This is a genomic window from Faucicola sp. SE7633 (genome assembly GCF_059264685.1).
Genome location: NZ_JCADBW010000003.1, coordinates 1 through 115,343, shown reverse-complemented (window position 1 = coordinate 115,343; position 115,343 = coordinate 1). Strand labels below are relative to the sequence as shown.

Annotated in this window: 98 protein-coding genes and 2 pseudogenes (1 of these 100 running past the window's edge); 45 read left to right on the top strand and 55 right to left on the bottom strand. The window is 51.5% G+C overall.

Translation table 11 applies throughout. From position 1 onward, the window contains the following. Both AC5L4R_RS02180 and AC5L4R_RS02175 read right to left on the bottom strand, forming a co-directional pair. A protein-coding gene (locus AC5L4R_RS02180) for a glyceraldehyde-3-phosphate dehydrogenase (protein ID WP_494472161.1) crosses the window boundary here: on the bottom strand, positions 1-630 show its beginning. Its footprint begins 798 nt before the window's first position; only the first 630 of its 1,428 coding nucleotides appear in the window; it begins with the start codon at positions 628-630; its stop codon lies off the left edge, out of view. A 154-nt stretch (positions 631-784) separates the two neighbouring features. Then, a complete protein-coding gene (locus tag AC5L4R_RS02175; RefSeq protein ID WP_494472160.1) occupies positions 785-1,840 on the bottom strand; it encodes an NUDIX domain-containing protein in 1,056 nt (351 codons plus the stop codon). A 189-nt stretch (positions 1,841-2,029) separates the two neighbouring features. Here AC5L4R_RS02175 and hemP point away from each other — a divergent pair, with 189 nt between their 5' ends. After that, on the top strand, positions 2,030-2,194 hold the full coding sequence (gene hemP / locus AC5L4R_RS02170) for a hemin uptake protein HemP (protein WP_494472159.1): 165 nt from the start codon (positions 2,030-2,032) through the stop codon (positions 2,192-2,194). A gap of 59 nt (positions 2,195-2,253) precedes the next feature. Here the strand turns inward: hemP and orn are convergent, their stop codons facing one another. Continuing rightward, positions 2,254-2,808 carry an oligoribonuclease gene (orn, locus tag AC5L4R_RS02165; protein ID WP_494472207.1) on the bottom strand — a complete coding sequence of 185 codons (555 nt, stop codon included), beginning with the start codon at positions 2,806-2,808 and terminating at the stop codon, positions 2,254-2,256. Positions 2,809-3,086: 278 nt separating this feature from the next. Here orn and rsgA point away from each other — a divergent pair, with 278 nt between their 5' ends. The 4 genes from rsgA (at position 3,087) to secB (ending at position 5,600) form a co-directional block, all read left to right on the top strand. Then, a complete protein-coding gene (gene rsgA / locus AC5L4R_RS02160; protein ID WP_494472158.1) occupies positions 3,087-4,154 on the top strand; it encodes a ribosome small subunit-dependent GTPase A in 1,068 nt (355 codons plus the stop codon). 121 nt (positions 4,155-4,275) lie between these two features. Next, complete coding sequence (locus AC5L4R_RS02155) at positions 4,276-4,683, top strand: rhodanese-like domain-containing protein (protein ID WP_494472157.1); 408 nt, start codon at positions 4,276-4,278, stop codon at positions 4,681-4,683. Between the two features lie 123 nt (positions 4,684-4,806). Further along, on the top strand, positions 4,807-5,067 hold the full coding sequence (grxC, locus tag AC5L4R_RS02150; protein WP_494472156.1) for a glutaredoxin 3: 261 nt from the start codon (positions 4,807-4,809) through the stop codon (positions 5,065-5,067). A 74-nt stretch (positions 5,068-5,141) separates the two neighbouring features. Beyond that, positions 5,142-5,600: a protein-export chaperone SecB gene (secB, locus tag AC5L4R_RS02145; RefSeq protein ID WP_494472155.1), complete on the top strand. Its 459-nt coding sequence runs from the start codon at positions 5,142-5,144 to the stop codon at positions 5,598-5,600. A gap of 65 nt (positions 5,601-5,665) precedes the next feature. Here secB and AC5L4R_RS02140 read toward each other — a convergent pair whose 3' ends face one another. From AC5L4R_RS02140 to AC5L4R_RS02085, 12 genes and pseudogenes are all read right to left on the bottom strand, one after another. Then, positions 5,666-7,012: a S1C family serine protease gene (locus AC5L4R_RS02140; protein WP_494472154.1), complete on the bottom strand. Its 1,347-nt coding sequence runs from the start codon at positions 7,010-7,012 to the stop codon at positions 5,666-5,668. Between the two features lie 167 nt (positions 7,013-7,179). Next, the gene (gene dusB / locus AC5L4R_RS02135; protein WP_494472153.1) at positions 7,180-8,187 is read right to left on the bottom strand and encodes a tRNA dihydrouridine synthase DusB; all 1,008 of its coding nucleotides are present in this window, start codon (positions 8,185-8,187) and stop codon (positions 7,180-7,182) included. Positions 8,188-9,141: 954 nt separating this feature from the next. After that, entirely contained in the window at positions 9,142-10,179 is a 1,038-nt protein-coding gene (locus AC5L4R_RS02130) for an LPD3 domain-containing protein (protein WP_494472152.1), read from the bottom strand. 75 nt (positions 10,180-10,254) lie between these two features. After that, on the bottom strand, positions 10,255-10,875 hold the full coding sequence (locus AC5L4R_RS02125; RefSeq protein ID WP_494472151.1) for a hypothetical protein: 621 nt from the start codon (positions 10,873-10,875) through the stop codon (positions 10,255-10,257). 69 nt (positions 10,876-10,944) lie between these two features. Further along, the gene (locus AC5L4R_RS02120; RefSeq protein WP_494472150.1) at positions 10,945-11,808 is read right to left on the bottom strand and encodes a hypothetical protein; all 864 of its coding nucleotides are present in this window, start codon (positions 11,806-11,808) and stop codon (positions 10,945-10,947) included. After that, the gene (locus AC5L4R_RS02115; RefSeq protein WP_494472149.1) at positions 11,808-12,506 is read right to left on the bottom strand and encodes a hypothetical protein; all 699 of its coding nucleotides are present in this window, start codon (positions 12,504-12,506) and stop codon (positions 11,808-11,810) included. Before AC5L4R_RS02115 ends, AC5L4R_RS02120 begins: the two co-directional genes overlap by 1 nt. A 2-nt stretch (positions 12,507-12,508) precedes the next feature. Continuing rightward, on the bottom strand, positions 12,509-15,163 hold the full coding sequence (locus AC5L4R_RS02110; RefSeq protein WP_494472148.1) for a defense against restriction DarA-related protein: 2,655 nt from the start codon (positions 15,161-15,163) through the stop codon (positions 12,509-12,511). Positions 15,164-15,280: 117 nt separating this feature from the next. Continuing rightward, positions 15,281-15,943, bottom strand: coding sequence for an LPD3 domain-containing protein (locus AC5L4R_RS02105; protein ID WP_494472147.1), 663 nt, complete (start codon positions 15,941-15,943; stop codon positions 15,281-15,283). A gap of 128 nt (positions 15,944-16,071) precedes the next feature. Further along, positions 16,072-16,515, bottom strand: coding sequence for an ORF6C domain-containing protein (locus AC5L4R_RS02100; protein ID WP_494472206.1), 444 nt, complete (start codon positions 16,513-16,515; stop codon positions 16,072-16,074). Positions 16,516-16,565: 50 nt separating this feature from the next. Next, positions 16,566-16,722: pseudogene (locus AC5L4R_RS02095) on the bottom strand (BRO-N domain-containing protein); the annotation flags it as partial. Positions 16,723-16,950: 228 nt separating this feature from the next. Beyond that, positions 16,951-17,526 (bottom strand): hypothetical protein, encoded by a 576-nt coding sequence (locus AC5L4R_RS02090; protein WP_494472146.1) that lies wholly within the window; start codon positions 17,524-17,526, stop codon positions 16,951-16,953. 338 nt (positions 17,527-17,864) lie between these two features. Then, positions 17,865-18,272 carry a hypothetical protein gene (locus AC5L4R_RS02085; protein WP_494472145.1) on the bottom strand — a complete coding sequence of 136 codons (408 nt, stop codon included), beginning with the start codon at positions 18,270-18,272 and terminating at the stop codon, positions 17,865-17,867. Between the two features lie 278 nt (positions 18,273-18,550). Here AC5L4R_RS02085 and rlmN point away from each other — a divergent pair, with 278 nt between their 5' ends. The 9 genes from rlmN (at position 18,551) to AC5L4R_RS02040 (ending at position 29,753) form a co-directional block, all read left to right on the top strand. Then, positions 18,551-19,735, top strand: a complete 1,185-nt coding sequence (gene rlmN / locus AC5L4R_RS02080) for a dual-specificity RNA methyltransferase RlmN (protein ID WP_494472144.1) — start codon at positions 18,551-18,553, stop codon at positions 19,733-19,735. A gap of 175 nt (positions 19,736-19,910) precedes the next feature. After that, positions 19,911-20,795, top strand: coding sequence for a type IV pilus biogenesis/stability protein PilW (pilW, locus tag AC5L4R_RS02075; protein WP_494472143.1), 885 nt, complete (start codon positions 19,911-19,913; stop codon positions 20,793-20,795). A gap of 51 nt (positions 20,796-20,846) precedes the next feature. Next, positions 20,847-21,710 carry a RodZ domain-containing protein gene (locus tag AC5L4R_RS02070; RefSeq protein WP_494472142.1) on the top strand — a complete coding sequence of 288 codons (864 nt, stop codon included), beginning with the start codon at positions 20,847-20,849 and terminating at the stop codon, positions 21,708-21,710. Between the two features lie 35 nt (positions 21,711-21,745). Then, the gene (ispG, locus tag AC5L4R_RS02065; RefSeq protein ID WP_494472141.1) at positions 21,746-22,864 is read left to right on the top strand and encodes a flavodoxin-dependent (E)-4-hydroxy-3-methylbut-2-enyl-diphosphate synthase; all 1,119 of its coding nucleotides are present in this window, start codon (positions 21,746-21,748) and stop codon (positions 22,862-22,864) included. An 85-nt stretch (positions 22,865-22,949) separates the two neighbouring features. After that, complete coding sequence (gene hisS / locus AC5L4R_RS02060) at positions 22,950-24,269, top strand: histidine--tRNA ligase (protein ID WP_494472140.1); 1,320 nt, start codon at positions 22,950-22,952, stop codon at positions 24,267-24,269. Positions 24,270-24,279: 10 nt separating this feature from the next. Further along, complete coding sequence (locus AC5L4R_RS02055; RefSeq protein WP_494472139.1) at positions 24,280-25,137, top strand: YfgM family protein; 858 nt, start codon at positions 24,280-24,282, stop codon at positions 25,135-25,137. 36 nt (positions 25,138-25,173) lie between these two features. After that, on the top strand, positions 25,174-26,475 hold the full coding sequence (locus tag AC5L4R_RS02050) for an outer membrane protein assembly factor BamB (protein ID WP_494472138.1): 1,302 nt from the start codon (positions 25,174-25,176) through the stop codon (positions 26,473-26,475). After that, positions 26,472-27,881 (top strand): ribosome biogenesis GTPase Der, encoded by a 1,410-nt coding sequence (gene der, locus AC5L4R_RS02045; RefSeq protein ID WP_494472137.1) that lies wholly within the window; start codon positions 26,472-26,474, stop codon positions 27,879-27,881. Before AC5L4R_RS02050 ends, der begins: the two co-directional genes overlap by 4 nt. 27 nt (positions 27,882-27,908) lie before the next feature. Continuing rightward, entirely contained in the window at positions 27,909-29,753 is a 1,845-nt protein-coding gene (locus AC5L4R_RS02040; RefSeq protein ID WP_494472136.1) for a sensor histidine kinase, read from the top strand. A 74-nt stretch (positions 29,754-29,827) separates the two neighbouring features. On the opposite strand, the gene AC5L4R_RS02035 is transcribed toward AC5L4R_RS02040, so the two are convergent. The 3 genes from AC5L4R_RS02035 to tsaA all read right to left on the bottom strand — a co-directional run bounded on the left by AC5L4R_RS02035 (position 29,828) and on the right by tsaA (position 32,560). Beyond that, positions 29,828-31,012 (bottom strand): D-alanyl-D-alanine carboxypeptidase family protein, encoded by a 1,185-nt coding sequence (locus AC5L4R_RS02035; RefSeq protein WP_494472135.1) that lies wholly within the window; start codon positions 31,010-31,012, stop codon positions 29,828-29,830. Positions 31,013-31,157: 145 nt separating this feature from the next. Further along, the gene (locus AC5L4R_RS02030) at positions 31,158-31,628 is read right to left on the bottom strand and encodes an MCR_0457 family protein (RefSeq protein ID WP_494472134.1); all 471 of its coding nucleotides are present in this window, start codon (positions 31,626-31,628) and stop codon (positions 31,158-31,160) included. A 185-nt stretch (positions 31,629-31,813) separates the two neighbouring features. Continuing rightward, positions 31,814-32,560: a tRNA (N6-threonylcarbamoyladenosine(37)-N6)-methyltransferase TrmO gene (gene tsaA, locus AC5L4R_RS02025; protein WP_494472205.1), complete on the bottom strand. Its 747-nt coding sequence runs from the start codon at positions 32,558-32,560 to the stop codon at positions 31,814-31,816. A gap of 274 nt (positions 32,561-32,834) precedes the next feature. Between tsaA and AC5L4R_RS02020 the strand changes: the two genes are divergently transcribed. Further along, complete coding sequence (locus tag AC5L4R_RS02020) at positions 32,835-33,620, top strand: ferredoxin--NADP reductase (RefSeq protein WP_494472133.1); 786 nt, start codon at positions 32,835-32,837, stop codon at positions 33,618-33,620. Positions 33,621-33,683: 63 nt separating this feature from the next. Here AC5L4R_RS02020 and AC5L4R_RS02015 read toward each other — a convergent pair whose 3' ends face one another. The 3 genes from AC5L4R_RS02015 to AC5L4R_RS02005 form a co-directional block, all read right to left on the bottom strand. Beyond that, positions 33,684-35,192, bottom strand: coding sequence for a DHA2 family efflux MFS transporter permease subunit (locus AC5L4R_RS02015; RefSeq protein WP_494472132.1), 1,509 nt, complete (start codon positions 35,190-35,192; stop codon positions 33,684-33,686). Between the two features lie 308 nt (positions 35,193-35,500). After that, positions 35,501-37,141 carry an ATP-binding cassette domain-containing protein gene (locus AC5L4R_RS02010; RefSeq protein WP_494472131.1) on the bottom strand — a complete coding sequence of 547 codons (1,641 nt, stop codon included), beginning with the start codon at positions 37,139-37,141 and terminating at the stop codon, positions 35,501-35,503. Positions 37,142-37,223: 82 nt separating this feature from the next. Continuing rightward, the gene (locus AC5L4R_RS02005; RefSeq protein ID WP_494472130.1) at positions 37,224-39,128 is read right to left on the bottom strand and encodes an Lnb N-terminal periplasmic domain-containing protein; all 1,905 of its coding nucleotides are present in this window, start codon (positions 39,126-39,128) and stop codon (positions 37,224-37,226) included. A 198-nt stretch (positions 39,129-39,326) separates the two neighbouring features. On the opposite strand from AC5L4R_RS02005, the gene AC5L4R_RS02000 reads away from it, so the two are divergent. From AC5L4R_RS02000 to AC5L4R_RS01985, 4 genes are read left to right on the top strand one after another with little or no spacing between them, the layout of a single operon-like run. Next, positions 39,327-39,620, top strand: coding sequence for a DUF1315 family protein (locus AC5L4R_RS02000; protein ID WP_494472129.1), 294 nt, complete (start codon positions 39,327-39,329; stop codon positions 39,618-39,620). A 44-nt stretch (positions 39,621-39,664) separates the two neighbouring features. Beyond that, positions 39,665-40,237 carry a protein tyrosine phosphatase family protein gene (locus tag AC5L4R_RS01995; RefSeq protein WP_494472128.1) on the top strand — a complete coding sequence of 191 codons (573 nt, stop codon included), beginning with the start codon at positions 39,665-39,667 and terminating at the stop codon, positions 40,235-40,237. A gap of 56 nt (positions 40,238-40,293) precedes the next feature. Beyond that, the gene (locus AC5L4R_RS01990; protein WP_494472127.1) at positions 40,294-41,595 is read left to right on the top strand and encodes a serine hydrolase domain-containing protein; all 1,302 of its coding nucleotides are present in this window, start codon (positions 40,294-40,296) and stop codon (positions 41,593-41,595) included. Between the two features lie 34 nt (positions 41,596-41,629). Beyond that, positions 41,630-42,070: an HIT family protein gene (locus tag AC5L4R_RS01985; protein WP_494472126.1), complete on the top strand. Its 441-nt coding sequence runs from the start codon at positions 41,630-41,632 to the stop codon at positions 42,068-42,070. A 10-nt stretch (positions 42,071-42,080) separates the two neighbouring features. Here AC5L4R_RS01985 and modA read toward each other — a convergent pair whose 3' ends face one another. The 5 genes from modA to AC5L4R_RS01960 all read right to left on the bottom strand — a co-directional run bounded on the left by modA (position 42,081) and on the right by AC5L4R_RS01960 (position 48,409). Further along, positions 42,081-43,106, bottom strand: a complete 1,026-nt coding sequence (gene modA, locus AC5L4R_RS01980; RefSeq protein ID WP_494472125.1) for a molybdate ABC transporter substrate-binding protein — start codon at positions 43,104-43,106, stop codon at positions 42,081-42,083. A 327-nt stretch (positions 43,107-43,433) separates the two neighbouring features. Beyond that, the gene (gene iscX / locus AC5L4R_RS01975) at positions 43,434-43,634 is read right to left on the bottom strand and encodes a Fe-S cluster assembly protein IscX (RefSeq protein WP_494472124.1); all 201 of its coding nucleotides are present in this window, start codon (positions 43,632-43,634) and stop codon (positions 43,434-43,436) included. A 15-nt stretch (positions 43,635-43,649) separates the two neighbouring features. Next, entirely contained in the window at positions 43,650-44,468 is an 819-nt protein-coding gene (gene gloB, locus AC5L4R_RS01970) for a hydroxyacylglutathione hydrolase (protein WP_494472123.1), read from the bottom strand. Positions 44,469-44,499: 31 nt separating this feature from the next. Then, positions 44,500-47,676, bottom strand: a complete 3,177-nt coding sequence (locus AC5L4R_RS01965) for a LysM peptidoglycan-binding domain-containing protein (RefSeq protein ID WP_494472122.1) — start codon at positions 47,674-47,676, stop codon at positions 44,500-44,502. Positions 47,677-47,926: 250 nt separating this feature from the next. Beyond that, positions 47,927-48,409, bottom strand: coding sequence for a hypothetical protein (locus AC5L4R_RS01960; protein ID WP_494472121.1), 483 nt, complete (start codon positions 48,407-48,409; stop codon positions 47,927-47,929). A gap of 328 nt (positions 48,410-48,737) precedes the next feature. On the opposite strand from AC5L4R_RS01960, the gene yajC reads away from it, so the two are divergent. The 3 genes from yajC (at position 48,738) to secF (ending at position 52,369) form a co-directional block, all read left to right on the top strand. After that, entirely contained in the window at positions 48,738-49,082 is a 345-nt protein-coding gene (yajC, locus tag AC5L4R_RS01955) for a preprotein translocase subunit YajC (protein WP_494472120.1), read from the top strand. Positions 49,083-49,152: 70 nt separating this feature from the next. Beyond that, positions 49,153-51,045, top strand: coding sequence for a protein translocase subunit SecD (gene secD, locus AC5L4R_RS01950; protein WP_494472119.1), 1,893 nt, complete (start codon positions 49,153-49,155; stop codon positions 51,043-51,045). Positions 51,046-51,055: 10 nt separating this feature from the next. Then, positions 51,056-52,369, top strand: coding sequence for a protein translocase subunit SecF (secF, locus tag AC5L4R_RS01945; RefSeq protein WP_494472118.1), 1,314 nt, complete (start codon positions 51,056-51,058; stop codon positions 52,367-52,369). 117 nt (positions 52,370-52,486) lie between these two features. Here secF and ubiE read toward each other — a convergent pair whose 3' ends face one another. Next, complete coding sequence (gene ubiE, locus AC5L4R_RS01940; RefSeq protein ID WP_494472204.1) at positions 52,487-53,353, bottom strand: bifunctional demethylmenaquinone methyltransferase/2-methoxy-6-polyprenyl-1,4-benzoquinol methylase UbiE; 867 nt, start codon at positions 53,351-53,353, stop codon at positions 52,487-52,489. A 332-nt stretch (positions 53,354-53,685) separates the two neighbouring features. Further along, complete coding sequence (locus AC5L4R_RS01935) at positions 53,686-54,399, bottom strand: DUF8198 family protein (protein WP_494472117.1); 714 nt, start codon at positions 54,397-54,399, stop codon at positions 53,686-53,688. A 281-nt stretch (positions 54,400-54,680) separates the two neighbouring features. Here AC5L4R_RS01935 and AC5L4R_RS01930 point away from each other — a divergent pair, with 281 nt between their 5' ends. Beyond that, positions 54,681-56,564 carry a SurA N-terminal domain-containing protein gene (locus AC5L4R_RS01930; protein WP_494472116.1) on the top strand — a complete coding sequence of 628 codons (1,884 nt, stop codon included), beginning with the start codon at positions 54,681-54,683 and terminating at the stop codon, positions 56,562-56,564. 73 nt (positions 56,565-56,637) lie between these two features. Here AC5L4R_RS01930 and AC5L4R_RS01925 read toward each other — a convergent pair whose 3' ends face one another. Then, positions 56,638-58,512: a TonB-dependent receptor plug domain-containing protein gene (locus AC5L4R_RS01925; RefSeq protein WP_494472115.1), complete on the bottom strand. Its 1,875-nt coding sequence runs from the start codon at positions 58,510-58,512 to the stop codon at positions 56,638-56,640. Positions 58,513-58,761: 249 nt separating this feature from the next. Then, the gene (locus tag AC5L4R_RS01920) at positions 58,762-59,280 is read right to left on the bottom strand and encodes a hypothetical protein (RefSeq protein ID WP_494472114.1); all 519 of its coding nucleotides are present in this window, start codon (positions 59,278-59,280) and stop codon (positions 58,762-58,764) included. Positions 59,281-59,626: 346 nt separating this feature from the next. On the opposite strand from AC5L4R_RS01920, the gene recJ reads away from it, so the two are divergent. The 3 genes from recJ (at position 59,627) to AC5L4R_RS01905 (ending at position 62,357) form a co-directional block, all read left to right on the top strand. Then, on the top strand, positions 59,627-61,420 hold the full coding sequence (gene recJ / locus AC5L4R_RS01915) for a single-stranded-DNA-specific exonuclease RecJ (protein ID WP_494472113.1): 1,794 nt from the start codon (positions 59,627-59,629) through the stop codon (positions 61,418-61,420). A gap of 241 nt (positions 61,421-61,661) precedes the next feature. Then, on the top strand, positions 61,662-62,033 hold the full coding sequence (locus tag AC5L4R_RS01910) for a hypothetical protein (RefSeq protein ID WP_494472112.1): 372 nt from the start codon (positions 61,662-61,664) through the stop codon (positions 62,031-62,033). Positions 62,034-62,054: 21 nt separating this feature from the next. Further along, on the top strand, positions 62,055-62,357 hold the full coding sequence (locus tag AC5L4R_RS01905; protein ID WP_067235111.1) for a hypothetical protein: 303 nt from the start codon (positions 62,055-62,057) through the stop codon (positions 62,355-62,357). A 277-nt stretch (positions 62,358-62,634) separates the two neighbouring features. Here AC5L4R_RS01905 and AC5L4R_RS01900 read toward each other — a convergent pair whose 3' ends face one another. Next, positions 62,635-64,110, bottom strand: a complete 1,476-nt coding sequence (locus tag AC5L4R_RS01900; RefSeq protein WP_494472111.1) for an L-serine ammonia-lyase — start codon at positions 64,108-64,110, stop codon at positions 62,635-62,637. A gap of 408 nt (positions 64,111-64,518) precedes the next feature. Between AC5L4R_RS01900 and AC5L4R_RS01895 the strand changes: the two genes are divergently transcribed. Together AC5L4R_RS01895 and AC5L4R_RS01890 are read left to right on the top strand one after the other, a co-directional pair. Further along, positions 64,519-65,592, top strand: a complete 1,074-nt coding sequence (locus AC5L4R_RS01895; RefSeq protein ID WP_494472110.1) for a helix-turn-helix transcriptional regulator — start codon at positions 64,519-64,521, stop codon at positions 65,590-65,592. Between the two features lie 49 nt (positions 65,593-65,641). Beyond that, the gene (locus AC5L4R_RS01890) at positions 65,642-66,844 is read left to right on the top strand and encodes a TerD family protein (protein ID WP_494472109.1); all 1,203 of its coding nucleotides are present in this window, start codon (positions 65,642-65,644) and stop codon (positions 66,842-66,844) included. Positions 66,845-66,859: 15 nt separating this feature from the next. On the opposite strand, the gene AC5L4R_RS01885 is transcribed toward AC5L4R_RS01890, so the two are convergent. The 3 genes from AC5L4R_RS01885 to yejB are packed head-to-tail and all read right to left on the bottom strand — an operon-like array spanning position 66,860 to position 69,673. Then, positions 66,860-67,549 (bottom strand): MOSC domain-containing protein, encoded by a 690-nt coding sequence (locus AC5L4R_RS01885; RefSeq protein WP_494472108.1) that lies wholly within the window; start codon positions 67,547-67,549, stop codon positions 66,860-66,862. A 29-nt stretch (positions 67,550-67,578) separates the two neighbouring features. Then, complete coding sequence (locus AC5L4R_RS01880; RefSeq protein ID WP_494472107.1) at positions 67,579-68,601, bottom strand: ABC transporter permease; 1,023 nt, start codon at positions 68,599-68,601, stop codon at positions 67,579-67,581. Between the two features lie 22 nt (positions 68,602-68,623). Continuing rightward, the gene (yejB, locus tag AC5L4R_RS01875) at positions 68,624-69,673 is read right to left on the bottom strand and encodes a microcin C ABC transporter permease YejB (protein ID WP_494472106.1); all 1,050 of its coding nucleotides are present in this window, start codon (positions 69,671-69,673) and stop codon (positions 68,624-68,626) included. Positions 69,674-69,890: 217 nt separating this feature from the next. Between yejB and AC5L4R_RS01870 the strand changes: the two genes are divergently transcribed. Further along, positions 69,891-71,687 carry a sigma 54-interacting transcriptional regulator gene (locus AC5L4R_RS01870; RefSeq protein ID WP_494472105.1) on the top strand — a complete coding sequence of 599 codons (1,797 nt, stop codon included), beginning with the start codon at positions 69,891-69,893 and terminating at the stop codon, positions 71,685-71,687. On the opposite strand, the gene AC5L4R_RS01865 is transcribed toward AC5L4R_RS01870, so the two are convergent. The 9 genes from AC5L4R_RS01865 to pheA all read right to left on the bottom strand — a co-directional run bounded on the left by AC5L4R_RS01865 (position 71,684) and on the right by pheA (position 80,701). After that, positions 71,684-72,238 (bottom strand): hypothetical protein, encoded by a 555-nt coding sequence (locus AC5L4R_RS01865; protein WP_494472104.1) that lies wholly within the window; start codon positions 72,236-72,238, stop codon positions 71,684-71,686. The genes AC5L4R_RS01870 and AC5L4R_RS01865 overlap by 4 nt on opposite strands. A gap of 3 nt (positions 72,239-72,241) precedes the next feature. Then, the gene (gene folB / locus AC5L4R_RS01860; RefSeq protein ID WP_494472103.1) at positions 72,242-72,625 is read right to left on the bottom strand and encodes a dihydroneopterin aldolase; all 384 of its coding nucleotides are present in this window, start codon (positions 72,623-72,625) and stop codon (positions 72,242-72,244) included. Positions 72,626-72,657: 32 nt separating this feature from the next. Beyond that, on the bottom strand, positions 72,658-73,596 hold the full coding sequence (gene rarD, locus AC5L4R_RS01855) for an EamA family transporter RarD (protein WP_494472102.1): 939 nt from the start codon (positions 73,594-73,596) through the stop codon (positions 72,658-72,660). 228 nt (positions 73,597-73,824) lie between these two features. Then, positions 73,825-76,080 (bottom strand): bifunctional prephenate dehydrogenase/3-phosphoshikimate 1-carboxyvinyltransferase, encoded by a 2,256-nt coding sequence (locus tag AC5L4R_RS01850; RefSeq protein WP_494472101.1) that lies wholly within the window; start codon positions 76,078-76,080, stop codon positions 73,825-73,827. A gap of 64 nt (positions 76,081-76,144) precedes the next feature. Further along, positions 76,145-77,275, bottom strand: coding sequence for a histidinol-phosphate transaminase (gene hisC, locus AC5L4R_RS01845; protein ID WP_494472100.1), 1,131 nt, complete (start codon positions 77,273-77,275; stop codon positions 76,145-76,147). A gap of 289 nt (positions 77,276-77,564) precedes the next feature. After that, positions 77,565-77,753, bottom strand: coding sequence for a DUF924 family protein (locus AC5L4R_RS01840; RefSeq protein WP_494472099.1), 189 nt, complete (start codon positions 77,751-77,753; stop codon positions 77,565-77,567). A 321-nt stretch (positions 77,754-78,074) separates the two neighbouring features. Beyond that, positions 78,075-79,004: an RNA-guided endonuclease InsQ/TnpB family protein gene (locus tag AC5L4R_RS01835; RefSeq protein WP_494472098.1), complete on the bottom strand. Its 930-nt coding sequence runs from the start codon at positions 79,002-79,004 to the stop codon at positions 78,075-78,077. Between the two features lie 39 nt (positions 79,005-79,043). Beyond that, positions 79,044-79,529 carry a DUF924 family protein gene (locus AC5L4R_RS01830; protein ID WP_494472097.1) on the bottom strand — a complete coding sequence of 162 codons (486 nt, stop codon included), beginning with the start codon at positions 79,527-79,529 and terminating at the stop codon, positions 79,044-79,046. 29 nt (positions 79,530-79,558) lie between these two features. Next, positions 79,559-80,701: a prephenate dehydratase gene (gene pheA / locus AC5L4R_RS01825; protein WP_494472096.1), complete on the bottom strand. Its 1,143-nt coding sequence runs from the start codon at positions 80,699-80,701 to the stop codon at positions 79,559-79,561. Between the two features lie 325 nt (positions 80,702-81,026). Here pheA and rlmKL point away from each other — a divergent pair, with 325 nt between their 5' ends. The 3 genes and pseudogenes from rlmKL to csrA form a co-directional block, all read left to right on the top strand. Further along, positions 81,027-83,312: a bifunctional 23S rRNA (guanine(2069)-N(7))-methyltransferase RlmK/23S rRNA (guanine(2445)-N(2))-methyltransferase RlmL gene (rlmKL, locus tag AC5L4R_RS01820; RefSeq protein WP_494472095.1), complete on the top strand. Its 2,286-nt coding sequence runs from the start codon at positions 81,027-81,029 to the stop codon at positions 83,310-83,312. Positions 83,313-83,494: 182 nt separating this feature from the next. Continuing rightward, positions 83,495-84,778, top strand: coding sequence for an aspartate kinase (locus AC5L4R_RS01815; RefSeq protein WP_494472203.1), 1,284 nt, complete (start codon positions 83,495-83,497; stop codon positions 84,776-84,778). A gap of 333 nt (positions 84,779-85,111) precedes the next feature. Continuing rightward, positions 85,112-85,283: pseudogene (csrA, locus tag AC5L4R_RS01810) on the top strand (carbon storage regulator CsrA); the annotation flags it as partial. A gap of 341 nt (positions 85,284-85,624) precedes the next feature. On the opposite strand, the gene AC5L4R_RS01805 reads toward csrA, so the two are convergent. The 4 genes from AC5L4R_RS01805 to AC5L4R_RS01790 are packed head-to-tail and all read right to left on the bottom strand — an operon-like array spanning position 85,625 to position 89,430. Beyond that, entirely contained in the window at positions 85,625-86,365 is a 741-nt protein-coding gene (locus tag AC5L4R_RS01805) for a sulfate/molybdate ABC transporter ATP-binding protein (RefSeq protein WP_494472094.1), read from the bottom strand. Then, positions 86,362-87,321 carry a sulfate ABC transporter permease subunit CysW gene (cysW, locus tag AC5L4R_RS01800; RefSeq protein ID WP_494472093.1) on the bottom strand — a complete coding sequence of 320 codons (960 nt, stop codon included), beginning with the start codon at positions 87,319-87,321 and terminating at the stop codon, positions 86,362-86,364. The genes AC5L4R_RS01805 and cysW overlap by 4 nt, the downstream gene beginning before the upstream one ends. Next, positions 87,321-88,226 carry a sulfate ABC transporter permease subunit CysT gene (gene cysT, locus AC5L4R_RS01795; RefSeq protein ID WP_494472092.1) on the bottom strand — a complete coding sequence of 302 codons (906 nt, stop codon included), beginning with the start codon at positions 88,224-88,226 and terminating at the stop codon, positions 87,321-87,323. Before cysT ends, cysW begins: the two co-directional genes overlap by 1 nt. Before the next feature lie 55 nt (positions 88,227-88,281). Further along, positions 88,282-89,430, bottom strand: coding sequence for a sulfate ABC transporter substrate-binding protein (locus AC5L4R_RS01790; RefSeq protein WP_494472091.1), 1,149 nt, complete (start codon positions 89,428-89,430; stop codon positions 88,282-88,284). Between the two features lie 291 nt (positions 89,431-89,721). On the opposite strand from AC5L4R_RS01790, the gene queC reads away from it, so the two are divergent. From queC to AC5L4R_RS01765, 5 genes are all read left to right on the top strand, one after another. Then, a complete protein-coding gene (gene queC, locus AC5L4R_RS01785) occupies positions 89,722-90,465 on the top strand; it encodes a 7-cyano-7-deazaguanine synthase QueC (RefSeq protein WP_494472090.1) in 744 nt (247 codons plus the stop codon). Positions 90,466-90,567: 102 nt separating this feature from the next. Continuing rightward, positions 90,568-90,915 carry a hypothetical protein gene (locus tag AC5L4R_RS01780; RefSeq protein WP_494472089.1) on the top strand — a complete coding sequence of 116 codons (348 nt, stop codon included), beginning with the start codon at positions 90,568-90,570 and terminating at the stop codon, positions 90,913-90,915. Positions 90,916-91,009: 94 nt separating this feature from the next. Further along, entirely contained in the window at positions 91,010-92,536 is a 1,527-nt protein-coding gene (locus tag AC5L4R_RS01775; RefSeq protein ID WP_494472088.1) for a dihydrolipoyl dehydrogenase, read from the top strand. Between the two features lie 38 nt (positions 92,537-92,574). Continuing rightward, positions 92,575-93,789: a mechanosensitive ion channel family protein gene (locus tag AC5L4R_RS01770; protein WP_494472087.1), complete on the top strand. Its 1,215-nt coding sequence runs from the start codon at positions 92,575-92,577 to the stop codon at positions 93,787-93,789. Positions 93,790-93,909: 120 nt separating this feature from the next. Then, the gene (locus AC5L4R_RS01765; RefSeq protein ID WP_494472086.1) at positions 93,910-94,842 is read left to right on the top strand and encodes a transaldolase; all 933 of its coding nucleotides are present in this window, start codon (positions 93,910-93,912) and stop codon (positions 94,840-94,842) included. Between the two features lie 110 nt (positions 94,843-94,952). On the opposite strand, the gene obgE is transcribed toward AC5L4R_RS01765, so the two are convergent. Next, positions 94,953-96,158, bottom strand: a complete 1,206-nt coding sequence (obgE, locus tag AC5L4R_RS01760; protein ID WP_494472202.1) for a GTPase ObgE — start codon at positions 96,156-96,158, stop codon at positions 94,953-94,955. Between the two features lie 97 nt (positions 96,159-96,255). Here obgE and xseA point away from each other — a divergent pair, with 97 nt between their 5' ends. Next, complete coding sequence (gene xseA / locus AC5L4R_RS01755; protein WP_494472085.1) at positions 96,256-97,725, top strand: exodeoxyribonuclease VII large subunit; 1,470 nt, start codon at positions 96,256-96,258, stop codon at positions 97,723-97,725. A gap of 73 nt (positions 97,726-97,798) precedes the next feature. Beyond that, positions 97,799-98,014, top strand: coding sequence for an exodeoxyribonuclease VII small subunit (xseB, locus tag AC5L4R_RS01750; protein ID WP_494472084.1), 216 nt, complete (start codon positions 97,799-97,801; stop codon positions 98,012-98,014). On the opposite strand, the gene AC5L4R_RS01745 is transcribed toward xseB, so the two are convergent. Further along, positions 98,011-100,218, bottom strand: a complete 2,208-nt coding sequence (locus tag AC5L4R_RS01745) for a potassium transporter Kup (RefSeq protein ID WP_494478024.1) — start codon at positions 100,216-100,218, stop codon at positions 98,011-98,013. The two genes, xseB and AC5L4R_RS01745, sit on opposite strands and share 4 nt — an antisense overlap. 254 nt (positions 100,219-100,472) lie before the next feature. Here AC5L4R_RS01745 and AC5L4R_RS01740 point away from each other — a divergent pair, with 254 nt between their 5' ends. Next, a complete protein-coding gene (locus AC5L4R_RS01740; RefSeq protein WP_494472082.1) occupies positions 100,473-101,048 on the top strand; it encodes a TetR/AcrR family transcriptional regulator in 576 nt (191 codons plus the stop codon). Here the strand turns inward: AC5L4R_RS01740 and AC5L4R_RS01735 are convergent. After that, a complete protein-coding gene (locus AC5L4R_RS01735) occupies positions 101,045-102,163 on the bottom strand; it encodes a metallophosphoesterase (RefSeq protein ID WP_494472081.1) in 1,119 nt (372 codons plus the stop codon). The genes AC5L4R_RS01740 and AC5L4R_RS01735 overlap by 4 nt on opposite strands. 306 nt (positions 102,164-102,469) lie before the next feature. Between AC5L4R_RS01735 and AC5L4R_RS01730 the strand changes: the two genes are divergently transcribed. Next, entirely contained in the window at positions 102,470-102,847 is a 378-nt protein-coding gene (locus tag AC5L4R_RS01730; protein WP_494472080.1) for a 5-carboxymethyl-2-hydroxymuconate Delta-isomerase, read from the top strand. 71 nt (positions 102,848-102,918) lie between these two features. Here AC5L4R_RS01730 and mnmA read toward each other — a convergent pair whose 3' ends face one another. Next, entirely contained in the window at positions 102,919-104,088 is a 1,170-nt protein-coding gene (mnmA, locus tag AC5L4R_RS01725; protein ID WP_494472079.1) for a tRNA 2-thiouridine(34) synthase MnmA, read from the bottom strand. A 150-nt stretch (positions 104,089-104,238) separates the two neighbouring features. Continuing rightward, positions 104,239-104,994 (bottom strand): glutathione S-transferase family protein, encoded by a 756-nt coding sequence (locus tag AC5L4R_RS01720; RefSeq protein WP_494472078.1) that lies wholly within the window; start codon positions 104,992-104,994, stop codon positions 104,239-104,241. A 216-nt stretch (positions 104,995-105,210) separates the two neighbouring features. Here AC5L4R_RS01720 and AC5L4R_RS01715 point away from each other — a divergent pair, with 216 nt between their 5' ends. From AC5L4R_RS01715 to nrdA, 4 genes are all read left to right on the top strand, one after another. After that, positions 105,211-105,447: a DNA gyrase inhibitor YacG gene (locus AC5L4R_RS01715; protein WP_494472077.1), complete on the top strand. Its 237-nt coding sequence runs from the start codon at positions 105,211-105,213 to the stop codon at positions 105,445-105,447. 50 nt (positions 105,448-105,497) lie between these two features. After that, positions 105,498-106,694 (top strand): aspartate aminotransferase family protein, encoded by a 1,197-nt coding sequence (locus AC5L4R_RS01710; RefSeq protein WP_494472076.1) that lies wholly within the window; start codon positions 105,498-105,500, stop codon positions 106,692-106,694. Between the two features lie 79 nt (positions 106,695-106,773). Continuing rightward, positions 106,774-107,799 carry an LLM class flavin-dependent oxidoreductase gene (locus tag AC5L4R_RS01705; protein ID WP_494472075.1) on the top strand — a complete coding sequence of 342 codons (1,026 nt, stop codon included), beginning with the start codon at positions 106,774-106,776 and terminating at the stop codon, positions 107,797-107,799. A gap of 410 nt (positions 107,800-108,209) precedes the next feature. After that, on the top strand, positions 108,210-110,555 hold the full coding sequence (nrdA, locus tag AC5L4R_RS01700) for a class 1a ribonucleoside-diphosphate reductase subunit alpha (RefSeq protein WP_494472074.1): 2,346 nt from the start codon (positions 108,210-108,212) through the stop codon (positions 110,553-110,555). 266 nt (positions 110,556-110,821) lie between these two features. Here the strand turns inward: nrdA and clpA are convergent, their stop codons facing one another. From clpA to AC5L4R_RS01685, 3 genes are all read right to left on the bottom strand, one after another. Beyond that, positions 110,822-113,119, bottom strand: coding sequence for an ATP-dependent Clp protease ATP-binding subunit ClpA (gene clpA, locus AC5L4R_RS01695; protein WP_494472073.1), 2,298 nt, complete (start codon positions 113,117-113,119; stop codon positions 110,822-110,824). A gap of 179 nt (positions 113,120-113,298) precedes the next feature. Beyond that, complete coding sequence (locus AC5L4R_RS01690) at positions 113,299-113,733, bottom strand: ATP-dependent Clp protease adaptor ClpS (protein WP_494472072.1); 435 nt, start codon at positions 113,731-113,733, stop codon at positions 113,299-113,301. A 133-nt stretch (positions 113,734-113,866) separates the two neighbouring features. After that, entirely contained in the window at positions 113,867-114,724 is an 858-nt protein-coding gene (locus tag AC5L4R_RS01685) for a hypothetical protein (RefSeq protein ID WP_494472071.1), read from the bottom strand. Positions 114,725-115,343: the final 619 nt, after the last annotated feature.

The window sequence follows — 115,343 nt, the reverse complement described above, 5'->3', positions numbered from 1 at the left end:
ATCGGCGTAGATGACTTGGATGTACTGCCCGTTGGCAATAATGGCTTGGTTGGCTTCATCGGCAATGACCGTGCCATCAAACCAGCCGTGCACCGAATCACGCTCCAATAGTGAGACACGCTTAACCAGATCATTGTCTTGGCTTTTACGCACCACAATGGCCCGCAAATTCAAGCCACGGCTTAGCCCACTGTCCTCAAGCATCAAACGGGTCAAAATGCGTCCAATACGTCCAAAACCGTATAGCACCACGTCGGTTGCGCCATCACTGCCCGTGCCTGCTTGCGCTTGTGCGTCTTTTAGCACTTGCTGCGCGTCTAAGCCTGAGTCTAAACGCTGTGCCAAACGCCCGATATCCACTTGACTGTTTTTGATGTCGCTGGCGCTGAGCGCATCCAATACTTGCAAGGCGTGTTGCAATTCAACCTTGCCCAACTGCTGTGCGCGTTGGTAGGCTTGTGCGATACGGCGTACATTGCTGTTGGTCACGGGACGGTCAAATAAGCTCACCACAACACTGCGGTCGCGGTATAGCTGGTTGGCTGCTGCTAGCAAGCGCTCTAAATTGGCGTTATGCGTCTGAGCTTGTACTTGGTGGTCTTGATGACGCTGGGTGTAAGCGTTGGTCATTGGTCGTCCCTTATACTGTGAAAAATGTGCGGCGAAAAATCAGCCGCTAAAACGTGGTTAAACAAAAACCACAAAACGTATCAAACGCGTGTTACAAACAGTTTAACGCTATTATAGCCAAAATTTGTGCCGATGTCAGCGGTTTTGTCGATGCTCACAGGCTATCAAGCAAGCGGATACCTGCCACACCATAGCCATGCTGGGCTTGCGCGTTGGCAACATCTGCCACCGACATACCACCCAGTGCAAACAGCGGCACATCACTGGTCGCTGCCAACACCCCAAAACCCTGCCAGCCCAGCGTCAGCGCGTCAGGGTGGGTGGGCGTGGGCAAAACGGGTGATAAAAACGCGCCCATCACTGTGTGGCTTTGAGCCAGTTGATTTAATTTACTTAGGCTATTTGTATCATGACAGCTGGCAAAATAGCGGTAAGCGGCTGGCAAATCCTGCGGCGCGCTCTGTATCAGCTGATGATGATTGAGGTGTAGTACCACATGGGTAAGGGCAACATCACGCTTAGCCGACGCGTCCCATGCTTGGTAGCTGAGCAAAAACGTTATATCGGGGCGGCGAGCCTGTAAGGCCTGAAAAATAGCCCAATACGCCTGTTGGCCATCGGGTTGGGTCAATACATAGGGCAAGCGCAAGTATAGCCACGCGTTGTGCGGTAATGTTTGGGTATAAAAATTTAGCCATGTCTCACGGTGAGGCAACGCATTGGCGGCGGCAGCCACATCACGACTGATGGTGATAATCGTTGGCAATGCCAGCCATTCTACAATTTGTGCATTGGCATCGGGCAGCGGATAACTGCCTGCCACGATGTCGGCATGGGTCGCCCAGACCAGTGCTTGCCCCTCTGTGCCCTGCCCGTGTAAATGCTTGTGTTGCTCAGCCGTCGCTTGGGTGTAAAACACATGCAACCTGACGCATTTATCACCATAATCATGCGTGATGACACCCAACCGCGCCCAGCGGTTGTTCACCATATCCACGCCCAATTCCTCAGCCACCTCACGCACCAACGCTTGCCGCGGTGTTTCGTTTGCTTCAATTTTTCCACCGACAAACTCATAGCGATTGCCTTGGTGTTGGTGAGCATGACGGCGCGCCAGCAGGTAGCGCGGTGGCGTGTGGACGTTGGCATGATACGCAATGACCGCTACCGCAACGTTGATGGGAGGGGCGTGGGTTGATGTTGTTGGCATGGTATCCTCTCACAGCGTGTTTGTAGCAGCCGCTCATCACTCAGCTGGCATAAGCCAAGCAAAATTTTTTGCTTGGCCGCTTGACACGCGCCAAATTATTAATGATAATCGTTATCAAATAAAAGCCGTTTTATCCAGCAACAAGCGTTATTTGCACCCAATTCGTCCTAAGACCACAGGAGTCACCCCATGTACCATTTATTAAACCGCGCGCTACCACAAGCCCAAACCACCCTGCCCACGCTGCAATCTCAACATTTGTTTGCCATGAGCAAAGAAATTCGCATTCAACATGCTGGTGAAGAATACCGTCTGCGCTTAACACGCAATAACCGCTTGATTTTAACCAAGTAAGGATTGCTGTTTGCCACAAAGCCAGTCATTGCACTGGCTTTTATTTTTTAATACACCTCTTAAGGCGCGATTAGATTAAAAAAATGCGTGCGGTAATGGCGCAACTCGCGCACCGAATCGCGGATATCATCCAATGCCAAGTGGCTGCCTTTTTTCTCAAAACTGGCTAGAATATCGGGTCGCCAACGGTAGGCAAGCTCTTTGACTGATGACACATCCAAGTTACGGTAATGAAAAAACCGTTCAAGTGTTGGCATTTGGCGCGCCAAAAACCGTCGGTCTTGACACACCGAATTGCCACACATCGGTGAGCGCCCCGCCTCAACGTATTTGCTTAAAAAATTGATGGTTTCTTGCTCGGCATGTGCCAGTGTGATGTCGCTGCGCCGAATACGGTCAATCAGCCCCGATTGCCCGTGTTGGCGCGTGTTCCAGTCGTCCATCGCGTTGAGCACGACGGCAGGTGTGGCAATGGCAAACACCGGGCCTTCGGCAAGGATATTTAGCTCACTGTCGGTCACCAAGGTGGCAATTTCGATGATGGTGTCAGTTTGGGTGTTGAGCCCCGTCATCTCAAGGTCGATCCAAACCAAGTTTTTGTTGTCAATCGGCATAGCGTTGGGTCTTTTACGGTCGGTTTTTGCACTGGTTGTAGAGGTAAACACGGTATTGTAGGCACTTTGGCAAGGCTTGGCAACCGCGGCAGGTGGGTGGTAAGTACGTGGTATGGACCAACGCGGCTGTTTGCTGCTGACTTTGGTCTGCTGGTAGATTGTATTGCGCTACAAAATAGTTAAGTTTTTGTGTCGTATTTTGCGCTAAAATGCTGTGTTTTTTAATAACACCCAATCGTGATAACAGGTAACCCGATGATGACTCAAGTAGTGCGCGTATGGCGTTGATTCGTAAGCGTAAGCTCACCGACCAGCAAAGCCGCCGTATTCAAAAACAGCAGCAAAGCCAACAGGTGATTGACCAAGATGATTTGTTTGATGGCGTGGTGATTGCCAATTACGGCAAACAGCTTGAGGTACAAGCCACATCCCTGCCTGCCCACCTGCCAAGTGCGCCGCCCATAGTTGAGGGTGAGCCGATTCCGTTTTGGCAGCCCATCACACCGCATAGCGTCTGGCGTTGTCACACGCGCACCAATTTGCCGCTGATTGCCACAGGTGACCGCGTGCGCTTGAGCGCTGACCCCAACACGGGGCTTGGGCGTATTGAGGCGCTGTACGAACGCCACAACGTCATCACGCGCCCTGATCGCTACCACAAGCTTAAGCCTGTCGCCAGCAATGTCGATATTTTGGCGATTGTGTTCGCGCCGCTGCCTGCACCTGCCGCTCAGCTGATTGACCGTTATTTGGTGGTGTGTCATCACAGTGAGGTTACGCCGCTGTTGGTGCTCAACAAAGCCGATTTGCTAAGCGCATCTCAGTTTAGCGACGTTTTAACCTTGCTAAAAGACTATCACGCGCTGGGCTACCAGACGCTCACCACCCAAGCGGATGGGGATTTACGCGCACTGCACACACATGTGGCAGGCAAGACGGTGATTTTTGCAGGGCAATCGGGCGTGGGCAAAAGCAGCCTTGCCAATCAGCTTTTGCCCAATGCCGAACAAGCCGTGAATGCCATCTCAACGCTGTCGCAGCTAGGGCAACACACAACGACGACCAGCCGCTTGTTGCCATTTGTACCAACAGACTTGCAGCAAGGCGCGGTGATTGACACACCGGGGATTCGTGAATACGGGCTTTGGCATCTAAGCAAAGCCGATATTTTGGCAGGGTTTGTCGAGCTTGCCCCACTGGCCAGCCAATGCCGCTTTCGCGATTGTCAGCACACGCCTGAGTCATTGGGCTGTGCGCTGTGGCACGCGGTGGCGCAAGGTGAGGTGCTGGCGCGGCGGGTAGACAGTCTGGTCACGCTACAGGCCGAGGCGCAGACGACAGTTTAGCCAGCGTTTGACGCACTTTGCCAGCGCATGGCAAACCCGTTATAATACGCTGATAGATGATGAACACCTAAAATTTTAACGCTTAAGCTGCCAGCAACACGGGCACAAACGGGAGGTCAGATTGGAACGTTGGTTTGAGTTTATGGGGCGACACCCGTTTTTGTTTGGCACGTTGTTTGCCCTGATGGTCATGTACTTTATGCTAGAAACACGGCGCAGCGGCAAAAAAATCAGCCCAAACGCCATTGGCATGATGGTCAATGAACAAAACGCGCAGCTGATTGATATTCGTAGCAAAAAAGAATTTGAAGCAGGGCACATCAAAGGCAGCCGCAACATTCCATTTGCTGAATTTAAAAACCACTTAGACAGCCTAAAAACCACCCAAGAGCCCATCGTGGTGGTGTGTCAAATTGGTATGACATCGGGCGCGGCGGTGGCGCTGCTCGGTAAAGACAACGTCTATCGCCTTGACGGCGGTATCAACAATTGGCAAGCGTCGGGCTTACCGCTGGTCAAATCACCCTAGCCGACAAATCAAACGATAGACAGATAAAACGCATTGACTTTTGGTAATTTGTCGCTATGATAGTTTAGGTACTGATTGCTGATAAGTTAATTTAAATTGATAATCATTCAATAAGGATAACCCATGGCACACGTCAAAGTTTATACCACCCCCATTTGCCCCTATTGCGCACAAGCCAAAATGCTCCTGCAAAACAAAGGCGCAGCGTTTGAAGAAATCGGTATGCAAAGCTTGTCACCAGCTGACCGCCAAGCATTGATGCAAAAAACCAACAATTACCGCACCGTGCCGCAGATTTTTATCGGTGATACCTTTGTGGGCGGTTTTGACCAGTTGGCGGCGTTGGAGCGTGAAGGCAAACTGGATGCCATGCTGGCAGGCTAACCACCACCGCTTGCCAATTCCAATCACCGCATAATTCTCCCACCCTTAGCCATTGTTTTATTTTGGAGTACCCCATGACTGACCAAACCGACCTACCACAGTTGGCGCTTGAGCGCATTTATGTTAAAGATATGTCGCTTGAAGTGCCTGGTGCTGATGTATTCACGCGTGAATGGCAGCCTGAGCTTGATATCAACCTGTCAAGCAGTGCAGAAAAACTTGACGATTTTCATTACCAAGTGGTTTTGACGGTCAATGTCACCGCCAATAACGGCGGCTCAGCGGCGTTTGTCGCGGAAGTGCATCAAGCTGGCATTTTTATGCTACAAAATATCCCTGATGACCAACTTGGCGCGATTTTGGGCGCGTACTGCCCGAATGTGCTCTTCCCTTATGCGCGTGAAGTGGTGAGCGACATCGTCAATCGCGGTAGCTTCCCACAGTTGTTGCTTGCGCCTGTCAATTTTGACCAAGCGTATGCGCAAACCTTGGCGCAACAAGACCCAACCCATGCAGGCGATAATAACGCTTAATCACACAAAACCTCGCTGTCAAAAAGCGTTTGCGCATTGGGCAAACGCTTTTTTTTGGGCAGCGGCTAGCGGTTGAATAACTCCATCAAATCACGTGGGCTAAGCTGCTGTGGGTCTTGGGGCGGTAATACTGGCTCAGCTTGACTGACCTGCCCTTGACGCTCGCCCAAGGTCACGGGGATTTGGTGCTGCTCATCGCCGCGTTGTACGGTCAAGGTAATTGTGGTATTGGGGGTTTTACGCGCGACCAGTTGAATCAGGCTGTTGGCATCGGCCAGTGGTTGCCCATCAAGCGCGATAATGATATCGCCGCGTTGTAGCCCTGCTTGCGCGGCAGGGCCTTCGGGCAATACGTTCATCACCTCAATGCCCGTCGCGTCATCGCTGAGCTTGGTTGGGTCTTTGGCGCGGCCTTGTAGCTCAATACCCAACCAACCGCGGCTGACGTGCCCTGTTTTAATTAGGCTGTTCATGACGTTTTTGACGATATCGGTTGGAATGGCAAAGCCGATGCCCATTGAGCCGCCCGAGCGCGAATAAATCGCCGTGTTGATGCCAATTAGCTGCCCATAGGCATCCACCAACGCGCCGCCTGAATTACCTGGGTTAATCGCCGCATCGGTTTGGATAAAGTTTTCAAAGGTATTGATGCCAAGCCCCGTACGCCCTGTTGCCGAGATGATGCCTTGCGTCACCGTTTGCCCCACACCAAACGGGTTGCCAATTGCCAGCACGACATCGCCCACGTTAATCGGAGTTTCACGAAAGCCAAGCGGTTTTAGCCCTGTCAAATCGACCTTGACCACCGCGACATCGCTCTCAGGGTCACTACCAATCAGCCGCGCGGCCGCCTTGCGCCCGTCATTGAGCATCACGACGATGTTGTCAGCTTGCGCGATGACATGGGCATTGGTGACGATATAGCCATCTTCTGAAATAATCACCCCTGAGCCAAGGTTGGTTTCCTCACCTTCGCTTGGCATACCGTGGTATTCATAAAACCGCCGCATGATGGGGTCATTGGCATAGGGATTACTGACCTTTTGGGTGGTGTAGATATTGACAACCGATTGCGCGGCGGTGGTGACCGCGTCATGATACGACGCGACAGGGTTGGTGGCTGTGCTCGGCACTGCTTGGGCAGGCACATGGCTGGCTTTTGGTGGCTGCCAGTCACCTGCGCTGGCGGTTGGTGCTGTCTGACGCTCTGCTGCCGCGCCCGTGGAGTGCCACGACAACGTGCCTTGACTCAACGCCCAACCGCCGCCTAACGCCAAGGCCGCAAGCAGCGCCCACGGCACGACCACCGCCGCATTGAGCGACTTAGGTTTGGGTGCAGGTGCTGGCGGTAGACCACGGCTTGATTTGGCGGTAGGTTCATCATGCGATGGCAAGTTTGGGCGTTGGGTCATTCGGTGCTCTCAGTGGGTTTTTGATTGATACAATTACATGCAACTAACTGCCGTGTATTGTATGCCACTCAAACCTTACTGACAATTTAGCGATGGTAATAAATTGGTAGCGTTTGGCTAACACAGCGAGCCCGTATGGCAGGCATAGCCAACTTAGTTAGACTAGCTCAGGCCGCAGCCTCACGCTGCGCACGTTGCAAAAATCTATCGACGACCGCAAACTGTCCGCGCGTGCTGTCCTCAGCGTACATGGCTTGACGAAACGCATTGGAATCAGCAAGCCCTGTGGTATACCACGCGATATGCTTACGTGCAATCCGACAGCCTGAATACTCACCATAAAACGCATACAGCTCATCCAAATGTGCCAGCACGATATCGCGCAACTCTGCCACACTTGGCGCAGGCAGATGCTCGCCTGTCTGCAAAAAATGCGCGATATCGCGAAAAATCCACGGCTGACCTTGCGCCGCACGCCCAATCATCACCGCATCTGCGCCCGTTTGTGCCAAAACCTGCGCGGCTTTTGTCGCGCTGTCAATATCGCCATTGACAATGACAGGAATACTTAGGCTATTTTTAACCTCAGCAATCAGCTCATACCGTGCCTGCCCTTGGTACTTATCCTCGCGCGTGCGCCCATGGATGGCAATCGCGGCAACGCCTGCGTCTTGTGCCAAACGGCTGATGCGCAAGATATTTTCTTGCCCATTGGCAAAGCCCAGCCGTGTTTTGAGCGTTACGGGCACATCGACCGCCGCCACCACCGCATCCAGCAGACGCTTGACCAAATCCTCATCTTGCAGCAACGCCGAGCCTGCCAGTTTTTTGCACACTTTTTTGGCAGGACAGCCCATATTGATGTCAATGATTTGTGCGCCATTGGCGACTTGGTAGCGCGCCGCGGCTGCCAGCTTGGCAGGCTCAGCGCCTGCAATTTGCGCGGCTATCGGTGCAACCTCACCATCAAAATTGGCACGAAACAGCGTTTTTTGGTGGGCAAAAAGCGTTGCGTCCGAGGTCATCATCTCAGACACCGCATGTCCTGCGCCAAAACGGCGGCACAGGCTGCGAAATGGCTTATCAGTTACACCTGCCATCGGTGCGACAATCAGCCGATTGGCGATGGTTTGGTTGCCGATGACAAGCGGCGTTAGGATGGGGTGTTTTTCCATAAGTTTTTGATTTAACGAGGGTGTTTTAAAAAGCATTGCCTCAAATAGGCGTTTAATAACTGCTAAAATCAGCCCAATCATCACCAACAATTACCGCCTTATTTTGGCATATTTTAGCATTTATCATTCGTTGCCGTAAACCTGCGACTTCAGGCGGTGGATATAAGGCAATTGTTAAATGCAATAAGTTTTGCTAGACTCATCTGACCATATTCAATGTCTTACATTCCACAGTTAAGTTAAGACTAAATTGCGAGTACGCAGTAACTTAACTGGTAAGACGTTTCCAAACACACACTTAAGCTAATTCGTGTCTAAGACAATCCTAACGGTAGGATTAGCTTAAAATAAGAACCTAAGATGTACGGTGTGTCGTACGGGCGGTTGCCATTGTCTTAGGTTTGCGGCAGGTCTAACCGTCTTGCAGAAGGAATCCCCGAACGATAGGGAGGGGAGGAAGTCAAGCTGCATGATATTTGCAAAATTTACATCATGATGTTGCAAATAAGAATGGATTATGGGCACAGTTATAAAGCGCAAAACCAAAGATGACAAGTCGATTCGCTACAGGGCAACGGTGCGCGTAAACGCCAAGGACTGCCCAATTTTACCAAATCCAAAACCTTTAGCACATTGGCATGAGCAAACGCGTGGATAAAAAACTTGAATCTGAAATTGGGGTCAATCCCGAAATCCTAGCCAAGTGCTTGTACTCAATGACCGTAATCATTACAGGGACATACGCACCCGTTGATTCATCAAGCATGATGCTACCTAGGCGGTGAACGCGCTCTACGTTTATACGATTTTTTTATCGTCATGGGTGACCTTAATAATCGCTCTTTCAAACAAAATATCAATATTTGCTACCAGTTGCCGCTGTGCTGGCAACGGCTGTAGAATCGGTTGGTTCATTACCAATTTCATTGCCGTTTTCGTCAAAGATGAATAGGTTTAGTACCCATTCGCCTGCCTGCTGCCTGTTTTGCCCTCATGATTGACGATGCCGCCGCCATTGCCCGTGTATTTGGCAAGCGTTTCAAGCTGCTCTGTTGTTAGGTCATCGCGAGTCAAGTCTTCATTTTGGATTTTGTTAAGCAACGCTATTGCTTCGTCATTAGCTTTTTGGCGCGCTCTCACATCGACATTGCCGTTACGGTTGGTAGGCTTAACGCCTTGACGGTTAAAAATAGGATTTTGGGTTGCTTGAAGTTCCCATCCCTCAGCTAAATCATCAATGCCTTTTTCAAGGTCATACACAACCTTGCCTGCTTCATCTTTTACCATCAAAATAAGTAATGGCAAAACATCGTTTGTGGTGATATCGTCTTGCAATTTGTCGAATTGTGGGCTATTATTTCCATTAAAGGTTGCCATGAATCCGAGCGATAACCATTTTGTGTTATCCATAACACTATCAAAGTGTGAGGGTGAAGCAACCTTTTTTAATGCCTTGAGATTATAGCCAGCATAAAACAAATCACTTTCATTTTCACGCTCACAAGCCTGTACTTCTGCAAATACCTTATATCCATTTTTTAATTCAACCCATTTTCTATATGGATGAAATGCGATTATTGACTTATCGGCTCTATCATGGTCTGATAATTCACGGCCCATAAATTCGCCTTTGGCGAAAATCTGTGGGATATAAGGCAAGCATTTAACCAAAATATCATTTCTTTTCACATTGTAGGTGATATGACCTATAGTATCCTTGCTATTAAAATGCACAACTTTGCCATCAATGGTTTTAACGGTTTTCCCCAATAAATTGTCTCTTATCCAATCTTTAGCAGTGCGTTTTCGCGCGCCTTGCCCCATATCCTGCGTGTCATCAATATCAATTTTGCTTAACTGCTCAATATCATCATCAGTCAGCACATCAGTTTGCTGTGCCAGCAACAGCCGCTGCAATTCATCCAATGCCAAAAAATAATCGCGGTTATTCAGTGCTGGCAATTTTGCCAAAATATCTTGTACAGTCTGCATAAAAAAAGCCCATCAACGGTTGGTTAATGGGCTTAACTTAGCATAACGACAAGATGGGGCTGTGGGGCTGTTCCGTCAAGCAATGCGTTGTGATTTTAACGTCTCAAGCTGGGTTTGTAACGTCTGTTTCTCCTGCTCTTTTTGTACAATCTGCTGGTCAAGTTCGACCGCTTGCGTCTGTAGCACCTCGATTTTCTTGGCAATGCTTAAACTGGCGTTGCGCGTGGTATTGACCTGTTTGACCTTGATGGTGGCTTGCTTTTTGTCAAACGCGGCTTGTCCTTGACTGACCGCCGCGGCAACCTCATCAACGGATTTGTTAAACGACGGCTTGTAGGTGTTGTCAAAATCGCCCGTGATTGGTAGCTGCTTGCCGTTTATATCAATACGGTAAATATCAAAATCGCGCTTGCTGTCTTTTAAGTTGCTTTTGTTTTCTTGAGCATTAAGCGGCGCGGTGTTGCTGATTTTGGCTTGTTTGGTCAAGGCGATATCTGTGTTGGCATATACGCGCACATACGCGGTTACAACCTGCCCGTTTTCAAGGTTAAAATCCACAGGCATGGCAGATACGCCTGCCACGCGCTTAACCTTGTTAAATACGGTCGCAACAACTTTTTGCTTGGTTGATTTGGCAAGCCGCGCGCCAAAATCTTTAATCAACGGGGTTTTTTCGGTAATATCGGTCAGCTTCATAACATATCCTCAAAAAAAATTTGTTAGCAGTTTACGCCAAAATGCGCCAAGTGCGGTAGGGCTGTGCCATTAACCGCCATACAACGCTTGTATGTCGGCTTTATCCCATGCGGTGCGTGAAACAAGCGTGATTTGGCACTTGATGCTAATGCGTGAGCCGTCGCTCGTCATTGGCGCGGTAATGGGCGCAGATAGGCTTTCAATCACCAATGGGCTGTACGTCTTGCCGCCATATTTAAGCGTCACCGCAGGCGGCACAAGTGACGGGAAAAAGCCTTGCAAGCCTGTCGCGTCACTGGTTAAGCCGCTAACCAATGCCGACTTGTCCGCCAGCAGTTCGGGAGCTGTCCATTCTTGTAATTTTTTAACGGCTGCCTCAACCTCGGTTTTGGCGTTCTCCCATGCGGCAAATACCAGTGTACCTGTGATGCGCACGCTATTGGACGATGTGTAGATTTGGTAGCTATTGATTTTGGTGAATGTTGAACGCCCCTTTAGCCCCTCCAGTGTGCCAAGTAAGGTGTTGTTTTGGGCAGTAGTGTCCCAAAATCCGCTTGCCTGCTCGCCACTGCCGCCTGCTTGTGTCTCAGGTGGTTTAACGGGTGCTGCTCCCAAAACATCGGTCAAGGTTTGCACCGTCAAGCCCGATTGCAACATGCCCATTAAGTTTGGCATACGCCCCTCGGGATTGGATGATTCAAAGGGCGTGGAATACTGGTTCTCAAGCGCAAACTCGCCATCCTCCAAGACAGCGATGACTGTGGTTGCGTCTGCTGCTGCTGTAAGCTCGCCTGTCGCGTCGTTTTTACTGGGCGCAAGGCTAATGCTTGCCAGCAGATGGGGATTCAACCCGTTGGCTTGTAGATGGGTTGCACCCAGTGAACCGCTTTGCGTGGTGCGCGGTGCTTTTTTGATTATAGTTACATTCGCCATCACGCTATCTCGCTTAGCCAATTTTCGTCAAGATAAGCGCGGATTTGGCTGGCGGTGTCGGTGTCATCATCAGCTAAGGCTGCAATACGGGCAAAATCTAAGCCCATGGGCGGCGCGCCTGCCTGTAAATCCGCTAGGATTTGGCTAAGCTCGGTTATCCGCTCTGCCCCACCATCAGCCAGCCAATCATTACCGCGTTCCAACGCCTGATTTAGGTCATTGGTGTACAAATAGTCCTCAATTTCTCCGTTTTCATACAGTGCCAGCTCAAAATCTGTGGAGGCATCTTTAGCTGAATTGCCATCGTTATTGATGAATTTGCCGCCAATTTCGGCGCGGCGATTGCCATTTCCTTTTTCCGCTTGAAACGTGCCTAAGCTTGCGTGTCGGGCTTCAATGTAGGTAGCATAGCCCATACTTTGCGCCATGGCATTCATAGCGGCTAGGCGTTCTTGGGTCAGTGGCTTACGATTTTCCCAATCATCGGCATTTTGTTTAACCTCGGGGTCATCGTTGGCATATTGCGCAAATGGATTGTCGGTTGAGTAGGTAGGCGCGTCGTTCATGCCTAAAGTAAGACGCAGTTGTTTCATGCGTTTTAGACTTTTAGCTAAAGCAAGTCCTGTTTGACCCACCTTGTCTAGCCGTAACTGTTTGAGCTGTTTTAATGCCTTTGCTTTTTGTAGTCCTGTTAGCATAATTACACCCCTGCTGTCGCTTTGTCTTCGGCATCACTGATGATTTGTAAGGCTTGCTCAAACAATGGGTCAGTTTCGTTTTTCTCACCAATTTCAATGATTTTGTCCATATCAGCGTCTAGTGGATCAATATCACCAGCGATAATACGGTTTAGATAGTCAATATCGTCATCGGTGTAGGCTGGGTGGGGCTGGGCGGCTTGATTTTCCAAATGGGTTACTTCATGCCCTTTTGCCTGATTGCCGCCGATTTTATCGGCCGTTAGATCCTCGATAGCATCGCCATCGGTCGCTGTGTTAGCTTGGGCACTGGTAGCACCACCAGTTGCCGCTGTGCTGGCAGCGGCTGTAGAATCGCTTGGTTCATCACCAATTTCATTGCCGTTTTCGTCAAAGATGAATAGGTTTAGCACCCATTCGCCTACCTGCTGGCTGTCGTTTGTATTTGCTTTGTCAAATAAGGGTTGATTTAAGCTGCTGTTTTGGTTATCATCTTTATCGAAGCCATTGTCCCCGACCATAGTATGCGGTAAGTCAATGGCTTTTTTCATGCTGTCAAATAAGTTTTTGAAGTCATTTTTGATTCGCAAATCCCAGTAAAACGTATTGTTATGGTCTTCACGAATCACAACACGCGCAAAACATGGCTTACCATCAATTAGCAAAGGCGTTGCCAAATAATGGTAAATCATACTTTGCTCTTGGTTTGTGCCTAACTGCGTCAAATAGCTGTTTTCAGATGATTTAAAACGCTTGCCATCGGCAATAATCGCGGAAATTTTAGCCGCTGCTTGAAGCTTGCGTGCATCACCGCTAAAACGCTGGTATTTTTTCGCGCCCGTCACAGAAAAATAAACCCTCTGCTTTAAGTTGCGACAATACACAGAGCTGTTTGCCTTGGCTAAGTTTTGGATTTTTTGAAACACCACCTTGCGCAAGGCTTGCATGCCAGCTTCGGTATCTGTATCAAATTCACCCAGTTCCTTGCCTGTTATTTCTATCGGCGGTTGTTGAAAGTCATCCGCTTGATTGATAGCTTTAGCATCCGACACCGAATCAGCTGGTGCGCCACCCACCGCGGCTGCCTCATTTATAGACTGTCCAACGCCAATCAATGCCGCAACTTTCGGGAATAATTCAAGCAAATCTACATCATCAAGTGACGTGCCGTTTCTGTAAAACGCGGTTATCGCATCCTCGATATCAAAAAGCTTTAATCTTGCATTTTTAAGTTTTTGGTCGAGTCTATTTTTTTGTTCCATAATATCTGTTTTTTCTGCCATCGATTCGGCGTTTTGAATTTTTTTATTGGCTGTGCGAATATCTTGAACAATTTTGTCAATATCCTTAGCGGCAACCTCCATAGCCTTGTCAATTAAATCATCGGTGGCACTGACTTCTATAACAGAAAGAGGCTGGACAGTGATCTTTTGACGACTGCTAGCTTTGGCTTTATTAGTACTCACCGCCACTGCCTCATCACTCAATCTAAAATCATCAATTTGCTGCTTTAACTCGGCAATATCTTTGTCCAGCTGTTCAAGGTACACTTGCTTGTCATCCACCGCCTTTTGTGCCTCGGCGATTTTCTCTTGGTTTTGCGCCTTTTTCATTTGCGCTGCAACAAAACGTTTGCTGTTTTTGGCGGCAACCTTCATAATGCGGCTGGCTATCACATCATATCTGACTTTGTCACTTTGTTTGGGCGATACCGCTGCGGTCACGTCCTTTTTGTTGAGTAGCCACTTCCAGCTAACCATCGTGTCACCTGCCGCCAGTTTTTTCGGGTCGGCATCGGGGTTATGAAAGATAATGCTAAACGTCTGACCATCGGACAAATCAAACTGCATGGCAACGTTTGCCACACCTTGTCGCTTAAACGGCTTGGTGGTGGTAACATTCGTTACCGTCAAATCACCAACCGCATGACGGCCCAAGGCGGTGAACAGACGGTTGCCCATCGCGTCTAGGCGGCTGTAGGTTTCCATTAAGGCATCAAAACCCAATTCGGTCGCACCCAAATCCGCTAGCAAATCGCGCATATCAAACTTGGCAGTCAAGCCGCCAAACGCGTCGTGTTTTTGTAGGTCGAGTAATAAGCGGCTATAGTCGCTGCCGTGTGAGACAAGGTTTGCACCGTCCCACATGACGTTATCAGCGGTCACGCGGTTTTGCTCAGTGCGTAACATCTTGCTGTTGATGATGGGCAGATAGTAGCCCGTATTTTGGCTTGGGTGGTTCATCAACTGCGCAATGGCTTGTGAACTCCAGCCGCGCTGCCCCAGTGCATCTAGGCTCATATCATCAAACTGCGCACTGTCATTGACAACCACGGTGGCATAGTCTGCGCCTAAATAGTCAAATTGGCTTAAAGCAAGGTGTGCGGCATGGTCGTCATCGTCCGCTCCCACCACCGCCACGCTGTCAATGTACTTATGGCTGCCATCAAACAAGTTTAATACCGTGTAGTGGTCATCACCGCTGCCCACGCTGGCATCAAAGCCTAAGCCATCAAAGCCTGCTTTATCAGCAATAAGCACAGGCATGGCGCGATAACGCCCATCAATCACCCCGATTTCATAGCGGTTGTAGCGACGCGTGCCGTCGGGCAAGGTGGTGTAAGTGTTGGCGCGTTGTTGTGTTTGATAGTGCTGCATGATAAATCCTTGCGATACAATATAGATGGCTTATTATTAAACAGAACATCAAGGCAGGTTGTGGGGGTGTTCCAGTCTTTTAAAAACAAAAACCCTCACTGTTTAGGACTTTGCCCATCAATCCTGCTTGAATGTTAAAGCGGCATGAAGTATATTATGAATATCTGCTGAAGTCAGCGAGCCGATGTGCTTGCGAGAGCTAGCCTCTTGGGTCTCGGATACTCGGGGCTTTAGCAGATTTTCTTTCACCATCACGCCATGCAAATACATGCTTTGTGTATTGACATCTCGATGCACCGTCACCGTGACAACATTTTCTTTACCGTTAATCAGTATCGGCGCAGCAACAAAAAAGCTATCTTGTGCAGGTTGTACATTATCAAAACCCACCAACACCCCTTTTTCTAACACATCTTTTACCCCAGCAAAGGCAATATTTTTGTAAGGGTTAAATTTGCCATGGGCTAGACTATCTTTAACAGAACGGTGATTGAGGGTAATCTCACCTAAGATAGGGTTAATAGCTTTGCCGCCCTGCCGTAAAAACAAATGGGTTGCCCATTGCTCAATGGCAGCAAAACCGCCCGAACTAGGCATGTTTAACTTGTTCTCATCAAGCACCGCCACGGGTGCGCCTTGTAGCACTGACGCTTGACGTTGTATCGGCTCAACCACTTGTCCTTGCGCCAGCAATAGCCGTTTTAATTCATCCAATGCCAAAAAATAATCGCGATTGTTCAAATGCGGCAATTTTGCCAACATGTCTTGTACGGTTTGCATCGTAACACCCATGGTAAAATAGGCTTACGGTAGCAAAGTTGGCTGGCGGACTTTGGCAGGTGTTCCAACCCTTTAAAAACAAAAACCCCAGCGATTGGCTAGGGTTTTGTTTTTGTTGCAAGCAAGCGTTAAGCTAGTTTATTTGTCATTTGGCGATTGATGAATGCCAAGCCCTCTTGTATCAAAATTTCCATGCGCTCATCAGCAATGCGCGGTTGGCGTTGTTCGTTGAGCGCGTCGTACATCAGCGCATTGGTTGCAATGGCGATATGTAGTTGCTGCTCTGCCTCACGCAATGCGTGTTTGACGTTTTGTAGTGATTGATACATGGTTTCGGCTTGATACAAGCCAATATGCCGCCACATGAAGTTGTACTCCGCGTCATTGTTGGCTGGCGAATTGGCATATCGTTCGGTGTCGCTTGGTGATACGCCATAGCTATTGATAAAAGCGATTGCTGCATCAAAGTCTGCGGCTAACAGTTCGGTGTAGCGTGGAATATCAAACTCGGCATACAACGCGGTGTAGAAGGTCTGATAGTGAACGCTGTTGGTTTTGCAGCGTTTGGCAATCGCAAATCGGATTTGTTTTTGTTGCTCAACGGTGATGGTGATGCGCTTGATGGTTGGCTGCCCAAATTCTTTGTCTAATATATCCAACACCCAAATACGGAATTGTTTGGCGATTTTGGTTCTACTAAACATAGCGACAAGGTGACAACCGCGCAAGCTGAAAATCCGTGTACCCAAATTGGGCGCTTGGGAATTATCAATTAGTTTTCACGCCCTTTGTAAGCTGTAGGAAGTTGGCAAAGAGTTTTTGAGGACTTAGCCATGCAATTTGAGAAAGCCCCGAATGTAGGGCGCACCCATTGACACCCAATTAAACCACCAAGCCCACCAAATCGCCAACAAAAGCCCACCGATTAAGGTGGGCTTTTGTATGCAATCGTTTTGTACAACTGTAGGGATATACCTATAGTTAAAGTGGGTTTCCTCAACCAACCACTAATCCAGCGGACTTACATCATCAATTTTGCTTTCATCAAACGCAGGCAAAAAGTTTAAGTCAAACTTTTGGTTGAACACATACTTGACCCCAAAATCCGCCATCATACTGCTACCTGTGCGCCCCACGCACTCCATATAAATAAAATTGTCCTCTGCCAGCAGCAAACAAAACAAATCACCAACCTTGGGTATCCAATCGGGCATATTCACCAACCGTTCGCGCCCGTGCTGGTTGATGTCGTACGGCTCAACCTGCCCTGCCATCGTGATGTCCTCGGGCTGGATGATTAGGTTGTTGTCATACACCGCCCCACCAATAAACTGCTCACACGTCAGCATGGCATGACCCAATGGCTCATAGTCAAAAGCATGTTCATCCATCATTACCCCCGATGCCACACCAAGACCGCCCCATGTTTCATCACCACGGTTGGCAAATGGGCTGTCAGGTACGGGCAAAATCACCTTGCGAAAGGCAAACGCTGGGATAGATTGCAAACTTTGTAGCACAATGGCGCGACTGGCAAGCCGTCTGCCATCGGCAACGCGGTGGGTTTCTGTGCGTAGGCTCATCTAGCGTACCTCCAAGGTATCAAGCAACACAATTTTTTGTACCCATGCGCCATTGCCAACGCGGTCAAACTGTGGTTGAATATCATCAAGCCAACGTGATTGACTATTAGCCTTCGAGTAGCGCAAGTGTTTGCGTGAAGCGATTTGTGAAGTGTGGAAACTGTCAAGCCCGTTGGTTTTTTTTGCTGTCTTGACAACTTGGTCGTGCTGTGCAGTAATATGACTGCGAAACCCACTTGTTGTATCGGCTCTTTGCTGCCCATGATGATGCCCATCGCCATGGGAGGTGCTCTCGGAGTACGGTTCAACACCAAAGCGGGTTTTTTCTTTGGCGGCGGTTAGGTAGTACGCCTGTTTGTCGTGCTGCCAAGTTCAGCGACTTTTAGGGTTGCCAGCAATACCAACGGTCGGCTTTGAGCAGGTAAGTCAAAACGTAGTCGTCGCTGTAGCGTATAGAATTTGACAAAATCATCATTGCGAATTTTGGTTAAATCCTCAATTAAAACCACCTCGCCTTGCATTAAGATTTCAGGGATTCTCGCCACCACCAAGGCTTTGTTGGGGCGAATTTTATCCACCAATTTACCACGGCTTTTAGCGGTAATTGTCACATCGGACGATGACAAGGCCTTGGCATAGCCACCCTGCTTGCTGGCAATCGCAAACAAGCGGTTTTGTTCATCAAACAAGCCCATTTCCCACACCTCGGTTTCTGCCTGTGCATAAAGCATGGCTGCAAAACGCAAGGTATGGCTGTCGGTATCAACATCGCCCGACGTGATACCCGTACGGCTGATTTCTTGTTGTAACTTGGTTTCCCCACCTGTTGGGTTGTAGCTCGCCGCGCCAATGGCTTAAAGCTTAGGCTTAAATCTTACGCTGACCCCATTTAACCACCAAAAATTTAGCCATCAAATTTGGTCGCGATTATCCGCACAGATTTTGCCGTAAATTCATGACTTATTTAACAAAATCACGTATAATTATCGGTTTAATTTTTCTTTGCTGACACCATCATTGCCCCATGACTGCTAAAATTCCTGTATTACAAACCGAATCTATCTTGCCTGCGTCAGATGACAAAACCAACCTGCTTGGCATGAGCCAATCGGCGTTGGCAGCGTTTTTTGTCGGCTTGGGTGAAAAGCCGTTTCGCGCCAATCAGGTGATGAAATGGATGTATCAATTTGGCGTGGATGATTTTTATCAGATGACCAATTTGTCCAAAAAATTGCAGGATAAATTGGCACAAGTGGCGACAATTACACCGCCAGCGGTGAAGTTTAAAAAATTTAGCGAAGATGGCACACGCAAATGGGTGTTTGAAGTGGCAGGCGGCTCATTGGTCGAAACGGTACTCATCCCAGCCGATGACAACAAGCAATTTGGGCGCAAAACCTTGTGTATTTCATCGCAAGTTGGCTGTGCGCTGGATTGTGCGTTTTGTAGTACGGGTAAACAGGGATTTGAGCGTGACTTATCTGCCAGTGAAATCATCGGGCAGTTGTGGGTGGCTAACCAGTCCTATATGCACGACGTGCCCGTGAACGAACGCCAAAACATGGTCACCAATGTGGTCATGATGGGTATGGGTGAGCCACTGCTCAATTATGAACCTGTGGTCACCAGTATGCAGCTGATGCTCAGCGACTTTGGTTTTGGGCTATCCAAACGCCGCGTGACGCTATCAACCTCAGGCATTGTGCCAAAAATGTATGATTTGGCAAAAGATATCGACGTGGCGTTGGCGATTAGCTTGCACGCGCCAAACGATGAGCTGCGCAACGAGCTGGTGCCCATCAACAAAAAATACCCATTGGCGGATTTGATGGCAGCGGCAAAAGCCTATGTGTATGATGAAAATCCACGCCACAAAAAACACGTCACCATTGAATACGTCATGCTCAAAGATGTCAATGACTCTGATACACACGCGCATGAGTTGGTTGCGCTGCTGCAAGATTTACCGTGTAAAATCAATTTGATACCGTTTAATCCATTTGCCCACGCGCCCTACGCGCGCTCAAGTAACAACCGCATTCATGCCTTTAGCCAGATTTTAAACCAAGCAGGCTTTGTCTGTACGGTGCGCCAAACCCGAGGTGATGATATCGACGCGGCATGTGGGCAGTTGGTCGGGCAAGTGGCTGACAAAACCCGTCGCGCCCAGCGCTGGCAAGAGCGTGTGGCAAGCAGCGTGACCGCTTAGGCGCGTTAGCAAGCGCACCTAAACCCAAATAACCAGCAATCGGCTAAAAAGTCGCCCAATGGCGGCAAACAAGCCCCGTAAAGCGGTTGTTGTTGGCATGACGTTTTGCTATAGTAGCGGGCTATAGCACAAACGTTTTGATAATTGGGTAGATTTGGCGAGGGTGTATCGCGGCATGAATTTTTATACACACAAAGCACGCGGATACGACAGTTCACAAATGATAGCACAAGGGCTACTGGCCGCTGTGCTGACAGGACTGACGCTGATGGCGACAGGCTGTGCCAGTAGCACACCAGCCACAACCCCAACCGCACAAACCGTCACCAGCAGTGACCCAACCCAACGCCGCCAAGACCCCAAAGAAATCGCCAAAGTGCGCACAGCGATTGCGGCAGAATTTATCCGCAGCCATCAGCTTGACAGCGCCAAACGCCAGCTTGAGGACGCGCTCAAAGCCGACCCACGTTCGGCAGCCGCCAACGACATGATGGGCGTGTTGCTACAACAAGAAGGCAGCCCAATCAACCTCAAAAAAGCTGAAAGCTATTTTTTAAAAGCCTTGACGCTTGATCCCGACTACATGCAAGCGCACAACAACTACGGCGTGTATTTGGCGCAAATCGGACGCAACGCCGAGGCCATCAAACAATTTGAAATTGCAGGCGCGGCATTGGGCTATGAGGGGCGCGCAGGGGCGCTTGAGAATTTAGGGCGCACAGCACTTAAAGTCAATAACGTGCCGCTTGCCACGACAGCACTACTCAAAGCCTTAGACGCTGACCGCACCAGCGTGATTGCGCGCACCGAATTGGTGGATATTTTTTTGCAGCAAAATCGCCCTGCCGAGGCGCGTGAGCTGCACAACGACTTGTTGCGCTTGATGGCAGATAACCTTGATCCACGCACCTTGCGTCAAGGTGTTCAGTTGGCGCATTTGGCAGGCAACAACACGCAAGCGCAGCAGTACACCCGTCAGCTATTTGACCGCTATCCGCTTAGCGATGAAGCGCGTCAGGTCAAAGGCTGGCTTACCAACCCAACCGCTGCTTGGCGATAATTTTTAGCCATTTATTTTTAACCCTCAACCAATCAGTAATACGGATATTCGATGGACACGCAAGACACCGCCCGCACCCTTTCCCCAAATTCTAACTCCAATGGCATGGCACTGGGGCAGCGGCTGCGCCAAGCGCGTGAAGCCAAGGGCATCAGTCTTGAGGAGGCCTCTCAACAAACGCACATTTTAAAACGCCATTTGGTGGCACTAGAGGCCGGTGACTTTGCCGCCCTACCCCAACCAACGTTTGCGCGCGGCTTTGCCCAAAGCTATGGGCGGTTTTTGGGCTTGGATAAAGCCGCGATTACAGAAAGCTTTGACCGTGAGTATCCCACCCAGCTCAAAGAAAGTGCCAGTATCGTGCGCGCGCCCGTTCAGCCAATGGGTACATTGCAGCGCGATGCCCGCCCCAGCTTAAAATTTAACCCGTTGATTTTGGTCGGTGTGTTGGTGGCATTGGCGTTGGCGTTTTTTATATTTCGTACCGTCACCCACGCGCACAAAGACACCGAGCCGCAGCCTGTTGATACCACACTAACCCCGCAAGAACAAGCCAGCGGCGCGGCGATTGACACCACAGGCAGCGCACTCAACAACAGCGGCTCAGCGATTGGCGACACAACGGGGCTTAACAACGCAGGCAGCGCGATTGGCGGTGCTACCGCAGCGGCCGTCGGTGCGGCCACACTGGATGTGCTTATCAAAAAACCAACCACCGTCACTATCACCGACGCGGCAGGTAACGCCATCATGCAAGGACAGCAAACCGCAGGCACTTATTCGCTGAGCGGACAGCCGCCCTTTAACGTACAAATTGACAATGTTGATAGCGTAGGACTTGATTTAAACAAACAACCCATCAAATTAAGCCAATATGCGCAAAACGGGCAAGCCAACTTTAGCCTTGCACCGTAGTTTTTTAAACCCTATTTAAAAAATCAAGGACAACTATGTCAAACCACAATCCCATTCAACGCCGCCCGACCAAAAAAATCTATGTTGGTAACGTTGCCGTGGGTGGCGACGCGCCAATTAGCGTACAAAGCATGACCAACACCGACACCTGTGACGTGGCGGCAACCGTGGCACAGATTGAACGCTGTGTGGCGGCAGGTGCGGATTTTATGCGCGTCTCAACCCCAACGATGGACAGCGTGGCAGCATTTGCCGAGATAAAAAAACAAGTCAGCGTGCCACTGGTGGCGGATATTCATTTTGACTACAAAATCGCCCTGGCGGCCGCTGAGGCAGGCGCGGATTGCTTACGCATCAACCCCGGCAATATCGGCAGCGAGCAAAAGGTGCGCGAGGTCATCGCCGCAGCGCGGCATCATGGCATCAGTATGCGTATTGGTGTCAATGCAGGTTCACTAGAAAAAGACTTGCAAAAAAAATACGGTGAGCCCACAGGTGAGGCGCTGCTTGAGTCTGCCTTGCGCCATATCGACATTTTAGAGCGCAATAACTTTGACCAATATAAAGTTTCGGTCAAAGCCAGCAACGTGTTTTTGACCCTTGACGCTTACCGCCTGCTATCGGCACAAATTGACAACCCACTGCATCTGGGCGTGACCGAAGCAGGCGTGTATCGCACGGGCACGGTCAAATCTGCGATTGCGTTAGGCGGCTTGCTGCTTGATGGCATTGGCGATACCATGCGCATCTCACTGGCGGCAGAGCCTGAAGAAGAAATCAAAATTGGTTTTGACATCCTAAAATCATTGAATATCCGCAGCAATGGGGTGAATTTTATCGCCTGTCCTAGCTGCTCACGGCAGGAATTTAACGTCATCGCGGTGATGACGGATTTAGAAAGCCGCCTAGAGGATATCCGCGAACCGCTGGATGTGTCGGTGATTGGCTGCAAGGTCAATGGGCCAGGCGAGGCCAAAGAGGCTGACATCGGCGTGGTCGGCGCGTCGCCTAACAGTTTGGTGTACAAAAATGGTGAAAAATCGCATTTGATTGACACCACCCAATTAGCCGATGAAATTGAGGCAATGGTACGGGCAAAAGTTGCCGAACGGCAGGCACAGCGCGCAAATGAAATTTTGCGCGTGCAAAGCTGATTAGTCCAACTGATTAGCCAATTATCTAAGACCCTTTATGTTTGGTGAAAGCTATATCGCCAAATTCTAACAATTTGAGTAAACAATGAGCAACAAAATCACCGCGATTCGTGGCTTTAAAGATATTTTGCCCCTAGCGACCAAAGACACCCGTTCATCGGCGGAATGGCGGCACGTCGAGTCCGTTTTGACACGCGTGCTAGACAGCTACGGCTACAGCCAAATCCGCCTACCGCTGGTTGAGGAAACCCAACTGTTCGCCCGTGGGGTGGGCACTGACACAGATATTGTGGCAAAAGAGATGTTTTCGGTTACCTACCTTGGTGATAAAGCCGATGAAAACAGCGAATCTGCCAGCTTTGCCTTGCGCCCTGAGGGCACGGCAGGTGCGGTACGCGCCATCATTGAGCATAATCTCACCCGAGGCGATACGCCAAAACTTTGGTATATGGGCGCGATGTTCCGCTACGAACGCCCACAAAAAGGCCGCTACCGCCAATTTCATCAACTGGGGGTCGAAAGTTTTGGCAGTGAATTGCCCGATGCCGATGCCGAACTCATCGCCATGACCGCCACCATGTGGCAAAAGTTAGGCATTAGCGAGCATTTGACCTTGCAGCTTAACTCCTTGGGTGAAGCCAATGAACGCCACGCCTACAAAGCCGCGCTGGTTGAGTATTTAAACCAGCACTTTGATAAGCTTGATGAAGACAGCCAGCGTCGTGTCACCACCAATCCGCTGCGTGTCTTGGATAGCAAAATCGACAGCACACAAGCGGTTTTACAAAACGCCCCACGCCTCGCCGATTTTTTGGGCGAGGCATCACGGGCACATTTTGAGCAAGTCAAACACTACCTGACCGCGCTAAATATCCCATTTGAAATCAATGACAAGCTGGTACGCGGATTGGATTATTACAACAAAACCGTGTTTGAATGGGTCACCGACAAATTGGGCAGCCAAGCGACGGTGTGCGGCGGCGGACGCTATGATGGCTTGGTGGGAATTTTAAAAGGCAAGCCTGAGCAATCTGAGCCTGCGGTCGGCTTTGCGCTGGGGCTTGAGCGGTTGTTGCTGCTGTTAGCAGAAGTCAATCCACAAGCCACGCCAGCCGATTGCGATGTGTTTGTTGTCGCTCAGCCTGAGTTATTTGCCCAAGGCATGGCCTACGCCCATAACCTGCGCCAAGCGCGCCCTGACTTACGCGTTAAAATGGCAAGCGCGACCAGTCTAAAAGCACAGATGAAAAAAGCGGATAAATCGGGTGCGGCGTTTACCATGATTTTGGCACAAGATGAAATCGACAGCGGCAAGGTTGGCGTCAAACACATGCCAACAGGTGAGCAACGCCAAATTGACGCGCACCATTGGCACTTTGATGCCGATTTCGACCAACCAGCATAAGGGCAAATGTATGGCAAAAAACGCTTCCCCGTTGGTCAAAACACCCAACCACAATCTGCCCGAGCAAGACGACAAACAAGCCTTACAAGCGCTTAAACAATACGGCGGCTATATCGTGCTTGCCATCTTGCTGGCGTTGGCAGGTTATTTTGGTTGGAACTATTGGCAGCAGCATGGCGGACGTATCGATAGCCGCGCGATGAATGACTTTGCCAAAATTGAACTGGACCAAACCCAACTCGATAATCTACAAAATGCGCAAGACGATGCGGCAACCCGTCAGCAACTGGCAGCCGCCAAGCAAACACTGGCGCAAGATTTGGACAGCTTTATCAGTCAGCACGGCAATTCGGTTTATACTTGGCAAGCGTTGATTCAAAAAGCCGCGCTGCAAGCCGATAGCAATGACTTTAAAGGCGCGGCAGCAACCTTGGCAAAGGCGCGTGAGCTTAACCTAAACGATGACGGGCTACAAGCCATTGCCACCTTGCGCTATGCCGAAGCCCTGCTGGCGGACAACCAAACCGATGCCGCGGCTCAAGCGCTGCAAACACCCATGCCGACAGCGTTTGATATCAGCAAAAACGAGCTACTTGGCGATATCGCGCTACAACGCGGTGATAAGGCGCAGGCAAGCAAGCAGTATCAACAAGCATGGCAAGCGCTTGCAACACGCAACAAAGACAACGCCGTACCGCAAGACCGCGCGCTATTGCGTGTTAAAATGGAAAGCTTGGGCTTAAGTCCCAGCCAGCCTGATTTAACAGGCGGTGTGATTGTCCAACCCGAGCCTGCCGCAACCACTGAGGTCGCGCCTGCCCATGTTGGCAGTGCCAATGCCGTCACTGCGTCGGTCGCGCAGCCTTAGGCGTTGCTATTTATTTAATGTTTTTGAGGGCGTTGTATGACCCAACGATTTGTAAATTCTCACCCACCTTGCCGATTGGCAGATGCGCGCGTGCAAGCCACATCACCCGTGCTGGCTAAGCTTGCAGGGGGTGTACTGCTATCGGCGTTGCTTGGTGTAGGCGGTTTGAGCGGCTGTAGCACCTTTAAAAAAACCGCGCCCGTCAATCCGCCAGCCCCATTGGTGCAAATTGGCAATCCGCAGCCTGTGCTTGCGCCTGCTTTTTATCACGCCGCACCTGCAGGCAAACGCCGCTTAGGTCTGGGCGGTGGCAAAACCAGTGCGGTCAAACCGTCCAAAAAATACGGCGCGACGCAAACAGGTGCAGGCTTACAAGTCGTAAGCGACAGCGGCGGCTTTGTCAGTGCAGCAAGTAACGGCATTGTGACGGCCATAAGCCCACAGGGGCAAACCCAGTGGCAGATTAGCCTACCCCACACCATCACAGGCGGGGTTGGCCTAGATAATACCGATGGCAATGTGCTGGTCAGTGACCGTGAGGGCAATGTCATCGCGCTTGAGCGCACCACGGGCAAAACGCGTTGGCAAACACGGCTTGCCAGCCCCGTCATGTCGCCTGTGCTGGTGAGCGGTGCGCGCGTTGTGGCTTTGAGCAATAGCGGTGTGGTGACGGGACTTGACCGCCAAACGGGGCAAGTGGTATGGCAATTTGCCACCCAAAACCCAAACTTGAGCCTGCGCGGTGCTGCCAGCCCCATCGCCTTGGATGCGACGACCGCATTGGTTGCAACCGCGGATGGGCGCGTACACGGCATTACCCTTGCCAATGGCACACCGCTGTGGTCACGACGCATCAGCCAAGTTCGCGGTGCCAGTGACATTGACCGCCTTGCCGATATCGACGCCACGCCTGTGTTTGAGGGCACGACATTATATGTCGTCAGCTACAGTGGGCAGTTGTTGGCGGTGGATTTGGCGACGGGACAACTGCTATTTAGCCAAGACATCGCCAGTTTAAAATCCGTCGCGCTTGATGGCGATAGCTTATACGCCACCACGCTTGACGGCAAACTACTGTGCCTTGATAAAGTCACGGGGGACTTGCGCTGGCAAAGTGACACCTTGAGCTATCGCGGGCTTAGCAACGCCGTTGCCACGCCGCGCGCGGTGTTGGTTGGTGATGTGTACGGTTATATCCATGCCTTTGACAAAGCCACGGGCAAACCGATTGACCGCCAACAAACACGGCATGCCGTCACCCATTTGCAACGTGATGGCAATCGCCTGCTGGCAACAGACAACGATGGTAGCTTTAGTGTGTGGCAGGTGCGTCTATGAAACCGGTCATTGCGCTGATTGGGCGCCCAAACGTCGGTAAATCGACGCTATTTAACCAACTAACACGCAGCCGCCAAGCGTTGGTGGCAGACTTGGCAGGCTTGACCCGTGACCGCCAGTACGGTGAGGTCAATTTTGAAGGCAAGTCGTTTATCGTTGTCGATACGGGCGGTATCGGTGAGCAAGATGACGGTACAGGCGCGATTGATGACTACATGACAGCGCAGTCACAAACCGCGATTGAAGAGGCCGACCGCATCGTGTTTGTGGTTGATAGCCGTGCAGGTATCACCAGCGCTGATAGCAACATTGCCAAGCAGCTACACACCTTGGGCAAGCCTGTGGTATTGGTGGCCAACAAAATCGATGGCGTGCATGAAGCAGCCATTGGTGAATTTTTTGCGCTGGGTTTTGGTGAGCCGCAGCCGCTTGCTGCCAGCCACGGCCGCGGTGTGACCAATTTACTTGAAACCTTAACCGCCGACTTGCCCGAGCAAGCAGAACCTGACGCGATGCCCGATGGGATGCGCATTGCCGTCATCGGGCGGCCAAACGTTGGCAAATCGACCTTGGTCAATCGCATGTTGGGTGAGGAGCGCGTGGTGGTGTATGACATGCCCGGCACGACGCGCGACAGCATTTATATTCCGTTTGAACGCGCAGGCAAGCATTATGTGTTGATTGACACCGCAGGCGTGCGGCGGCGTGGCCGTATTGATGAAAAAGTTGAAAAGTTCTCGGTGGTCAAAACCCTACAAGCCATCAAAGATGCGCAGGTGGTGATTTTGGTGATCGATGCCCAAGAGTCCATCACCGATCAAGATTTGCATTTGCTTGGCTTTGCGCTGGAGGCTGGGCGCGCGGTGGTGATTGCCATTAACAAATGGGACGGCTTATCGGCCGAGCAAAAAGACTGGATTAAGTCTGAGATGGATCGGCGTTTTCATTTTATCCCCTACATCAAAACCCATTTTATCTCCGCGCTGCACGGCACGGGGGTCGGCTCGCTGTACCCATCGATTGCGCGTGCGTACGCATCGGCAACATTGGACATTTCAACCAGCCGCTTGACGCAGATTTTGCAAGACGCGGTTGGCGCGCATCCACCGCCGATGGTGGGTGGGCGGCGTATCAAGCTGCGTTTTGCCCATCTAGGTGGACACAATCCGCCCATTGTGGTGATTCACGGCAACCAAACCGATCAAGTGCCCAATAGCTATCGCCGCTATTTGGAAAATGAGTTTCGTCAAGTGTTTAAACTTGAAGGTACGCCGATACGCGTTGAGTTTAAACAAAACGCCAACCCGTATGCAGGGCGTAAAAGTAAAAGCACTTTGACCGAAGCGCAGCAAGCGCGCAAACGCCGCCAAATCCAAAAATTTAAGCAGCGTGATAAAAAACGCTAACTTGATGCACGTCTGATACGGCAACTTATGACGCGTCGTTTCGTTACCCACAAAGATTTAGTGCGTTGGTTTATTGTGTTGCCAACGCAGCTGGTGTTTGTGCTGTGTATGCTGACGTTTTTGGTCAGTGACTTGTATCTGACACTGCGCTGTGAGGTGCGCCACATTGAGCGCATCAATCAGCTATTGGCGCATGATGTTGCTAGCAGCCGCGCGCCCTTGCACCAACAGCAGATTGACAGCCTGTTGCAGCTGTTTCCTGAGATTGAGAACGCGGCGTTTTTTGCCACACCTGCCAACACGTCAGCACCCGCGCTGGGCAATCATACGCGCCCGTTGGCGATTTTTTTTGATGACTACATGAGCTTTCGCCAGCCTGTGGTGCTTGCGCCAAGCCAAAATCAGGCGCACATGCAGCGCGTGTATGGCTACGTCAATACGACCCTAAACTTGCAGCGCATTCGTCACCAATGGCTACGCAATATTTGGTTGCCGTGTGTGGCGATGCTTGTGTGCAACGGCTTGCTACTGTGGTACATCTTGCGTTTGGTTGAGCGCATGGCCAAGCGTCTGCCGATGCTTGAGCAAATCAGCGAGCAAGTGCTGGCGGATAAGCCTGTTGATTTGACGCGATATGCCAGCCTACCAGATGATTCCTCAGCGCTGCTCATCGAACAAACTTTATTGCACAGTCTCAACCATCAAGCGCGGCTGCAAGCTGAGCTTAACCAAGCCAAGGCCGATACACAAGCCATCAAGCAGCAGCAGCTGGCGCAGATGCAGCAGTTTTCAAGTTTTCAAAATCTGCTAACGCATGAATTTAAAACCGCCATCGGGCATGTCAATACGGGTCTTGAGCTGTTGCAAAGCCATTATCTGACAGAAGAACAACAAGACGCGGTCAATGTGATTGGCATGAGCATGCAGACGATCAATAGCAAGCTTGACCAAATTATCCAACTAATTCGCATTGAGCGTGGGCAAACGGGCGTGGATTTGGCGTATTTTAATCCCAATCAATTGCTTGAAGAAGTCATCGCCAACTATCAGCCGTTTGCCGAGCAAAAAGGTCTGACGCTCACCCTCAAAACCTACCACGCCGATTACCGCCTTGAAGGCGATGCAGGCAAGATTACCACCATCGTGTCATCGTTTGTTGATAATGCCATTAAGTTTACTGAGCAAGGCAAAGTGTTGGTAAGCTCTCAACTGCAGCACTTTGAGCACCGTATTCGTTGGACATTGCAAATTCAAGACACAGGCGTTGGCATCACCCAAAAACATATTGATCAGCTGTTTGATCCATTTTTTGAGGCAGATCCTACGCCGATTGTGCTGCACCACCCCTACAGTAGCGCGTTGTTCTTGGTCAAAAAACTGGCAGATTTGATCGGCGCGAGTATCGAGGTGAGCAGTGAGCTTGGGCAAGGCACGACTGTTATTGTGTCCATGGTGCTGCTAGACTGGCAGGACCGTGATGAACGCAAAATGCTGCAGGATTTTCGGTTTGCGCTTTGGACGGATATGGGTTTGCACAATCCGTACGCCAATTATTTGACGGATTTGGGCGCGGATGTGCTGATTTATGAGTATGAACGCGATTTGCTTGACCAACTGCTGCAGCAGCCATTGGACGCGCTGCTCATCTGTCCATCGATTGATTTTAATCGCGCCAATGCCCTGCTTAGCCAGTTACGCCGTCAGCAGACCAATCGGCGAATCTTTGCGGCGTATTATTATTATGCGCTGACCGCGCGGCAAATTGAAACGCTTAGAATCAATGGCATTGATGATTTACAGATTGTTAGCGCACAGATGAACAATGCCGAGCTTAAGCAATTTACCCAACAGCTGGTATCACATCTGGCATAATACATCGATTTAGCCAAAAAAACCGCGCTCAGTCTAAGCGCGGTCTGGTGTTTAAGTCGGCAAGAGGTTTGATTTTAGCCAAACAACCCTTGGAAAAATCCAGCGATATGCTGCCAAATACGGGTGAAAAATCCCGATTGCTCCACCGCCGATTGCGCGACCAGATTGACGGTGGCAACGGGCTTGCCATTGAGTGTGGCCACCATTTTGCCAACAGGCTGCCCTGCTTGGACAGGCGCGGCAACATTTGGATTAAGATTGACCACGGTTTGGACTTTGTCTTCGTCAATTTTGGGTAAAAGTACCTGTAAGTTGTTTTGGGTGACCACATTGACGGCATCGGCTTTGCCATACTTGACAGGGATAGTGCCCACGGGCTGGTTGGCAGGCGCGGCGATTTTGGTGGTAAAGTGCCCAAACCCCCAATCGAGCAATTCACGCGACTGCTTGCCGCGCTCTTCCGCGGATTTAGTGCCCAAAATCACCGAAATCAAACGCATATTGCCGCGCTTGCTGGATGCCGCCAAGCAAAAACCTGCGTCATTGGTGTGGCCTGTTTTTAGCCCATCCACGGTTTGATCATTGTATAGCAGTACGTTGCGGTTGCCTTGTTTGATGTTGTTGTATGTAAACTCTTTTTGGCTATACAGTGGATAGTATTTTTGGCTGTTGTGGATGATGGCTTGTGACAATAGCGCCAAGTCATGCGCTGATGCCTCGTGCCCCTCAGCAGGCATGCCCGTTGAATTGACAAAATGGGTGTGCGTCATACCGATTTTTTTGGCCTCAGCGTTCATCAAGTCGGCAAACGCGGTTTCACTGCCTGCAATGTGCTGCGCCATCGCCTTGGCCGCATCGTTGCCCGAGACGATGATGATGCCCTTGAGCATGTCAATGACCGGCGCGGTTTGATTGACATCCACATACATGCACGACTCTTCGCTACTACCGCGACACCATGCGTCGGGCGTCATCAGCACAGGCTCATCTTCTTTGAGCTTGCCTTGTAGCAGGCGCTGCTCAATCAAATAACTGGTCATCATTTTGGTCAGCGAAGCAGGTGGCAGCGGCTGATCGGCATTTTTTTGTGCCAAAATCGTGCCCGTATCGTAGTCCATCAACACATACGCGGCATTGTCTAAGGTGGGCGGCGTGATAGCAGCGTGTGCCAATGACATCGGTAGCACGAGGGCAAGCATGGCATTGGCGTATTTCAAACGTTGGATAGAGGGGGCAAAACTTGCAGGCAACACATTCATACAATGAACTCAATGACACAAAATTTGACACAATAGGACGAATAGCAAACAAAAACGCTGCTAAAGCATAAAGCAAAATGCCGTGCAATACAAACGCTTACTGAGATTTTTTTAAGACACGCCGTTTTACTGGATAAATGACTGGCTATTCACCTGTCGCCGACTCCGCCAATTCAAAGCACATCTGCTGGTTATCCGCTTTGGGGTAGCTTAGCAGCCATTGGCGCGTATCGTTCAAAATCTGCTGATAGTCGGCTTGTGTGGATAGGTATTGCACCGCTGCTTTGGGCTCGCTGATGGTTGGCATCAGGTTTTGTAGTTCCGTGTTGTACGCTTTGGCAAAATTGGTGCGTTGTTTGGCGTTGAGCATGGGCGGGCACATCTCAGAGATGACTTGCAACATCGCAACTTCGTTTTTGGTCGGCCCTACGGCTGACAGGTCGATGGTGACATGGTTGGGATTTTGGTCGGACACGCTCGCCGCTTGCGCTGGCGTGGCGGCTTGTGCGGCAGGCGCAGCGGTCTTGGTTTTTTTGCTGGCAGCGTGGGCAGGTAGGGCGGCAGTGGTTGCCATGATAGCAACGGTTACGGCGCTTAATAAACGGCGATCAAACATGGTATGTTCCAAAAGCATTTTCAAACAGATTAAATGGCGCTATTGTGCCAATATTGTGGGCAAAAAAACAGCGTAAAATCGCATTTTCACGTATTGTTGTCGCAGGGTAAAAATTGCGTAAGAATCGGCACGGTCTTTGGCAGCTTGCACGCTCTTTCGCCACTCGCCTGGCTCACGGCTTGCCGCTATTCACACAAACGCAACGCCACCACCGTCAGCCCTTGCGCACAAGCTACAAAATCCACATCGACTTTGCCATAGCGCACGCTGTACACGCGCCCCTCCTCGGCATGTTGGTCGTCATGTTGGCGGTAGGCAGGGCGTGGGTCTTGCCCAATTAGCCCGCTGATAATCGTGCTGTCTTTATCACTTAGCACGCCTGCTTGCACCCATCGCCCAAACTGCACTTGCGCCTGTGCTTGCCAAGTCACGGGTTTAGGAGATGGCGGCGCGTCGGCATAGCCACTTATCGCCGCCACGCTGTCGCTGTAGGCCAAATACGGTTTGATATCAACCACTGGTGTGCCATCAACCATATCTGCGCCAATGATATCAAGCCGCACTTGTCCACCCACCAGCTGCACGCCTGCCAGCTGCACGACCGACAAACCCAGCCCCGACGGGCGAAACATACTACGACTGGCAAACACGCCGATTTTGGCATTGCCACCCAAGCGCGGCGGACGCACCTGCGGACGAAAATTTTGCCCCACTTTATCACACGGCGCAGCATTCAGCGCTTGATGAAACTGCCAAATCACCCACAGATGGCTAAATTGCTCAATGCCAACAAACGCTTGCGGATTGCCAAACGGCGGCACAAACTCAAGCTGCGCGCGCACATCAACCAAATTTGGCTGGCGCGGAATGCCAAATTTTTGCACCAGCGGCGAGCGCACATAGCCGATAATCGGTAACTCAATACTAGTCATCATGCCAAGATAGAGGTAGCTGTGAATGGGCTGCCGATGGGTTTAGCGCATTTTTTACTAACGATATGCCATTTTTTTATGACTTTTTGCGCCGATAAAATCGCAAGGCAGGACAAAATTTGTTATGATACGCGTTTTATTCTAGCAAGGCAATGGCAAAACCAACCACGGCTGCAAGCCTACGCGCCGTTGCCATCTTTTGCCAATGATATTGAGTAGCGTTTGGGATTGATGGCTTACTTCACCGAACGCGCACGACCAACAGGCAGGGCATATGTCGAATTTATCCAAATTTTATCAAGAAACCGTCACCCATGTGCACCACTGGAATGACACGCTGTTTACCATCAAAACCACGCGCAACGATGGGCTGCGGTTTCGTAATGGCGAATTTGCCATGATTGGGCTTGAGATTGACGGCAAGCCGCTGATGCGTGCGTACTCAATTGCCAGCACCAATTATGACGAGGAGCTGGAGTTTTACTCCATCAAAGTGCCCGATGGCCCTTTGACTTCTGTGTTGCAGCATATCAAGGTTGGCGATACTTTGTTGGTCAGTAAAAAACCCACAGGCACGTTGGTGCTTGATGACCTAAACCCTGGTAAGCATCTGTATATGCTCTCAACGGGTACGGGGCTTGCGCCGTTTTTGTCCTTGACCCGTGACCCTGAGGTGTATGAACGTTTTGACAAGGTGATTTTGGTGCATGGTGTGCGCTATGTCAGCGAATTGGGCTACCGCGAGCGTTTTGAGCGCGAGCTGTTCAACGATGAATACTTGGCTGACTATGTCAAAGACAAATTCATCTACTACCCCACCGTGACGCGTGAGCCGTTTCGCAATGAGGGGCGAATGACCAACCTCATGCGCTCAGGCAAATTGTTTGAAGATATCGGCTTGCCTCCGATGAACCCAACCGACGACCGCGCGATGATTTGCGGCAGCCCATCGATGAACAAAGACGTTGCCGCGCTGCTGGATGAATACGGGCTTAAATGCTCACCGCGTATGGGCGGCACGGGCGATTATGTCGTTGAGCGTGCGTTTGTTGAACAGTGATGTTTGACAGTTTTAACAACACAAAGGTAAGCCCAACGCTTACCTTTGTTTAATACTATTGTATTAATGGTACAACCCTGCCCCATCACGCGGATGCAAGCGCAAAAAATACAATCCTGATAAAATCGTTAAAACGCCCAACAGCAAAAACGCGTGTGAGAATGCCACTTGGGTCTGCACAAGGCTTGCGCGCGCAGGCGTGAGCAAATGCAGCACCGATGCCCCAAGCCCAATGCCAAAGCTAATCGCCAGTTGCTGATTGGCAGACAGCAAGCTGTTGCCGCTACTGGTTTGATACGGGCGCAGCCGCGCAATGCTGATGGTATTCATCGCGCTAAATTGCAGCGAATTGCACGCACCCATAAAGGTTAGCAGCGGAATGCTTAGCCACAGCGGCGTATGCTGGTTGTACTGCGACAACAGCATGATATTGAGCCCAATAACCGTCGTATTGATCACCAGTGTGCGCCGATAGCCAAAACGGCGCACAATCCGCGTTACCAGTGGCTTAACCACCAGTGAGCCAATCGCAATCGGCGCAAGCATCCAACCTGCCTGCGACGGGCTATAGCCAAGCACCACCTGTAGCAACAACGGTAGCAAAAACGGGATTGCGCTCATGCCAAGCCGCGTCAGCAGATTGCCCAGTAGCCCAACCCGAAACGTGCGCACCATAAACAAGTCCAGCCCGAACAGCGGCTGTTGGCCGTTGCGCGCCTCAGAGTGCTTAGCGTGGTAATAATAGCCAACCAATAACGCCACCGCAAGCCCTGCCACCATCGCCGCAAAAACACCCGTTTGTGGCTTATCCGCACTGATGTTATTGACAAACTCCAGCGCAAAGGTAAAGCACGCCATCGAGCTACCAAACAACAAAAATCCCAGCAAATCCATACTCGGATTGCGCTGCAAGTATTGCGGCATCAGCTTAAGCCCGACCCACAAGCCAAGTAACCCCATCGGCAAATTGATCAAAAAAATCCAATGCCAACTTGCCCACTCAACCAAATAACCACCAACCAACGGACCAACCACAGGCGCGACCAACGCAGGCATGACAGCATAATTCATCACCGATAGCATCTGCTCACGCGGATAGCTTTTAATCAGTGTGAGCCGCGCAACAGGCATCAGCAATGCCCCACCAAGCCCTTGCACGACACGGGCAAAAATCAAACTACCCAATGTGGGTGAAATCGCGCACATCAACGAACCCACACTAAACACGCTGATAGCGACCAAAAACGTGGTGCGTGTACCGTATTTATCAGCGATAAAGCCGCTAATCGGGGTAAAAATCGCCAACGTCAGCGCGTAGCTAATCACCGCCCATTGCATCGACAGCGCAGGCTGATTGAGATCATGCGCCATTGCAGGCAGGGCGGTATTTAGTACCGTTGCATCCAAAATCTGCATAAACAGCGCGATGGCAACCACCACGGGCAACCAGCGCCGCTGAAAATCGCTTAAGATTGGCGTTGGGGCATCGGCGTGGCTTGCGACAGATTGCACCGACGGTTGTGAGGGGTGTTTTAGATGGCTCGTGTGAGGCGATAAGTGTTGGTCGGGCATCGTGTTAGGCTAATAGGTTTTAACATGCTGCCACCAAACCGCTGGGCTTGGTGGGCTATCCTTGTAACCCATAGCAATCTTTGTCTAAGACAGCGTTACTACCTTGCGCCATGCCGCTATCGCTAAATAGTATCGGCATGGGGGAACGTTTTACACAGCACTAAGCCCTAGGGCATCGGCTAAACAGATTTGTTTTAGTCAATGCTTGGTTTTTGCATTAACGACAACCTTTATTGCCATGATAACACAAGGCTGCCGACATCTCCACCTGGCGCAAAGATGACAGGTGCAGAATTATGCACGATAAGCTAAATGCTGTGACTCAATAACTGCCCAATATAACTATCATGCGGCTGATTTGCCAGCTCGGCGGTGGGTAAATACGCTTGACATTGGCCGTTTTTCATCACCAACACTTGTTGGCATAACGCTTTGACCACTTGCAAATCATGGCTGATAAAAATATAACTGACACCAAGCCGCGCTTGCAAATCTCGCAGCAGCCGCACCACTGCCATTTGCGTTTGGCTATCAAGCGCGGCGGTCGGCTCATCAAGCAACAAAACCTGCGGACGCATAATCAGTGCCCGCGCCAATGCCACGCGCTGACGCTGACCGCCCGACAGCTCATGCGGATAACGTTGGGCAATGGCAGGCGGTAGCTGCACCAACGCCAATGCCGCTTGCACCGCCTGCACGCGCGCAGTGGCAGATAGGCTAGCATCAACCAACGCCAAACCTTCAGCAACCAAGGTCTGCACATCCATGCGTGGGTTTAAGCTGGCGTACGGGTCTTGCATGACCAGTTGCAACGCACGGCGATACGGCCGAAACTGGCGGTGGCTTAACGTCAAAAGATTGTCGGTTGCCTTTAGGTCGGGGCTAAATACACGCATCTGCCCCAGCGTTTGCGCCTGCCTTGGTAGCAGCTTGAGTAATGCGCGCGCCAGTGTGGTTTTGCCCGAGCCCGATTCACCCACGATGCCCAACGCCTCGCCTTGGCGCAAGCTAAAACTCACGCCCGCCAGTGTGGTCAGTATTTGCGGTGGCTGCCAAATATGCCGACGGCGCACATAGCGCACGCCAATGTCACGCACGTTTAGCACCTCACGCGCGCTGTCCACAACTGCTAGCGGCGTGCCAAATTCTTGCGTCATCAAGGTGCGTGTGTAGTCGTGCTGTGGATTGGCAAACAACGCTGCGGTGTCGCCCTGCTCAACGATACGCCCTGCTTGCATGACGGCAATGCGTGTGCTATAGCGGCGCACCAGTTTAAGGTCATGGCTGATGAGCAGCAACGCCATACCGCGCTCTGCCGTTAGCCGCTGCATGAGTGCCAGCATGTCATGCTGCAAGCTGACATCAAGTGCGGTGGTGGGTTCATCGGCAATCAGCACTTGCGGCTGCTGTGCCAGCGCCATTGCCAAGACAATGCGCTGGCGTTGTCCACCTGAGAGTTCATGCGGATAACGCGCCAGTTTGTCTGCCCCATCGGTCAGCTGAACCTGCTCAAGTAGCTGCAACGCCTGCGCGCGCCGCCTGCCTTTTGCCACACCTGCCAATGCCAAACTTTCGCCAAGCTGCTTGCCAACGGTGTGCAAGGGGTTAAGCGCGGTCATCGGCTCTTGAAACACCATACCAATTTGCCGTCCGCGGATTTGCCGCCATGATCGGGCGTTATGTCGAGGTTGGGCGCGGCTTAATGCGTCAGGCTTGGTGAGTGGGGGGGCGATGGGTAGCGGCTTGCCGTCAAGCCATGCCTGCCCTGTGACGTACAAACTTGACGGCAACAAGCCCAACAAAGCAAGGCTTGACAAGGATTTGCCCGAGCCAGACTCACCCACCAACGCCAATGTTTCGCCTGTGTGCAGGGTGTAGGATAGATTTTTAACCAGTGTTTGATTGGCGGATTGTATGGTTAGATTTTCAACGTTGAGCAATTGAGTCATGCTTGAATATTTTTTGCCAATAGGGGATTGTCTGCCATTGGTTGAGCGTTGTTTTGGGCTTGTTTGTGCGCCATCATCGTGTTTAATCAAAATAACGCAGATAACGCACGCCAATGCTATCTTGCGTTGTATCGGCAACTTGTTGTAAACCGTGGTCAAGCGTCCATTGGCGGGCAAGCGTTACACGCAGCGCGTTGTGGCGGTCAAAATCGTATTGCGTGCCAACCTCAACCCGTGGTTGGGCGTAGCGTTCGCGTTTGCCATCACCTGCCAACCACAGCGGCATCTCAAGCGTGGCAAGCGCGCGCCAATCGGGGCTGATTTGTTGCAAACAGCCGCCCGTCGCGCCAACGCCAATACGGTAGCCATGATACAAGCCGCGTCCGCCTTGCAAAGCGGCTGTGCCAAGCGCGTAGCAGATATTCGGCGGTAAATCCGCCGCCGCGCGCGGTACACCATATGCCCAGCTTTTGCCGTACTCGCCTGACACATTGCCGACAACATCGCCGCCATCGTCGTGGCGAATACCATCCTGCACACGCTCAAGGCTCAGTTTTGCCCCCCAACTGTTGCCCCATTTGGCAGTATTGACGGGATTGAGCGCGCGCATTTGCATGAGGGTCAAGGTATTGAGTGCCACACGGTCATGCTGTTTGCGCTGATTGGTCGGTACGCGCAGCTCACCTGCCAACGCGGTCAAGGCCGCACCGACTGGGTAGCCATCGGGCTTATCAAGCGCGTCGTGATACACCAACCGATAGCCCAGCGTCAGCGCGTCGTGTGTGTGGCGAGTTTTGTTTTGCTCAAAGCCCACCTGTAGCCGCTGCAAGGGGTTAGCCAGCAGTGGGTCGCTACGGCTACTCAATGGTAACGCGGATGAATTTGGCTGCAGCGGCACACCATACGGCTTACTGTCGGCGTGATCTGCGCCTAGAGCGTTAGCATTTAGCGCCGTTTGCTCACGGGCCACGCGTGAGGGCACAAACTCACGCGCGGTCAATAAGTCATGCGCTGCCAAATGGCGCACAATTTGGGCTGGTGCGACCAGTGGCTGCAACCCATTTAATAGGTCAGCTTGCGGACGCAGCGCGTCAAGCAAGGCCAAAATCTCTGACGCGCAGTTATCCGACAACAGTTTATACGTCAAATTTTGCCCTCGAATTTCCCACACTTGTCGGGTGAGCTGGGTGATTTCATCGGGTGTTAAATTCAGCCGATACGTCCACACGTTGCGCCCTTGCTCCTCGGTGTAGGCCGTGATTTTTTGGGCGTAGTTGTTGAGGGTAAACTCACCGGGATTGCCTGCAATCACCGCTTTGTAGGTAAATTTGGCAAAGTTTTCCCCCTCAGTCTTTTTTGGCGTATAATTAAGGTAGGTGGCGCGCGCAGGGTCGGCGGTATCAAACCGCAAAAAACTGTGGGCAAACGCCGATTGCGGGTCGTTTAGGTATTCATCGGCAAAAATAATCGACGCGCCGTTAGCCGCCAAATTGGCTTGCCATCGCGCCAACGTTGGGCAATCAGCTTGCGGCAATGCGCTGTCGGGAATAGCCAGCGCGGTTTTAAGCCAATGCACGCGCGCAGGCATACGGCAGTACACCGACGCATCGGGCGCAGGGTTTGGCGCAAACATCGCCGCAAGCACGGCTTGTAGCTCAGCCTCTGGGTCGTGACCGCCAGCACGACTGGCAAAAAACGCCTGCTGATTGGTCATAGGATTGTTTGGCGTGGCAATCCGACTGGTGCGACCTGCCCGATATGGCGTGGGATAATACAGCAGCCGCAGCCATGCGGTGGATTGCGCCACGTTTTGGGCCTGTGCTTGCGTAAGCGCGTCGGCAAGCGTGGTGGGTGGGTGCTCAGCGGCCAGCGTAGCGGACGTTGGCATGGTTGCCGCCTGTGCGCCAATGGGCAATAGCATAGCGGCTGCCAAGATAAGCGCGCTAGGTTTTAGTTTATGGTCAGTGGTGGGGTGATAGTGCCGCATAGGGTGCTTGCTCATGGGGACAATTTTGGGTGATAAAAAAGCAAAATCGGCGAACGTTTTTGCTATATTAAAGCCATCTGCCAGCAAAGTAAAACCTTGTTTTGCCAAACCGCGACCCAGCGCAGTGCCTTGAATGCGCCCGTTTTTGCCCAAATTTAACCCAAATCGCCCATTTAAACAGACAAATTGTGAGGAATGATGGACACACAAGCCATTTTAAACGCCCTAACACCCGAGATTGCCGAAAAATTTCGCACCGCGATTGCGTTGGGGCGTTGGGAGAGCGGCGAGCGTCTGACCGAGGCGCAGCGACACACCTGTATGCAAGCCTTGATGGTGTGGGAGCACGCGCATTTGCCCGTTGAGGAGCGTATGGGCTATATTCATAAGCCTGCCAAAAACAACGCCGACGCGTGCGACATTGAGCACGACCGCCACTACCCCAATCAGCAGTCCGACCCCAATGCGCAATACCCCGTTAAATTTCGTTAAATTGTAGCCTGTTGATAAATTGACTGAACACATTGGTGACCCACTTGCCCCACGATAACTTGCCTAACCTACATAACCCTAACGCGCCGCAAGAGGCGTTTAACCCACACGATGATGCGCCCACGCCGACATGGGTTTTGCCGCATTCGGCAGAGTTTACGGCATTAAGCGATACCCTTGCCGCCAACGCTTGGGGGCAGGTTTTACAAGCCGAAAAACGCCTGTGGGTGGCACACGGTCTGACGCGTGAGGGGGTGGCGCAGTTGCCTGCCCATGGGGTGGCGGCGATGATTGACCTTGCACCTGCTGACGCGGTGGCGTTTGATGTTGCTGCGGCAGCGCGCAAGGCCGGACTTGCGTATCATGCCGTGCCTGTGCGTGATATCGATGATTTAAAGCAACTTGTCATCATGCGCTTTGACCGCGCGTTGATGGCGCATACCGATGATTTGGTCATGCTACATGGCGTGACTGCCGATGAAGCGGGCGCGGTGGTGGCGTTGCGCGCAGGTTGGTTGCGCGGACGCAAGATGGATACCGCGTTGGCGCGTGGGCAAGCAGCAGGGCTGGATAAATTGTATGATACGGTGTATCAGCGTTTGTTAGTACCACGCTGACTGCGACCCTCAATGTAAATCTATTTAAGGCAAACCTATTTAAGCTTAGCTAAAAAATGAACCTCAATGCAATAAATCAACAACTTGCTCATCTTCTACAAGCATTCGACCTGAACCAGCCATTGGGCGGCTGTAGCTTGGTCATTTATCATCGTGGGCAATGCGTCACCGCGTTGGCTCATGGCACGGCAACCGTGGACAAGACCACAGGCGCGCGCACGCCATGGACACCACACACGCTGGCGTTGAATTTTTCTACGGGTAAAGGTGTGCTGGTGACGTTGGTGCATTGCTTGGTTTCACAAGGCCTGTTGGATTATGACACGCCGATCGCTGCCTACTGGGCGGATTTTGCCCAACACGGCAAAGCTGGCATCACGTTGCGCGATGTACTAAGCCATCGGGCAAATTTGTATGACGTGCAACAAATCACCCATACCGCCAAAGATATGCTTGATTGGCAAGCGATGGTCGCCAAAGTTGCCGCCATGCCACCGACAACACCTACGCACACGGATGTACCAACCGTTGCTTACAGCGCGTTGGTGTCGGGCTGGGTGTTAGGCGGCTTGGTTGAACGCGTCACGGGGCTGACACTGCAAGCGGCATTGGCGCGTTATTTGCTTGCGCCGTTGGGGCTGGTTGGGCAGGTGTATTTTGGCGTGCCGCGCGCCATCGTACCAGAGGTTGCGCAGCGCTTGCGCCCACCATCGGCAAACAGCGAACGCAGCAAGCCTGTGCTACAAACCGACAGTGCGACGACGTTGGCGTTTTACCAAACCTTGCCGATGTATGCCGATTGGCAACGCCTTGCAGCGACTGACGAAGTCCTTAACACCCAAGCCATCAACGCGCTGTATTTTACGCCCAGCCAAGTCGCGCCTGCCGACTATCAGGCCGCATTAGTGCCTGAGGGTAGCCGCCAGTTTAATTATTACCACCCTGCCAGCCTTCAAGCCAAAATCCCTGCCGCCAACGGGGTTGCCAGCGCACAAGCATTGGCGACTATCTACGCGATGCTCGCCAACGGCGGACAATGGACAATACACGGCGAGCCGCGTACACTGATTACGCCTGAGGTGTTTGCCACGCTGCAACAGGTGCAAAACCAGCAAGCCGATAAAGTCATGCCTGCAACCATGCAATGGCGGCTTGGCTATCATCGCGTGTTTAGCCGCTTGCACGCGGTGGCTGACGGCTTTGGGCACATGGGCTATAATGGCTCGATGGCATGGTGCGACCCTGACCGACAGCTTGCGGTGGCGTTTGTGCACAACTATGATACCACCATGCTCAATGACGTGCGCCAGTTTATTTTAACTGAGCAGATTTTAGATTTTTTTGACAATGTAGCCTAGACAATGTAGCCTAATGCACAGCAAGGACATGACGATGACAAAGCTCACTTACGACAACGACAATATTTTTGCCAAAATTTTACGCGGTGACATACCCAATTTTAGCGTGTATGAAGACGACAAAACCTTAGCGTTTATGGACATCATGCCCATGGCACGCGGTCATGTGCTGGTGATTCCCAAATGCCAAGCCGTTGAGCTGTCAGACATGCCTGCTGAGTATTTACAAGCCGTGTTTGTCACCGCACAAAAGGTCATGCAAGCCCAGCGTCAAGTGCTAAAGCGTGACGGCATTGTCCAGATGCAGCTTAATCACGCTGAGGCAGGCCAATCTGTGCCCCATTATCATGTGCATCTGATACCGACCAGTATTCATGCCTTGGGACAACACGCCGAGCGCAACGCCGACACAGACGAGCTTGCTGAATTGGCAGCGCAGTTGCAAGCTGCCATCACGCAATCACAACGCCCATAAAGCAGCAACGTCAGCTACAGGCAGGCAATTTAAGGCTGTTATCACCGCACACGGGCAAATAACCTGCCTCAGCCAAAAGTAGCTGACCTCTGGGCGATAGCAAATAGCCAACAAATTGCTGACTGGCAGCGCTGGGCTTGAGCACCATGCCTTCTTGCAAAATCGGTGGATAATCGGCTTTTGATAATAAGGCATAGCTGTGCGATTTGGTGGCTTCTCGTACCGTGTTGTCGCGCGCCTTATTGAGCACCTGCGATAAGCTGACAAAACCAAAATCCACCTGCGCACTGTCTGTTGCGGCAAATGTTTGTAACAAATTGGCATAAGGGCGCAGCTGGATTTGCGCAGGGTTGGTGAAGTTTTGATTGACGAGCCACGCCTGCGCCGCCTCACCATAGGGCGATACCTCAGGATCGGATAACGCCATGGTGATTGGCGCGTGCTCAAGCAGCAAATCATCTAGTAGCTGGGTTGGGGTGGTGGTCAGTGTGTGTTTGCTGCTGTATAACACCAACTGGCCGCGTGCATAAATAAACGGCTGCCCATAGCGCGTGCCGTATTTGCGTTGTTGGCTGTCGGCATACAAATCTTGCGTATAGATTTGGCTTGTAGTCAAAAATACATCAAACGCATTGTGCTGGCGGATACGCGCGACTAATCTGTCCGATGTATCGTAGATAACCTTTAGGTCAATATCAGGATTTAAATGGTTGAAATCATCCACCATCACAGGTAGCGTGCTGTTGAGATTGGTACTGGCGGCAATGGTCAGTGTGACAGGTGGCGCGGGGGGCGTGCTGGCGACCGATGCTGTCGCCGATACGTCTTGGGTGGCACGTTGGGTACGCGCTTGCGTGCTGGCATACGGTTGGCTCGCTTGCGCGCTGGCCTCCGCCGAGGGTGCAACGGGGGATTTTTTTGCTGGCTGACAGCCGCTCATCAACCCAAGCAGCGACGCTGCGCCCAATCCTTGCAAAACCGCCCATCCGACCTGCTGCCAAAAAGCCGCCTGCCCCTTCATACTACAATCAACCATGCCTAACCTTAAGCCATGATAGACCGCCGCGTGGGCTTATCTGCTATCATCGCCTGCTTTTGTCTGTGCGGTGCGGTTGCGCCAAGTTATTCACTGTGCATGGGTTTAGCCATTAAGGGTTAATTGGCTCACCTCACCTGCCGCTGTTTGTCTCTGCCGTACTTTGCCAATGCTCGTGACTAGCAAAACACGGTATGACAAGCATGATACGCGATTTAAAAGCTTGCAATGTATAAAAACGTATGGCTTCGGTTATGATTTAACAGTTTGTTAGTGATTTAGGTTGATTAAAATGTCTTAGGCAGCACGTGCGCACACTTAGCAAACTTAGTCCAATTCATCCAACCACGCCATCTGAATGGCCTCTAGCTGCCCTTCGGTGGATTTGTTGGGATCGTCGGCAAAATCGGGCAGCGCCGTGACATAACGGTGTAAATCGGTAAAGCGAATGTACTGCACATCAACATCGGGATGCGCGTCCGCCAGCTCAATGGCGATGTCACGCGCGTCTGTCCACTTAAGTGCCATAGTTTTTTCCTTAAACTAAAAGTTGTTTTTTAATTGGCGCAATCGGCTAAACAATGCCAATGGCTCAATGGGTAAATTCTGTGCACGTGCCGCATGGGCCAGTGCCGCATTGTCCGCCACCGCGCGGATAAACGGATTGGTGAGGCGTTCAGCGGCAAGCGTGGTCGGCAGTGTTGGCTTGGGCGGCTGCTTGGCGCGTAGCGCGTTGGCATGGCGCAAGGCTTGGGCGATATCGGCGTTGTGGGGCTCGATATGCTGGGCAAAGCGCAGGTTACTGACGGTGTATTCATGCGCAGGGTAAAATACCGTATCAGCAGGCAGGTGATTTAAACGTTTAAAACTGTCAAATAACTGCTCAATAGTGCCGCTAAATACGCGTCCACAGCCTGCCGCAAACAAGGTGTCGCCACAAAACACGTGCTTTGTGCCGTCGATTTGTACCATAAAGGCGATATGCTCGGCGGTGTGCCCTGCAATGTGCCAAACGCTGGTGGGATGCCCCAACGCGCTTACCGCACTGTCCTCTTGCACAGGCACGATATTCAGCGATTTGGGCAATAGATGCGCAATGGCAGGATGGATCAGCACGGGCACATCGGGATACGCTTGGCAAACAGCTGCCACACCGCCGATATGGTCATGATGATGGTGAGTGATCCAGATCGCTTGTAAGTCCAACGCCTGTGCGCGCAAAAACTCAAGCGCAGGCGCGGCCTCGCCGATATCAACCAAAATTGCTTGCCCATGCGTTGGCTCAATCAACGCCCAGATATAATTGTCCTGTAAGGCAGGGATGGGCTCAATTGTCAAGGGCAATGTGGCGGGTTGGGTCATGGTGTTATCCGTATGTTTGGGCGGTGTCTGCTTAACGTGCAGGTACGGTCAAAGTTTGCCCGATTTTTAAATCCGCCGTGGGTGACAGATCATTCATATCCGCCAATTCTTTGGTTGAGATGTTGTATTTGCTGGCAAGGTTGATTAAGCCATCACCTGCTTTAACTTTGTAAGTCGTGGTGGTTTTGGGCACGACAATGCGCTGCCCTTTGAGTAAGTTGGCATTGGGCTTGAGGTTGTTCATCGCGGCAAGCTGGGCGGCGCTGATGCCGTACTGGCTGGCCAGGTTAATCAGGCCATCCCCTGCTTTGACGGTGTAGCGTTCGGTCGCGCCTTTGTAGCTGCTGGTTGCGCTGCTGTCGTCGCTGTCTGCACTGCGGCTGCTTTTGCTGCTGGATGATTTGGCTGACGTTGTCGTGTCGCTGCTTGCGCCTGCGTTGGGGATGGTCAGTTTTTGCCCGACCAGTAGATTATCCGTTGGCGATAGGTTGTTGGCTTTGGCAAGCTCGCTGGTTGATAAATCAAACTGTTTGGCTAGGCTGATTAGCCCATCACCTGCCTTGACGGTGTAGCTACTTGGACGGCTGGCAGCGACGCTGGTTTTGCTGGTCGAATGGTTGAGTTTGGCGGCTGCTTTGGCAGGCACGTTGATGGTTTGCCCCAGTTGAACGCGATATTGGGCATTAAAGTCATTTAGCGCGGCGATATCGTCGGCTGATATGCCGAGCCTATCGGCAATACCAATCAAGGTGTCGCCTGCTTGGATGGTGTATTTGCTGGCAGCAGCTTTACTGCCACTGGATGAGCTGGCAGTACCGCTTGCGGTTGAGGCAGGTTTGTCCGCGTTTTTGCTGGGCACCAGTGACAATTTTTGCTGCGTGCGTACTTGGTAGGTCACAGGGATGTTGTTAAAACGCGCCAAATCCCCGATGGATAGATCATATTTGGCAGCAATGCCTGTTAGGGTATCGCCTGCTTGCACGGTGTAGGTATCGGGGCGATTGGGCTTGCCATCAGCACTGCTGCGCGCGCTGGGTTTGGGCGATGGGCTGCTTTGGTTTGTGCTGCCTGTGTTGTCATCAACTTTACCTGGCACCAGCCATAGGCTTTGCTTGGTGCGTACTTGATAATTGACAGGTAGATTGTTGTAGCGCGCCAGTTCACTGACCGATAAGCCGTACTTGGCGGCAATGCCTGTCAGGGTGTCGCCTGCTTGTACGGTGTAGCTATCGGGGCGATTGTCCTTGTCATTCACAGGTTTGGCGTTGTAAATGTATAGATTGGTGCCAACGTATAGCGGCGCGTTGGCATCGATTTGGTTCCACTCAGCGATGTCACGCCAGCTTACGCCCAACTGGTTGGCAATTTGTTGTAAGTTATCACCACGTTTGACTTGATAAGTGGTGCGTGTGCCCTGTGGTTTGGGCTTTTTGGCAGGCGCGGTTTGGGTGGCTGTGCTGCTGTTGCGGCTTGTTGTGCCAAAACCAATGCCTGACCCCGAAGCCGACACAGATTTGACAGTCGGCTCTTTAAATGACAGCTGGCGACTCTCACCACGCGCTTCTAGCACCGACTGTTGGGTTTGGATGGCATCGAGTTTGATGTTGCCATCGCGCTGGCTGATGATTGGTTGATCGGGTGAGACTTGGGCGATTTGCTGGGCAATCATGTCGCGCTCAGCTTGGGTCAATGGCGGCTCTTGCATCACCGTGTTATTGCTGGTAATCGTTGCCGACGTGGTAGGCAGTGTGTTAGCAGATTGCATTTCAGCGGTGATGCTGCGCTGCTGGGCGGTGCTGATTGGCGGCTCACTGGATTGATAAGTACCGCTACCAAAACTTGCCAGTTCGCTTGCGTTGTCTACCGATGGCATCGGCGCGACGTAATTGGTATTTTGCTGTTGCACCATCGAGGTCGCCATCGCTGCCAAATCGCTGCTTGATGACGGCAAGCGCGTGTTAGGGCGCGTGGTTGGGGTGTTGGCGTAAGTTGGGCTGCGGTTGGTGGTTGTCGTCCCAAAGCTGCCGTCATTTGACCAGCTGGTGGTATTTTGTGCGCTCCAAACCGATGTGCCGCCGCCGCGTAATTGGCTGATTTTGGCATCTAGCGTGGTATTGACATCATTGGGAATCAAAATGCGGTTAGGCCCTGCGCTATCAACCATGCTGTTGAGCAGGCCGCCGTTGAGCGCGTACAGTTCTTCATAACTCACACCCGTCAAGCGGCTGACATCATACAAGCTGGTGCCAACGCCTGCAGGCACGCTACGAAAGTGCTGGCGGTTGGCAATGGCAGGCAAGTACACGCCATACGCCCCTGGATTTTTGACAATTTGTGCAACGGCAACAAAACGCGGCACATAGTTCATGGTCTCGGTCGGTAGGCGCAATGACCAATAGTCGGTTGGCAGACCGCGCGCTTGGTTGGCACTGATTGCCTGCTGCACGCGCCCAGGGCCTGCGTTGTACGCCGCCAAGGCCAGCTCCCATGAACCAAATTGGTTGTATAGCGCGGTCAAAAAGTCGTACGCGGCGCGTGTGGATTCGATGACATCGCGCCGTCCGTCAAAACTTGCCGTTTGGTTAAGCCCATAAATCCGCCCTGTACTGGGGATAAACTGCCACAGACCTGCCGCCGCCGCGTTACTGGTGGCGTTGGGATCATATGAGCTTTCAATCACAGGTAGCAGGGCAAGCTCGGTGGGGATATTGCGGCGTTCTGCTTCACGCACGGTGTGGTATAGGTAGCGGCTGGCGCGCGCGGTTAAGCGGTTGAGGTAGTCTTGGCGTGAGATAAACCAGCTTTTTTGCGCCTCAATGCGGGGGTCGTATTGATTGGCGTTCATTTTAAAATTTGCCCGCATCCGATCCCACAGGTTACCGTACTGCTGCACCAACAAGGCGCTGTTTTCCACCATCGTCATGTCGGTGGCCTCAAGCAAGCTTTCAAGCTCATCAAGGCTTTCTAAGTCCAGCAATGCCGCGCTTTGTTGCGTAACTTTGGCGGCTTGGGTGGTGGGCTTAGCAGGCTGTTGGATGACCACGCGCTGGGTGGTCTGCGGCACAACAACGCGGGTTGGTGGCTTACGCGTGGGTTGGCTTGGGGTACTGCTACACGCCACGGCCAGCCAGCTGGCTAGGGCGATGCTCAGAGGTTTAAGCACAAAATCTAAGGTTTTGTTTTTTTTAGTCAAATCTGTTTGTTGCATACACTAATCCCAAACCACCGCAAATTTCAAATCTATTTTATTAGGCTGCCTGCCAGACCTAAATACTTAAGCCTTGCTAAAGCCGCCACCTTCAAGCTGGGCAATCAATCACCCTGCCTGTATTCTAAGCCGAACAATTTAACACAAAACTTATGTGGCGCAAACGTCTAATATCTGCCGCACGCGGTTATCATCGGTTTTGGGGTGGTAGAGCCGCGCATTAAATCATCTGCCACTTTGCCACCGCTGGTTACTGCTCGATGGTCAGCTGGCTGATAGAGCGCGTCAGTACCACACCACCTGCGCCTTTGTTGAATGTCGCGCGTGAATCGGTGACCAATTTGGTCGGTTTGCCATTTTCGGTTAAAGTTTCAACGGTTTGTACGTTGGCGCGCGCCTGGTCGCCGCTGGTGACCACGTTGTCGATACGAATGCTATAGCTGTACGCGCCTGTTTTTGCCCAATTGGTTTGCAGCAGGTTGAGATAAGATTGTTTGTTGAGCGTGCCGCTTTTGCCCTTGCGTGTCACGGCGATGAGTACGTCGTTGTCAATCAAGCGGCTGACTTGGGCAGCGTTTTTGGCATTGGCGGCGCCAGACATTTGACGGGCAAAATTTTGTAAGTCGGCGTCGGTGATATCCGCCCATGCGGTTTGACTTATCAACGCGGTAGCCAACGCGATGGTACTTAGCGTGGCGCGTGGATAAGATAAGGTCTGAAAAAATGGTTTCATGGTGTCAGCTCGTGCATTGTTATGTTGATAAATTATCGGTAACGATTGGCTTTGCTGTGTGCCAGTTTGCGTGTTAGTTTATCACAAATCTTGTTACACCCTTGTAACAGCTTGCTAACTGATAGGCGTGATAGCACATATCGGCTGGATGATTCTTGGCCGTTATCACCCTGCCAACAGTCAGATTTTTTGTGATAAACATTTATTCAATTTGGCAAATCGGGTATCATGAACGGTTTAGCTGCCGCTTAGGCGGTCAAAGATTATCAGCGCTTAGATAGTGTGTTGTTTAGTTTTGTCTAATTTTGTTTTGGCATAAGGTTGGATTATGTTTGCTTTTATTTCACTGGCTCACGCTGAGCCTGCTGCCGCGCCTGCCGCCAGCGCCACGTCAATGATTGCCCAGTTGGTGTTACCGCTGGCGTTTTTTGCGATTTTTTACTTTTTTATCATCCGTCCGCAGGCACGCCGCCAAAAAGAGCATCGCCAAATGATTGACTCGGTCAAAGAAGGCAATGAGGTGGTATTTGCAGGCGGTTTGATGGGCAAGGTGGTGCGTGTGCAAGGCGAATACGCGGTGATTGCGATGAATGCCAATCAAGAGGTGATGGTGCAGCGCGCGTCGATTATTTCGGTGCTGCCTGCTGGCACGCTTGCTAGCCTAAAGCCTTGATTGTTCATGACTTATTTTTGGCGACTGACCCTTGAGGTGAGTTTAATTTTGATGTAAACAGAAGTCCATTATGCACTACCCTGCTTGGAAATATGTTCTTATTGCGCTGGTGCTGCTGGTTAGCACGATTTTTGCGCTGCCCAATTTATACCCCGATAAGCCTGCCGTGCAAATCACAGGCGCAGAGGCTGGTACAACACTTGATGCACAGGTGTTAAACCATGCCGAACAACTCTTGCGCCAGCACGGCATTGCCACCCACGACAACCAGTTTGATGGCAAATCCGCCCTGCTAAAGGTGAGTGATGAGTCCAGCGAAACCCAGCTTAAAGCCCAGCAACTGCTCAAAGAACAGCTTGGTGACAATTATGTCATCGCGCTTAACTTGGCACAAAGCACGCCTGCATGGCTACAACGCATTGGGGCGCATCCGCTCAAACTCGGCTTGGACTTGCGTGGCGGTGTGCGCTTTGTGCTTGAGGTTGATATGGCAAAGGCGGTCAGCCAACGCCTAGAGAACCTCACGCGCGATATTCGCACCGAGCTTGCCAGTCGTGGGCTTAGCACCACCACTGTCACCCCGATTGATGATGGGCTTGCGCTGGTATTTGCCGATAATGCCAGCCGTGACCGTGCGCTTGATATGCTGCGCGCACGTTTTGGACAGTATCAGCTACAACCTGTCATCAGCCCACAAGGCGCGGCAATTAACTTGACGTTAGGCGACACGCTACGCAATCAAATCGCGCAAGATGCGGTCACCCAAAACTTGACCACGCTGCGCAATCGGATTAACGAGTTGGGCGTGGCAGAAGCGGTGGTGCAATCGCAAGGCGCAAACCGCATTGTGGTCGAGTTGCCTGGTGTGCAAGACACCGCAGAAGCCAAGCGCGTCCTTGGGCGCACGGCAAACCTTGAGTTTCGTATGGTCGCTGATGGCAATGCCGCCTATCAGGCCAACCCAACCGCCATGCCACCTGCAGGCACTGAAGTATTTGCGTTTGGTGAGGTCAATTCACCGCGCAAGACCTTGCTTGAGCGTCAGCCTGTGGTGACGGGGCAAAATGTGCAGGACGCACAAGCAGGGTTAGACCAAAACAGCCGCCCACAGGTCAGCATCACGCTTGACAGCGCAGGCGGCCGCTTGATGCAAAACACCACGGCAAAATCGGTTGGTAAGCAAATGGCGGTGTTGTTTATTGAAAACAAACAACGCATCAGCTACCAAAAAGACCCTGCCACGGGTGAAACGGTTGAGGTGCGCACACCGTATGCCGAAAGCCGTATCATCAACCAAGCCACCATTCAAGGGGTGTTTGGCTCATCGTTTCAAATCACAGGCCTAGACAGCAATGCTGAAGCGTCAGAGCTGGCGTTGTTGCTACGCGCAGGTGCGCTCGCCGCGCCGATGTACTTTGTTGAAGAGCGCACGATTGGGCCATCTTTGGGCGCAGATAACATCAAAAAAGGTATTTTCTCAACCCAAGTTGGTTATTTGCTGGTGTTCTTGTTTATGTTGGTGTTTTATCGCCTATTTGGTTTGTTGGCGAATATTGCACTGGCATTTAACTTGATCATGATTTTGGCGATTATGTCGGTGATTGGCTCAGCACTGACGCTACCAGGGATTGCTGGTATTGTATTGACCATTGGTATGGCGGTAGATGCCAACGTATTGATTTTTGAGCGAATTCGTGAAGAGCTTGCCAACGGTGCACGTCCCAAATCGGCAATTGTGGCAGGTTTTGACCGCGCGTTTGTCAGTATCTTTGATGCACAAATCACCACGTTATTGGTGGCGTTTATCCTGTTTGCTATTGGCACAGGACCTATCAAAGGCTTTGCGGTAACGCTTGCTATCGGGATTATCAGCTCAATTTTCACCTCAGTGACCGTGACGCGCGCGCTGGCGCAATTGGCATATGGCTATCGCCGTCAAGTCAAGCGTTTGAGCATCGGCTAAGGGGAGCATTATGTCAGACAATCACAATCAGTCACACCGAGACGATGACGCGCTTGACGACGCACTTACACCAAATACCAATGCCCAAGACGCACAGCAGCGACTGGCAGATTTGGGCGTACAATCTTTAACGGCAGGCGACACATCGCGCCGCCAACGCCGCGCGCCCAGACGCTCAGGACGCGGTGGCAATCATGCCACCAAATCTCGTCAAGACACCCCCACCAACACGCCAACAACCGACGCGGTGCAAGATACCTCTACCAATGCGGCAGACCAAAACCATGAGGGACTGATCGCCACGCCTACCGCCGTTGGTGATGAAAAAACCTTGACGGGTAAGCGTGTAATCAACTTCATGAAAGTTACCAAACCGTTTGCCGTGCTATCGTTGATTTTGATGTTGGTCGGCTTGGGCGCGATTTTGGTAAAAGGTTTAAATCTTGGTTTGGATTTTACAGGCGGTGTGTCGGCAACGGTGGTGTATGCGCAGCCCGTGCAACAAGCGCAGGTACAGCAAGCCCTAGCCAGTCATCAAATCAATGACGGCGTGGTGCAATATCTGGGCAGCAACAAAGAGATTTTGCTGCGCCTGCCGCCACAAAATCAAGTGGAGGGGTTAAGCCAAACGCTTGATAAGGCTTTAGATTTGCCCAACAATGACGCGACGATTAAAAGCATTGATGTCGTTGGTAGCCAAGTTGGCAATGAAATTTATTTAAATTCCATCATGGCGTTGGCGTTGGCCTTGGTGTGTATGTTTATTTACGTCGCCGTGCGCTTTGAGTGGAAACTGGCGTTGGGCGCGGTGTTGGCATTGTTTCATGACAGCATCATCACGGTGGGGATTTTTGCCTTGTTTGGCTGGCCGTTTGACTTGACGGTATTGGCAGCGATCTTGTCTTTGGTCGGTTATTCGATTAATGATACCATTGTGGTGTTTGACCGTATCCGCGAAAACTTTCGTCGGGTGCGCGATGTCGATGCCACAACGATTGTCAATTTGTCTTTGACCGAAACCTTGCGCCGTACCATTATGACGATTTCCACCGTGTTACTGGTGGTGCTGGCAATGATGTTCTTGGGCGGTGCAAGCCTATATTGGTTTGCGGTGGCGTTGTTTATTGGTTTGATTTTAGGGACATTCTCCTCGGTGTATATCGCCAGCGCGATTCCGCTGTGGATGGGTATGTCACGCAAAGACTTTATTGTTGAGGTTAAACCCGAGTTTGTCGAAGAAGAAGTGGTCTTTGATGACCGCCACGCGCCTGTGTGGCCAGCCGAGGAGGTGGCAGACGCATCACCCGATGATGTGCGCCGCTAAGCTTGGCTGACGATTGCTTAAAAATTTGTTAAAAAAACGGTAGGGTCAGTCCATACCGTTTTTTTTTACCACGTTTGCCAGCATGCGCGCGTGATTTTGCTGATTTTTTTGGATGATTTACTTTTTAAAACCGCGATGCACAGCCACAATGCCGCCTGTGAGATTGTGGTAGTCACAATTTACAAAGCCTGCGTCTTGCATCATGGTTTTTAGGGTTTGTTGGTCGGGGTGCATACGAATCGATTCTGCCAAATATTGGTAGCTGGCCGCGTCATTGGCAACCAATTTGCCCATCAATGGCAGCGCGGTGAATGAATACACGTCATATGCCTTGGACAAGGGCTCAAACACAGGCTTAGAGAATTCAAGCACCAACAAGCGTCCGCCTTTTTTGAGCACGCGGTACATGGCGCGTAAGGCAGCGTCTTTGTCGGTGACGTTACGCAAGCCAAAGCTGATGGTGACCAAATCAAAACTTTCATCGGCAAATGGTGCTAGATTCTCAGCATTGGCAAGCACAAAATCCACGTTATTGCAGCCAGCGTTTAGCAAGCGCTCACGCCCGACTTCAAGCATGGCTTCATTGATGTCTGACAGCACCACGCGTCCGCTGCGCCCCACTTCACGGCTAAAGACTTTGGCCAAATCGCCCGTACCGCCTGCGATGTCTAGCACGTGTTGGCCTGCGCGCACGCCTGTTAGGCTAATCGCGTATCGCTTCCACAAACGATGAATACCAAATGACATCAAATCATTCATGATGTCGTATTTTTTGGCAACCGAGGTAAACACTTCGGCGACACGGTCTTGTTTTTCAGATTTGCGTACGCTTTGGTAGCCAAAATGCGTCACCTCATCGCCATCGGTGGCTTGGGTGTGTGGGTTTTGGATTGCGCTGCGGTCATAGTACCCTGTTTTTATGCCTGTGCCTGTGGCTTGCAAGGGTGTGGGTGTTTGCGCTGGCATGTGCGCATCATTGGCCATACTGTGGCTGGCAGGTCGGGTCATCTGCTGGCCTTGGGGGGCAGATGGTGGCAGGTCTTGGGTCGTGCCAAAAGCTTGCGTGCTGGCTTGCGCGCGCTGCGTGTGTTGCTGTGCCAAATCCGCTTGTACCTGCGCGTTGAGTGCCGCGCTGTCGGCCATACTGGCTTGAATCATCGCATCATGCGGATGGGCAGCTGTCGAGGGAGCGTCCGCCGCAGCGGTGTGTTGAGGGCTGGCAGGGCGGTTGTTGTTGGGGTCTTGGTTTGACACGTGTTTTCCTCAAATAGTTGATAAGTTGAGCAATATCATTGATTAAAATTGTTTAAATACATTTAAGCCACAAATGGATTGGGCTGGCCGCTGTGTACGTTGTCAATGATTTGGTGTTCTTTTTGGGCGAAATTTTCCATCAAATCACCCACGCTTTTAATCGGGCGAATGGCCTCAAACCCTTTGGCAATAAAGTCATACAACGCACCAAAGTTGTATTTGTAGGCGACAGGTTTTGCCAGCGCAAAGCTTTTTTGCATGACAAATGAGCGCAAATATTTGTCACTCTGGTAGCAGGTGGCCACCAAGGCATCAATTTGTTGATGGCGCGCTCGTGGTTGATTGACAGATCGATACGCCGCCAGCATGGTGTCATCATTGATGGGTAGGTTTTGTGCCTGTAGATACTGCGCCAGTGCTAAATCTAAGCCAATCGCCTCAACGGCTTGGCGCACCCCCTCTGCCCCCGTCGCCAAGGCATTGGCTGGGATGAATTTTTCAAGCTTGCCTGCCGTGCGGGTGATACGCCCGATTTGCTTGGCAAGTTGGTCAAACTGTTCACCGCCGTATAATTGATCAAACAAGTAAGATCCAAATGCTTGCTGTTTGGGCGGTGCAAAGAGCTCAGCGTGGGTTGCGGTCATACGCTCACGTTGCCACGCTTGGGCTTCTTGCAGTTTTTGCTTGAGCGCGTCATCGTGATGGTGTGGGTAGTGTTGGTATTGGTCAAGACTGGCTTGCAGCTGGGCAAAGCTTGAATCAGATAAATCAGACATAAGGCTGTGTGCTAAACCTATCAAAATAAACGTCAATAAAAACGTTATTATCAACCAAAACCCTACTTGCACAAAGACAAGTTTTGTTAAATTTTGCCACGCGCGGTTTGGGCAGCGGTCTGCCACCACGCCACGTGTGTTTGTATAGTATTTGGCAACCATTTGACCTATAATGATGGGTCAATTTTGGTGGTATGGTTTTCATTTAATTTTTTGACTTAATTTAGGTAGCTTGCAAAATATCCCAAGCCATGTGATGTTTTGCGCTTGATGGACGGACGATGGAACGATTACGCGAGTTTTTACAAGGCTGGGTTGGCAAAGGTTTGCTGGTGTTGTTTATGTTGCCGCTTGCCGTGACGGGGGTGGAGTCGATTCGCCACAGTGGTGATGACCCCAATGCCGTTGCCAAGGTGGGTGAGCTCAACGTGCCACAATCTGCGCTGCAAAACGCCATCAACCAACGCCGCCAAAGCCTGCTTGCGCAAGTCGGTGGCGATGCCAGCTTGATCAATGACGCGATTTTGCGCGAACAAACGCTTGCTGGGCTGATTGACCGCTATTTGATTGCCAACCAAAGCCAAAACTTGGGCTTTAGCGTGTCGGACGCTGCCATCACCCAAATGCTGGCGACTGAGCCGACGTTTTTGGATGAAAATGGCCAGTTTTCGCAAGAACGTTTTGCCAGTTTTTTGCAGCAACAAGGCATGACCAAAGCCCAGCTATTTGACACGCTGCGTCAAGATATGACGCTTGCTGCGTTTAGCCGTGGTGTGATTAACACCGCTGTTTACCCACTCACAGGCGTTGATAAACTGCTTAGCCAGCAAACCCAGCTGCGTCCTGTGTGGGTTGCGCGCGTGCCATGGCAGTCATTTGCCGCGCAGGTACAAGTCAGTGATGCGCAGATTAATCAGTATTATCAGCAGCATAAAGCCGAGCTTAACAGCGCTGATGCGGTGGATTTGGCGTACGTGGTGCTGGACAAAACCGCCTTATCTGCGCCTACACCGTCTGAGGCAGACATCCAAGCGGCGTATCAGCAGTATATCGCCAACCACCCCAACGCGCCAGAATATGACGTGTCGATGATTTTAATCAACGACACCAACGCCCAAGCAACGCTCAATCAGCTTAAAACCCAACTGGATAACCAACAGGCCGATTTTGCTGCCCTAGCCAAACAATATTCGCAAGACGATGGCAGCAAAAACAACGGCGGCAATATCGGCACGCTAAGCCAAGCGATGTTCCCAAAAGACTACGCGGCGGTGCTGGCGGCTGTCAAAAACCTACAAGTTGGGCAAGTGTCTGCACCCGTCAAGACCCAATACGGCTACCAGCTGTTTAAGCTCAATAACATCAGCGGTGATGCGCCGCCTGATTTGGCGACCCTGCGCCCAACCTTGGTGGCACAGTTGCAAGCGCAAGCGCAAGACGCGCACTACCAAGATTTAATCCGTCAAATCAACAATGACGCCGTCACCGGTGTGGGGGTGGCAGAGCTTGCCAAACGCTACCATCTGACGGCCAACACGCTGCCAAATTACCAAAAAAATAACCAGCAAGGTCTCAACCAACCTGCGGTGCTGGCCGCGGCGTTTGACCCACAGCTACGTGGCGCGGCCAACGGCATGGGGCATGTCTCAACAGGTATTGACCTCAAGGACCGCACCGTGTGGCTACAGCCAAATAACTTTCGCGCTGCCCACGCGATGACACTTGCCGAGGCGCGCCCTGTCATCCAGCAAAAACTGGTGCAACAACAAGCGCAGGCTTTGGCACTGGCACACGCCAAACAAATCGCCGCCGCGGTACAGCAAAAAAACAGCGTCGAGGGTGTGGGGGCCGCATTTAGCCAGCTGGGTGATATCAATCGCCAAAACCCTGCCCTTAGTGATGCCGAGCGTGTCAGCGCGTTTAGTGTACCTGCCCGTGCTGACAAACTGGCAGTCACCACACAAGCCACACCGACAGGCGCAAGTGTGCTGGTGGGCGGCGTGATTCATCAAGATCCCCATGCCATTGATGCTGCCAGTAAGCGCGAGGCGGCTGACATGGTGCGCGATGCGATTGGGCAAGGTCAATTTGAGGATTATTTGGCGTATCTACGCGGCAATACCAAGGTGACGGTAAAACCATCCCCTGTTACCAACCCGTCATAAAAACTTGGCATTTTTATAGAGGCTGATAAAAAAAGCGAGGCTTGCCCCCGCTTTTTTTGTTTAGGCTTAAAATTTATCTAAATTTGTATGTCACATCAACCAAACCATTCACGCCTTTGGCATTGTAGCCATAGACTGTGCTGTAGTCTTTGTCGGTTACGTTGTTGATACGCGCACCGATGGCTAGCACAGGGCTGACGTTATAGTGACCGCTGACATTGAGCAAGGTATAGCTATCTAATTTTTTTGCGCCATTGCCTGCGGTGCGTGAATCAACGTATTCAACCTCACCGCGCAAGGCGTATTGTGGTGTTTGATAGCCAACGTATGCCAAGGCTTGATGTTTTGGTTGGTAATCAAGCTGTTGGTTGGTGGTTTGATCTTCCACCTTTTGGTAGGTGTAACTTAGCCCCCATGCCCACAGGTCGCGTTGCCAGTCGTGGGTTAGGCTGATACCGTCGATATCAACCTTATCAGCGTTTTGCATTTGGCCGGCGTAGGTTTTAAAATCGGTGGTCACCCATTTAAGCTTATCGCGCCAGCGGCTGTGGTAAGCAGTCAAACGGCTGCTGCTGTTAGCCGTGCGGTACTCGGCAAATAATTCGGTATTTTTACTGGTTTCGGGCTTAAGATCGAGGTTTTCTGATCCAGGGTAATACAGATCAATAAAGGTTGGCGCGCGAAATCCTGTGGCGTACGCTGCACCAATCCGCCAATCGGACGCGATGCGGTAGGCCGCGCCAAGGTTGTAGGTGGTTTTGTCGCCATATTGTGAATTGTCGTCATAGCGCACATGGGCTTGCAAATCGTATTGCTCTTGGTTTAGCTGATAGCCAACAAAGCCACTGGTCACGTCACGGTCGGTTTTTTGATAATTTTTTACACCATTACCTGACAGCGATTGCTTGAGCCATTCTGCCCCACCAATCACTTGCCCCACACCGCGTTGGGCGGTTGCAAGGTTATAACCAAGCTGCAAATTGGCTTGCTGTTGTTTGGTATCAAACGTGCCACCGTTTGGCGTGATGCCATCATAACTGGTGGATTTATCGATACTTTGCCCATAGCGTAATTGCGCGCTTAGTGCATCTTGTTGATAGTCAGCATGGGTTTGCCACGCGCCGTTTTTTTGGTCGCTGTGACTATCGACAAATGGCACAGGGTTAAAGTCTGCGTCATAGCCACTGCTGTCGTAGTCGGTGGTCGAATCGGCGTACAGCAACGACGCGCCGACTTGCCATGCAGGATTTAGTACACGCTTGCCAACAACGCTAACGTTTTTGGTTGTAAAGCCGTCTTTGTCATGATAAGGCGCGAAGTTATCGGCATTGGTTGCGTCAATACCATCGGTTTTGTGATAGCCTGCGCCAAGGCTTAGGGTCGTATCACCCGTGACGTATTGCCCCACGGCATTGGCTTGGTAAGTGGACTGTGACCCTGCGCCGACTGATGCGCTCGCGCCTGTTTGGGTGGCGTTTTGTCCCTTGGTAAACACCTGAATCACGCCGCCCATCGCGTCAGCACCATATAGGCTGCTGGCAGATGCCCCATACACGACTTCAATGCGGTCAATTTGGTCAGCAGGTAGCAATGATAATGCCGCGCCGCCTGCACTGGCCGAACCATAACGGATGCCATCAATCAGCACCAACGTGCCTGTGTTGCCAAATCCGCGCAATGACACACTACTGACCGTGCCGTCACCGCCATTTTGGCGCACCACAATACTGGGTTGATGGCGCAGCGCCTCTAGCACGCTTTGCCCGCGAAAACGCGCCAAATCTTGCGCATCCATCACCTGCGTCTGGGCGATGGTGTGCGCAAGCTTGGTCGGTACGCGGCTTGCGGTAAAGGTCAGCGGTGCTAATGTCACGTTGCTGACCGTTTGCCCCTTATCATCGGCATAGGCGGTCATCGTAAGACTTGCCAAAATGCTTAGGCTAATCATGCTTGGCTTTAATATGCGATGTGTTTGCAGCCGTATCATACCCCAAATTCCCCTACTTACCTCGTACATCGGTGTAATAAACGGGTAATATTGTAAAAAATTTGTGGGCAAAAACCTAGTTGAACGCCATGCTATTTATTCAGCTGATGATGAATTTTCTTCATGTTAAAGCATTTAAATTATCGCATGCCACCAAAAAGCCCTGTAAAAAATTACAGGGCTTGGCAAACATTGGCTCAAACTGGGTGGCTATTTGCTGACGGTTGCCACTGTTTTGCCGCGTTGTAGCTGTTTGGCTTTGTCATAGCATTCATTAATGTGTTTGGTGGCAATTTTTTTGAACAACAAATAACCGATTGTACCTGCCACAATTTGTCCACCAAATGGCACAAATTTGGTGACTTGTTTGGCCACAATACGGCTACCAAAGCCTTGAAAGGTCTTTTTGGCAAGGCTGCGCGTGGCAACAAAACCTGCAAAATCCACCGCACGGTCTTTCCAACGCTCAAGCTCTGAGTCGGATTTTTTGCTCAAATCAACCTTACTTGGGTCATCAATCAAACCAAAGCGGTAGCTGATTTCTGGCAGCAGCTTGGTCAAAAGCCCTGCATCCACCGCCACATCAACCAACGGAACAGGCACAACCGCTGCCGCTGCCGACAACCGCGCCTGTTTATTGACCAGCTCCAGACACTCGCGCTTGACTTTATCCAAATCAAGGTTTGGATCGACCGATTTTGGCATTTTTTCTACGTTTGCGCTTGCCATGTTTTTTCCTCCATTACGTTTACCACAACAAAATTTCATCAGCTTTTACCTGTCTGAGTTTGACCTATGTAAAGATTTGACCTGTTTAAAATAACAGTTTTAAAGTAACAGTTCATTGTAAAACGATACCGTGTATTTGATAAGCCAAAATTTGCAAAAAATTGCACAAGTTTTGTAGTTAAAGCCAATAGGGATATACAAAACACTACATTTGTCTGTATGGCGTTTGCATTCGGCACGGTCATTGGGCAGATTTGGCACTTGTATTTTGCGCAGCGGGCACGCATGATGAAGGTTTAGCCAAGGGTTGGCCAAAAAAAATCGTTGTCTGTTTTGAGTGTTGTTTATGCTAGATTTAACGCCACGTACCACCGATGCTGCCTTGATTGCCGATTTGTGCCAACAGCTGGCGGCGAATGGCGCAAATGCTGAATTAACTACTGTTATCGCACGGATTTTGGCAGGGCGTGGGGTGGTTGATACGGCAGAATTGCGCCTTGAGCTGGGGGCGTTGCAGCCTGCGGCAGGTCTTAAAGGGCTTGAGGCGGCTGTGGCGTTGCTCGATGCGGCGATTGATGGGCAAAAACAAATTTTGATTGTTGGTGATTTTGATTGCGATGGCGCGACCAGCACGGCGTTGATGGTGCGCGTGCTGCGTGAGATGGGCGCACGGGTGGATTTTTTGGTGCCCGACCGCTTTAAATATGGCTATGGCTTGACACCACAAATTGTTGAATTGGGCATTGCGCGTTTTGCACCTGAGGTCATTGTGACGGTGGATAACGGCATTGTCAGCTATGCAGGGGTGGATTTTGCCAAAGCGCGCGGTATTGAGGTTATTATCACTGACCACCATTTGACAACGCAAAACGCCCCTGCGGCCGATGCGGTGGTCAATCCCAATCAGCTTGGTTGCCATTTTGCCAGTAAGGCCTTGGTCGGTGTCGGGGTGGCGTTTTATGTGCTGGGCAATCTTGCCAAGATACGCCGCGCGGCAGGCAAGTCATCGGCGCAGGTGAGTCGGTATTTGGATTTGGTCGCGCTCGGTACAGTGGCGGATGTCGGCGTGCTTGACCACAATAACCGCATTTTGGTGCATTATGGTTTGCAGGCGATTCGCGCTGGGCGTTGCTGTGTTGGGATTTTGGCGTTGCTTGAGCAAGCAGGGCGTGACGCGCGCCAAATTACCGCGCAGGATTTTGGTTTTATCATCGCGCCGCGTATCAATGCAGCAGGGCGCATGGAGGATATGCGTATTGGCATTGAGTGCTTGCTTGCCGATGATTGGGGCACAGCCCAGCAGCTGGCTCACCAGCTTGACGCACTCAACCGCCAACGCCGCCAAGTTGAGCAGCAGATGCGCCAGCAGGCAGACGGTCTGCTTTATGATATCCGCCAACACGCTCCTACCCGTCATGCCAGTTCGTCAAGCCATTTGCGCAGTTTGGTGCTGTATCAAGATGATTGGCACCAAGGGGTTATCGGTATTGTTGCAGGGCGGCTAAAAGAAGCCTACCATGTGCCTGCGATTGTGTTCGCGCCTGCCGATGTCAATGCGGTCGGTGATGATGACGCGATTAAAGGCTCGGCGCGGTCGATTGCAGGCATTCATATCCGCGATATGATTGAGCGCATTGCAGAAGCACAGCCCGATTTAATCAGCCATTTTGGGGGGCATGCGATGGCGGCAGGGCTGACGCTGCCTAAGCGCAATTTTGCCGCGTTCAAAACCGCGTTTGACAGCCTCATGGGTGAGTTGCCGCCTGATACGTTTAGTGAGACGCTGTACAGTGATGGGGCATTACCCGTGGCGGCGTTTGATGTGCGTTTTGTCCAGTATTTGCACAATTTGACGATTTGGGGGCATGGTTTTGCTGCGCCTGTGTTTGATGGCGTGTTTGTGGTGCAAGATTATCGTGTGTTAAAAGAACGTCATGTCAAGCTGTGGCTGTGCCCAGCCGATTCACCAACCACACTTAGTTTGGAGGCGATTTGGTTCAATGCCGATTTTGGTAAGCTACCTTTGACCCAAATTGCCCGTGGCATTAGCCGCGTGCAGGTACTTTATGAACTTGACGACAACGCATACAATGGACAACATCGGGTGCAGCTGATGATCAAAAAAATCGCCTTAATCTAAGAATATCTTTAAAATGATGACTCAGATTGTCGCTAAGATTGGAAGTTGGCACGCTCGCATGGGTGAAAGTTCTTCAGATTACCTAAGCCGTGTTAAATCATAATTAGGCAATAGCGAAAAGGTCGAATTTTACCGCCAATATTTAACCGAACTTGGGTTTAAAAACTAAACAAAAAATAACAATTTTTTATGATATTTAAATAAAATCAAATTTTATTTATTGATAGATAAGGGAACTATTATGTTGAAAAAAGCTTTAATTATCGCACTTGCTTTATCTAGTACAACCTATGCTGTAGGTGCAGAAAATAGGGGTAGAATACAAGCTCAAGGTAAACAACCATTGGTAGAAAAATCGTCTGCATGGAACTCAGCTACTCCAATTACTGCTGAATATGGTTTAGCAAAATTAGATACTGTTTGGAACTCATTGTCTTCCGCTGAAAAAAAAGAACGTCTTAATGCCTATGATTGTGCCAAAAAATTCATTCAAAGTGCTAAGGCTTCTGGTGGAGTATCTGCCCCTGTTAGTAAAACTTGTCAAGACCCTAATAGAAAAGACCCAACTGCTCGCATTGATATTGAAGTAATCGCAGGACAAGCTTTTAAATAACAAATTTAGTAAGGTAAATTTATGAAATCATTAGAATTATGGCAATCCGTTAATGCTGATAGACAATGGAAAGAGTGGTTAAATAAAAAAGGCAATGATGGTACGCTAATTGATACAGACGATAATGTGAGTTTTATTGATACAGAAACCAAGAAAGCGGTAAAAATCACTTATGAGCCGAATGGGAAACATGAATTTGAGCATTGGAATAGTGATTTTGATAGTGATGAATACAAGATAGATGTTTTAAATATTGTTTTTAGTAATATTGAAAAAGCAAAATCTGAACTTCCTAGCATTTTATCAAATTTTAATAAAAACTAGGTCAAGTTTATGACAACCACAGGGCGTTAGCATTTGCACATTATTTGTAAAGCAAATGTATTACAAACTCATGCCTTTATCTTGATTTGGGTTTAGTTCCTTTTGGATTTCCCTAACAACTTGGTGAGTAAATCGTTCTGTTGTCTTTTGGTGTTGGCTAGTTTCTCGTTCTCGCTGTTCAATCGCTCGTTCTATGCGGTCAAATTGCGATTGACTGCTGCCGATCGCTGTATTTGTTGTGATTGATTGGTGTGCTATGAAAATGCGCTGACCCTTGTTAGCATTGGCTGTAATTGACGGTTACATCCACCGTTGGGATTTTTTCAATTTCTACCAAGTCGCCAAGCGGTGTGTTTAGGTCTGCGTCAATGACGGGCTCTAGTACGTTGATGGCAAGCCCGCCCATCGCGGTTTCTTTGTACTTTGCCATCATATCAAGCCCTGTGTCTTTCATGGTTTTGATGGCTTTGTCCAATGACACGACGTGCTGACCGTTGCCTTTGAGGGCAAGGCGTGAGGCGTTGATGGCTTTGATGGCCGCCATGGCGTTGCGTTCAATGCACGGCACTTGCACCAAGCCTGCGATGGGGTCACAGGTCATACCCAAATGGTGCTCAATGCCGATTTCTGCCGCGTTGGCGCATTGGGCAGGCGTGCCGCCCAGTACATGGGTCAGGCCTGCCGCTGCCATCGCACACGCTGAGCCGACCTCACCTTGACAACCGACTTCCGCGCCCGAAATCGAGGCGTTTTCTTTGATGATAATACCTATTGCCGCTGCGGTGAGTAAAAAGTCCTCAATGCCTTGCACACTATAATTTGGACAAAAATCGCGATAATAGTGCATGACCGCAGGCATCACCCCTGCCGCGCCGTTGGTGGGTGCGGTGACGACGCGCCCACCGCTGGCGTTTTCTTCATTGACTGCCAAGGCATACAGATTGACCCAATCCATCACCGCCAACGCATCATTGAAGGCCTTGCGGCTATCAGCGGCAGATAGCTGTTGGTAAATTGCTTTGGCGCGCCGCTGCACATTTAGCCCACCTGGTAAAATGCCATCGTTGTGGCAACCGTCATTGACGCAATCTTGCATCACCTGCCAAATCGCCATCAAGCCCTCATGAATCGCCGCATCGGACAAATTGGCGCGTTCATTGGCGCGGACGATATCCGCCATGCTCATGCTGTGTGTTTGGCACAATTCAAGCAGCTGCTTGGCCGTGCGAAATGGATACGGCACGGGTTTTGCCACGCTGTCAATCACGGGCGCGTCGGCGCGTGCTTCTTGCTCAGTCATGACAAAGCCGCCGCCGATGGAATAATAGGTGTTGTGGTGGCGCAGCGTCTCGCCATGCCATGCCGCCAGTGTCAAGGCATTGGGATGATACGGCAACGCCTCCATGCCGTTGAGTAGCAAATCACGGTCGGGGTCAAACGCGATGGTATGCTCGCCTGCCACCTTCAGCGCATGTTTGGCATAAATATCGGCAATTTTTTGCCCAATGGTTTTGACCTCGGTGGTTTCGGGGATTTCACCCATCAAACCCAGCATAACGGCGATGTCACTGCCATGCCCACGCCCTGTTGCGCCCAGTGAGCCGTAGAGCACTGCCTCAATGCGCGTGACTTGCGCCAGCACGCCTGCTGTGCGCAGTTCGGCAATAAACAAGTTGGCGGCTTTCATCGGCCCGACGGTGTGCGAGCTTGATGGCCCGATGCCGATTTTAAATAAGTCAAAAATGCTAATCACGTGCGATTCTCTATTCAATTAAGCCAATTTAATTTAAGGCAATCCTTGCCGCAAGTTGGTTGCACAGGTGGCGGTTTAATTGGCGCCGATTATAGCAAAATCCAGCCGCCAGCATAAGCGATTTTATCGGCGGATTGGGCGGTGTGGCGTGGTGGTAACGCCAAACAACGCCCAATCAAAATCACAGCTTAATTCGCCCCAACCACGCTAACCGCCCATTTTGTCCCAATCAATCACTTGTAAAATTTTTTAATGGTTTAGGTTTAAGTAAAGTTACAAATCCGCCGCAGGATGACGGATGACGCACGACATATTCTGACTTATAATAACCCCGTACAATAACCCATCGTTGCCGAATTTTGCCGTTACTTTTAAAAACTTTAATTTAGAAAACTAAACCATCATCCCATGAGCAAAGCGCAAGACAACAACGCCACCGCGACCACCGCGCGCCAATGGCAAATTTTGTCCCAACTTGACCGTAAACGTTGGCTGGGTACGGCGCATATCAAAGAACAGCTGGATTTGATGGGCTTTGATATCAGCCTGCGTACCATTCAGCGCGACCTAAATGCCCTTGCTGAGCGTTTTCCGATAGAAAAAAACCACACCAACCCACAAGGCTGGCGTTGGCGTGAGGACGCGCCGCTACAAAGCTTGCCACACATGACGCTATCGCAAGCGGTGGCGTTTAGCATGGTCAAAGACAACCTCACCCACCTGCTGCCGCCTGCGGTGCTTGATGAGCTGATGCCGTGGTTTGACTTGGCAAGCCGCCAGCTCAAAGACAGCAAGGTGGCAAATACATGGCTTGATCGCGTGCGGATTTTGTCCGCCAATCAGCCGTTGATCGCGCCTGCGGTCAAGCGTGAGGCAAAAGAGGCGGTATACGACGCGCTGTTTCAAAATCGCCAGTTGGTTGCCTGTTATAAGGCACGCGGCCGCGAGCAAGCCAGCGAATACGTGCTCAATCCTTTGGCGATCGTGCAGCGCGGTGTGGTGATTTACCTGCTTGCCAGCCGCCAAGACAAAGCCCCCGCTGATATCCGCTATTTTGCCCTGCACCGTTTTGACAGCGCGCACGTCAGCGATCAGCCTGCCACGCTGCCTGAGCATTTTAATCTTGATGACTATCTAAACTCAGGCGCGATGGGGTTTGCGTTTCCGTTGTTTGAGCAGCTCAAAACCGCCAGCCCAACGGGCGATAATAGCCGCAACGAGCCACCAAGCGTGGCGGTGCATTTGATTTTTGCGCCCACGGCAGGTACAAGCTTGCTAGAAAGCGCGCTTAGCACCGACCAACGCACGTGGGAGGACAATGCAGGCTTACACGTGGCTGCAACGGTCAATTTGACATCGCAGCTGGTTTGGTGGCTGCGCGGTTTTGGTAAGGGCTTGCGCCATATCGAGCCGCCGATTTTGGCAGCGGCGGTGCGTGAGACGGATGTCAATCAAGCATCAGCCACAGTAACTGACGACTAACCAGTTTTAGGATTGATGTTAAAATTTTTTAACAAATAGAGCATAGACGATGAACGCAAACGACCGACACACAAAAGACGCAAACGACAAAGAGTTAAGCGACGAAAATTTAAACCAAGACCAACCAAGTCACGTCAATCAGCCAGATCCGCTACAGGCAAAAACACAAGCGATCACCGAAGGCGAAACTTTGGTCAAAACCTCAAAACCCAAAACCGAGCCTGACAGCACGCCTGCGCCGACCGTCACGCCATCGTTTATTCCTGCGCCGCCTGACATTGTGTACAGCGATTTGCGCGATGAGACCACGTTTGCCACGCCCGTTAAGCCCAGCACCCTGCCCGTCAGCCAGCCACTGCCTGAGCCTGTGCTACACAATGCGCTTGCCGAGCCGCTAAGCACCGAACGACTTACCCCCACACCGACTGACACGCCAACACATACCCGCTTTATCCCCACTCAGCCGCCAAGCGCGTTTATCGGTGATGGGCTTGCCAGCGATGAGCATTTGGTCAAAACCCACAAAGCCGATGCCATCACCGATGCCAGTATTTTGGCAAACAGCCATCAGCGGGTGCTTGGCGACCCGCAAAAAATTGCCGACGCACGCGGCCAGCCCATTGAGCACATCGGGGTTACGCTTAAGCAATGGCTTTTGACCGTCGCATGGCAACGCACCCACATCCGTCAATCCAAGTTTTTTGGTTTAAAACATACCACACAAACGGTGGATTTGGACTTGTCATGCCTGCTATGCAACCGTTATGGCGAGGTCATCGAGCGTGTGTGGTTTAAAAATGTCCGCGACCACACCGAGGCGGTGCGCTATTTGGGCGATGAACTCCTTGGCGACGCGCCCCCATCCGACCCACGGCCAGATGACACCCTCAAAGCCGATGAGCGCACCCGTTTTATCCCCGACAACGGCAGCCATCAAGAGCGCATGGCGATTTTGCTGCCACGCATCGCGCCTGCGGTGTTTCAGCTGGTGTTTGTGGTGTCAAGTTATGGCGATTATGGACTGGCACAAGCGCACAGCGGCCGCTGTCAGCTTGCCGACGATGAGGGCAACGAGATTAGCAGCGTTGATTTGACGCGTCTGCCTACTGAATGCCGCGCGTTGTGGCTAGCGACGTTAAGCCGTTCGGCCGATAGCTGGCGGTTTCGTCAGGAGAATTTACCGCTTAAAATCAGCAAAAAAGTCTCACTTGAGCACGCGGTCAGCGAGCATTTGGTACGCGCAGCAAAATAATGGCTTGATGACCATTTAGCGCGCGCATTTTTTGGCCAACATTGCCCTCCAACTGTTCTCTAGGCAATCAATCGCCAGCCAACGCTCGACGACATCGGCAGGCAGCTTACCCGTTTGGTTGGCAAGCTGCCACAGCGTCGCCAAATCGGCAAACGCATACGGACGCGCGACCAGATACACGGGCAAACCTGCCGACAACTTGCCAGCTTGCGCCACTTGAAAATACCAGCCTGCGATGCCCTGCTGGCTGATAAACGAGGCCACCTCATAACGCCCAAGCTGATCATTGATTTTAAAACAGGGGCGGCGCGGCTGTACGATGCGCAATTTGACGCTACTTGCGTCATCCTCACCAAAACGGTACACATCGCCAATGCAGACGTTGCGCTCTTGCATGGGCTCATCGGGTGTGATGACGGTCAAGTTTTCGCCCAGCGTACCCACGGCAACATCCATATCAAATGCTGCGTTGATTTTGGCGTAGGTTGTCACGGGCATTTGGTGCACGGCTTTGAGGTGACCGCCGTGATGCTTGCGGTCGGCTTGCTCATCGGTCACAAGGCCCAAATAATTCACCCCAACCTCGCCTGTGACAGGGTATTTGTTAATCGCGCTGAGCTTATCACGGGCAAAATAATCCGCCTTGCCTGCGCGCACCTCCTGCAATGTGCCGACCAAATGTGGTAGATTTTGGTTATTTTGCATTTTTTAATCCTCTGATTTTGCTTAAATTTTTATGGCGTGCGTGGGTCAAACGCATCGCGCAATGCCTCACCAATAAAAATCAGCAGCGACAGCACCAACGTCAGGCTAAAAAACCCTGCCAACGCCAGCCACGGCGCATCAAGGTTATTTTTGCCCTGCGCAATGAGCTCACCCAGCGACGGCGATCCTGCTGGCAAGCCATAACCCAAATAATCCAGTGTGGTCAGCGCGGTGATGTTGGCGGTCAAAATAAACGGTAACTGCGACAAACTTGACGACATGGCATTGGGCAAAATGTGGCGACGCATGATGGCATAATCCGACGCGCCCAACGCCCGTGCGGCCAGCACATAATCAAAATTACGCGCGCGCAAAAATTCAGCCCGCACCAACCCCACCAGCGCTTGCCATCCAAACAACAACATCAGCGCAAACAGCCAATACACGCTTGGGCTAAATAAGCTAACCAAAATCATCATCATAAACAGCTGCGGTAAGCCGCCCCACACCTCAAGCAGCCGCTGCCCAAACAAATCCACCTTGCCGCCATAGTAACCCTGCAACGCGCCGATGGCAATGCCAATCAGCGAACCTACCAGCGTCAGCGCCAACCCAAACAGCAACGACACGCGCAGCCCATACAACACCCGTGCCAGCACATCGCGCCCTTGGTCATCCGTGCCCAGCCAGTTTTGCGCGTTGGGCGGCGCAGGATACGGCTCAAGGCGCGACACCGCAGGCGTTTGGTCGGCATAAGCAATGGGTGGCATCTGTAAATAGCCGCGCTCATTGATAAGCGCTTGCACGGCAGGGTCTTGGTAGTTGGTCGCGGTCTCAAACACGCCGCCAAACGTGGTTTCAGGGTAGGTCTTTAGGACAGGAAAATAATAACGCCCGTCATATTTGACCCACAGCGGCTGGTCATTGGCCAGCAAATTTGCGCCCAAACACACCGCAAAAATCAGCGCAAACAGCCACAACGACACCCAACCCACACGGTTACGCCGCAGTCGTGCCAATCGCTGTTGCCAAATCGGTGAAAATCGCCGCACACGCCATCCTTTTTACAAAACATTACTGGCTATCAAAATCAATCCGTGGGTCAATCAGCTGATACATGATATCGCTGACCAACTGCAACACCAACCCAAGCAACGTAAAAATAAACAACGTGCCAAAAATCACGGGGTAATCGCGCTGCACAATCGCCTCAAACCCAAGCCGCCCCAACCCATCAAGGTTAAAAATCACCTCAACCAAAAAATTGCTGCCAAAAAACATGCCAACTATCGCCGCAGGTAAGCCTGCAAGCATAATCAACATGGCATTGGCAAACACATGCCCGTACAAAACGCGGCGTTCGCTCACACCTTTGCTACGCGCGGTCAGCACATACGGCTTGCCAAGCTCCTCTAAAAAACTAAACTTGGTCAGATACGTAAGCCCTGCAAAGCCGCCCACCGTGCTTGCCGTCAGCGGCAACACCAAATGCCAAAAATAATCCTTGATGCGCGCCCACAGTGGCAGCTGCGCCGCATGCTCAGCATGCAAGCCCTGTAGCGGAAATATCTGCCAAAAACTGCCCCCTGCAAACAACACCAACAGCACCACCGCCAGCACAAACACAGGCACCGCATAGCCCACCGCCAGCAGCAGCGCTGAGAGCTTGTCAATACGCCCTTGGTGGTGCACCGCTTTATAAATCCCCAGCGGTATGGACACGGCATAAATCAGCAACGTAGACCACAGCCCCAACGATATTGACACCGGCAGCTTTTGCCAAATCAAGGCGGTGACAGGTTGCCCCTTAAAAAACGACTCACCAAAATCCAACTGCGCGTACTGGCGCAGCATGTGCCAAAAACGCTCGGGCGCAGGTTTGTCAAAGCCGTATTGCGCTTTAATCGCCTCCACCATCTGTGGCGATAACCCACGGCTGCCTTGATAGGTCGTTGTGGCAAGTTGGGTTTGTGTCGCGCCCGTTTTTTGTGCCGCCTCAACTTGGGCAATTTTTTGCTCAACCGGCCCGCCGGGGGCAGCTTGCACAATGACAAAATTGGTCAGCAAAATCAAAAACAACGTCGGTACGATGAGTAGCAGGCGTTTGATGATATAGCTTAGCATAGGCAACACATCACGGGGCTAAAACTGCATTGTAACAGGTTTTTAAATCCGCTTAAAACCACATACGCCATCGGTGATTTTGATGGGATAAGCAAACTGACAATTTTTGTCACCTTATGCTAAAATAACTTAAAAAATAAGCAACATTTTGGCGCGTGGGCTGGGTGCAATGCACCGCCAAAACCGCGCCCCATCCAAGCAGTAGTAAGAGGTGTGTATGCCATTGGCGTTGATTGTGGATGATGAAGTGGACTTGTGTCGGCTGATGCAAATGACACTCAAACGCATGGACATCGAGGCGCGTATTGCCTACGACATCGCCGCCGCCAACGCCTTACTTGCCGAGCAAACGTTTGATTTTTGCTTGACTGATTTGCGCCTGCCCGACGGCTCAGGGCTTGATATTGTCAAGCAAATTAGCCAGCATTATCCCAACACGCCCGTTGCTGTCATCACCGCGCATGGCAATATGGATTTGGCGATTGAGGCGTTAAAGCTTGGCGCGTTTGATTTTGTCAATAAACCGCTTGAGCTGCCGCGCCTGCGCCAGTTGGTCGAAAACGCGCTCAAAGCCGCTGCCGATGCCAACGCCCAAACCAACGCCAGCACGCCACCTGATTTGTTTGCAGGCAAGCTTATTGGGCAATCGGCCGCGATTGTGCAGCTTAAACACACCATCCAAAAATTGGCACGCAGCCAAGCGCCCGTGTTTTTGTGGGGCGAATCGGGCACGGGCAAAGAGGTCGTCGCGCGGCTGATTCATGAGCTTAGCCCACGCAGCCAAGCCAGCTTTGTCCCCGTAAACTGCGGCGCGATTCCTGCTGAGCTTATGGAAAGCGAGTTTTTTGGGCACAAAAAAGGCAGCTTTACGGGCGCGACGGCGGACAAAGACGGTCTGTTTCAGCAAGCCAATGGCGGCACGCTGTTTTTGGATGAAGTCGCTGATTTGCCGCTTGCCATGCAGGTCAAGCTGTTACGCGCGATTCAAGAAAAAAAGGTGCGCCCCATCGGCGGCACGCAAGAGGTCGCCGTCGATATCCGCCTGTTATCCGCCACGCACAAAAACCTTGCCAAACTGGTTGAGGCTGGTGAGTTTCGGCAAGATTTATATTACCGCATTCACGTCATTGAGGTGCGCCTGCCAAGTCTGAACCAACGCAGCGACGATATTTTGCTACTTGCTGAGCATTTTTTGGCGCAAATCCGTGCCGACTGGCAGCTTGATAGCCAGCCTGTGCTGACCGATGCGGCAAAACACGCGCTGCTTAACCATCGCTATTTGGGCAATGTGCGTGAATTGCGCAATATTTTAGAGCGTGCGGTGACGCTTGCTGATAGCGCGGTGATTGATGTGGCGCATTTGCAGCTTACGCCAATGGAGCTTACGGCAAGTCAAGACACAGACGCACAGACAAAAGCGGGCCTGCCTGCCGTAACGCCTGACCCTGACCCTGACTCTAACCCTGCGCCAACCGACGGCAAGCCTAATCTCACGCCCAACCCTAGCCCCAGTTCTCATCAAAGCCCCAAAACCACCGTCAGCACCAGCTATCAGCAAACCGCGTTTAACCCCACCGTGCATTTAACGCCCAAAACGCTTGCCGCCAGCGTTTTGCCAGCACAAACCAAACCTGCCGCACCGCCCACCGATGCAGACACAGGACCGACAAGCGCACAACCCGATAGCACCTATTCTGCGCCAGCAGATTTGACCCAACACGATTTTGACCCACCCTCGGCAAGCGGCCATGCGACAACAAGCCTTGCGGATATAACCGCAATGCCTGAAGCCTTGGCGTGTGGGCAGCTAGCCTATACCAGCGACAATAGCGACTTGCCCAGTGAAGGTTTGGAAGCGTATTTGTTGCAACAAGAACGCCAGCTTATCTTGGCTGCGCTCAACCAAAGCGGTGGCAACAAAACCCAAGCCGCCAAGCTGCTCAATATGACGTTTCGCTCGCTGCGCTATCGGCTAAAAAAATTGGGCATTGAAAGCGAGGGTGATGACGATTAGGCAGTTGCAGCGTCAAACCACGCTTGTAGCGTTTGCGCCCAAGGTGCTGGCAAGCTGGCAAGCCCTGCCCTATCATAGCTTGCCAAAGGCAACCGCCGCGCCAGCAGTTGCCAATCGCCGCGTTGAATGGCAGCTTCACGGGCTGCTGCTGGCAAAACGATAGGTGGCAAACTGATTTGCTCAGCCGCCAATCGTACCGCCAAAATATCAACATCCAACGTGACATTGGGCTTGGTACATGCCTGCCTGCCGTTGTCACGCTCAAGCTGTTTGCTCAGCTGCCACAGCTTGGCATACGGCATAGCATGGTTGAGCATCACCACCGCAATTTGGTTGTGATACGGCGCGATTTGTACGGCGGCATGCTGTTTGGGCGCATGGTTATCTGCAAACTGACAGGCGTTTTGGTTTACCGCGCTTAGCGTAACCCGACCAATATCGGCAAGCGATTGTCGGCAGGCAGGCAGGTGCACATCGGGCGCAACATTGCTTGCCAGCGACAACACCGCGCCATCCACCATATCGCTGGATAAAATAACCGCGGCTGTCATCGGCTAGTGATTCGCGCGCCAACGGGTGATTTTGACCCCAACGTGACGCGCCTCCTTAACCGCCGTTGGTTTATATAGCGTCACCGTCACGCTGTCGGGGGCAAACTCTGCCAAAATCATCTCTGCCACCAGCTGCGCCAAACGCTCAATCAACGCCACGCGCTGCTCACGGCATACCTGCGCCACGCGCTCGCTGACGGTTTTATAATTTATCGCCGCCGCGATGTCATCACTTGCCGCCGCCTGCCGCTGGTCGGCCGTCATCTCGATATCAAATATCAGCGGCTGGGTGATTTGCTGCTCCCATTCGTACACGCCAATCACAGCATCCACCTGCAAGCCGTGGATAAACACCACATCCACCGCATTCGCCTCGTGTTGTTCCATGGGTTATATTATCCTTTATCTTATCAATCTGCTTAACGCTTGCGCTGTCGCAATAAATCATAGCTAAAAAATACCAATCCGAGCCAAATACAGCCAAACGTCATCAACCGACTGCTATCAAACGCCTCATGATAGACCCATACCGCCAGCAAAAACACAATCGTGGGTGACAGGTAATTTAAAAAACTTAACAGGCTAAACGCCACCATTTTGGTCGATTTGTTGTACATCAACAGCGGAATTAGGGTAATTGGCCCTGCCAACATCAGCAGCCAAATACTGGGCGACACCCAAAACGCCCAATGACTGCTAGCGACATCCGCCTGCCAAAACCACGCCACACACACGGGCACAAGCAGGGCGGTTTCAATAAACATCGCCGACAGCGCATCAAGTGGCGTACGGCGGTGCATCAGCCCATAGACCGAAAACGTCGCCGCCAGTAGCAGCGACACCCACGGCAACTTGCCCAGTAGCAGCACCTGCACGCCCACACCAACCAATGCCAAACCAATCGCCAGCCATTGCAAAGGGCGCAGCCGCTCTTGCAACACCACCAACGCCAACAACACGCCTGCCAACGGGCTGATAAAATAACCCAAACTTGCCTCAAGCATGTGGTTGTGATTGACCGCCCAAACATACACCAGCCAGTTGGTCGCAATAATCGTGCCCGATATCAACGTGTACAGCAGCCACTTAGGCTCACGACGCACAATGCTCAGCCATTGCCAATGCCGCCGTACAACAAGAAACAGCAGCACAAAAACAAATGACCAAACCACCCGATGCCCGATGATTTCAACGGCATCATAATTGGCAAGCTGTTTAAAATACAGCGGAAAAAAGCCCCACAAGGTGTACGCGCCCAACGCGGTGGCAACACCGCGCGGTGTGGTGACAACGCTGGTGGCCGCTTTAACGGGTTGGCTGGGTGTCTTAGCAGGGTCGTGAGTGGGTGACGCGGACATGTTTACAATTTACAGCAACGTTTTTAACAGTCAATTTTGGTTATGCGTTTTTGGCTTACGCGTGGCTAGGCAATCGGTGGTCTATCTGGTGCGTTAGGCAGCGATACCTGAGCCAAAATGCAATCATCGGCAAATCCAACCCAAGCAGCCGAGTGACTTGGCCAGCATAGCGAGCGTTTTTTACCCAAACAATTTTTGGCAAACACGCGTTTGGGCAATACGCCATCGCTAAGCGTTATCTTGCTCAACCCTCACATTAAGGCCTGCTTGGCTGACCAACTGGGCAAAATTGGGGAAGCTGGTATTGACCGTTTCGGTGCCATGTATCGTGATGGTGGCTGATGCGCGTAAGCTTGCCACCGCAAAGCTCATGGCAATGCGGTGATCATGATGACTGTTGATGTCACCACCGCCAAACACATGCCGCGCTGTGCCTTTGCCTGTGATACGAATGCCATCATCCAGCACAGTACAATCCACGCCAAGCGTCTGCAAGCCATCTGCCATGACAGCGATGCGGTCGGATTCTTTGACGCGTAGTTCTGCCGCGCCGCGCAATACCGTTTCGCCCTCAGCACAGCTTGCCGCGACAAACAAGGCAGGAAATTCATCAATCGCCAGTGGCACAAGGTGTTGGGGAATTTCAATACCCTGCAACGGCGCGGCTTTAACCACGATATCTGCAACAGGCTCGCCGCCCACGTCGCGCGTGTTGGTTAGGCTAATATCCGCGCCCATCAAGCGCAAAATATCAATCACACCCGTGCGCGTTGGATTGATGCCCACATGCGGCAAGGTGATGTCACCATGCGGTGCGATGCTAGCAGCCACCATAAAAAACGCCGCGCTTGAAATATCGGCAGGCACGGCCAAATCACACGCCGTCAAAGTGCCGCCGCCGTGCACGGTGATGCGGTTGCCGTCTTGCTCGACAGGATAACCAAACGCGCGCAACATACGCTCGGTGTGGTCACGGGTGACTTCAGGCTCACTGACCGTCGTACTGCCTTGCGCGTACAAACCTGCCAATAGCAAACATGACTTGACCTGCGCTGATGCCATCGGCATGGCATAATCAATGCCGCGCAGTGGCTTGCCGCCTGTGATGCTAATGGGCGGTGTGCCTTTTTCACCCGTGGTCTGCAGGCTTGCGCCCATTTGGCGTAGCGGCGCTGCCACACGCTCCATCGGGCGTTTGGACAAGCTGGCATCACCAATCAACACGCTATCAAACGCTTGCGCTGCCAAAATCCCTGCCAGCAGGCGCGTGCTAGTGCCAGAATTGCCCATATCCAGCGGTTTGGCAGGCGCTTTTAAACCGTGCATACCCACGCCCTCGATAGTGACTTTATCGCCATCACGGGTGATATGGACACCCATCTCAACAAACGCTTGTAGCGTTGCCAGCGCATCTTCGCCTTCCAAAAATCCCGTCACCGTCGTAGTGCCGACGGCCAAAGAACCCAGCATAATCGCGCGGTGCGAAATCGACTTATCCCCTGCCACGGTGTACGTGCCAGTAAAGCGCTCAGCAGGCGCGATGCAATAACGTTGGGTCGGTTGGCTCATGGTTGGGTCATTCCTGTGTTGGGCGCTGGCAAGCATATGCCCAAAATGGCGGCGGGCATGGCGAGCGGCGCGTAAATCCGCCAACAGCGCGGGGCTATCGTCAGTCAAAAGTTGGTGTTTTAGCCGCATAAGCTGGGCTTCATAATCCGCAATCCCTGCCAATAGCGCAGCCTTGTTGGCAAAAAAAATGTCATGCCACATGATCGGGTCACTGGCGGCAATACGGCTAAAATCACGAAAACCGCCAGCCGCGTAGCGAAAAATATCCAAATTGTCATCGTGCGCGGCAAGCTGATTGACCAGCGCAAAGGCGAGCAAATGCGGCAAATGGCTGGTATGCGCCAGCACCTCATCGTGGCGTACCGCGTCCATCACACTAACGTGCGCACCCAGCGCCTGCCATAGCGCGGTAACCTTTGCCACGGCTGCGGTATCGCTAAATGCGGTTGGACAAACGATGACTTGATGATGGACAAACAGCTGTCCGTTACGCGCCAGCAAGCCCGATTTTTCCGCGCCTGCAATCGGATGCGCAGGCACAAACTGCCCAAACGCAATTCCATGCGCCGCGCGTACCGTTTGCGCTGCTGCCACCACGCCTGCTTTGGTGCTCCCCACATCGGTTATCACGCAGTCATCGGGCAACACCCCTGCCGCCAAGGCTTGCGCCAGCGTGTCCAACACGCCTGCCATCGCACCGACAGGCACGGCAATCACCACCCCATCACAGCCTGTCAGTGCCTGCGCAAGCGTTGTAAACCCTGTATCAATCACGCCAAGCCGCTGGGCTTGCGTCAAGGTCGCAGCATGGGTATCAAACGCGACGATTTGCTGGCTTAAACCGCGCTCGCGCATGGCTTGGGCAACACTTGCCCCCATAAGACCCAACCCGATAATACAGGTTTTTGCAAACATCACCGCCAATGACCACCTAACCCCGTTAATTTTTTAACGCTCAACACCACGTAACAACCAGCCCCTACGCCAAAACTTGCGCCAACGTATCCAAAAAGCGGTTGTTCTCCTCAGGCAAACCGACGCTAACGCGAATCCACGCGCCCAATCCATAACCACTCAGCACACGCACCACGATGCCTTGCTCAAGCAACGCTTGGTACACCGCTTGGCCATCGCCCACATTGACCATGACAAAATTTGCCACCGACGGCACAAACTCAATGCCTAAACTGTCCAAACCTTTGTACAACGCTTGCCGCTGCTCGGCATTAAACGCCACATACTCTGCCAAAAACGCTTGGTCTGCCAACGCCGCTTGCGCCGCCGCCAATGCCAGCACGTTCGCCCCCATCGCTTGGCGCGACAGTTTAAGCAGCTCAGCAAGCGCAAGCGAGCTGACCGCGTAGCCGATTTTAAGCCCAGCCAGCCCATACGCCTTAGAAAACGTGCGTAAAATCACCACGTTATCATAAGTTTGTGTCAAGCGTATGCTGGTTTGGTTGGGCGCAAACTCGATATACGCCTCATCAATCACCACCAACACCGATGGCGGCACGCGTGCGACAAACTTGGCAATCGCCTCTGCTGTCAGCAGTGTACCCGTTGGGTTGTTGGGGTTTGCCAACATGACCAGCCGACACCCAGAGGTGGCGTTCACCACCTGCGCCATCGCGGCAAGGTCATGCCCGTATTGCACCGCAGGCATACACACCGCTTGGCGCGTTAGGTTCAAACTTGCCAACTGATAATCCGACAGCGCGTACTCGGCATACACCAATCGCCCATGCGGGTTTGCGCTCACCGTCGCTGCCGCAAGCAACGCCAGCAAATCCTGCGCCCCGTTTGCCAGTGTCACACAATCAGCGCTAACGCCATGAAAATCACCCAATTGCCGCCGCAACGTCACACCTGCCCCGTCGGGATAACGTGACAGCGCGCCCAACTGCAATGCCACCGCCAGCGTCACATGTGGCGAACAACCCAGCGGATTTTCATTACTGGATAATTTAACGATATCATCCGCCTGCACACCGTATTTATGGATGATATGCTCACGCGTCACATCCGCCTGATACACTTGCAAAGCATCTAAATTTGGCAAATCGGGACGCGATAAATCAGGTGGTGACAAATTTGAGTGTACAGCTGACATAAACTACCTTCTGACATACGCCCATCGTCAAACCGTCGGGTTTGGTGGGCAATCCTTGCAACCTCGAGTAACCCCAATCTAAAACAGCGATCCTTGACACAGCACAAGGCCTAAGCGTATCAGCCACACAGATGGCGACCTTAATCATCATAACACGAGGCTGCCTATATCTCTACCCAAACAACGCTGACCCGTGGCGCATAATGCACGCACGACAAGCCAACGCCAATCTTTTAGCCCACCCTCTTTTAGCGCACCCATGGTCGCCCAATTTGCCCCCAAGCCTCAGCTAAAATGACGAATCAGGCTGCTGCAAAAATTCCAACTCCTGCGCGCTTGACGTGCGCCCCAACACCGCGTTGCGATGCGGACACCGCCCAAAGCGTGCGATGATGGCGCGGTGTCTGTGCTCGTAGTCTTGCGTGCTGGCATCAGCATACTGGTCAAACAACGGCTGGGCGGCTGTGTGAATCGCCAAAGATTCGGCGTGCTTGACTTCCTCCCTCCCTATCGTTCGGGGATTCCTGCTCCCAGACGGTTAGACCTGCCGCAAGAATGTTCCGACTGGCATTGATATCTCTATCATGCCATGTGCCACACTTTGCACAAGTCTACTGCGAGCATAGCTCTTGTCTTGCGAACGGGCAAAGCAGTGCTTTGCTTATCCGTTCTCATCTCTTATTCGCAAACCTGCTCTACCTTTCGGACTACTGGACATATCGCCGCAGCACGAGCACGTCACGGCGGGCATAGCCCTTGTCTTGCGGACGGGCGAAGCGGTGCTTCGCTAGTGCCGTCCTCAGGTAATGTATCGTTCATTCACGATTTCAAAACGGCAACCTGCGTGCTCGCATTTGTAGGTCAGTTGGCGTTTGAGTTCAAACCAACCTGCATCGTAAACCGACTTGGCTAGTTTGCCTTGTTTACTGTTAAATTGGGTAGTTTTAATATCACCGACCACGATTAGGGCATTGTCTTTGACTAATCGGGAGGTGAATTTATGTATCAGGTCTTGGCGTGTGTTTTTGATTTTGGCATGGATTGCCTTGACACGCTGTTTGTTGTTGGCACGTTGGGCGGTGGCTAAATCTTTGGCATATTTAAGCGTTTGCTTGATTTGTAGCTTGTCGCCATTTGAGGCGGTAGCACTGTCTTTTAAGCCTAAATCAATGCCGACGCTACCTGCCCCACATGGTTGTTTGGGGTAGTCTTTGACGGTGATACAGGCATACCATCGGTTACGGCTGTCTTGTACGATTTCACAGGTGTTAATTTGGTATAGGCTTAGGTTGTAGCTGTCCCATAGGTCAAGGATAAGTTTTTGCCCTTTGGCTAGGCTAAGCTGTAAGGTGGTTTTTAAGCCTTTTTTGCCTGTTTGTCTGGTGGCTAGGTGTTTGATGGCACTGTGTTTAAAGGGTAGCCAACCCAGTGATTTACGCTTAGCCTTGGGGTTGTTGGTGCGCCAATTTAGTTTGGCTTTTTTAAATTGGCGACGCGATTTGGCGTGGGTTTCGTTGATGGCTTGGATGGTTTGGCTGTGTAGATTTAGGTGTTCGCTGCTGCCTTTGGTGTATTTGTTTAAATCATAAGCGGATAGGAACTTGCCTGTGCGTTTAAGGTATTGCAGGCTCAAGTCATTGACGTAGTTCCACACAAAATTAATCGAACCGCTTAGGCGGTTAAGTTGGTCGGTGTGTTTGTCGCGTATGCGTAGCTTGAGTGTTTTCATGGGGTTATTTTAACAAGTTTTGTAGTAAAACACACCACGCTAAAAAAATTCGTGTATAATTTTTAGTTCCCGTGTTGCCTTAATCCTATGCCTAAAGTCGGTGGTTTTACGGCAACGGAGGATAAACGGCATCAAGGCAAAATTGCGCTCTGCTTGCTTGAGCGTGGCAAAATCGGATTGCTGCACCAAGGCTTGCGCCAACACCAACGCCATGCCGTCTTGAGCAAAGGCTTGCGGCGTGTCGCGGTAGATATTGCGTGAAAACTGGTCAAGCACGATGATTTCTGCCAATCGTCCACGCGCACTATCGCGCCACGTGTACAGCTCACCGCGCATGGCGGCCTTAAGCGTGGGCAAAAACTGCGCGGTCAAACGGGCATCAAAATCGGCATCTTTGGCAAACCACAGCGGCTGGGTTTTTGGGTCAAACCAAACCTGCAACACCGTTTGCGCCTTATGTTGTGTGTCGGTTTTGCCCGTATTTTGTGCGTCATATTGTGTCGCAAGGGGGGATGTGTTTGCCATCGTTTGGTCTCTTATCGCCTTTGATAGACTTACAAAACCGCTTTGGGGTATGACCCCAACACGCGCAAATCCTTGACATTGGGGCGAATTTCATCCAACGCCGCCTGCAATGCCGCGTCTTCACTGTGCCCTAACATATCAATAAAAAACACATACGCCCACTTGTTGGGACGCTCAGGGCGCGTCTCGATACTGGTCATCGATACGCCATGCTTGGCAAGCGGCTGCAAAATCTGAATCAGCGCACCTGCTTGGTCTTTGGCAGACACCAAAATTGAGGTCTTATCCTGCCCCGATGGCGCGACCCGCTCACGCCCGATCATCAAAAACCGCGTGGTGTTGGCAGGGTTGTCCTCGATGTTTTCATATAGCTTGTGTAGTCCATACTCGCTGGCGGCGACCTCCCCTGCAATGGCGGCAGAATGCCACTCGCTTTTGAGCCGCCTTGCCGCCTCACCATTGCTCGACAGTGCCACGCGCTCAACATTTGGGTAGTGGGTATCAAGCCATTGCCGACATTGCGCCAATGCTTGCTGATGCGCATAAATTTTGGACAGTCCTGCCACTTTGGTATGCTCAGCGACCAAAAACTGGTGGTGAATCGGCAGCTCAACCTCACCGATGATATGCAATTCTGACGTTAAAAAACCGTCCAATGTGTGATTGACCACGCCTTCAGACGAATTTTCGACAGGCACAACGCCATACATCGCCGCACCCGACTCAACCTCTCGAAACACATCGCCAATCGTTGCCAAGGGCATGGTGGTGGCAGCCTTGCCAAAATGCTTGAGCGCAGCCGCGTGGGTAAATGTGCCTGCTGGCCCCAAATAAGCGATTTTTTGCGGTGCTTCAAGGTCTAGGCACGCGGACATGATTTCACGAAACAGCCGCGCCATTTTATCGGCAGGTAGCGGCCCTGTGTTGCGCGCCATGACATGGCTTAAAACTTGTGCTTCACGCTCGGGACGGTAAAAAATCGGTGACTCATCGTGTTGTTTTTTGATATGCGCCACGTCAATGGCAAGGCGCGCACGGCGATTAATCAGCGTTTGAATGTCGGCATCAATCGCGTCAATTTGCTGGCGCAATTTGGCCAAATCTTGCGGCTGCGCTTGGCTATGAATTTGGGGTTGGCTGGTGTTTGGAACGTTGGATTCGGTTTGGCTCATGGTCGGTTTTGTTTTCGCAGTGTTCAAATTAAACGTGTTAAAATTAAAAAACGATACCAATTTTTCGTTAGAGGATATTCATTTAAAAAAATACCATGCGTGCGCGGTCAGCGCCTAATCAAGCCGAATACTAGCACACTATTTAAGCTTGCGCTAATGTTTAATTGCTCCCCAACACCGACCCCACCAAATGCCTTGCCTGTCTCGCCCCTGCACCACGCTTTAAACCGCCCATTTAATCTGCGCAAGGGCTTGATAACGTGTTATAATCGCTGTCTTTTATTTGAATTTAACAGTTTTTACGCCCAGCCGCTAAGCGAATGTTATGACCGATACCGCCCCCTTATCCCACCCAACCGCCAAGCGTTGGCCCATCATCATCACCTGTGCCGATGGGCTAGAGCAGCCGCTGGTGCGTGAGCTTGCCAGCCTTGATATCAACGCAGCGGTTGCGCGTACGGGGCGACTTAGCGCCGATTTGAGCTTAGCTGATATCTACCGCGTGTGCTTGTGGTCACGCGTGGCTTCGCGTGTGCTGCTGCCACTGGCGCAAACACCGATTCAAGACGGTGATGTTGCCGAGCAGCTGTATCAATTTGCTGGCACGGTGGATTGGTCGGCGTGGTTTGGTGTTGAACAAACCTTTGCCATTCGTTTGTCATTGGATAAGCGCGTTACTGCCAATCAGCAGTTTGCGATGCTGCGTATCAAAGACGCGATTGCCGACCAGTTTAATGCGCGCGTGGGTCGCCGCCCAAATGTTGATAAACAGCCCGATTTTGCTATTGTCGCGCAAGTGGGCGAAAAATCCGCCGAGTTGGCGCTGGATCTGTCGGGTAGCAGTTTGCACCGCCGTGGCTACCGCGCGGCCATGACGGATGCACCGCTAAAAGAAAACCTTGCCGCCGCGTTGCTGTATAGCGTTGATTTTCACCAAGCTGCGTATGACGCGCTGATAGACCCGATGTGTGGCTCAGGGACGTTGCTGATTGAGGCGTTGCTGATGCGTGCCGATTACGCTGTGGGGCTGGATAAAGCCGAGCGTCAGTTTGGTTTTTATGCCTGGCAAGCGCACGACGACACGCTGTGGCAGCAGTTGGTCAATGACGCAAGCCAACGTTTTGGCGATGGGTTGGCGCGTGTGCGTGAGGACTTGGCGGCAGGGCGTTTTAGCGTCATTGGGCTAGATGCCGACGCGCAAGCCATCAAGGCAACCCACAAAAACCTGATGGCAGCAGGGCTTGGCGCATTGCTGGCGCACATCACCTTGCAGCAGCGTGCGTTGGCAAGCCTGCCGCGCGCGCTGGATGCCGCCGCAGGCCATGGCCGCCGCCCAACCGACTGGCAGCAGCCGCTTATCATCACCAACCCCCCCTACGGCGAACGCCTTGGCGATGAACCGCTGATTAAGCCGTTGTATCAAGGTTTTGGCAAGCGGTTGCAACAGATTTTTGCCGACGACGCGCACCGCGTCACGGTGGGTGTCTTGGCAGGCAAGGTTGAGCACGCGGACACCTTGCCACTGCTTGACCCACAGACCTTGCGCTGTCACAACGGTGCTTTGACGGTATATTTTCGCTCAGGCCAGCTTAACACCCAGCCTGCGCCCAGCCTCATTGACACTTACCAAAAACGCGCGGTCACGCTTGAGGGCGCGCAAGATTTTGTCAATCGTTTGCAAAAAAACTTGGCCAATCTCAAAAAAACCGCGCTCAAACAAGGTGTGACCAATTTGCGCATTTATGACGCAGATTTGCCCGATTTTAAAGTTGCCGTCGATGTGTATGGCAATTTTGTCCACGTGCAAGAGTATGCCGCGCCCAAATCCATCGACGCGCAGGTTGCCAAAACGCGTTTTAATTTGGCGTTGGTGGGTATTCGTGAGGTCTTGGGCGTAAACCGTGAGCAGACGTTTATCAAAACACGCGCGCGCCAATCGGGCAATGAGCAGTACGACAAAAAGAACAACACAGGCAAGTTTTTTGTCGTCAGCGAGCCAACAACGGGCGGACAAACAGCGTATTTTTTGGTCAATTTTAGCGACTATTTGGACACAGGCTTGTTCCTTGACCATCGCCCTATGCGCCAGCTGATTGCTGACAGCGCGCGCGGCAAACGCGTGCTCAATCTGTTTGCCTACACCGCCAGTGCAAGCGTGCATGCGGCATTGGGCGGTGGCAAGCACGTGGTGAGTGTGGATTTATCGCAAAATTATTTGGACTGGGGGCGCAAAAACTTTGCCCTCAATGGCTTGGCCGAAAACGAAGCGTATCAGTTCATCGCCGCCGATGTGTTTGACTGGCTCAAAAACCACAGCGAACAATACGATGTGATTTTTATTGACCCGCCAACGTTTTCCAATTCAAAAAAATTCAAAGGCACGTTTGATGTGCAGCGCGACCACGCCGCATTAATCAACCGCGCGATGAACCGCTTGAGTGCTGACGGTGTGGTGTATTTTTCCAATAACTTTAGCAAATTTGTGCTGGATGATACGTTAAGCGCGCGCTATGCTGTTGAAGAGCTGACCTACCGCACGATTGGCTTTGATTTTGATGTCAAACGCCCGATTCACCGCGCGTGGGCATTGCGCCATAAGCCTGCGTCCTAACCGACCAATAAACAGCGGTTGGCAGGGTGGTAACTTTTTTGCATAAACTTTGGCACAAAAATGCCGCTAAATAGCTTTTAGCCACGCGCACAGGGTGCTACAATGTGCACTTTTCTGTGCTGTTGGCGCGCTTGGGCGACGGGGCATGGGGTTTTAAGCAAGATTTTGAGATTGGGGGAGCTATGGCGTTAATCGTGCAAAAATACGGCGGCACGTCGATGGGAAGCGTAGAGCGCATTAAAAACGTTGCGCAGCGTGTCAAACGTTGGCATGACCACGGGCACCAAATTGTGGTGGTGGTGTCAGCGATGAGCGGTGAGACCAACCGCTTAATTGATCTTGCCAAACAAGTCAGCACCCAGCCCGACCCCCGTGAATACGACCAAATGGTCTCAACGGGTGAGCAGGTATCGATTGCACTGCTGGCCATGGCATTAAAAGACTTGGGCGTAAATGCCAAGTCCATGACGGGCGGCCAGGTGGCGATTCGCACCGACAACAGCCACACCAAAGCGCGTATCCAGCACATTGATGACAGCCAAATCCGTAGCGCGCTTGATGCCGACACGGTGGTGGTGGTAGCAGGTTTTCAGGGTATCGACGACCACGGTGATATCAACACCTTGGGGCGCGGTGGCTCAGACACTACGGGCGTGGCATTGGCCGCGGCGTTGTCGGCGGATGAATGCCAAATCTATACCGATGTGGATGGCGTGTACACCACTGACCCACGCGTCACCCCCAAAGCCAAAAAACTGGCAAAAATCACCTTTGAAGAAATGCTAGAAATGGCAAGTCTTGGTTCAAAAGTGCTGCAAATTCGCGCGGTTGAATTTGCTGGCAAATACCAAGTGCCGCTGCGTGTGCTGTCAAGTTTTGATGAAGACGTTGATGGCAGCTTTGATGACACATTTAGACAAACGGTGGGCACGCTTATCACCACCGACGAGGGAGACACGATGGAACAGCCGATTATCTCAGGGATTGCCTTTAACCGTGACGAAGCCAAAATCGTTGTGCGCGGCGTTGCTGATCGCCCCGGTATTGCCTCAGCGATTATCAGCCCCGTCAGCCAAGCCAACATCGAAATCGACATGATTTTGCAAAATCTATCAAGCAACGGTAGCACAGACTTTAGCTTTACTGTCAATCGCGGTGATTATGACAAAGCCATGCAGATTTTGCAGGCGCATTTGGCAGAAATCGGCGGTAAAGAAATTGTTGGTGATAATAAAGTGGTCAAGGTGTCACTGGTGGGTGTGGGTATGCGCTCACACGCAGGCGTGGCTAGCCAGATGTTCCAAACCTTGGCAGAAAACAACATCAATATTCAGATGATTTCAACCAGTGAAATCAAAATCTCCGTGGTTATTCAAGAGCAGCAGCTTGAAAAAGCCGTCAAGGCATTGCACACCGCGTTTGGGCTTGACCGCGACAACGGTGAAAGCAAGGTCGCTGGCTTGTAATCCGCCTTGTAATTTTGCCAGATGCCCCGATTAAAGGGCTAAGCAGGTATGGCGTTTGTGCCAAACCATGCAACCACGACACCGCCAGTGCCAACATTAATTGGTTTTGGCGGTGGATTGTTTTATGCTGCTGCCAAATCAGACCAATTTTTTGCACCATTTAAGCTTGCTTGATAAATACCGTGCGATTTGGGCAAATCGCAATGCTTACGCAGCGTGAATGAGGGCGTGCGATTTGGCGACATTGGGTAAATAATGATAAGGCGCGTTAGCAAACGCGCCAGTCACCGTAGCAGCCCGTCTGCTAATCAGGCGACATAAGGAGCGTGACGCATGTTAATTTTAACCCGCCGTGTTGGCGAAACTTTAATGATTGGTGATGAAGTCAGTGTCACCGTGTTGGGTGTCAAAGGCAATCAAGTGCGTTTGGGTGTCAATGCGCCCAAGGACATTGCTGTACACCGTGAAGAGATTTATCAGCGTATTTTGCATGAGCGTACTGGCTTTGAAGGCGATAGCGCGTACGATGGCGGTGCTTATGAGCGCGATTATACCCAGCAGCCGCAAGAACGCTATGGCAATTCTGAACGCGGCTATCAAGGCAACTATTCACGTTTTGACGATCAAGCAGGCTATGAGCGGCGCGAACGCGCACCCCACGGCAATGGCGATTTAAACCACTTGGAAAATCAACGCTTTGGTAATCAAGGCAATTTTAACCCAAACTTCAATCCGTTTGATGACGATTTTTATAACCGCTAAATCTGCCCACCCGCTGTTAAAAAGCCGCTTGTATCTTTGGGGTGCAAGCGGCTTTTTTGGTTAATGAACTGACCAAGTGTTGGCTTAAATCATGTATTCGATTTGCGCCTCTTGCAAAAAATCGGCGACAAACGCATTGGCAGGGTTACGAATCAGTTGCTGATAATCCCCCACTTGCACGATTTCACCATGGTTCATGACAACGATTTCATCAGACAATTCTGCCGCTTCGTCTTGGTCATGGGTGACCAAAATACTGGTAATACCCAGCTCATGGTGAATCGCACGCAACCAACCGCGCAGTGACTTACGCACCTTGGCATCCAACGCGCCAAATGGCTCATCAAGCAGCAATAACTTGGGCTCAACCGCCAACGCACGCGCCAACGCAATGCGCTGACGCTGCCCCCCCGATAGCTGATGTGGGTATTTGTTGGCAGTTTGCGGTAGCTGCACCAGCTCCAACAAGTGTTTGACTTTTTTGTCAATGTCCGCTTGGCTCGGGCGTTGGTTTTTGGGCATGACGGTCAGGCCAAACGCGATGTTGTCATACACCGTCATGTGGCGAAACAGCGCATACTGCTGAAACATAAAACCGATATGCCGCTTTTGCACGGGTACATCGGTGACATCCACACCGTCAAACAAAATCCGTCCCGTATCGGCAAGCTCTAGCCCTGCAATGATACGCAGCAACGTGGTTTTTCCGCAGCCAGATGGCCCAAGCAGCGAGGTCAATTTGCCCGTGGGTACGGTCAAATTCAGCGGATGCAAGGCGGTAAATTGCCCAAACTGCTTGCTGACATCACGAATTTCAATGCTCATGGCGTGGGGTCATCCTTGTTAAGTTGGTCGGTGGTCAGGCGGCGGTAGGCGCTGGGCGCGGTCGGCAGCGGCTCAAAATCTATATCCTCTTGCACCGCCTCACCTTGTTGTTTATTGGCTTGATAGCGGGTTAAAAGCTGTTGGATAATCAGCGTTACCAGTGCCAACAGCGCAAGCAGGCTTGATAAGGCAAACGCCGCCACCATGTTATATTCATTGTAAGCGATTTCAACCAATAGCGGCATGGTGTTGGTTTCGCCGCGGATATGCCCCGACACCACACTGACCGCGCCAAATTCTCCCATCGCGCGCGCATTGGTCAAAATAATACCGTACAGCAGTGCCCACTTGATATTCGGCAAGGTCACGCGCCAAAACATCTGCCAGCCCGACGCTCCAAGCGTCAAAGCCGCCTGCTCCTCGCTTGCACCCTGTGACTGCATGAGCGGAATCACCTCACGTGCCACAAACGGAAACGTGACAAACAGCGTCGCCAGCACGATGCCTGGAATGGCAAAAATCACTTGAAAACCAAAGTATTCCAACCAACCGCCAAGCCACGTGTTAGCCCCCAGCAGTGACACAAACATCAAACCTGCTACCACAGGCGAGACCGAAAACGGCAAGTCCAACAACGTCGTCAAAAACTGCTTACCGCGAAAATCAAACCGCGTCAAAAGCCAAGCCAATGCAATACCAATCACGGTATTAATCGGCACGACAATCGCCGCTGTTAGCAAGGTCAAGCGAATTGCCGCCAACGCTTCGCTATCGGTCAGCGCGGTAATGTACAATTGCCAGCCGCCTTTGAGCGCTTCATAAAACACCGCGGCCAGCGGAATCACCAGCATAACCGTCATAAACAGCACGGCAATGCCAATCAATAACCAGCGCAGCCACGCAGGCTCTTTGGTCGCAGGCGCGTTTTGGTACGGGTAATCTTGTCCGCCAATCATCACACGCCTCCGCCACGTCGCGTTAGCCACCATTGCACGGCATTGATGGTAAATAAAATCACGAATGAAATCAATAACATAAACAGTGCCACTGCCGCCGCGCCCGTGACATCAAAGCTTTCTAATTTCCCAATGATAATCAGCGGCAAAATCTCTGACTTCATCGGCAAATTACCTGCAATAAAAATCACCGAGCCGTACTCGCCCGTGGCACGGGCAAACATCATGCCTGCCCCCATCAGCAAGGCCGGGTATAATTCAGGCAGTACCACGCGGCGCACCGTGGTCAAACGGTTTGCACCCAGCACAGCGGCGGCTTCTTCGTATTCAACCGACAGCTCTGCCAACACAGGCTGCACCGCACGCACCACAAACGGCAAACTCACCACCACCAACGCCAACCAAATACCAATCGGGGTAAAAGCAATCTTGATACCAAACGGCGCAAACCAACGGCCAAGCAAGCCATTTGGCGCGTACAACGTCGCCAGCGAAATCCCCATCACCGCCGTTGGTAGGGCAAATGGCAAATCCACCAACGCATTGAGCAGCGATTTACCAAAAAAATCATAGCGCACCAGCACCCACGCCACCAACGTACCAAACACCAAATTGGTCAAAGTCGCCAATAGCGACACCTTGAGCGTCAGGCCTATCGCTGCTTGTACGCGCGGTTCGGTGATGGTCTGCCAAAAACCTGCCAATCCACCATCCGCCGCCGTCAGCACCATCGCGACAAACGGCAACAGCACAAGCAATGACAACGCCAACACGCTGATACCCAAACTGAGATTAAAAAACGGCATGATGTGGCGTTTTTTATTTTTGGGCAGCGTTTTGATATCCACACGCGGCTTAGCCGTCGTGGGCGGCGCGGATTCGCGGGCGTGAGGCGGACTTGCCATACGTCAAATTTACCTTTTGTTGGTTGATGGATGAAGGATTAAAATGCCAGCAACGTTATTTTTTGTTATCAGCAGGCGTTGTGGTGCTGTTTGGGTCAGCCAACTGGTCAAACACGCCACCGTCTTTAAAGTATTTGCCCATGATGTCATCCCAACTGCCAAATACGGCATTGGGGCTAAAGGTGTTGAGCGCAGGCAGTTTGTCCGCATTGTTTGCCAGCACGTTGGCATCACTGGGGCGCAGGTACAAATCCGCTGCCAACTGCTGGGCAGGCTCGCTCCACAGGTAGTCCAAATACGCTTTTGCCGCTTCGGTCGTGCCTTTTTTGTCGGTTACAGTTTTGACAATGGCGACGGGGTTTTCTGCTGCCACCGTGTAGCTTGGGTAAACAATCTCAACCTGCCCTTGCCCAAATTGCTTGCTGGCAAGGTTGGCCTCGTTTTCAAACGTCACCAACACGTCACCGATTTGACGTTGCAAAAACGTGGTCGTTGCCGCCCGTCCACCGTTTTCATACACAGGCACGTTTTTAAGCAGCTGCTTGACAAAGTTTTGCGCTTTGGCATCGTCGTTATTGAACTGGTGTAAGCCGTAGCCATACGCGCCCAAAAATGCATAACGCCCGTTGCCTGTGGTTTTGGGATTGGCCAAGACGATTTGCACGCCCGATTTGGTCAAATCTGTCCAGTCTTGGATGTGCTTGGGGTTGCCTTGACGCACCAAAAACACCACCGCACTGGTATAAGGCACGGCATGGTTGGGAAATTGCTGCTGCCAGTCATTGGCCACCAAGCCTTTTTTTGCCAGCAGTTCAATATCTGAGCCTTGGTTCATGCTGACGACATCGGCTTGTAAACCATTTGCCACCGCCAATGCTTGTTTGCTTGACCCACCATGCGACTGCTGAATGTCAATTTTTGCGCCATTGTGGGTTTGGGCGTATGCTTGCACAAACTTGGGGTTATAGTCTTTATAAAAATCGCGCGCCACATCGTATGATACGTTGAGCAATTTGATATCACCATTGGCAGCGGTATGGGCTGCGTTGTTGTTGGTGTTGGCATCGGCATTGGCACTGTCCGCCTGTTGGGTGGGTGCGCGCGCACAGCCAATCGCCGCCGCCAACGTCAATGCGCCAAGCGCCGACCATTTGATGGTATTTGACTGGGTAAATTGTTTCAATGACAAAACCGCTGATGACATAGCACCCCCTTTCATGAGTAATTAATCAGCCATGACGCGCTTGCAATCCATCGTAAACGCCACGATTAAGCGCGCTATTCTAACAAGGTTCGTCGTTATTTGGCTATGATAAATCACCGCATTGTTATGACCAAACGGCATATTTAAGCCGCGTTGTTAGGCGGTTTAGTGTTTGGTTTGCACTGATATTGCTGTCTTAGCCTGCACCATGCGCACAATAAATTTCAAAAAATGGCGTCCAAATGGCTTATAATAGGCTTATTTTTGTGTATTTATTCAAGCGTTAAGATTATGTCACTCAACCATCCCACCTCCTCCCCCGATTCAGCTTTATCACCCAACAACGCTGTGGTGCTGTTGTCGGGTGGGCTTGATTCGGTGACGTGTTTGTACTGGGCAAAGGCGCATTTTGATCATGTCACCGCGGTCAGCTTTGACTATGGGCAACGCCATAACAGCGAGCTGGCTGCTGCCAAGCGCATTGCCAAACGCGCCCAAGTCAATCATCGGATTATCAACATTGATTTGGCACAGTTGCGCGGCTCGGCGCTGACCGACCCATCCATGGATGTGCCGACGGGGCATGCGCATGACTTCACCAAGCAGCATGACGACCACGCCATTCCCAGCACGTATGTGCCTGCGCGCAACACGATTTTTTTGGCGTATGCGTTGGCAGTGGCTGAAGTGACGCACGCGCGCACGATTGTCATTGGGGTAAATGCGGTGGATTATTCAGGCTACCCTGACTGCCGCCCTGACTACATCGCCGCGTTTAACCACATGGCAAACCTTGCCACCAAAGCAGGGCGACTTGGGCAGACTTTAACCATTGCCACGCCTTTGTTGCAGTTGAGTAAAGCCGATATCATTCGCCTTGGCACGTCGCTTGGTGTAGACTATAGCTTGACGGTGTCGTGTTATCAAGCCGATGATGAGGGACGCGCGTGCGGCGTATGCGACAGTTGTGTGCTACGCCAGCAAGGTTTTTTACAAGCTGAAATAGACGATCCCACGCGCTATCGGGTAGGCTAACGCTATGCGTGCGCATGGGTGGATGGGTCATATTTTGGCCGCATCGTGGTTGATAGCATGGCGCTAAACCACCACCGCGCAACAATCTGTTTGAGGAACACTATGAAAACACCGTTGTTTAACCTTCGCACCGCGCTAAGCGTTGCTGCGTTACCCGTCGCGCTGCTGGTCAACACGGGCGCGTACGCCGCCAATGCCCAGCAAGTCAATGCCTGCGCCAGCCAAATGACTGAGCGCAATATCACCGACAGCAAGTCTGCCAGACGGTTTTGCACCTGCGTGCTAGATGAGCAAGCCAAAATCACCCAAGCGCAAAAAAATGAGCTCGATGAGTGGGTTCAAAGCGGCAAAGACGTGCGCCAAAACAAAACGTTTCAAACCATCAGCCTACGCATGAAAGCTTGCGGTGATGGTATCAAATTCAACCGTCCCACCACCGACAAACGCTAATACCCAAAAAAGTAACAAGGAAAAAAGACTGCGCCTTGTCGTCTTTTTTCCTTAACCAACGTGTGTATTGAGCCAGATGAAGTCAGGAAAAACTATGCCGCATACCCCCACTCGCACGGTTGATGTCGCCATCATTGGCGCAGGCACAGCAGGGCAAAGTGCGTTTCACCAAGTCAAAAAATGTGGCAAAGACGTGGTGATCATCAATGCAGGCAGCTGGACGACGACTTGCATTGACGCAGGGTGTATGCCCAGTAAATTGCTGCTAGCCGCGGCAGAACGCGCGCATCATGCGCGCACCACCGATGAATTTGGTATCAGCACGGCGGTGCATGTCGATGGCAAAGCCGTCATGCAGCGTGTGCAACGCGAGCGCGCGCGGCTTGCCAGCTATGTGCAAACCACCGTTGATGGCTGGGCAGATGACCAAAAAATCAGCGGTACAGCACACATCATCGGCAAAAGTGAGGATGATAAAGCCTTGTTGGCGGTCAATGCTGACATCATCGCAGCAGATACGCTGATTATCGCCACAGGCTCAACGCCGTCAGTGCCCGATGGCTGGGCGGATGCCTTGGGCGATCGGCTTTTGACATCAGACACGGTGTTTGATTTGCCCGATTTGCCCAAGTCATTGGCTGTGGTGGGCGCAGGTGCGATTGGGCTAGAGTTGGCGCAGGCGTTTAGTATGCTTGGTGTGCGTGTGCGGCTGTTTAACCGCGATGCCACGCTTGGCGGCTTACACGATGATGCCATCAATGCCGCAGCGATTGACAGCCTAGCTACGACCGTGGACATGACACTCAACGCGACGATTGATGACGTAGCCGCCACGGCTAGCGGCGTGCGTGTACACTACACCGATGACGATGGCAACCGCCAAACCTTTGCTGCCGATTATTTGCTAGCCGCCATCGGACGACATGCTAAGTTAGAATCACTTGGCGTAGGTCACCTCGGCATTGCCTTGGATGACAAGGGCTACCCCAAAGACCTTGACCCTGCCACAGGGCAAATCAAAGAACGCCGCGTGTTTGTCGTCGGTGATGCCAGCGGACATTTTCCGCTGCTGCATATTGCCAATATTGAGGGCACACAGGCAGGCATGCTGGCTAAAGACTGCTCAAGCACCGACGACAACATCCGCGATCTGCCCGTACCGCTGTCGGTGGTGTTTTGCTTGCCCAATATTGCCCAAGTTGGACAAACCTACCAACAGCTAAAAGACAGCGATACGGATTTTGTCACAGGCCATGTCAGCTTTGCCAACCAAGGGCGTAGCCGCGTGATGGGCGTGAATCAAGGTGCGCTACACCTTTATGCCGACCGCAGTGACGGTAAATTGCTTGGCGCATGTATGGTTGCTCCCGATGGCGAATATTTGGCGCATATCCTCGCGCTTGCCATTATGCAGGGCTTGAGTGCCGCTGAACTTTTGACCATGCCGTTTTATCACCCCACCATCATCGAGGGCGTGCGCACGGCATTGCGTGATATCGTTAAGCAATGTTTAGCCATGGCTGACGATGCCGACGCAGACTCAGACACAGACACAGCTGCCGCGCATGACCCTGAGGCAAAAAACGCCGCTTTACCACGCCTCAATCCCATGTTACGCTAAGCCGACACTAAACCAATGCGCTAGCCAAAGGTCGGGGTATGTCGGCACGCCAGTTTTTTCGCCAAATTTTTCGCGATTTGTACTATGATTTTTATCTGGCATTGGGCGGCTCGCTGGAGGATGAAGCACTCAACTGGACATGGCAAGCCAAGCGCATCGCGGCAACGACGATTAAAGTGGCGATTTTGCTTGGCGTGCTTGGGCTGCTATACTGGCTGACGGTGTATGCCATCAAGCACAACCGCTGGACGGGTAAAAAAAGCCGTTATTTTTCCTCGTGGCGGCTATTTGCGCGGCTGCTGTGGCTGTTCTCCAGTGTGCTTGCGGTGATGAGCCAGCTTAGCGTAGACCCCGATACCATCAAAGCCAGTGTCAAGGCAGGCATTTGGTCGGTACTGTTTTATTTGTTGTGGTATAACCTTGGCTATATCATGCAACAAATGCTCAAAGATTATGGCTTAAACGCCTCTATCAAACAACTGCTACACAACCTGCTGTCGGTACTGATTATCGTACTATGGCTGGCAAGCGTCATGGCGCAGTTTGGTTTTGACATCGTGTCTGTGGTGGCAGGTTTGGGGATTGCAGGGATTGCGGTGGGTTTTGCCGCCCAATCGACGCTGGCAAACTTTATCTCAGGCATTAATATTTTAATTGAGCAGTCATTTCAAGTCGGCGATTGGATTAAAATCAACGACAATGAAGGTAAAGTCGTTGAAATCGCATTGCGCACGACCAAGATTTTGACGCGTGATAATATCACTGTGATCGTGCCAAATTCGTCGGTCGCCTCATCGGTGGTGGTGAATCTAACGTCTAAAAACCTCATACGTTTTGACATTGAAGTGCGGATTGCGCTTGAGCAGGACATCGAAGCGGCGCGTGCGGTGATGATGGCGGTACTCACCCACGAGGACGCTTTAAGCCCACGCCCTGCGCCATTGGTCACGGTTGATCACATCGGCGATTTTGGGGTGTATTTTATCGTGCGGTTTTGGGTTGCGCCGCCGCAAGTGGCGCGCCTGCCCGTGCTCAAAGAGCAGCTACGCGAAAAAATCAAACACGCGTTTGACGATGCTGGCATTGCCACGCCCTACCCACACATGCAGCTGCTAGCCCCCCAGCCCAATCTGCGCCCACGTCAGCTAAAAACCGCCTTACCTGCCAAGTCGGTCATTCAACTGGCGCAGCTTAAAAACTGGCGCAGGGTTGAGTCGTCGCCAAACGCTTTTGGCAGGGTTTTGGACAAATAGTTGTTTGGGCTATTTATAGGTGCTAAAAACCATTGGCAAACACATAAAATCACGGTATATTGCTAAGACAAATTAAAAAAGCTCAACCTATGCCAACACTTAACAAAATTTGGATTTTTAATGAACAGCTTACAACAACTTAAACAAATGACCACCGTGGTTGCCGATACAGGCGATTTGCAAGCGATTGCGCGGCTAAAACCTGTGGATGCCACCACCAATCCAAGCCTCATCACCAAAGCCTTGTCACACGCTGACATGCAACCACAGCTACGCGCCGCGCTTGCCCGCCACCGTGGCGACGTGGATGCGGTCATCAATGATTTGACCGTGGATTTGGGCAAGCAGATTTTGGCATTAATTGATGGGCGCGTCTCCACTGAGGTCGATGCCAGCCTGTCCTATGACACCGACGCGACCGTACAACAAGCGTTGCGGTTTATTGACGCGTATGCCAAGGTCGGCGTGGATACGTCACGGATTTTGATTAAAATTGCTGGCACATGGCAAGGCATCCAAGCTGCGCGTCAGCTTGAGCAGCAAAACATCGCTTGTAACGTGACGCTGATTTTTGGTTTGGCACAAGCACAAGCGTGTGCCGATGCCGGGGTGACGTTGATTTCACCGTTTGTTGGGCGGATTTTGGACTGGCAAAAACGCGCCGAACACGCTGAGCATATCGCCATTGCACAAGATAAAGGCGTGCAATCGGTCAAACGGATTTATCATTATTTCAAACAGCACGGCTACCCCACCCAAATCATGGGCGCAAGCTTTCGCAGTGTTGAGCAAATTTTGGCGTTGGCAGGTTGTGACTTGCTAACGATTTCGCCTGAGCTGCTCGACGCGCTTGCCGATATGGATACGCCCGTCGTACGCCAGTTATCGCCCGACATGACACATGGCCCCATCGCCAAAGCGACGCTTGCCCAGACCGATTTTGACACACAATTAAGCAATGATGCCATTACTCATGAATTGCTGCCTGCAGGGATTGATGGCTTTGTCAAAGCGCGGCAACAGTTGGTTGAGTTGTTAAATAGCTTGGCGTAATGGGGTTGGTGCGGTACTTTATTATTTGCTAAAATTATTTGCTGAACCAAACTGCAAAAGCCGCCTACCCACACGTTGGAAGGCGGCTTTTTTTGGTCAGATTCTAGCCCTTAATACGGCGCATACACCACTTCCACGCCGTCATCGTCGTCATCCAAGTCATCAACTTGCACGCCCTCGCGCTGCGCCTTACGCTGCGCGCGGTAGGCTTGTTTTTGTGCTTCGCTGTTTTGGCGCACCTCGGCTTCTAGGCGTAAGAAGCGCGCGCGTTGGGCGGCGGCATAGTCGGGGTCTTCTTGCTCGCGCTCACGCTCAGCTTCAATGGCATTCATCAAATGCCACACCACCGCGTCCACGCCCTCGCCCGTCAAGGTTGAGGTCATAAACACCTCGCCTTGCCAGTCTAAGCCCTCAACGATACGCGCGCGCACCGCGTCACGTTCTTGTTCGGGGACTTGGTCGATTTTGTTTAAAATCAAAATCTGTGGCAAGTCTGCCAACTCGGGCGAAAACGCGGCCAATTCATGCAAAATCACGCGCGCATTCTCAACAGGATCACTGCCGTCAATCGGTTGCACATCAACCAAATGCAACAACCGCCGCGTGCGCGCCACGTGTTTTAAAAACCGAATACCCAGCCCAGCACCTTGCGACGCACCTGCAATCAATCCGGGGATATCTGCCATGACAAACGAGCGATGCCGCCCGACATCCACCACGCCCAAGTTTGGCACTAACGTGGTAAACGGATAGTTTGCTACTTTAGGACGCGCTGCCGATACTTGTCGAATAAACGTTGATTTGCCTGCATTGGGCAAGCCAATTAAGCCGACATCGGCAACCACTTTTAGCTCAAGTTTTAATTGTTTAAGCTCGCCTGCAAAACCTGACGTGGCACGACGCGGTGCTTGGTTGGTTGAGGATTTAAAATGCGTGTTGCCAAGTCCACCATCACCACCTTTGGCGACCAATAGCGTTTGGCCTTTTGCGGTCAAATCACCGATGACGCTATCGGTCTCCACATCGACCACTGTCGTCCCAATCGGCACGGTCAAATAGATATCATCTGCGCCGCGCCCTGAGCAGTTTTTGCTGCCACCGTTTTCGCCGCGTTTGGCATCAAAACGCCGTGTAAAACGATAATCCACCAGCGTGTTGGTGTTGTCATCGGCGATGACGTACACATCACCGCCCTTGCCGCCATCACCGCCATCAGGGCCGCCTTTGGGCACGTATTTTTCTCGCCGAAAGCTGACAATGCCGTTGCCACCGTCGCCTGCTTTGACTGTTACGATTGCTTCATCAATAAATCGCATTGTCACGTCTTCCTTTTTTAAAACTGATAAAATTCATTATTTTAGCGGATTTTTACAGTTAAAGGGAAAATTTTTCTTTCCCCTTGGTGCGGCTGAAATGCTACAATTGGTCGGTAGGTTACCAAATTTTTTTGATTTTACGCCAATCGCCATCATGCCCACCAATCATCGCATCTTACGCCAACTTGATACCCTTGCCGCCAGTCACGCCGCTGCTGATACGCCTTTGAGCGACAGCCAGCGGGCGCAGCTTGATGCCGAATTGGCACAGGCACAAGCCGATGCCGAGCTACAAGCCGCCATGCAAGACACCACGCTGTCATTGGCGGATTATCTGGCCGCTGTGCAACTGGTGATTCAAGAAACCTTCGCCCATAGCGTGTGGGTCAAGGCGGAGATTCGCAGCCACAGCAGCAAGGGCGGACACCACTATTTTGAGCTGGCGGACAAGGACGCTAACGGCAAAATCACCGCCAGCTGTCGCGGCAATTTATGGCGCGGACAGGCGCAGCGTTTGCTTGGCAAGTTTGAACGCCAAACGGGGCGCAGCCTAGCACAGGGCCTAAACGTGCTGTTTAAGGTATCGGCAAGTTTTCATCCGCAATACGGCTTTGCGGTGACGATTTTGGATATTGACCCGACATATACCTTGGGCGATTTGGCGCAGCAATACCAAGCTATGCTCAGCCGCTTACAAAATGAGGGCTTATTGACGCTCAATGCCAGTTTGCCTATACCGTTTGACATCACGCATGTGTTGGTCATCGCACCTGAGAACGCCGCAGGCTTGGGCGATTTTCGCGCCGATGCCGACCGTCTGATGGCGGCAGGCGCGTGTGAATTTAGCTATGCCCATGCCACGTTTCAGGGTAACCACGCGCCCAGTGAGATTCGCCAAGCCATCATCACGGGGCGTAAGGCACTGCAAGCGCGAGGTATTACACCTGATTTGTTAGTCATCATTCGCGGTGGCGGTGCGGTTGGTGATTTGGCATATTTAAATGATTATGAACTTGCCGCGTTGGTCGCCGAACAGCCGATGCCTGTGTGGGTTGGTATTGGGCATGAGCGTGACCGCGTACTGCTTGATGAGGTGGCACATACGCGATTTGATACCCCATCCAAGGTCATTGCAGGCATTGCCCAACACCTGTACGCCACCACCCAAGCGGCAAAACAGGCATTTGTCCAAATTCAGCACGCCGCCGCACAGCAGCTGCAACTGGCAAAAACTGACTGCCAACACCAGTTAATGACTAGCCAACACGCCGCCCGTCAGCAACTACAGCACAGCCGTCAGCAGCTTGATTTTGCCTTCAACACGCTCAAACAAGCCGCATATCAGCAGCTTGCCCTTGCCAAGCAGCACAGCGAGCAGTTGCGCGAGGTGATTTTGCTCCAACACCCTGCCAACGTGTTGGCAAAAGGTTATGCCATTGTGCGCACAGCAGATGGGCATATCATCACCCATGCCAAACACGTCGCAGCGCATACCAACTTGACGCTACAGCTACAAGACGGGCAACTGGCGGTGAGGGTTGATGACGTTGCTTTAAACCAGCCATAAACCGCCCATTGACAAAACCAGCGTACAGCGCCAATTTTCCACTTAGTTTTTAACCTTTTTAACGATAAACACCATGAGCACACCCACCACACCAACCGATTTTCAAACCGCTTACCATGTACTCAAAACCAACGCCCAACAGCTGCAATCTAGCCAGCAGCCGAACATCGATGAGCTGATGGCGATTGTTGAGCAATCCATCGCCGCCTACAAGGTCTGTCAAACGCGCATTGACGCGGTTGAGCGCGCGCTCAATCAAGCGTTTGATGATGAAGATACCAACGCTTAAATATCTACCTTAACGCCAAGCTCTACCACTTGGTTGCTGGGCAGTTTAAAGTATTCCACCGCGTTGCCTGCGTTGCGCTGCAGGTGGGCAAACAATCTTTTGCGCCAGTGTGCCATCGGAGCAGGCGTGGCTGGTGGGTGGATAGTTGGGTGGGATGACTTGGCGCGCGCCTGATTGGGCGTGTGTTTGGGTGCAGGGTTTTTGACCACAATCTGCGACAAAAAATAGCTCACAGGCTGTTCAGCAAGGTTAAAATTAAACGCTGTCACGTGGCGTAGCGCGGCAGGCACATCGATGTCATTTTTAAAGCCGTAATTGAGCAGCACCTGCCAACAATTATTGCCCAAGTACACCACCTCGCTGCGCTTTGCAAGCCCAATCCACGGCACGTCATGGGTTTTGACACACACAAACACTTGAAAATGGTGCAAGACCTTGTTGTGCTTAAGATTTTGTGTGAGTGCCAACGGGACGATATCGGGCTTTGCCACCAAAAATACCGCCACGCCCTCAACAATATTGATATCAGCAATCGGTTGGTATTTGTGATAGCGCGCGCGTTGTTCTTGTAAATGTTGGTATTGGCGATCCAAATCACGGCTCAATGGACTATCAGCAAACGCAGGCATCAACGCCAGCTTGTTGATGCGTGCATCCAGCTGCTGCACGGCGTTTTGTAAACGCGCTGCCTTAATCCCTCCATAAAGCTGCGCCAAGTATTCGCGCAAATCAGCACTGGTGCGTTGTTGGGCTTGGCTAAGCAACGCACGTCCATCGCGCCAAGTGGTCATAAGCACAAACATGCCTGCACCTAGCAGCAGTGGAAACCAACCGCCTTTAGGCAATTTAAGCAAATTTGATGCCCAAAACAGCCCATCAATACAGACAAAAAACGCCGTCGCTGCGACACACAACGCCAACGGATAACGCCACGCATAGCGAATGACAAAAAACGTCAAAATCGTCGTAATCAGCATATCGGTACACACCGCGATGCCATACGCTGCTGCCAACGCACTTGAGGTTTTAAACAACGCCACCGCCAGTACAATCGCCACAAACAATCCCCAATTCACCGCAGGCACATAAATTTGTCCTGCCGATTTGGCATTGGTATAAACGATCCGCAAGCGCGGCAATAAACCTAACTGCACCACCTGTTTGGTGATACTAAACGCGCCAGAAATCAACGCTTGCGAAGCAATCACTGTGGCAAGCGTTGCCAGCACCACCATGCCCACGCGCAGCGTTTCAGGAATCATCAAAAAAAACGGATTGTCGCGCGCCGTCGGGTTTGCCAACAAAAACGCGCCTTGCCCCAAATAATTGAGCACCAGCGCAGGCAGCACAAGCCCAAACCACGCTAGCCGAATCGGACGCTTGCCAAAATGACCCATATCAGCATACAACGCCTCACCACCCGTCACACACAGCACCACCGCACCGAGCATCAAAAACACCGTCCACGGCTCGTGCGTCATCAGCATAAGCGCATACAGCGGATTGATAGCTGCGATAATTGCAGGATTGTGTGCAATGTGATACACGCCAATGCCTGCAATAGCAGCAAACCACAGCACCATGATCGGCGCAAAAAACCGCCCGATGCCTTGCGTGCCAAAACGTTGAACAAAAAACAGCGCGAACAAAATCACCAACGTCAAAGGCATGACCCATGGCGCAAGATGCGGTGATACCACCGCCAACCCCTCGACCGCCGACAGCACCGAAATAGCAGGCGTAATCACCCCGTCACCATAAAACAAACACGTGCCAAAAATCCCCAACAGCATAATCACACCGTATAGCTTGGTCATGCTTGCCGACTGTGCCTGCTGACGAATCGCACTCATCGCCAGTGCCAACATCGCCACCAGCCCGCCCTCACCGTGATTATCGGCGCGTAGCACCAAAGTGACATATTTTAGACTGACAATAATCATCAACGTCCAAATAAACAGCGAAAAAACGCCATACACATTCGCCGTTGTCCACGCCAAACCGCCATGGGAAAATACTTCTTTGACCGAGTACAGCACACTGGTACCAATATCACCATATACCACGCCAATCGCGCCAAAGGTCAAGGCAAATTGTGATGTATGACCATGGGTATTGGCTGTGGTGGATAAATTGCTAGATGTAGCTAAGGAAGGGGTTTTTGGGTGGGTCATAAAGCTGCCAACGTCCGATGTTTGCGCCATTATACGCCTGTTTATCAAGCTTACGTGACAACTTTATTTTGTAACTATTTTTACCAAAACCTAAATAAAACTTGTGTTTATTCACGCCTTGCGTTATAGATTTTGGTATCAATTGGCTCTGATAAAATCTGCCGCCGCTGTTGCATAACACCACAAAAGCCCCCACCCTATTGCATAAGTTATTCACTTTTGGTAAATTTTGCCGCCGTAAGCCGATGCTTGCCGCGCTTCACTTGCCCATAGGTAACCAAACGATGAATGAAAATGACTTGCGCGTCATCAAAACCCAACAGCACATTGAGCAAGCGTTTTTAAAACTGCTTGCCGAAAAGCCATATCGGGCGATTACTGTGCAGGATATTTTAGAAGATGCGCAAATCAACCGCTCAACGTTTTATCGGCATTATGCCAGCAAAGACGCACTTGCCGAGACGATGGTGGCAGGTTTTCGCACCGTATATGAGCAGTTTTTGGCTGAGCGTTGTACGCTGTCATCACAAGAGAGCCTTGCCAACTGGCTGGCACGGTTTTGGCAATTTATTTATAGTCAAAAATCGCGGATTTTGGCATTGTGGCAAATCAAAACACCGACCGTTCATTTGTATGATGACATGTACGCGCTGATTCGGCGCAACTACATTGTATACGCCGAATACAACGGCAAAGCAGGTGATTTAGACTACCAAGGGCACTGCTATGCGCACATGGTGCTAAGCAGCTTGACTTACACGCTTGAGTGCGATGTTGAGATGAGTGTTGATGACATGCGCCAAAACTTACTCACCATGCTAGACACCGCGCGGATGAAAACCGAGCAGATTATTTGTTAGTGTTTGCCCACCAAATCAATCACCCATACCTCAGACTGTGAGCCTAAGCGAAACGGCACGCCCCACAGCCCATAGCCTGAGCTGACGATGACATCGGTGTCGTTGATGCGCTCATGCCCATATGCCAATCGATAAATCGCTTTGACGATAAAATTGGCAGGAAAAATCTGCCCGTTGTGCGTGTGTCCTGATAGCTGTACGTCAATCGGCAATACCACGTTTTGCGCAATTTGGCTGGGTTCGTGGTCAATTAGTACGATGGGTTGCTGGTTGTTGGGCGGCAGCAGCTCGGCGGTGGGCTTGCGGTATTGGGCATGGTCATCTAGCCGCCCGACCAGCCACAGCCGATTATCCACCAGTGCACGGCTATCGGCGAGCAGATGAATACCCGCCGCCTCAATAGCACGACGAATCTGCGCCTCATGCCCGTACATATCATGGTTACCAAGACTGGCATACACGCCGAGCGGCACGGCATGGACAAGCGCGCTTAGCGTTGGCTGCATATTGTGCGCGTTGTATGCATCGGTGTTGTCATCCATGATATCGCCTGCCATCACCAGCAGCTCAATGCGCTCATGTTTGACAATTTCTTGCAATTTTGTTAAGTGATAGTTGCCAACCAGCCGCCCCAAGTGTAAATCTGACACAAGCCCAAGCCGCAGAGGCTTTGCCAAGGGTTGGTTGGTTTGTAGCGTCAGATGGCGCACCACGGGCACATACGCATTATACACCCCAAGCCCGACCAAACCGCCAAACACTGCCGCCAATAGCCCACGCACGCCCCAAAGCGCATACCAATTTGCCGCGCCTGTATCGATGCTTGCCAAGAGCAGTTTACTAACCAGCCAATGCACCAGCCATGTGGCCAACATCGCCAGCGCAAACAGCCACAGTACGGTTAGCCAACTCATCAGCACCTTAAGCCCCGTACCCGAAAACTTCACCACCACCGCCACCAACAAGACATTGCTCAGCACAAGCAGCGTCCACAACACATAGCGGCTGGTTTTGTCCGTCAGCCACGGCAAAAGCCCCCATTGCACGCCGCGCGCCGCGCCATAGGTCAAGCCCTCCAGCAGTAGCACCGTCACCGCCAAAAATACCCAACGCATTGTTTATCCTTGTATTAACTGGTTGTTATTGCACGCTTTTTAAAAAATCGGTTTTTTAGCCATCGCAGTTGGCAGCTTACGCCCATCAATTTGCCTTGTCAGACGGCCACATCATCAGACACATTTTAACACCCACTTTTGTCAATCATGTCAGCGAGCGCGTCACACCATACAGCCACACAACGTGTCGGATCGTGCCAAAGTCGGATTGTGCCAAAAAAGTGTGGCGAACCTGCCCCACAGCTATGTTAGAATTTAAGATGGTTTGTGCCCTGTTTCAATATCCACCAAAAAAAGGACAACCTTATGCCGCATTTAATCATCGAAACCAGCCAAGACTTACACATCCCTGAGCCTGAACGCTTGATGGCACACATTCACCAAGCCTTGTTTGCTACAGGACAAATCAAGGCGATGAACGATTTAAAATCGCGTTATTACGCCAGCGAACACAGTTTGGTTGGCGATGGCAGCACACCCGAGCATTTTATCATGGTGCAACTGTACTTGCTGGCAGGGCGCGATGCGGCTACGCTAGCGCGCTTGTGCCAAACCGTTGCCGATACCATCGCGCAGTTTTTTGACACGCATTTGCCTAAAGCGCAAGCGCAACAGCCGCTACAAATCTGCGTCAATCCCGTTGAACTGGGCGCGCAGTACACCAAACGCAACGTGCATATTTGATCATCAGCGTTTGGGCAAAACAGGGATTTAAGCCGCACCTAAATCCCTGTTTAAACTTGACTTACCGTCATTTATGGGTAAATTGACTCAATCACCCCACCGCCCAAGCACACCGCATCAGCATACAACACGCATGACTGCCCTGGCGTTACCGCACGCTGCGGCACATCAAACACCACCCGAACGCGGCTTGCATCAGCATTATCAGCGTATACCGTGCAGACTTGGTCGGGCTGACGATACCGCGTTTTTGCCGTGCAGCGCAAACCATCGGTATCAAACACTTGTGACGGCGGTGCAACCACCCAATCCACTTGATACGCGGCAAGTGCCGTGCTTTGTAGTCGCGGATGGTCATGCCCTTGCCCCACAATCAGGCGGTTATTGGCTAAGTCTTTGTCAAGCACAAACCACGCGGCCTCATCACGGTCTTTGACCCCACCAATGCCAATGCCACCGCGTTGCCCCAAGGTGTAGTACATCAAGCCATCGTGTTGCCCGATGCACACGCCATCATCGGTATAAATTTCACCTGGTTTGGCAGGCAGATACTGCTGCAAAAAGTCTTTAAAGCGGCGTTCACCAATGAAGCAAATCCCCGTTGAATCCTTTTTGTGTGCCGTTGCCAGCCCATGTTGCTCGGCAATCGCGCGTACTTGTGGCTTGGGCAATTCACCAACGGGAAACAAAGTTTTTGCCAGCTTGTCTCCGCCGACAGCGTGCAAAAAGTAGCTTTGATCCTTGTTGTCATCAAGGCCGCGCAGCAGATTTGCTTTGCCATTGACATCAGTGAAGCTGCGCCGCGCATAATGCCCCGTGGCGATATAATCCGCGCCAAGCGTCATGGCATAGTCCAAAAACGCGCGAAATTTGATTTCTTTATTGCACAAAATATCGGGGTTTGGTGTGCGCCCTGCGCCGTATTCTGCCAAAAAATGCTCAAATACCCTGTCCCAATACTCAGCGGCAAAGTTCGCTGTGTGCAGTACAATCCCAATACAGTCAGCAACGGCTTGCGCGTCGGCAAGGTCGGTCAGCGCAGTACAATATTCTGTGCCGTCGTCTTCTTCCCAGTTTTTCATGAATAAGCCTTCGACGGCAAAGCCTGCTTGCTTGAGCAGCAACGCACTAACCGACGAATCCACCCCACCTGACATGCCAACAATCACGCGGACAGGTTGGTCGCCAGCAAGACGCGCCGCGTCCGCCAGCCCAAACGCGCTTGATAACGGTTCAGCCATAGCACCCCCAATACTTAAACCCATTATTTTAAAACGCTTATTGGGGACTGGCAAGCCAAAAAACCACCTGCGCTTGCCTATAAAGCCCGTTAAGATAGCCAAACGCGTTGCATGGTGATTTTGTGACTTATTTTAAACATCCAACTTGCTTTAAACATCCAATTTGAACGCGCCGCCCTTTTGCACCGCGCGCTGATAGGCAGGGCGTACGTGGGCTTTTTTCAGCCAGTTATGAATGTGCGTGTATTTGGCAGGCAGATCCCCCGTTTGCGCCATCGCATTGATGACAAATTCTAAATGAATGTCCGCGCCACTAAACTGCGCGCCTGCCAGCCATGGATGCTTGCCCAAATGCTGATTTAAAAATTGTAAGTGCTGTTCAGAGGATTGGTTAAGGTAGGATTGTTGCACGCCTCTGTGTAGCAGTTGTGCCACCTGTTTGATACCGATTGGCGATTTTTTGGCAGCAAAGGCAAACATCAGGCTAATCATACGCAGCGGCATCAGTGAGCTTTCGGTGAAGTGCAGCCAGTAGCGGTATTGTTCATACGCGGCTGTACCATAATCGGGGCGCAGCTGCTTGTCTTTTACCATCGCCAATATGGTAGCCGCCTCAGGCGTGTCATCGCTCACCGCTGGGATATGGCGCTGCGCATTTTTTTGCAACTGGGTGTCATAATGGTCAATGACATGCTCAATGATATGCGCTGACTCAACAAGTGCGGTATCACCATCTTCTAAAATCGGTGACTTGCCCAACGGGTGCACGCGCTGCATAGCCTTGGGTGCTAAGCCGTGTTTGCGCTCATAGGTGGTAAGCTGGTAGTCTAGTCCCAATTCTTCAAGCAGCCAAATAATACGAAACGAGCGTGAATTTTCTAAATGGTGTAAATGTAGGGTGGTCATGGTATTGTCCTTAATTTTTAAATGCCAAAATTTAAGCTATTTAAATGCATATAAAGTCAAATTTAGTTTACTGCTAACACGCATTGTAGCCCAAAGTCTTGCTGCTATCGTTGATAAACTGTGGCAACTTGGTGCAAAAATGGTTATTTTGCGCTATGATGTTGGCTAAGTGTGGCCACATTGCGCCATGCCAAGCCAACCTGTTTTGTAATACCTATGAATCAAACCCAAAAACCTCAAACACAGCATCACCCAACCCCAAATGACGCGCCTGCCACCTACCCTTGTCCGCGCTGTGGCAAACCCACCGTTTGGCAAAGCAACGCCCACAAGCCGTTTTGTGGTGCACGCTGCAAGCTTATCGATTTGGGCGCGTGGGCAAGCGAAGATTATAAAATCGCGGCACAAGACGCACCATTTAGCGATGAATTGACAGGCGATGATAGCCATTGAATCTAGCCGCTAGGCACACCGTTTCACATTCAACCCATTAGGCATTTGTCATGACTACAGCTTCCGCCATTTTACCGACTTATAAACGCCAACCGATTTGCTTTGCCCGTGGTCAAGGCAGCTGGCTATATACCGCCGACGGCACGCCGTATTTGGACGCGCTGACGGGCATTGCGGTGTGCGGACTGGGGCATTGCCATCCGCAGATCAGCGCCGCAATTGCCGAGCAGGCCGCGACCTTGGTACACACCAGCAACTTGTATGGCATCGACTGGCAAGAAACCGCAGGCGCAAAACTGTGCAAGGTGGCAGGCATGGACAAGGTGTTTTTTGCCAACAGTGGCGCAGAGGCCAACGAGGCGGCCCTCAAGATGGCGCGCCGCTATGCCCACACGCGCGGTATGGCACGCCCCAAGGTGATTGTCATGCAGCACGCGTTTCATGGGCGCACGCTCCTAACGGTGTCGGCAACTGCCAACGAGACGGCGCGCGCAGGTTTTTATCCCCTTGATGAGGATTTTATCCGCGTGGCGTTTGGTGATATCGCTGCGATTGAGGCGGCGTTGGCCGCGCATGACGATGTGTGCGCGGTTATGCTTGAGCCCATTCAAGGTGAAAGCGGTGTCAATACCGCGGCAAATGGCTTTGATTATTTGGCACAAGTGCGTGCGGTGTGTGATGCGCATGATGTGTTGATGATTTTGGATGAAGTACAAACGGGTAACGGACGTACAGGGCGATATTTTGCCTATCAGCACAGCGCCATTGCCCCCGATATCTTGACGACGGCTAAAGGCTTGGGCAATGGCTTTCCTGTCGGTGCGTGTATGACGCGTGGGTCTGCCAACGAGATTTTTGGCTATGGCGCGCATGGCTCAACCTATGGCGGCACACCACTGGCCTGTCGGGTGGTGTCTGAGGTGATTGACGTGATTATTGCCGAAGATGTCATGACCACCGCGCAGCGCAACAGTGAGCTACTACAAACCACTTTGCTGGACGCGCTGGCTGATGATGGCATCACGCTGCGTGGTGCAGGTATGATGCTGGGTGTGGTACTGCCCACTGACCGTGATATCGATTTTGCCAATCTTGTCGATAAAGCACGGCAAAACCATCGGCTACTTATCAACGTGGCAGGCGGTCATGCGATTCGGCTATTGCCACCGCTGAATATGACCACCGATGAAACACTGGATGTCGCTAAGCGTTTGATTGCTCTATTAAACAATGAATTAACGGCTTAGTGGTTAGTGGGCCAGTGTGCTTGATTTTTACCATTTTTGCCGCTATTAAGTCCTTAGATAATGCTAAGGATTAATACTGATGAAAATTTCATTTTTGGATTTGGTGCCCGTCATTTCTGCTGACGGCACTTCTGACGCACTGCACAATGCCGCCCGTCTTGCCCAAACTGCCGAAAACGTTGGTCTCAACCGCTATTGGCTTGCTGAGCACCACAACATGCCTGGTATCGCCAGTAGCGCAACCAGCGTGTTGCTTAGCTACTTAGGTAGCCAAACCAAGCGCATTCGTCTGGGTTCAGGCGGTATCATGTTGCCCAACCACGCGCCATTGGTCGTTGCCGAGCAGTTTGGTACGTTGGCGGCATTGTATGGTGAGCGGTTTGACTTAGGACTGGGACGCGCACCCGGTACTGATGGGGCGACGTTTGCCGCCTTGCGCCGTACACTGGGTGATGCCGAACGCTTTCCGCAAGATGTGCAAGAGCTGATGGGCTATTTTACTGCCTCAGACAATGCACGGGTTAAAGCCGTGCCAGCGATGGGGTTTAATGTGCCGATTTGGATTTTGGGTTCATCACTGTTTGGCGCGCAGTTGGCGGCCGCGCTGGGCTTGCCGTATGTATTTGCCTCACACTTTGCGCCGCAGATGCTGATGCAAGCGGTGACCGTATACCGCGAAAACTTCCGCCCATCGGCTCAGCTGGATCAGCCGTATGTAATGGTGGCTGCCAATCTCTTGCTTGCCGATAGTCAGCGCGATGCGGATTATCATTTCACCTCAGTGCAGCAAGGGTTTGTTAATTTGCGCCGTGGCCGTCCGTCATATGTGCCTGCGCCTGTCGAAGACATGGACACGGTGTGGACACCTGCCGAGCATCAAATGGTTGATAGTGCGCTGTCGGTGTCGTTTGTCGGTGATACGGCGCGGGTACGTGAGCGTTTGGCAAGCTTCATTGACCATGTCAAACCCGATGAATTAATCGTCACCGCCAATGTGCATGACATCGACGCCCGTGTGCATAGCTTGGAGTTGGTGCCTGCATTGGCGTTATTCGATTTAAACACCGCTAGCCCTGCTCATACAAGCACTGCCGACGCTGCCTAAGCTTGCTTGGTACATCAAGCAAAGCCAAATTCTACCAACAGAATTTGGCTTTTTTATTGATGGGTTTGGTAAAAATTTATTACGACATAACATGACGGATTGTTAAAACTTCAAATAAAATCAGTATCTCAAGCCTATCACCCATCTTTGGCAATCATAAATCCAAAATTTTTACAAGCTAGTATTTTAAAAAATATTGGGTTATATTGTGCTCACATTTTTAGCCAGCCACTAGATATAGTTATTTTAATCATCAGCTTGTATTAAATAAAGTTAAACCAATGCTTACGTTTATCCAAACGTGAGATAGGCTACCTTTGCCTAAACTTTAATGCCAGCAGCAAAATAACGTGGCAATCATTTGGTTAAGTCGGCTAATTTGGCATCCACCCAACCAACGAGATCACGCTATGACCCCTACCAAAGACATCATGGTTCAAAAACGCGACGGGCGGCTTGAGCCGATTAATCTAGACAAAATCCACCGCGTCATCGAGTGGGCGGCGACGGGACTGGATAATGTTTCGGTGTCTCAGGTCGAGCTGAGCGCGCATATCCAGTTTTATGACAATATCACGACCAAAAGCATTCATGAAACCATCATCAAGTCTGCCGCGGATTTGATTTCTGTGGCAACGCCTGATTATCAGTACCTTGCCGCGCGTTTGGCGATTTTTCATTTGCGCAAAATCGCGTTTGGGCAGTTTGAGCCGCCGCATTTACTAGCCCATGTGCAAAAACTCACCGCCGCAGGCAAGTATGACGTGCACCTGTTGGCAGATTATGATGAGGCTGAATTTGACGCGCTCAATGCTTATCTTGACCATGACCGCGATTTGAATTTTGCCTATGCCGCCGTCAAGCAAATGGAAGGCAAGTATTTGGTGCAAGACCGTGTGACCAAGCAGGTGTTTGAAAGTCCACAGTTTTTGTACATGCTCATCGGTATGTGTTTGTTTGCCAATTATGACAAATTGTATGACAAGGCAACGCGCTTGGATTATGTTAAACGCTTTTATGACGCGGTATCGCAGTTTAAGATTTCATTGCCAACGCCGATTATGTCGGGTGTGCGCACGCCATCACGCCAGTTTAGTTCATGTGTGTTAATTGAGTGTGATGACAGCTTAGATAGCATTAACGCTACCACCAGCGCGATTGTGCGCTATGTGTCGCAACGCGCAGGTATTGGCATCAACGCAGGGCGTATCCGCGCGCTTGGTAGCCCGATCCGTGGCGGTGAGGCGCAGCACACAGGCTGCATTCCGTTTTATAAGCTGTTTCAAACGGCGGTCAAATGCTGCTCACAAGGGGGTGTGCGTGGTGGCGCGGCGACGTTGTTTTATCCAATTTGGCATTTGGAAGTCGAAAGTCTGTTGGTTTTGAAAAACAACCGCGGTGTAGAAGACAACCGCGTGCGCCACATGGACTATGGTGTGCAGATTAACAAAACCATGTACCAGCGTTTGATCAAAAACCAAGCGATTACCTTGTTCTCACCGTCAGACGTACCAGGATTGTATGACGCATTTTTTGCCGACCAAGCCGAATTTGAGCGTCTATACGCGCAATACGAAGCCGACCCAAGCATTCGCAAGCAGTCGATTGCCGCGCAAGAACTGTTTAGCCTAATGATGCAAGAGCGAGCCAGCACAGGGCGGATTTATGTGCAAAACGTCGATCATTGCAACACCCATAGCCCGTTTGACCCTGCCAAAGCGCCCATTCGCCAATCCAACTTATGCATGGAAATCGCCTTACCGACCAAGCCCTTAGACAACATCAATGATGAACACGGCGAAATCGCGCTGTGCACCTTGTCGGGCATTAACTTGGGCAAAATTGAGCAGCTTGAGGACTTACAAGAACCTGCTGAATTGATTGTCCGTGCGCTCGATGCGCTGCTTGATTATCAAGACTACCCCGTGGCAGCTGCCAAAAATGGCTCAATGCAGCGGCGCACGCTGGGTGTGGGGGTGATTAATTACGCGTATTATTTGGCAAAAAATCACACCAAATACTCGGATTCTGCCGCCCTGTCCTTGACCCATCGCACATTTGAGGCTATGCAGTATTATCTGCTCAAAGCGTCTAACCAGCTTGCCAAAGAACAAGGCGCGTGCCCTGCGTTTGGTGACACCACCTATGCGCGCGGTGTGCTGCCGATTGATACCTACAAAGCAGACGTGGACGGCATTTGCCAAGAGCCTTTACACTGCGACTGGGAAGGCTTACGTGCCGATATCTTGGCGCATGGGCTGCGTAACAGCACGCTAAGCGCGTTGATGCCGTCAGAAACATCCAGCCAAATTGCCAACGCTACCAATGGTATCGAGCCGCCGCGCGGTTTGGTGTCGGTCAAAGCCTCAAAAGACGGGATTTTAAAACAAGTCGTGCCTGAAATTGACACACTCAAAGACCAGTATGAGCTACTGTGGCAAATGCCCAACAACAACGGCTATTTGCAACTGGTTGCCATTATGCAAAAATTCATCGACCAAAGCATCTCTGCCAACACCAACTACGACCCAAGCAAATTCACCGATGGGCGTGTGCCGATGAAAGTCATGATTCAAGACCTGTTAATGGCATACAAACTGGGGCTAAAAACCTTGTACTACCACAACACCCGTGACGGTGCTAATGATGCGCAAGACGACTTGGCAAAAAAAGACCGCGCGCACCCCAACGCCATGCAAGAAGTCGTCATCCAAGACGATGAAAGCGGCTGTGCAGGCGGTGCGTGTACGCTGTGATATTAGACGTTAAGCACATACACGGTTGGAAAATGGTAATCGGCTTAGGCACGCTGCTAGCCATGCTAACAGGTGCCAGCGGTTGCCAAACCTATCCACAGCCTTATGACAGCCCAATCCCAATTCGCCTGCCCAAGTAGCGTCTATCGATTTTTATGCGCCAATGTTGCGGATTTGGCTTTACTTAGGCTATTTTTGAATGGTAAAAAAATGCCCCTGTTGGATAACAGAGGCATTTTTTATGGCTACCAAAATTTAAACTATTACTAGGCGTTATCTGCTGCCGCGTCATCGGTGACGACCAAATCAATGCCACTGTCATCGGCATTCATGCGTACGGATACCGTGCCGCCTTCGGTCAAATCGCCAAACAAAATCATCTCCGCCAACGGTTTTTTGATTTCATCTTGAATCAAGCGACCCATTGGACGCGCGCCCATCAAGCGGTCATAGCCTTTGTCCGCCAAGTAGTTACGCACGCCGTCGTCGATTTCTAGCACAACTTTTTTGTCATCAAGCTGCGCTTGTAGCTCTACCAAGAATTTATCCACCACCGACACAATCACGTCTTTGGACAATGGGTTAAAGTGTATCACCGCATCCAGACGGTTACGAAACTCGGGCGTAAACGTGCGCTTAATCGCCTCGCTGTTATCGCGGCTGTGGTCTTGTTGGGTAAAGCCCATCGTGTTGCGGCTGATGCTCTCTGCGCCAACATTCGTGGTCATGATAACAATGACCTGCTTAAAGCTGGCTGTGCGCCCGTTGTTGTCGGTCAAAGCACCGTGGTCCATGACTTGCAACAATAGGTTAAACACATCGGGATGCGCTTTTTCAATTTCATCCAGCAGCAGCACACAATGCGGAAATTGGTTGATTTTTTCGGTCAATAATCCGCCTTGGTCAAAACCCACATAGCCCGGTGGCGCACCAATCAAGCGCGATGCGGTATGCGCTTCCATGTACTCGGACATATCAAAACGTACCAGTTCAATGCCGAGCAAATTCGCCAACTGGCGGCTAACCTCGGTTTTACCCACCCCAGTCGGCCCTGCAAACAAGAACGAACCAATCGGCTTGTCATCGGGCTTGAGCCCTGCACGTGACAGCTTGATCGCATCTGCCAAGGTTTTGATGGCTTGGTCTTGTCCAAATACCAAGTGCTTGAGGTTGCGCTCTAAGTCTTTAAGCACGGTTTTATCATCGCTTGACACCGATTTTGGCGGAATACGCGCGATTTTTGCCACGATATGCTCAATTTGCGCCACGTCAATGCACGGGGTTTCGGCCTCGGCTTGGGTGTCGGCGTTGCCTGCGTCATCTAATTTTGCCAATGGCTGCTGTAAGCGCACAAACGCGCCTGCCTCGTCAATCACGTCAATGGCTTTGTCGGGCAAAAAGCGTTCATGAATGTGTTTGACCGCCAAATTGACCGCACTTTGCAAAGCTTCATCGGTATAACGCACGTGGTGAAAATCTTCATAACGCGCTTTTAAACCGCGCAAAATATCGATGGTTTCATCAATCGTTGGTTCATTGACATCAATTTTTTGAAAACGACGGCTCAAGGCGTGGTCTTTTTCAAACACTTGGCGATATTCGGCAAATGTGGTTGAGCCTATACAGCGCAGCTCACCGTTTGCCAATGCAGGTTTGATCAAGTTTGATACATCCATGCTGCTACTCATCGATGAACCTGCACCGATAATCATGTGGATTTCATCAATAAACAAGATCGCATTGGGCTTGGTTTTAAGCGCGTCTAGCAAGGCTTTCATGCGTTTTTCAAAGTCGCCACGGTATTTGGTGCCTGCAATCAATGCACCGATGTCAAGGCTATATACAACCGAATCAAACAGCGGCTTGGGCGCTTGTTTATTGACAATCAGCCACGCCAAGCCTTCGGCAATCGAGGTTTTACCCACGCCCGGATCACCGACCAACAGCGGATTGTTTTTGCGCCGACGGCAAAGAATCTGTGCCGCGCGTTCAATCTCTTGTTTGCGCCCAATCAATGGGTCGGTGTTGCCCTTGGCGGCCTTTTGGTTGAGGTTGGTCGCGTATTCGGTCAGCGGGTCTTTTGCGGCGCGTTCAGCGGTGGGCTCACCTGTGCTTTCGGTGGCTTTTTCTTTGTCTTTGTTGCCGTGTGATAGGTATTGGGTCAGCTCAAGACGGGTAATGCCTTGTTTTTTCAGCAAATATACCGCATAGGTATCATGCTCAGAGAACATCGACACCAACAAATCCGCGCCTTCAACCGAACGATTGCCCGAAGCAGATTGAACATGAAAAATCGCACGCTGCAAGATACGGTCAAAGCTGCGCGTTGGCTGTGGTGCGACATCGTCTTTATCATTGACTAAAGGGGTGTGCTCATCGATATAGGCGTTGAGCTCACTGGCAAGCTGCTCAAGGTTTGCGGCACAGGCGACCAACGCTTCTACCGCGCTATCATTGTCTAACAGCGCCAACAGCAAGTGCTCAACGGTCAAGTACTCATGCGCACGCTGTTTTGCCAACGTCACCGCCGCGCGTAGCGTGGATTGTAGTTCTAAACTTAGCATAAATCATCCTTATTATGGCGGACTTGGCAGGCGTTGGCACGTCAAAACCGCGCCAAAAGCTTGCCAAGTGATTGTCAGTTAATAAGGCTGAGTGGGCAGAAAATCAAGGGCGAATGGGTGGGAAAATCATCTGTCAATACAAACAATTGCAGGCATATGATGGCAATTATCAACCCCATTTAGGCATCGGGTTGGGGCTCGATTTGGGTCAAAAGTGGAAAACCTGCTTGGCGCGCCTCACGATTGACGGCTTGCGCTTTGGTTTCGGCGATGTCTTTGGGATACACGCCTGCGATGCCCTTGCCCTCGTGGTGAATGGCCAACATAATGCTGACGGCTTGGTCAAGACTGTGTTTGAAATGGTCTTGCAGTACGCCCACCACAAACTCCATCGGTGTGTAGTCATCGTTGTACATGATAACGGCATAACGCTGTGGGCGCTTGAGCTCAGGGTCTGCTAACAAGACATCATCCAGCGGTTCGCCTTCAGGCGTGGTGTCGTGGTCAATGGCTTGGATGGTTGTGTAAGCAGGTTTTGTGGGATAGTGCCAATCGGCTGCGGCGTGGGCAGGCACAAAAGCACAAGTTGGTAAAATCGGTAAGGTAGTTGGCATAATTTTGGCAGATGACTGACGACAAGATGACGTTATTGTAAGCTTAAATCCCGAAAATTCAAGCACATTTGCTGACTTATCTGCGACCGACTAGCGCGCTGCTGCATTTTGGCATGTTGTTATTGGAATGCCTTTAAGGTTTGGCAGTGCTTGCGGCGCTCACACCACTGGCAGCTTGGCTGCTGTCACGTATCGGGCGATCATCGGTGTTTGGTGTTTCTGCCAGAGAGTACGGCAAATTGTCGATGCGCTCGCCCTCTTGCCAGTCATACACCTGCTCGATAGTCTCCCCACCGGCCGCCAATCCGATTTTGATTTGCTTGGGTGTAAAATCTTTGGGCATAATAAAGCGTCCGCGCACACGCGCCACGCCATTGATGTCATAACTGGCAGGCTCAATGGGCACTTCAACCATATTAACATCATCAAGCAGCGTAAGCTTGGGCGTAAGTTTTTTGGGCCGTCCTGATCGATCCACCATGCCGACATCAAAACGATACTCAAAGGCATTTTCGGGCAAAGGCGCGATTTGAATACCTATCAGCTGCAGCCCCGTGCCGCCGCGTTTGGCCAGCTCTTTGGTCAAAAACTCGTCTTGTTGCTGAATTTGCAAATTGGTCAAGCGCAAGTTTTCCAAATCCTCACGCAAGCCATCAAGGTTACTCAAGCTAATATCGCGCTCTTGTTGGGCATTGGCAACCGACGTTTGTAATGCTTGAATCTTACGGTTTAGGGCTTTGACGTTGCTGGCAGTCAGCTCCTCGCCTGCCACGCCTGCACGCGCTTGCAAGGCAGATTTGCCCAGTGCGCGCTGATAGCCGATGCGCTGGCCAAACAACAATGCCAGCAGCGCGACCAACAGCAAGCTGACCGCAAACGCAATCAGCAGCCCCGAAAGCTCGCTTTTTGGCTGCAGCAGGGTACGCCGCGTGGTTTTGGTGGTTGGCACAGGTTGTTGTGAGGGTTCAGGCAACGCCATAGAGATTCTCAAAACCAGTCATTGCGCCTGCGTGATGCTGAGCTTCGTTGGCTTAGGCAGCTAGGTTCAGTCAATCTGCAGTCAAACAATGAATTATAATTGCATGTGTCGGTTGGATTAATCGGCTATTTGCCCCGTTTGACCCAATCAGCGTGGGCAAAGTATATCACGCATGGGCGGTAACGTGACCCATTTTGACGTTTGTCCCTGCCTAAACGCAGAGGATGGCCGCTACCAGACGGCCAGACCTGCCGCAAACCTTAGACCGTGGCAACCGCCCGTACGACACACCGACCAACCAAGGTTGTTAGGCTCAGTTGGTGCGGCCGTCCTGTTTGTTGAACATGTGTTTATCGAACATCAGCCACAAACCAACCTCAGTGGGTATTTGGGATGTCTTACCCGTTAAGTGATTGCCTGCGTGTTGTGTACGCGCAAATTAGGCTTAACCCAACGCAATTTTTGTAAGACATTAAATACAGCGCAATGAGTATAACAGCACAATTGACTTCCTCCCCTCCCTATCGTTCGGGGATTCCTTCTGCAAGACGGTGAAGCCCCACCGCAAACCTAAGACAATGGCAACCGCCCGTACGACACACCGTACATCTTAGGTTCTTATTTTAAGCTA

What these genes read in the sequence shown, in the direction of transcription:
- AC5L4R_RS02015 (WP_494472132.1), bottom strand. Translation starts at nt 35,192, where the DNA reads ATGCCCGACCAACACTTATCGCCTCACACGAGCCATCTAAAACACCCC.
- rlmKL (WP_494472095.1), top strand. Translation starts at nt 81,027, where the DNA reads ATGACCGATACCGCCCCCTTATCCCACCCAACCGCCAAGCGTTGGCCC.
- hemP (WP_494472159.1), top strand. Translation starts at nt 2,030, where the DNA reads ATGTACCATTTATTAAACCGCGCGCTACCACAAGCCCAAACCACCCTG.
- AC5L4R_RS02035 (WP_494472135.1), bottom strand. Translation starts at nt 31,012, where the DNA reads ATGAATGTGTTGCCTGCAAGTTTTGCCCCCTCTATCCAACGTTTGAAA.
- AC5L4R_RS02055 (WP_494472139.1), top strand. Translation starts at nt 24,280, where the DNA reads ATGGCAAAAAACGCTTCCCCGTTGGTCAAAACACCCAACCACAATCTG.
- AC5L4R_RS01850 (WP_494472101.1), bottom strand. Translation starts at nt 76,080, where the DNA reads ATGTTTGCAAAAACCTGTATTATCGGGTTGGGTCTTATGGGGGCAAGT.
- AC5L4R_RS02125 (WP_494472151.1), bottom strand. Translation starts at nt 10,875, where the DNA reads ATGAAGCTGACCGATATTACCGAAAAAACCCCGTTGATTAAAGATTTT.
- AC5L4R_RS02105 (WP_494472147.1), bottom strand. Translation starts at nt 15,943, where the DNA reads ATGCAAACCGTACAAGACATGTTGGCAAAATTGCCGCATTTGAACAAT.
- AC5L4R_RS01805 (WP_494472094.1), bottom strand. Translation starts at nt 86,365, where the DNA reads ATGAGCATTGAAATTCGTGATGTCAGCAAGCAGTTTGGGCAATTTACC.
- AC5L4R_RS01935 (WP_494472117.1), bottom strand. Translation starts at nt 54,399, where the DNA reads ATGTCTGATTTATCTGATTCAAGCTTTGCCCAGCTGCAAGCCAGTCTT.
- pilW (WP_494472143.1), top strand. Translation starts at nt 19,911, where the DNA reads ATGAATTTTTATACACACAAAGCACGCGGATACGACAGTTCACAAATG.
- AC5L4R_RS02115 (WP_494472149.1), bottom strand. Translation starts at nt 12,506, where the DNA reads ATGCTAACAGGACTACAAAAAGCAAAGGCATTAAAACAGCTCAAACAG.
- pheA (WP_494472096.1), bottom strand. Translation starts at nt 80,701, where the DNA reads ATGAGCCAAACCGAATCCAACGTTCCAAACACCAGCCAACCCCAAATT.
- AC5L4R_RS01925 (WP_494472115.1), bottom strand. Translation starts at nt 58,512, where the DNA reads ATGATTAGCCTAAGCATTTTGGCAAGTCTTACGATGACCGCCTATGCC.
- AC5L4R_RS01870 (WP_494472105.1), top strand. Translation starts at nt 69,891, where the DNA reads ATGCCATTGGCGTTGATTGTGGATGATGAAGTGGACTTGTGTCGGCTG.
- AC5L4R_RS02090 (WP_494472146.1), bottom strand. Translation starts at nt 17,526, where the DNA reads ATGAGCCTACGCACAGAAACCCACCGCGTTGCCGATGGCAGACGGCTT.
- AC5L4R_RS01710 (WP_494472076.1), top strand. Translation starts at nt 105,498, where the DNA reads ATGACTACAGCTTCCGCCATTTTACCGACTTATAAACGCCAACCGATT.
- recJ (WP_494472113.1), top strand. Translation starts at nt 59,627, where the DNA reads ATGCTAGATTTAACGCCACGTACCACCGATGCTGCCTTGATTGCCGAT.
- xseA (WP_494472085.1), top strand. Translation starts at nt 96,256, where the DNA reads ATGCTACAATTGGTCGGTAGGTTACCAAATTTTTTTGATTTTACGCCA.
- orn (WP_494472207.1), bottom strand. Translation starts at nt 2,808, where the DNA reads ATGCCGATTGACAACAAAAACTTGGTTTGGATCGACCTTGAGATGACG.
- AC5L4R_RS02005 (WP_494472130.1), bottom strand. Translation starts at nt 39,128, where the DNA reads ATGCGGCACTATCACCCCACCACTGACCATAAACTAAAACCTAGCGCG.
- cysW (WP_494472093.1), bottom strand. Translation starts at nt 87,321, where the DNA reads ATGATTGGCGGACAAGATTACCCGTACCAAAACGCGCCTGCGACCAAA.
- AC5L4R_RS02010 (WP_494472131.1), bottom strand. Translation starts at nt 37,141, where the DNA reads ATGACTCAATTGCTCAACGTTGAAAATCTAACCATACAATCCGCCAAT.
- iscX (WP_494472124.1), bottom strand. Translation starts at nt 43,634, where the DNA reads ATGGCACTTAAGTGGACAGACGCGCGTGACATCGCCATTGAGCTGGCG.
- queC (WP_494472090.1), top strand. Translation starts at nt 89,722, where the DNA reads ATGTCACTCAACCATCCCACCTCCTCCCCCGATTCAGCTTTATCACCC.
- dusB (WP_494472153.1), bottom strand. Translation starts at nt 8,187, where the DNA reads ATGGAAAAACACCCCATCCTAACGCCGCTTGTCATCGGCAACCAAACC.
- AC5L4R_RS02130 (WP_494472152.1), bottom strand. Translation starts at nt 10,179, where the DNA reads ATGCAGACTGTACAAGATATTTTGGCAAAATTGCCAGCACTGAATAAC.
- AC5L4R_RS01790 (WP_494472091.1), bottom strand. Translation starts at nt 89,430, where the DNA reads ATGTCATCAGCGGTTTTGTCATTGAAACAATTTACCCAGTCAAATACC.
- AC5L4R_RS02050 (WP_494472138.1), top strand. Translation starts at nt 25,174, where the DNA reads ATGACCCAACGATTTGTAAATTCTCACCCACCTTGCCGATTGGCAGAT.
- AC5L4R_RS01770 (WP_494472087.1), top strand. Translation starts at nt 92,575, where the DNA reads ATGTCGGCACGCCAGTTTTTTCGCCAAATTTTTCGCGATTTGTACTAT.
- AC5L4R_RS01985 (WP_494472126.1), top strand. Translation starts at nt 41,630, where the DNA reads ATGACAAAGCTCACTTACGACAACGACAATATTTTTGCCAAAATTTTA.
- AC5L4R_RS01815 (WP_494472203.1), top strand. Translation starts at nt 83,495, where the DNA reads ATGGCGTTAATCGTGCAAAAATACGGCGGCACGTCGATGGGAAGCGTA.
- gloB (WP_494472123.1), bottom strand. Translation starts at nt 44,468, where the DNA reads ATGACCCAACCCGCCACATTGCCCTTGACAATTGAGCCCATCCCTGCC.
- AC5L4R_RS01960 (WP_494472121.1), bottom strand. Translation starts at nt 48,409, where the DNA reads ATGAAACCATTTTTTCAGACCTTATCTTATCCACGCGCCACGCTAAGT.
- AC5L4R_RS01690 (WP_494472072.1), bottom strand. Translation starts at nt 113,733, where the DNA reads ATGCCAACTACCTTACCGATTTTACCAACTTGTGCTTTTGTGCCTGCC.
- hisS (WP_494472140.1), top strand. Translation starts at nt 22,950, where the DNA reads ATGAGCAACAAAATCACCGCGATTCGTGGCTTTAAAGATATTTTGCCC.
- AC5L4R_RS01910 (WP_494472112.1), top strand. Translation starts at nt 61,662, where the DNA reads ATGTTGAAAAAAGCTTTAATTATCGCACTTGCTTTATCTAGTACAACC.
- AC5L4R_RS01830 (WP_494472097.1), bottom strand. Translation starts at nt 79,529, where the DNA reads ATGGCAAACACATCCCCCCTTGCGACACAATATGACGCACAAAATACG.
- AC5L4R_RS02110 (WP_494472148.1), bottom strand. Translation starts at nt 15,163, where the DNA reads ATGCAGCACTATCAAACACAACAACGCGCCAACACTTACACCACCTTG.
- AC5L4R_RS01920 (WP_494472114.1), bottom strand. Translation starts at nt 59,280, where the DNA reads ATGGCAAGCGCAAACGTAGAAAAAATGCCAAAATCGGTCGATCCAAAC.
- AC5L4R_RS01780 (WP_494472089.1), top strand. Translation starts at nt 90,568, where the DNA reads ATGAAAACACCGTTGTTTAACCTTCGCACCGCGCTAAGCGTTGCTGCG.
- yajC (WP_494472120.1), top strand. Translation starts at nt 48,738, where the DNA reads ATGTTTGCTTTTATTTCACTGGCTCACGCTGAGCCTGCTGCCGCGCCT.
- AC5L4R_RS01730 (WP_494472080.1), top strand. Translation starts at nt 102,470, where the DNA reads ATGCCGCATTTAATCATCGAAACCAGCCAAGACTTACACATCCCTGAG.
- xseB (WP_494472084.1), top strand. Translation starts at nt 97,799, where the DNA reads ATGAGCACACCCACCACACCAACCGATTTTCAAACCGCTTACCATGTA.
- secD (WP_494472119.1), top strand. Translation starts at nt 49,153, where the DNA reads ATGCACTACCCTGCTTGGAAATATGTTCTTATTGCGCTGGTGCTGCTG.
- cysT (WP_494472092.1), bottom strand. Translation starts at nt 88,226, where the DNA reads ATGGCAAGTCCGCCTCACGCCCGCGAATCCGCGCCGCCCACGACGGCT.
- AC5L4R_RS02175 (WP_494472160.1), bottom strand. Translation starts at nt 1,840, where the DNA reads ATGCCAACAACATCAACCCACGCCCCTCCCATCAACGTTGCGGTAGCG.
- ubiE (WP_494472204.1), bottom strand. Translation starts at nt 53,353, where the DNA reads ATGGCCAATGATGCGCACATGCCAGCGCAAACACCCACACCCTTGCAA.
- AC5L4R_RS01885 (WP_494472108.1), bottom strand. Translation starts at nt 67,549, where the DNA reads ATGCAAAATAACCAAAATCTACCACATTTGGTCGGCACATTGCAGGAG.
- folB (WP_494472103.1), bottom strand. Translation starts at nt 72,625, where the DNA reads ATGGAACAACACGAGGCGAATGCGGTGGATGTGGTGTTTATCCACGGC.
- nrdA (WP_494472074.1), top strand. Translation starts at nt 108,210, where the DNA reads ATGACCCCTACCAAAGACATCATGGTTCAAAAACGCGACGGGCGGCTT.
- AC5L4R_RS01705 (WP_494472075.1), top strand. Translation starts at nt 106,774, where the DNA reads ATGAAAATTTCATTTTTGGATTTGGTGCCCGTCATTTCTGCTGACGGC.
- clpA (WP_494472073.1), bottom strand. Translation starts at nt 113,119, where the DNA reads ATGCTAAGTTTAGAACTACAATCCACGCTACGCGCGGCGGTGACGTTG.
- AC5L4R_RS01740 (WP_494472082.1), top strand. Translation starts at nt 100,473, where the DNA reads ATGAATGAAAATGACTTGCGCGTCATCAAAACCCAACAGCACATTGAG.
- AC5L4R_RS01765 (WP_494472086.1), top strand. Translation starts at nt 93,910, where the DNA reads ATGAACAGCTTACAACAACTTAAACAAATGACCACCGTGGTTGCCGAT.
- hisC (WP_494472100.1), bottom strand. Translation starts at nt 77,275, where the DNA reads ATGTCAGCTGTACACTCAAATTTGTCACCACCTGATTTATCGCGTCCC.
- secF (WP_494472118.1), top strand. Translation starts at nt 51,056, where the DNA reads ATGTCAGACAATCACAATCAGTCACACCGAGACGATGACGCGCTTGAC.
- grxC (WP_494472156.1), top strand. Translation starts at nt 4,807, where the DNA reads ATGGCACACGTCAAAGTTTATACCACCCCCATTTGCCCCTATTGCGCA.
- obgE (WP_494472202.1), bottom strand. Translation starts at nt 96,158, where the DNA reads ATGCGATTTATTGATGAAGCAATCGTAACAGTCAAAGCAGGCGACGGT.
- der (WP_494472137.1), top strand. Translation starts at nt 26,472, where the DNA reads ATGAAACCGGTCATTGCGCTGATTGGGCGCCCAAACGTCGGTAAATCG.
- yejB (WP_494472106.1), bottom strand. Translation starts at nt 69,673, where the DNA reads ATGCTAAGCTATATCATCAAACGCCTGCTACTCATCGTACCGACGTTG.
- AC5L4R_RS02040 (WP_494472136.1), top strand. Translation starts at nt 27,909, where the DNA reads ATGACGCGTCGTTTCGTTACCCACAAAGATTTAGTGCGTTGGTTTATT.
- AC5L4R_RS01895 (WP_494472110.1), top strand. Translation starts at nt 64,519, where the DNA reads ATGAGCAAAGCGCAAGACAACAACGCCACCGCGACCACCGCGCGCCAA.
- AC5L4R_RS02070 (WP_494472142.1), top strand. Translation starts at nt 20,847, where the DNA reads ATGGACACGCAAGACACCGCCCGCACCCTTTCCCCAAATTCTAACTCC.
- AC5L4R_RS02030 (WP_494472134.1), bottom strand. Translation starts at nt 31,628, where the DNA reads ATGTTTGATCGCCGTTTATTAAGCGCCGTAACCGTTGCTATCATGGCA.
- AC5L4R_RS02140 (WP_494472154.1), bottom strand. Translation starts at nt 7,012, where the DNA reads ATGACCCAACGCCCAAACTTGCCATCGCATGATGAACCTACCGCCAAA.
- secB (WP_494472155.1), top strand. Translation starts at nt 5,142, where the DNA reads ATGACTGACCAAACCGACCTACCACAGTTGGCGCTTGAGCGCATTTAT.
- mnmA (WP_494472079.1), bottom strand. Translation starts at nt 104,088, where the DNA reads ATGGCTGAACCGTTATCAAGCGCGTTTGGGCTGGCGGACGCGGCGCGT.
- AC5L4R_RS01735 (WP_494472081.1), bottom strand. Translation starts at nt 102,163, where the DNA reads ATGCGTTGGGTATTTTTGGCGGTGACGGTGCTACTGCTGGAGGGCTTG.
- AC5L4R_RS01720 (WP_494472078.1), bottom strand. Translation starts at nt 104,994, where the DNA reads ATGACCACCCTACATTTACACCATTTAGAAAATTCACGCTCGTTTCGT.
- AC5L4R_RS02000 (WP_494472129.1), top strand. Translation starts at nt 39,327, where the DNA reads ATGGACACACAAGCCATTTTAAACGCCCTAACACCCGAGATTGCCGAA.
- tsaA (WP_494472205.1), bottom strand. Translation starts at nt 32,560, where the DNA reads ATGACTAGTATTGAGTTACCGATTATCGGCTATGTGCGCTCGCCGCTG.
- AC5L4R_RS01965 (WP_494472122.1), bottom strand. Translation starts at nt 47,676, where the DNA reads ATGCAACAAACAGATTTGACTAAAAAAAACAAAACCTTAGATTTTGTG.
- AC5L4R_RS01930 (WP_494472116.1), top strand. Translation starts at nt 54,681, where the DNA reads ATGGAACGATTACGCGAGTTTTTACAAGGCTGGGTTGGCAAAGGTTTG.
- rarD (WP_494472102.1), bottom strand. Translation starts at nt 73,596, where the DNA reads ATGTCCGCGTCACCCACTCACGACCCTGCTAAGACACCCAGCCAACCC.
- AC5L4R_RS01745 (WP_494478024.1), bottom strand. Translation starts at nt 100,218, where the DNA reads ATGGCGCAAACATCGGACGTTGGCAGCTTTATGACCCACCCAAAAACC.
- AC5L4R_RS02120 (WP_494472150.1), bottom strand. Translation starts at nt 11,808, where the DNA reads ATGGCGAATGTAACTATAATCAAAAAAGCACCGCGCACCACGCAAAGC.
- AC5L4R_RS01990 (WP_494472127.1), top strand. Translation starts at nt 40,294, where the DNA reads ATGAACCTCAATGCAATAAATCAACAACTTGCTCATCTTCTACAAGCA.
- AC5L4R_RS02020 (WP_494472133.1), top strand. Translation starts at nt 32,835, where the DNA reads ATGTCGAATTTATCCAAATTTTATCAAGAAACCGTCACCCATGTGCAC.
- AC5L4R_RS01775 (WP_494472088.1), top strand. Translation starts at nt 91,010, where the DNA reads ATGCCGCATACCCCCACTCGCACGGTTGATGTCGCCATCATTGGCGCA.
- AC5L4R_RS01835 (WP_494472098.1), bottom strand. Translation starts at nt 79,004, where the DNA reads ATGAAAACACTCAAGCTACGCATACGCGACAAACACACCGACCAACTT.
- ispG (WP_494472141.1), top strand. Translation starts at nt 21,746, where the DNA reads ATGTCAAACCACAATCCCATTCAACGCCGCCCGACCAAAAAAATCTAT.
- AC5L4R_RS01715 (WP_494472077.1), top strand. Translation starts at nt 105,211, where the DNA reads ATGAATCAAACCCAAAAACCTCAAACACAGCATCACCCAACCCCAAAT.
- AC5L4R_RS01865 (WP_494472104.1), bottom strand. Translation starts at nt 72,238, where the DNA reads ATGACAGCCGCGGTTATTTTATCCAGCGATATGGTGGATGGCGCGGTG.
- modA (WP_494472125.1), bottom strand. Translation starts at nt 43,106, where the DNA reads ATGGTTGATTGTAGTATGAAGGGGCAGGCGGCTTTTTGGCAGCAGGTC.
- rsgA (WP_494472158.1), top strand. Translation starts at nt 3,087, where the DNA reads ATGGCGTTGATTCGTAAGCGTAAGCTCACCGACCAGCAAAGCCGCCGT.
- AC5L4R_RS01905 (WP_067235111.1), top strand. Translation starts at nt 62,055, where the DNA reads ATGAAATCATTAGAATTATGGCAATCCGTTAATGCTGATAGACAATGG.
- AC5L4R_RS01890 (WP_494472109.1), top strand. Translation starts at nt 65,642, where the DNA reads ATGAACGCAAACGACCGACACACAAAAGACGCAAACGACAAAGAGTTA.
- rlmN (WP_494472144.1), top strand. Translation starts at nt 18,551, where the DNA reads ATGACTGCTAAAATTCCTGTATTACAAACCGAATCTATCTTGCCTGCG.